88 protein-coding genes, 2 rRNA genes and 2 pseudogenes (2 of these 92 only partly in view) are annotated in these 115,343 nt (G+C 43.7%); 58 read left to right on the plus strand and 34 right to left on the minus strand.

The window, feature by feature from the left end; translation table 11 throughout:
- From ACVFI8_RS13655 to ACVFI8_RS13670, 4 genes are all read left to right on the plus strand, one after another.
- A 23S ribosomal RNA gene (locus tag ACVFI8_RS13655) occupies positions 1–835 on the plus strand; it begins 2,054 nt to the left of the window's first position.
- A gap of 113 nt (positions 836–948) precedes the next feature.
- Positions 949–1,064 (plus strand): 5S ribosomal RNA (gene rrf, locus ACVFI8_RS13660).
- A 450-nt stretch (positions 1,065–1,514) separates the two neighbouring features.
- Positions 1,515–2,483 (plus strand): PIN domain-containing protein, encoded by a 969-nt coding sequence (locus ACVFI8_RS13665; RefSeq protein ID WP_457871628.1) that lies wholly within the window; start codon positions 1,515–1,517, stop codon positions 2,481–2,483.
- Positions 2,480–3,880, plus strand: a complete 1,401-nt coding sequence (locus ACVFI8_RS13670; protein WP_457871629.1) for a PhoH family protein — start codon at positions 2,480–2,482, stop codon at positions 3,878–3,880. Before ACVFI8_RS13665 ends, ACVFI8_RS13670 begins: the two co-directional genes overlap by 4 nt.
- Positions 3,881–4,802: 922 nt before the next feature.
- Here the strand turns inward: ACVFI8_RS13670 and dmeF are convergent.
- The 8 genes from dmeF to ACVFI8_RS13710 all read right to left on the minus strand — a co-directional run bounded on the left by dmeF (position 4,803) and on the right by ACVFI8_RS13710 (position 16,157).
- Positions 4,803–5,720 (minus strand): CDF family Co(II)/Ni(II) efflux transporter DmeF, encoded by a 918-nt coding sequence (gene dmeF / locus ACVFI8_RS13675; protein ID WP_329774976.1) that lies wholly within the window; start codon positions 5,718–5,720, stop codon positions 4,803–4,805.
- Positions 5,721–5,882: 162 nt separating this feature from the next.
- Positions 5,883–6,527, minus strand: coding sequence for a cytochrome b/b6 domain-containing protein (locus ACVFI8_RS13680; RefSeq protein WP_329774975.1), 645 nt, complete (start codon positions 6,525–6,527; stop codon positions 5,883–5,885).
- 73 nt (positions 6,528–6,600) lie between these two features.
- Complete coding sequence (locus tag ACVFI8_RS13685) at positions 6,601–7,140, minus strand: copper resistance protein CopA (RefSeq protein ID WP_329774974.1); 540 nt, start codon at positions 7,138–7,140, stop codon at positions 6,601–6,603.
- Positions 7,141–7,159: 19 nt separating this feature from the next.
- On the minus strand, positions 7,160–10,282 hold the full coding sequence (locus ACVFI8_RS13690; RefSeq protein ID WP_329774973.1) for an efflux RND transporter permease subunit: 3,123 nt from the start codon (positions 10,280–10,282) through the stop codon (positions 7,160–7,162).
- Complete coding sequence (locus tag ACVFI8_RS13695; protein ID WP_457871630.1) at positions 10,282–12,075, minus strand: efflux RND transporter periplasmic adaptor subunit; 1,794 nt, start codon at positions 12,073–12,075, stop codon at positions 10,282–10,284. The genes ACVFI8_RS13690 and ACVFI8_RS13695 overlap by 1 nt, the downstream gene beginning before the upstream one ends.
- 12 nt (positions 12,076–12,087) lie before the next feature.
- Positions 12,088–13,353: a TolC family protein gene (locus ACVFI8_RS13700; protein WP_457871631.1), complete on the minus strand. Its 1,266-nt coding sequence runs from the start codon at positions 13,351–13,353 to the stop codon at positions 12,088–12,090.
- 814 nt (positions 13,354–14,167) lie between these two features.
- On the minus strand, positions 14,168–15,211 hold the full coding sequence (locus tag ACVFI8_RS13705) for an AraC family transcriptional regulator ligand-binding domain-containing protein (RefSeq protein ID WP_457871632.1): 1,044 nt from the start codon (positions 15,209–15,211) through the stop codon (positions 14,168–14,170).
- Positions 15,204–16,157 carry a diguanylate cyclase domain-containing protein gene (locus tag ACVFI8_RS13710; protein ID WP_457871633.1) on the minus strand — a complete coding sequence of 318 codons (954 nt, stop codon included), beginning with the start codon at positions 16,155–16,157 and terminating at the stop codon, positions 15,204–15,206. The genes ACVFI8_RS13705 and ACVFI8_RS13710 overlap by 8 nt, the downstream gene beginning before the upstream one ends.
- Positions 16,158–16,501: 344 nt before the next feature.
- Here ACVFI8_RS13710 and ACVFI8_RS13715 point away from each other — a divergent pair, with 344 nt between their 5' ends.
- Complete coding sequence (locus tag ACVFI8_RS13715) at positions 16,502–18,574, plus strand: phytase (protein ID WP_457871634.1); 2,073 nt, start codon at positions 16,502–16,504, stop codon at positions 18,572–18,574.
- A gap of 95 nt (positions 18,575–18,669) precedes the next feature.
- Here the strand turns inward: ACVFI8_RS13715 and ACVFI8_RS13720 are convergent, their stop codons facing one another.
- On the minus strand, positions 18,670–18,957 hold the full coding sequence (locus ACVFI8_RS13720; protein WP_457871635.1) for a hypothetical protein: 288 nt from the start codon (positions 18,955–18,957) through the stop codon (positions 18,670–18,672).
- Positions 18,958–19,086: 129 nt separating this feature from the next.
- On the opposite strand from ACVFI8_RS13720, the gene ACVFI8_RS13725 reads away from it, so the two are divergent.
- The gene (locus tag ACVFI8_RS13725) at positions 19,087–19,311 is read left to right on the plus strand and encodes a hypothetical protein (protein WP_457871636.1); all 225 of its coding nucleotides are present in this window, start codon (positions 19,087–19,089) and stop codon (positions 19,309–19,311) included.
- A gap of 23 nt (positions 19,312–19,334) precedes the next feature.
- Here the strand turns inward: ACVFI8_RS13725 and ACVFI8_RS13730 are convergent, their stop codons facing one another.
- Positions 19,335–19,961, minus strand: coding sequence for a LysE/ArgO family amino acid transporter (locus tag ACVFI8_RS13730; RefSeq protein ID WP_457871637.1), 627 nt, complete (start codon positions 19,959–19,961; stop codon positions 19,335–19,337).
- Position 19,962: 1 nt separating this feature from the next.
- Positions 19,963–20,667 (minus strand): B3/B4 domain-containing protein, encoded by a 705-nt coding sequence (locus tag ACVFI8_RS13735; RefSeq protein WP_457871638.1) that lies wholly within the window; start codon positions 20,665–20,667, stop codon positions 19,963–19,965.
- Positions 20,668–20,712: 45 nt separating this feature from the next.
- Here ACVFI8_RS13735 and ACVFI8_RS13740 point away from each other — a divergent pair, with 45 nt between their 5' ends.
- On the plus strand, positions 20,713–21,315 hold the full coding sequence (locus ACVFI8_RS13740) for an XRE family transcriptional regulator (protein WP_457871639.1): 603 nt from the start codon (positions 20,713–20,715) through the stop codon (positions 21,313–21,315).
- Between the two features lie 667 nt (positions 21,316–21,982).
- Here ACVFI8_RS13740 and tkt read toward each other — a convergent pair.
- The 5 genes from tkt to chvE all read right to left on the minus strand — a co-directional run bounded on the left by tkt (position 21,983) and on the right by chvE (position 29,061).
- Entirely contained in the window at positions 21,983–23,977 is a 1,995-nt protein-coding gene (gene tkt / locus ACVFI8_RS13745) for a transketolase (protein ID WP_457873827.1), read from the minus strand.
- A gap of 96 nt (positions 23,978–24,073) precedes the next feature.
- A complete protein-coding gene (gene tal, locus ACVFI8_RS13750; protein WP_457871640.1) occupies positions 24,074–25,024 on the minus strand; it encodes a transaldolase in 951 nt (316 codons plus the stop codon).
- Positions 25,025–25,227: 203 nt separating this feature from the next.
- Complete coding sequence (mmsB, locus tag ACVFI8_RS13755) at positions 25,228–26,433, minus strand: multiple monosaccharide ABC transporter permease (RefSeq protein WP_457871641.1); 1,206 nt, start codon at positions 26,431–26,433, stop codon at positions 25,228–25,230.
- 1 nt (position 26,434) lies between these two features.
- The gene (gene mmsA / locus ACVFI8_RS13760; protein WP_457871642.1) at positions 26,435–27,967 is read right to left on the minus strand and encodes a multiple monosaccharide ABC transporter ATP-binding protein; all 1,533 of its coding nucleotides are present in this window, start codon (positions 27,965–27,967) and stop codon (positions 26,435–26,437) included.
- 59 nt (positions 27,968–28,026) lie between these two features.
- Positions 28,027–29,061 (minus strand): multiple monosaccharide ABC transporter substrate-binding protein, encoded by a 1,035-nt coding sequence (gene chvE / locus ACVFI8_RS13765; RefSeq protein ID WP_457871643.1) that lies wholly within the window; start codon positions 29,059–29,061, stop codon positions 28,027–28,029.
- 560 nt (positions 29,062–29,621) lie between these two features.
- Between chvE and ACVFI8_RS13770 the strand changes: the two genes are divergently transcribed.
- From ACVFI8_RS13770 to araC, 4 genes are all read left to right on the plus strand, one after another.
- Positions 29,622–31,280, plus strand: coding sequence for a ribulokinase (locus ACVFI8_RS13770; RefSeq protein WP_457871644.1), 1,659 nt, complete (start codon positions 29,622–29,624; stop codon positions 31,278–31,280).
- Positions 31,281–31,292: 12 nt separating this feature from the next.
- A complete protein-coding gene (locus ACVFI8_RS13775; RefSeq protein WP_457871645.1) occupies positions 31,293–32,009 on the plus strand; it encodes an L-ribulose-5-phosphate 4-epimerase in 717 nt (238 codons plus the stop codon).
- Positions 32,010–32,019: 10 nt separating this feature from the next.
- Positions 32,020–33,516, plus strand: a complete 1,497-nt coding sequence (gene araA / locus ACVFI8_RS13780; protein ID WP_457871646.1) for an L-arabinose isomerase — start codon at positions 32,020–32,022, stop codon at positions 33,514–33,516.
- Between the two features lie 64 nt (positions 33,517–33,580).
- Complete coding sequence (gene araC, locus ACVFI8_RS13785; RefSeq protein WP_457871647.1) at positions 33,581–34,459, plus strand: arabinose operon transcriptional regulator AraC; 879 nt, start codon at positions 33,581–33,583, stop codon at positions 34,457–34,459.
- Between the two features lie 479 nt (positions 34,460–34,938).
- Here araC and ACVFI8_RS13790 read toward each other — a convergent pair whose 3' ends face one another.
- Positions 34,939–35,274 (minus strand): helix-turn-helix domain-containing protein, encoded by a 336-nt coding sequence (locus tag ACVFI8_RS13790; RefSeq protein WP_457873828.1) that lies wholly within the window; start codon positions 35,272–35,274, stop codon positions 34,939–34,941.
- Positions 35,275–35,488: 214 nt separating this feature from the next.
- Between ACVFI8_RS13790 and ACVFI8_RS13795 the strand changes: the two genes are divergently transcribed.
- Both ACVFI8_RS13795 and ACVFI8_RS13800 read left to right on the plus strand, forming a co-directional pair.
- Positions 35,489–36,025, plus strand: coding sequence for a hypothetical protein (locus tag ACVFI8_RS13795; protein WP_457871648.1), 537 nt, complete (start codon positions 35,489–35,491; stop codon positions 36,023–36,025).
- Complete coding sequence (locus ACVFI8_RS13800) at positions 36,025–37,410, plus strand: DEAD/DEAH box helicase (RefSeq protein WP_457873829.1); 1,386 nt, start codon at positions 36,025–36,027, stop codon at positions 37,408–37,410. The genes ACVFI8_RS13795 and ACVFI8_RS13800 overlap by 1 nt, the downstream gene beginning before the upstream one ends.
- Before the next feature lie 431 nt (positions 37,411–37,841).
- On the opposite strand, the gene ACVFI8_RS13805 is transcribed toward ACVFI8_RS13800, so the two are convergent.
- The 7 genes and pseudogenes from ACVFI8_RS13805 to ACVFI8_RS13835 all read right to left on the minus strand — a co-directional run bounded on the left by ACVFI8_RS13805 (position 37,842) and on the right by ACVFI8_RS13835 (position 47,214).
- Positions 37,842–38,627, minus strand: coding sequence for a substrate-binding periplasmic protein (locus ACVFI8_RS13805; protein ID WP_457871649.1), 786 nt, complete (start codon positions 38,625–38,627; stop codon positions 37,842–37,844).
- A gap of 14 nt (positions 38,628–38,641) precedes the next feature.
- On the minus strand, positions 38,642–40,273 hold the full coding sequence (locus ACVFI8_RS13810) for a methyl-accepting chemotaxis protein (protein ID WP_457871650.1): 1,632 nt from the start codon (positions 40,271–40,273) through the stop codon (positions 38,642–38,644).
- Positions 40,274–40,715: 442 nt separating this feature from the next.
- On the minus strand, positions 40,716–41,435 hold the full coding sequence (locus tag ACVFI8_RS13815) for a polysaccharide deacetylase family protein (protein ID WP_457871651.1): 720 nt from the start codon (positions 41,433–41,435) through the stop codon (positions 40,716–40,718).
- Between the two features lie 1,362 nt (positions 41,436–42,797).
- Positions 42,798–43,796, minus strand: a complete 999-nt coding sequence (locus ACVFI8_RS13820; protein WP_457871652.1) for a glycoside hydrolase family 53 protein — start codon at positions 43,794–43,796, stop codon at positions 42,798–42,800.
- 234 nt (positions 43,797–44,030) lie between these two features.
- A pseudogene (locus ACVFI8_RS13825) lies at positions 44,031–44,311 on the minus strand (transposase); the annotation flags it as partial.
- 717 nt (positions 44,312–45,028) lie between these two features.
- Entirely contained in the window at positions 45,029–46,036 is a 1,008-nt protein-coding gene (locus ACVFI8_RS13830; protein ID WP_457871653.1) for a LacI family DNA-binding transcriptional regulator, read from the minus strand.
- A gap of 74 nt (positions 46,037–46,110) precedes the next feature.
- Positions 46,111–47,214 carry an ABC transporter ATP-binding protein gene (locus ACVFI8_RS13835; protein WP_457871654.1) on the minus strand — a complete coding sequence of 368 codons (1,104 nt, stop codon included), beginning with the start codon at positions 47,212–47,214 and terminating at the stop codon, positions 46,111–46,113.
- A gap of 221 nt (positions 47,215–47,435) precedes the next feature.
- Here ACVFI8_RS13835 and ACVFI8_RS13840 point away from each other — a divergent pair, with 221 nt between their 5' ends.
- From ACVFI8_RS13840 to galK, 10 genes are all read left to right on the plus strand, one after another.
- Positions 47,436–48,671, plus strand: coding sequence for an extracellular solute-binding protein (locus tag ACVFI8_RS13840; protein ID WP_457871655.1), 1,236 nt, complete (start codon positions 47,436–47,438; stop codon positions 48,669–48,671).
- Positions 48,672–48,776: 105 nt separating this feature from the next.
- Positions 48,777–50,081, plus strand: a complete 1,305-nt coding sequence (locus tag ACVFI8_RS13845) for a carbohydrate ABC transporter permease (protein ID WP_457871656.1) — start codon at positions 48,777–48,779, stop codon at positions 50,079–50,081.
- Positions 50,081–50,923: a sugar ABC transporter permease gene (locus tag ACVFI8_RS13850; RefSeq protein WP_457871657.1), complete on the plus strand. Its 843-nt coding sequence runs from the start codon at positions 50,081–50,083 to the stop codon at positions 50,921–50,923. Before ACVFI8_RS13845 ends, ACVFI8_RS13850 begins: the two co-directional genes overlap by 1 nt.
- 15 nt (positions 50,924–50,938) lie before the next feature.
- Positions 50,939–52,153 (plus strand): glycoside hydrolase family 53 protein, encoded by a 1,215-nt coding sequence (locus tag ACVFI8_RS13855; RefSeq protein ID WP_457871658.1) that lies wholly within the window; start codon positions 50,939–50,941, stop codon positions 52,151–52,153.
- Positions 52,150–54,216 (plus strand): beta-galactosidase, encoded by a 2,067-nt coding sequence (locus ACVFI8_RS13860; protein ID WP_457871659.1) that lies wholly within the window; start codon positions 52,150–52,152, stop codon positions 54,214–54,216. Before ACVFI8_RS13855 ends, ACVFI8_RS13860 begins: the two co-directional genes overlap by 4 nt.
- Positions 54,217–54,373: 157 nt before the next feature.
- Complete coding sequence (gene lamB / locus ACVFI8_RS13865; protein ID WP_457871660.1) at positions 54,374–55,624, plus strand: maltoporin LamB; 1,251 nt, start codon at positions 54,374–54,376, stop codon at positions 55,622–55,624.
- A gap of 101 nt (positions 55,625–55,725) precedes the next feature.
- Positions 55,726–57,459: a methyl-accepting chemotaxis protein gene (locus ACVFI8_RS13870; protein ID WP_457871661.1), complete on the plus strand. Its 1,734-nt coding sequence runs from the start codon at positions 55,726–55,728 to the stop codon at positions 57,457–57,459.
- A 182-nt stretch (positions 57,460–57,641) separates the two neighbouring features.
- Positions 57,642–58,661 (plus strand): UDP-glucose 4-epimerase GalE, encoded by a 1,020-nt coding sequence (gene galE / locus ACVFI8_RS13875; protein WP_457871662.1) that lies wholly within the window; start codon positions 57,642–57,644, stop codon positions 58,659–58,661.
- Positions 58,662–58,713: 52 nt separating this feature from the next.
- Positions 58,714–59,769 carry a UDP-glucose--hexose-1-phosphate uridylyltransferase gene (locus ACVFI8_RS13880; protein WP_457871663.1) on the plus strand — a complete coding sequence of 352 codons (1,056 nt, stop codon included), beginning with the start codon at positions 58,714–58,716 and terminating at the stop codon, positions 59,767–59,769.
- A 16-nt stretch (positions 59,770–59,785) separates the two neighbouring features.
- Positions 59,786–60,949, plus strand: coding sequence for a galactokinase (galK, locus tag ACVFI8_RS13885; protein WP_457871664.1), 1,164 nt, complete (start codon positions 59,786–59,788; stop codon positions 60,947–60,949).
- Positions 60,950–61,333: 384 nt separating this feature from the next.
- Here galK and ACVFI8_RS13890 read toward each other — a convergent pair whose 3' ends face one another.
- The 6 genes from ACVFI8_RS13890 to ACVFI8_RS13915 all read right to left on the minus strand — a co-directional run bounded on the left by ACVFI8_RS13890 (position 61,334) and on the right by ACVFI8_RS13915 (position 73,062).
- Positions 61,334–62,665 carry a hypothetical protein gene (locus ACVFI8_RS13890; RefSeq protein ID WP_457871665.1) on the minus strand — a complete coding sequence of 444 codons (1,332 nt, stop codon included), beginning with the start codon at positions 62,663–62,665 and terminating at the stop codon, positions 61,334–61,336.
- Positions 62,665–64,836 carry an AAA family ATPase gene (locus ACVFI8_RS13895; protein WP_457871666.1) on the minus strand — a complete coding sequence of 724 codons (2,172 nt, stop codon included), beginning with the start codon at positions 64,834–64,836 and terminating at the stop codon, positions 62,665–62,667. The genes ACVFI8_RS13890 and ACVFI8_RS13895 overlap by 1 nt, the downstream gene beginning before the upstream one ends.
- Before the next feature lie 71 nt (positions 64,837–64,907).
- Entirely contained in the window at positions 64,908–65,351 is a 444-nt protein-coding gene (locus ACVFI8_RS13900; RefSeq protein ID WP_457871667.1) for a hypothetical protein, read from the minus strand.
- On the minus strand, positions 65,348–66,055 hold the full coding sequence (locus tag ACVFI8_RS13905) for a hypothetical protein (RefSeq protein ID WP_457871668.1): 708 nt from the start codon (positions 66,053–66,055) through the stop codon (positions 65,348–65,350). Before ACVFI8_RS13905 ends, ACVFI8_RS13900 begins: the two co-directional genes overlap by 4 nt.
- On the minus strand, positions 66,056–68,377 hold the full coding sequence (locus tag ACVFI8_RS13910; protein ID WP_457871669.1) for a hypothetical protein: 2,322 nt from the start codon (positions 68,375–68,377) through the stop codon (positions 66,056–66,058).
- Positions 68,374–73,062 (minus strand): hypothetical protein, encoded by a 4,689-nt coding sequence (locus ACVFI8_RS13915; protein WP_457871670.1) that lies wholly within the window; start codon positions 73,060–73,062, stop codon positions 68,374–68,376. Before ACVFI8_RS13915 ends, ACVFI8_RS13910 begins: the two co-directional genes overlap by 4 nt.
- 123 nt (positions 73,063–73,185) lie before the next feature.
- On the opposite strand from ACVFI8_RS13915, the pseudogene ACVFI8_RS13920 reads away from it, so the two are divergent.
- Positions 73,186–73,725, plus strand: a pseudogene (locus ACVFI8_RS13920) (PhoH family protein); the annotation flags it as partial.
- Between the two features lie 10 nt (positions 73,726–73,735).
- Positions 73,736–74,014, plus strand: a complete 279-nt coding sequence (locus ACVFI8_RS13925; RefSeq protein WP_457871671.1) for a PilZ domain-containing protein — start codon at positions 73,736–73,738, stop codon at positions 74,012–74,014.
- On the opposite strand, the gene ACVFI8_RS13930 is transcribed toward ACVFI8_RS13925, so the two are convergent.
- Both ACVFI8_RS13930 and leuA read right to left on the minus strand, forming a co-directional pair.
- On the minus strand, positions 73,998–74,963 hold the full coding sequence (locus ACVFI8_RS13930) for a hypothetical protein (protein WP_457871672.1): 966 nt from the start codon (positions 74,961–74,963) through the stop codon (positions 73,998–74,000). The two genes, ACVFI8_RS13925 and ACVFI8_RS13930, sit on opposite strands and share 17 nt — an antisense overlap.
- A gap of 24 nt (positions 74,964–74,987) precedes the next feature.
- Positions 74,988–76,562 (minus strand): 2-isopropylmalate synthase, encoded by a 1,575-nt coding sequence (leuA, locus tag ACVFI8_RS13935; protein ID WP_248712964.1) that lies wholly within the window; start codon positions 76,560–76,562, stop codon positions 74,988–74,990.
- A gap of 183 nt (positions 76,563–76,745) precedes the next feature.
- Between leuA and ACVFI8_RS13940 the strand changes: the two genes are divergently transcribed.
- From ACVFI8_RS13940 to tldD, 32 genes are all read left to right on the plus strand, one after another.
- A complete protein-coding gene (locus ACVFI8_RS13940) occupies positions 76,746–77,396 on the plus strand; it encodes an NAD(P)H-binding protein (RefSeq protein ID WP_457871673.1) in 651 nt (216 codons plus the stop codon).
- A 142-nt stretch (positions 77,397–77,538) separates the two neighbouring features.
- A complete protein-coding gene (locus ACVFI8_RS13945) occupies positions 77,539–78,027 on the plus strand; it encodes a phosphatase PAP2 family protein (RefSeq protein ID WP_248712962.1) in 489 nt (162 codons plus the stop codon).
- Positions 78,028–78,039: 12 nt separating this feature from the next.
- Positions 78,040–79,146, plus strand: a complete 1,107-nt coding sequence (locus ACVFI8_RS13950; RefSeq protein WP_457871674.1) for an MJ1255/VC2487 family glycosyltransferase — start codon at positions 78,040–78,042, stop codon at positions 79,144–79,146.
- A gap of 20 nt (positions 79,147–79,166) precedes the next feature.
- Positions 79,167–79,322: a hypothetical protein gene (locus tag ACVFI8_RS13955; protein ID WP_457871675.1), complete on the plus strand. Its 156-nt coding sequence runs from the start codon at positions 79,167–79,169 to the stop codon at positions 79,320–79,322.
- A 281-nt stretch (positions 79,323–79,603) separates the two neighbouring features.
- Complete coding sequence (locus tag ACVFI8_RS13960) at positions 79,604–81,322, plus strand: acetolactate synthase 3 large subunit (protein WP_248712959.1); 1,719 nt, start codon at positions 79,604–79,606, stop codon at positions 81,320–81,322.
- Positions 81,322–81,816, plus strand: coding sequence for an acetolactate synthase small subunit (ilvN, locus tag ACVFI8_RS13965; RefSeq protein WP_248712958.1), 495 nt, complete (start codon positions 81,322–81,324; stop codon positions 81,814–81,816). The genes ACVFI8_RS13960 and ilvN overlap by 1 nt, the downstream gene beginning before the upstream one ends.
- 146 nt (positions 81,817–81,962) lie before the next feature.
- Positions 81,963–83,855: an EAL domain-containing protein gene (locus ACVFI8_RS13970; RefSeq protein ID WP_248712957.1), complete on the plus strand. Its 1,893-nt coding sequence runs from the start codon at positions 81,963–81,965 to the stop codon at positions 83,853–83,855.
- A gap of 168 nt (positions 83,856–84,023) precedes the next feature.
- Positions 84,024–84,905 carry a hypothetical protein gene (locus ACVFI8_RS13975; protein ID WP_457871676.1) on the plus strand — a complete coding sequence of 294 codons (882 nt, stop codon included), beginning with the start codon at positions 84,024–84,026 and terminating at the stop codon, positions 84,903–84,905.
- The gene (locus ACVFI8_RS13980; protein WP_248712955.1) at positions 84,902–85,513 is read left to right on the plus strand and encodes a PilN domain-containing protein; all 612 of its coding nucleotides are present in this window, start codon (positions 84,902–84,904) and stop codon (positions 85,511–85,513) included. The genes ACVFI8_RS13975 and ACVFI8_RS13980 overlap by 4 nt, the downstream gene beginning before the upstream one ends.
- Positions 85,506–86,159: a hypothetical protein gene (locus tag ACVFI8_RS13985; protein WP_457871677.1), complete on the plus strand. Its 654-nt coding sequence runs from the start codon at positions 85,506–85,508 to the stop codon at positions 86,157–86,159. Before ACVFI8_RS13980 ends, ACVFI8_RS13985 begins: the two co-directional genes overlap by 8 nt.
- Complete coding sequence (locus ACVFI8_RS13990; protein WP_457871678.1) at positions 86,152–86,490, plus strand: hypothetical protein; 339 nt, start codon at positions 86,152–86,154, stop codon at positions 86,488–86,490. Before ACVFI8_RS13985 ends, ACVFI8_RS13990 begins: the two co-directional genes overlap by 8 nt.
- A gap of 3 nt (positions 86,491–86,493) precedes the next feature.
- Positions 86,494–88,203 (plus strand): pilus (MSHA type) biogenesis protein MshL, encoded by a 1,710-nt coding sequence (gene mshL, locus ACVFI8_RS13995; RefSeq protein WP_248712952.1) that lies wholly within the window; start codon positions 86,494–86,496, stop codon positions 88,201–88,203.
- Between the two features lie 13 nt (positions 88,204–88,216).
- Entirely contained in the window at positions 88,217–89,122 is a 906-nt protein-coding gene (locus tag ACVFI8_RS14000; protein ID WP_305883138.1) for an ExeA family protein, read from the plus strand.
- Complete coding sequence (locus ACVFI8_RS14005) at positions 89,122–90,366, plus strand: tetratricopeptide repeat protein (RefSeq protein ID WP_248712951.1); 1,245 nt, start codon at positions 89,122–89,124, stop codon at positions 90,364–90,366. Before ACVFI8_RS14000 ends, ACVFI8_RS14005 begins: the two co-directional genes overlap by 1 nt.
- Before the next feature lie 2 nt (positions 90,367–90,368).
- Positions 90,369–92,117 (plus strand): GspE/PulE family protein, encoded by a 1,749-nt coding sequence (locus ACVFI8_RS14010; RefSeq protein WP_457871679.1) that lies wholly within the window; start codon positions 90,369–90,371, stop codon positions 92,115–92,117.
- Positions 92,117–93,346: a type II secretion system F family protein gene (locus ACVFI8_RS14015; protein ID WP_457871680.1), complete on the plus strand. Its 1,230-nt coding sequence runs from the start codon at positions 92,117–92,119 to the stop codon at positions 93,344–93,346. The genes ACVFI8_RS14010 and ACVFI8_RS14015 overlap by 1 nt, the downstream gene beginning before the upstream one ends.
- Positions 93,347–93,835 (plus strand): hypothetical protein, encoded by a 489-nt coding sequence (locus ACVFI8_RS14020; RefSeq protein ID WP_457871681.1) that lies wholly within the window; start codon positions 93,347–93,349, stop codon positions 93,833–93,835.
- Positions 93,836–93,859: 24 nt separating this feature from the next.
- Positions 93,860–94,510, plus strand: coding sequence for a pilus assembly FimT family protein (locus tag ACVFI8_RS14025; protein ID WP_457871682.1), 651 nt, complete (start codon positions 93,860–93,862; stop codon positions 94,508–94,510).
- Between the two features lie 35 nt (positions 94,511–94,545).
- Positions 94,546–95,025, plus strand: coding sequence for a prepilin-type N-terminal cleavage/methylation domain-containing protein (locus ACVFI8_RS14030; protein WP_457871683.1), 480 nt, complete (start codon positions 94,546–94,548; stop codon positions 95,023–95,025).
- 49 nt (positions 95,026–95,074) lie between these two features.
- A complete protein-coding gene (locus ACVFI8_RS14035) occupies positions 95,075–95,548 on the plus strand; it encodes a pilus assembly FimT family protein (protein WP_457871684.1) in 474 nt (157 codons plus the stop codon).
- Positions 95,538–96,068, plus strand: coding sequence for a type IV pilus modification PilV family protein (locus tag ACVFI8_RS14040; RefSeq protein WP_457871685.1), 531 nt, complete (start codon positions 95,538–95,540; stop codon positions 96,066–96,068). The genes ACVFI8_RS14035 and ACVFI8_RS14040 overlap by 11 nt, the downstream gene beginning before the upstream one ends.
- Positions 96,068–96,874: a PilW family protein gene (locus tag ACVFI8_RS14045; protein ID WP_457871686.1), complete on the plus strand. Its 807-nt coding sequence runs from the start codon at positions 96,068–96,070 to the stop codon at positions 96,872–96,874. The genes ACVFI8_RS14040 and ACVFI8_RS14045 overlap by 1 nt, the downstream gene beginning before the upstream one ends.
- A complete protein-coding gene (locus ACVFI8_RS14050; RefSeq protein WP_457871687.1) occupies positions 96,846–97,310 on the plus strand; it encodes an MSHA biogenesis protein MshP in 465 nt (154 codons plus the stop codon). Before ACVFI8_RS14045 ends, ACVFI8_RS14050 begins: the two co-directional genes overlap by 29 nt.
- Positions 97,307–101,191, plus strand: a complete 3,885-nt coding sequence (locus ACVFI8_RS14055; protein ID WP_457871688.1) for a DUF6701 domain-containing protein — start codon at positions 97,307–97,309, stop codon at positions 101,189–101,191. Before ACVFI8_RS14050 ends, ACVFI8_RS14055 begins: the two co-directional genes overlap by 4 nt.
- Before the next feature lie 179 nt (positions 101,192–101,370).
- Complete coding sequence (locus ACVFI8_RS14060; RefSeq protein WP_016400728.1) at positions 101,371–102,414, plus strand: rod shape-determining protein; 1,044 nt, start codon at positions 101,371–101,373, stop codon at positions 102,412–102,414.
- Positions 102,415–102,505: 91 nt separating this feature from the next.
- Positions 102,506–103,321: a rod shape-determining protein MreC gene (mreC, locus tag ACVFI8_RS14065; protein ID WP_248712940.1), complete on the plus strand. Its 816-nt coding sequence runs from the start codon at positions 102,506–102,508 to the stop codon at positions 103,319–103,321.
- Positions 103,322–103,349: 28 nt separating this feature from the next.
- Positions 103,350–103,835: a rod shape-determining protein MreD gene (gene mreD, locus ACVFI8_RS14070; RefSeq protein WP_248712939.1), complete on the plus strand. Its 486-nt coding sequence runs from the start codon at positions 103,350–103,352 to the stop codon at positions 103,833–103,835.
- Positions 103,832–104,407, plus strand: a complete 576-nt coding sequence (locus ACVFI8_RS14075; RefSeq protein WP_248712938.1) for a Maf family protein — start codon at positions 103,832–103,834, stop codon at positions 104,405–104,407. The genes mreD and ACVFI8_RS14075 overlap by 4 nt, the downstream gene beginning before the upstream one ends.
- A 6-nt stretch (positions 104,408–104,413) precedes the next feature.
- Positions 104,414–105,883, plus strand: a complete 1,470-nt coding sequence (rng, locus tag ACVFI8_RS14080; protein ID WP_248712937.1) for a ribonuclease G — start codon at positions 104,414–104,416, stop codon at positions 105,881–105,883.
- Between the two features lie 4 nt (positions 105,884–105,887).
- Positions 105,888–109,748, plus strand: a complete 3,861-nt coding sequence (locus ACVFI8_RS14085) for a YhdP family protein (RefSeq protein ID WP_457871689.1) — start codon at positions 105,888–105,890, stop codon at positions 109,746–109,748.
- Positions 109,748–110,569, plus strand: coding sequence for a carbon-nitrogen hydrolase family protein (locus tag ACVFI8_RS14090; protein ID WP_248712935.1), 822 nt, complete (start codon positions 109,748–109,750; stop codon positions 110,567–110,569). Before ACVFI8_RS14085 ends, ACVFI8_RS14090 begins: the two co-directional genes overlap by 1 nt.
- Before the next feature lie 5 nt (positions 110,570–110,574).
- The gene (tldD, locus tag ACVFI8_RS14095; RefSeq protein ID WP_248712934.1) at positions 110,575–112,020 is read left to right on the plus strand and encodes a metalloprotease TldD; all 1,446 of its coding nucleotides are present in this window, start codon (positions 110,575–110,577) and stop codon (positions 112,018–112,020) included.
- Between the two features lie 26 nt (positions 112,021–112,046).
- On the opposite strand, the gene yjgA is transcribed toward tldD, so the two are convergent.
- Positions 112,047–112,544: a ribosome biogenesis factor YjgA gene (yjgA, locus tag ACVFI8_RS14100; protein ID WP_248712933.1), complete on the minus strand. Its 498-nt coding sequence runs from the start codon at positions 112,542–112,544 to the stop codon at positions 112,047–112,049.
- A gap of 106 nt (positions 112,545–112,650) precedes the next feature.
- On the opposite strand from yjgA, the gene pmbA reads away from it, so the two are divergent.
- Entirely contained in the window at positions 112,651–113,988 is a 1,338-nt protein-coding gene (gene pmbA, locus ACVFI8_RS14105; protein WP_248712932.1) for a metalloprotease PmbA, read from the plus strand.
- Positions 113,989–114,017: 29 nt separating this feature from the next.
- On the opposite strand, the gene mgtE is transcribed toward pmbA, so the two are convergent.
- Positions 114,018–115,343, minus strand: partial view of a magnesium transporter gene (gene mgtE / locus ACVFI8_RS14110; RefSeq protein WP_248712931.1) — the 3' portion only. 36 nt of this gene lie beyond the right edge of the window; only the last 1,326 of its 1,362 coding nucleotides appear in the window; its start codon lies beyond the right edge, outside the window; it ends in the stop codon at positions 114,018–114,020.

The raw sequence follows: 115,343 nt of genomic DNA on the forward strand, positions 1-115,343 counted from the left end.
AACCTTTACTACAGCTTGACACTGAACATTGACCCTACATGTGTAGGATAGGTGGGAGGCTTTGAAGCGTTGTCGCTAGATGATGTGGAGCCGACCTTGAAATACCACCCTTGTAGTGTTGATGTTCTAACGTTGGTCCCTTATCGGGATTGCGGACAGTGTCTGGTGGGTAGTTTGACTGGGGCGGTCTCCTCCCAAAGAGTAACGGAGGAGCACGAAGGTTGGCTAAGTACGGTCGGACATCGTACGGTTAGTGCAATGGCATAAGCCAGCTTAACTGCGAGACAGACACGTCGAGCAGGTACGAAAGTAGGTCATAGTGATCCGGTGGTTCTGTATGGAAGGGCCATCGCTCAACGGATAAAAGGTACTCCGGGGATAACAGGCTGATACCGCCCAAGAGTTCATATCGACGGCGGTGTTTGGCACCTCGATGTCGGCTCATCACATCCTGGGGCTGAAGTCGGTCCCAAGGGTATGGCTGTTCGCCATTTAAAGTGGTACGCGAGCTGGGTTTAGAACGTCGTGAGACAGTTCGGTCCCTATCTGCCGTGGGCGTTTGAGAATTGAAAGGAGCTGCTCCTAGTACGAGAGGACCGGAGTGGACGAACCGCTGGTGTTTGGGTTGTTATGCCAATAGCATTGCCCAGTAGCTACGTTCGGAACTGATAACCGCTGAAAGCATCTAAGCGGGAAGCAGGCCTTGAGATTAATTCTCACTAGGACTTTAAGTCCTCTGAAGGGCCGTTGGAGACTACAACGTTGATAGGCAAGGTGTGTAAGTGCTGTGAGGCATTGAGCTAACTTGTACTAATTACCCGTGAGGCTTAACCATACAACACCCAAGTGGTGTTGCTTATAGATACCTTATTTTTTATGACCAAGAGTACTTGTTATACTCGTGGGATATTGTCAGTTTTTTCGAATGTTAAAGACAACAAGTTTTTGCCTGGTGGCAATAGCGTTGTGGACCCACCTGAACCCATGCCGAACTCAGAAGTGAAACGCAACTGCGCCGATGATAGTGTGGGGTCTCCCCATGTGAAAGTAGGTCACTGCCAGGCGCCTATTTAGAGAAAGCCTATCCTAACGGATAGGCTTTTTTTATGCCTGAGGTTTAGTCACCGGCTTTTAGTCACCGGCTACCACGCTGAGCTGATAGCCATAGATAGCCATGGGTAAGCATGCTTTTTCAGGCTGAAGTGAAAGCCGCTATGCTGCGCACCTATTTAGAGAAAGCCTATCCTAAGGGATAGGCCTTTTTTTATGCCTAAAATAAATCGCTGCTTGTTAATAGGAATTAGGAGCAGGGGGGCTGGCTATTTTTCTCTACATTAAATAACACCAACAAAACATAGCGACTTAACGCATAGCTTCGCTGGATGTTTGCTTAAATATTGCTCATCTAGTTGTGTGCTTGCACTGAAAAGTTTGTAAACATGAACAGGATGTTTTAACTTGAGATTGACGTTTGCACGATTCTTAGATCACCCATGGGCCTATGGAGGGCAAATATGGAAAATGATTCCCTAAGTAAACTGTTCATTCTCGATACCAATGTGCTGCTGCACGAACCCCTCGCAATATACTCTTTTCAAGAACACGATGTAGTCATTCCAATGACGGTACTAGAAGAACTAGACCGGATTAAAGACAGACAAAAAGATGTGAGCCGTGACGCTAGAGTGGCGATACGCTCGCTTGAAGATGTTTTTGCCTCGGCCTCTCCTGAGCAAATTATTAACGGTATTCAGTTACAGAATGAAGCGGATAACCAGGTTAGCGGTAAAGTAGCTATCTTCGCTGATCATACTCTGAAAAAACAGCTACAAACCTTCACCGATGACGAGCCGGATAACCGAATTATTAACGCCGCTTTATACTTGCAGTCTAAATATGCACCACGTGAAGTCATCCTCGTCACTAAAGACATCAATATGCGGCTTAAAGCGAAAGGCGCCGGTTTAGAGCGGGTCGAAGACTATCGAACAGACCAACTAATTGATGATATACGTTTGCTGGCAAAGGGTTTTGTTGAATTCGAAGGCAGCTTTTGGGGCCGGGTTAAAGACTGCGATAGCAGCTCAGAGGGACGTGATACCCATCATGTGGTGGACGCTGAAATAGTTGGGCCTTGTTATGTTAACCAATACATTATCGATGATACAGAAAGCTTCGCTGCCAGAGTCCTGAAAAAAGATGAGCAAAAAGTAGAGTTGCTTGATCTTGGCTATGAACGCTTAATGGCAAAACACGCTTGGGGAGTTCACCCCAAAAATATTTATCAAGGGATGGCCTTTGATGCACTGCTAGACCCGAGTATCGATTTGGTGATACTAACCGGTCCTGCTGGCTGTGGTAAAACGGGTGTCAAGGATGAATTTAGGAATAATAATGTACATACCATTGTCGCAATAACTTCTGTGCAGAAACAAACTGGTGAAGGAGCGTCGTTGGACGTTTTACTAGGAGGTGCAGCATGAGTAGTTTGCAGGAAAGTGATAACAATAAGGTTTATGTACTTGATACAAATGTTCTACTTCATGACCCTTTAGCTGTATACGCATTTGAAGAGCACAGAATAGTTGTTCCAATGACGGTGCTTGAGGAGCTAGACAACATTAAAGATCGAAAAAAAGATGTCTCAAGAGATGCTAGGTTGGCCATCCATGCTCTAGATAAGCTGATAAATGGGGCGTCACCTGAACAAGTGCAAGAAGGAGTTGAAATCGAGCATGAGGGCAGGGGAACAAAAGGAACCCTTTCTATATTTGCAGACTATCAACTACTCAAAGATACAAGTGGGTCTGAGTGGATGCCAATGGATGGGCCAGACAATATCATCATTAACAGTGCATTGTTCCTACAGCATCAGTATACATCTCACGAAGTAGTACTTGTTACAAAAGACATCAATATGCGTCTGAAAGCTAAAGGCGCGGGCTTAAATCATGTTGAAGACTACCGTCGAGACAAAGTTGTCGAAGATATCGCTCTACTCGCAAAAGGGTTCATTGAGTTAGAGGGGAGCTTTTGGGGGCGAGTACAAGATTGCGAAAGTACTACAGAGGGCCGCGATACGATTCACACGATTGATGCCAGTATTTTAGGACAGTCATATATAAACCAGTATGTAATTGATGACACCGAGAGTTTTGCTGGGCGAGTGTTAGCGACGCATGAAGAGTCTACAGATTTGTTGGATATAGGGTTCGAGCGCTTAATGGCAAAGCACGCTTGGGGAGTCCACCCCAAGAATATTTACCAAGGAATGGCTCTAGACTGCTTGCTCGATCCAGATATCGATTTGGTTGTGCTTAGTGGTCCTGCTGGGTCAGGGAAAACATTTCTCGCCCTCGCCGCGGCTTTGGAAATGACTATAGAGAAAGGCTTATTCGGGAAAATAATTGTAACTAGAAGTACACCAGAAATAGCTGAGTCTATAGGTTTCCTTCCAGGAACTGAAGAAGAGAAGATGCTGCCTTGGCTCGGTGCGGTTACGGATACTCTTGAGGTCCTCCATAAAAATGATGTGTCACCACAAAACTCGATGCAATACATAGTTGATAAGGCGAACCTTCAGTTTAAATCGCTAAATTTTATGCGTGGACGATCAATTACTGGGGCGTTTGTACTTGTGGATGAAGCTCAGAACTTAACGGCTTCACAGCTAAAAACTCTTATTACCCGTTGTGGCGAGGGCACTAAGCTTGTGATTTCCGGAAATCTAGCTCAAATAGATAGTAATTATTTATCTCCGGTAACTTCTGGCCTAGCTTACATCATCGAGAGGTTTAAAGAGTTTGATGGTAGTGCCAATGTCTATCTCGATGGGGTTGTTCGTTCGAGGCTTGCTTCATTCGCAGAAAACAACCTTTAAGTGAAACAAGCAAGATGTAAGTACTAAAACTATCAATAGTGAAAGCGACTTTATCTAGGTGGAGAGACGTCGATAACCGATACTATATTCATCGAAGAATGGAGATATCGCTCTTATCGGCCTTAGGGGACAATTACGACTTTCTTTTGGTACGGAGAATTCCAACAGCCTAAGCTCATTATGCTTTTGCCTCACGAAGACTTGTGTTAGCAAAAATGCAGACGCTCGGCTTTTAGCGCGTGAATGGGTTAATGGATTCGATAATCACGTTGCAGACAAAATTTTTGTTAACTCTGGCTATACCTTCCAATTTGCTAGCGAAAGGTGAATCCGCAATGAAGTTATGAAGCCTCATCCGCTAAACGGTGCAATAGCTGAAATGTTCTGTTTGTGGACCTACAGCAGAGGCTAATGGTGATTTTGTTAAACAAGCTTTGGTATTGAACCTAAGAAGTTGTTTGCGCGAGCTATTGAGGCAGTTATCTAACCAGCATTGTGTAACTACTTTGTTCTACTTGGATGATTGGTATAGTAAAGTTTGATAAATCTGATTTGTCTGACACGAGCCAATAAGTCTAGTTACAAGTATGAACTCAATAACACCGTTAAATCATGTTGGCATCATGGTTTCAAAAGGCGTGGTTATGCTGCGTTAATTTTCATTTTCTCGCCCCCCCCCCCGCGAGAAATTGAAATCATTAAAACATATCAGGCTATTAATTTAAGTGTGTAAGTAAAGTGTTTGTGTTGGTATTTAATTGGCGTTTCGCTTTAAATTTGCTATTGCGTATCTATGGTCTATCTCATTCTTGTCGAGAGCGTGCCAGCACGATAACTGCTAGCACGTTTTTAGACAATAACGAGTTAGCACTCGGTTAAAATAAGCGACTCTATGGCTTTTTTTAAAGTAAAACTTTGAGTACTACTTATGAACTTCGATACTTACATGTCTCAGCTTGGGAATATGTTGTAACAGCTGCTTATAGGCTATCAACGAACGAGGTGCTTCGCTACGTATTGAGATTACAGCGCTAAGTGACTTCTCTCCAAGGTGCCAAACATGTAAATCTGTGATTTCTATCTCTTCGTCTTTCAAAGCTTCACGCACACGATTCTCGGTGGTTTGACACTGTTGGTCGAGTAAGTGACTACTTGTTAATGATATTAAGCCCCAAGCCCATTTACTTATAACTAGAGCTCCCACAATACCCATTACTGGGTCTAACCAATTAAGCCCTGCGTATTTGCCAGCGAGTAGCGCGAATATAGCGAGTAATGATGTTAGTGCGTCGGCTAGTACGTGCATATATGCTGCGCGTAGATTGTGATCTTGGTGAGAGTGGCTGTGTTCTTCGTCATGGTGATGATGGTGATCATCTTTGAGAATCCAAGCACTTACTAAGTTAACTAACAAGCCAATAACAGCAACTAAAATCGCTTGATTAAAGGCAATCGCTTGTGGTTCGAAGAAGCGAGTGATCGACTCGATTATCATGAGAAGAGAAACTACAGCTAAAGCAATTGCACTGGCAAAACCTCCAAGCGAGCTGACTTTTCCGGTACCAAAGCTGAACTTGGGGTTGTTTACGTGCTTGCGAGCGTATCGATAAACGAAGATAGTTATCGCGAATGCAGCAACGTGAGTCCCCATGTGCCATCCATCAGCAAGCAAAGCCATGGAGCCAAACCAAGTTCCAGCAACAATCTCAATTACCATGGTAATGGCAGTAAGCGTTAATACAATTAATGTACGCTGTTCACCTTGATTGGTGTGGTGAGAAAAATCGTGTTGGTGAGCTTGGCTGCTAATATCAAAAGCGGCTTGATGTTGGTGATCCATAAACTTATTTACCATCCCTGTAAGTCAGAATTCTAATAAAAAATAGTAACTGTTCTCACTCTTATTCTTGCAAACTCAATTTATCTATATGATAAGTTAGATCAAAAAAGCCGCTGATTTGAGTCACGCTCAAGGCCTTTTCATTCAGTTGTTGTTTACGATTTAGAAAACTAAGGTCAATGCTATCAGCAGACTAGCTGCCAATATCGGCCAAAGCCCAGGCTTGATGTTAGGTTTGCTTGCGATATTTTTATTCTTATAACCACTGAACATAGCACTCAAGTAACCACGCTTCCTTAAGCAAAAGTATCCAATCGCCAGTATGTGAATTGCGATAAGCGCAAATAAGTAATCGACGTTATTTGAATGGAGGGCTTTAAACCATTCGTAGTATTGTTCGTCCACATAGGCATATAAGGGTCCATCAGAGAGAATGTCATCAGAATTAAACAAACCTGATAGAAGTTGTATTAACAGCAATACCCATAAAGCCAGCACCATATAAGAACCAAGGTAAGAGTGCCCTGTATGTATGCTTTCTTTGCCGCCCAATTCTTGTTTGAGTTCATCGAGTGCACCTTTAGGGTGAAGCTGTAGTGACTTAAACAGCGCGGTTTCACTACCAAAGTAACCCCAGATGAATCGAACCAGAAGCAAAGCCAAGAGTGCCAAACCTAGCTGCATGTGCAAATCAACTTCATCGTACTTCATACTTAACCACAAGCCGACTAGCAGAGCTAATTGCAGCCAGTGATAAAAACGAATAAACCTGTCCCACACCAAAACTTTTTGTTTAGCACTCATCATCACCCTCTCACTCTTTGTTTTAGGCGCACTAGGAGTTTAGCGAGGCCGCCAATTTATGACGGCCAATTAATAGCTATTTGTCACAACTCATACGGAATTTCTTATGGCTTCGTTTGCTGTGCTTCTTCACTTCGATTAGGGTGTTTTTGACGAGTTTCTTGTCTTCAACTTGTTGTAGTTGGCCAAATAACACCAACAGTTCATCTATACCTTTCATATAGCTCATATGTGCCATATGGGTATTGTGGTCCATACCTTCCATATCTGGCATGTTACTGTGATCCATACTTGAATGGTTCATATCTGAGTGGTCTACGTTAGCCATCTCTGCCATATGATCATCATGTTCAGCCATGTGATGTTCGCTATCTTGCAATTTCAGAGGGATCAGTTGCTTGGCTTCTTTAGCATTAATAATTAGTTGTGCTGCATGTTGCTGCATAGCTGTTTGATCATCACCTTTGAATGCATCAACGTAGGCTTTAAGTTCAGACTTCATGTCTTTCATCACCGAGCCTAGCTCGGTATCTTTGCAGTGTTCACTGTGAGCATTGGCGGTAACACTCACTAGTGCCAGCGCTGATGCGGCAAGTATTGAAGCTAGTTTTTTCATAATAAATATTCCTTAATTGTTATTCGTTAATTAGTTTGCGCAGAGATACGCGCTTCCATAAGTAATAAACTGAGGGCAGCACTAGCAGGGTTAATACCACCGCTGAGGCCATACCGCCGATCATCGGTGCAGCAATTCTTTGCATAACTTCGGAGCCGGTGCCTTCACCATACATAATCGGAATCAGGCCTATGATCACCGTGGCTACGGTCATCATCACCGGTCGTACGCGCAAACCAGCGCCTTCAACAATGGCTATGCGTAATTGTTGCTTGGTAATAATGCTGTTTTTGGACAAGGCCTCTTCAAGTGATTGATTAAGGTAAATCAGCATGATGACGCCAATTTCTACAGCTACCCCCGCTAGAGCGATGAAACCCACGCCGACGGCGATGGAGAAGTTGTAACCCAATAGGTACATGAGCCAAACGCCGCCAATCATCGCTAAGGGCAAGGTGCCTAGGATTAGTAGCACTTCACCCACTCGCCTAAAGGCCATGTACAACAGCAACATGATGATGGCGAGCGTTGCCGGTACCACCACTTTCAAGGTGGCTTCTGCGCGTTCCATGTATTCATATTGCCCTGACCAACTGACTGAATAACCCGCTGGCAGAATTAGATGCTCTTGCACGTACTGCTTAGCATCTTGTACGTAGCTACCTAAGTCACGGCCTTCAATATCAACGAAGATCCAGCCATTAGGGCGTGCATTTTCGGTCTTAATCATTGGGGGCCCGTCTTCAACGTAAACCGCTGCCACATCACCAAGGGTCAATCGCAGTCCGCTTGGCGTTACCACGGGAAGTAGTTTTAGTTGTTCTACACTGTCGCGGTAACGCTGCGGATAGCGTAAGTTGATCGGGTAGCGCTCTAAGCCTTCCACTGTCTCAGACACATTCATCCCGCCAATTGCTGTAGAAACGACGGCTTGCACATCGGCGATGTTGAGGGCATAGCGAGCAGTTGCGATCCGGTCGATATCTACTTTTACATAGCGTCCACCAGCAACACGCTCAGCGTATGCAGAGGCGGTGCCAGGAACTTGGCCAAGGATTTCCTCGATATCTTTACCAATGGTTTCTATTACACTGAGGTCTTCCCCTGATATTTTGATGCCAATAGGCGTTTTGATCCCAGTCGCAAGCATATCGATACGGGTTTTAATCGGCATTACCCAGGCATTGGTTAATCCAGGGAAGTTCACCAAGTTATCAAGCTCTTGGCGCAGTTTGTCGGTGGACATCCCTTCTCGCCATTGTTCTCGAGGCTTAAGCGTGATGAAGGTTTCGATCATGGTGAGAGGTGCAGGGTCGGTGGCCGTTTCGGCACGACCTACTTTGCCCCATACCCTTTCTACTTCTGGCACTGTCTTGATCAGCTTATTGGTCTGTTGTAAGACTTCTCGCGCCTTGCCAATACTAATCCCAGGATAAGTGGTTGGCATGTACATCAAGTCACCTTCGTCTAATGGCGGGATAAACTCACTACCAATCTTGTTGACCGGGTATAAGCCCACACCGATAAGACCGACAGCGATAAGCAATACCAGTACTGGCGCTTTTAAGCTGAGATTGAGTAATGGCTTATAGCTGGCTATGAGCAGCCTGTTTAATGGGTTCTTATGCTCGGCAATCACTTTGCCACGAATAAAGTACCCCATAAGCACTGGCACTAGCGTGATTGCCAAGCCAGCTGCTGCTGCCATGGCATAAGTCTTGGTGTAGGCCAAGGGCGAGAACATCTTGCCTTCTTGGCCGTGCAAGGCAAAGACTGGTACGAAGCTGAAGGTAATGATCAACAACGAGAAGAACAATGCAGGCCCCACCTCTGAAGCCGCTTTGCCAATCACATCCCACCGGTTAGCATCCGTAAGCTCGGTTTTCTCCATGTGCTTGTGTACGTTTTCAATCATTACGATGGCTCCATCGACCATCGCGCCAATGGCGATGGCGATGCCTCCCAACGACATGATGTTGGCGTTGATGCCCTGCCAACTCATCACGATGAAGGCGATAATGATCCCCACGGGCAAGCTAACCAATACCACCAGTGAGCTACGGATGTGGAACAGGAAGGCCGCACACACTAAAACCACTACAACAAACTCTTCAATCAATTTGTCTTTGAGGTTTTCTACTGCTCGTTCAATCAAGCCAGAGCGGTCATAAGTGGTGACAATTTCTACCCCATCGGGCAGTGACGCGCTCAAACTATCCAGCTTGTCTTTGACTGCGGCGATCACCTGCTGAGCATTTTCCCCGTAGCGCATTACCACTACGCCGCCAACCACTTCGCCCTCGCCATCAAGCTCCGATAGCCCTCGGCGCATTTGTGGCCCGACTTGAATATCGGCAACATCGCCCAGTAGTAAGGGGGTACCTTGTGGGTTGAGCTTTAATGGTAGTTGTTGCAAGTCTTCGACCGAGCTGATGTAACCGCTACTGCGTACCATGTACTCGGCTTCACCCATTTCAATCACGCTGGCCCCGGTCTCTTGATTCCCTTGGGAAATCGCATTCTTTAGCTGCGGCAGGCTCAATTGGTAGGCACGCAAGCGATCGGGATCGATACTTATCTGGTACTGCTTCACCATTCCACCGACCGTTGCTACCTCACTGACACCAGCAACCGTTTGCAGCTCGTATTTTAAGAACCAGTCCTGAATGCTGCGTAACTGACTAAGGTCATGCTGACCGGTACGATCGACCAAGGCATAGCTAAATACCCAGCCAACCCCAGTAGCATCAGGCCCTAGCGCTGGCTTTGCTGCTGTCGGTAAATTAGGTGCGACTTGCGATAAGTACTCCAGTACCCGCGAACGTGCCCAGTAAATATCGGTACCATCTTCAAAAATGATGTAGACATAGGAGTCACCAAAGAAGGAGTAGCCACGCACGGTCTGCGCACCCGGTACTGATAACATGGCGGTGGTCAAGGGATAGGTAACCTGATCTTCAACCACCTGTGGGGCTTGGCCTGGATACGAGGTCTTAATGATAACCTGCACATCTGACAAGTCCGGGATAGCGTCGACGGGCGTATTTTTGATGGCGAAACCACCGTAGACCAAAATAGCGAGCGTCGAGACCAAGACTAAAAAACGATTGTGTATCGACCAACGAATAATACTAGGGATCATTACTGCTCTCCCTCTTCATCATCTAAATCCAGCCAATCCAAATCTTCATCCACTAAGGTGCTTGTATCGATATCCGCATTTTGCTGTGGACGATGCCCCATCTGTGAATGGTCCATGTCGCTGTGATCCATTTGAGAGTGGTCCATCGTGCTGTGTTCCATATTGCCGTGGTCCATTTGAGAGTGGTCCATCGTGCTGTGATCCATAATGCCATGTTCCATTTGAGAGTGGTCCATGGTGCTGTGATCCACACTGCCGTGGTCCATTTGAGAGTGGTCCATGGAGCTGTGATCCATACTGCTGTGGTCATGACCCATCGCTGATTGCTTCAATGCATCAGGATTCAAGTCGCCAGGAACAAGCTTGGATATAGGAAACTGATTGTCTTGCTTGTTAATGGTAAATTTGAGCTCTCTTCCCGGCACGATCTGCTCGGTAATTTCAGTCTGTTTCAATGGAAAGTCCATCACCATACCTGGCCATTCCCATTCGGGTACGGGTTCATGGGCAATAGTTAGGGCGCCGTCTTTTACCGCGATTACCACACCACTTGCCACTACCGACTCGGTATGCCGATCTGGGGGGCCAATGCGACTGAAATCAGCGCTCAAGCTAGATTCAGAATCCAACATAAATTGGGCACTGGTCACGATAGTGTCACCACTCATCAAGCCATCAAGTATTTCCACTTGCCCCTGGCTTTCGCGACCTACTTCAACTCGTACGCTTTGATACTTTCCTGCGCCTCGTTTCATTACTACGCGATCAAAGCGGCCGCCTCTAATCACCGCTTCGCTAGGAATGGTTAATACTTGGCTCGCTTGTGCTGAGGAAACTCTGACTCGAGCATACATATTGGGTTTGAGCCGCTCGTCGTCATTGGCAAACTCCATGCGAACACGCAGGGTGCGAGTAAGCGGATCAAGATTGGGGTAGATGTAGTCAATTTCACCTTGCCAGGTTTGTCCGGGGTAGCTGTCTACACGCATTTCTACTCGGTCCCCCTGCGCCACTAAGCCTGCTTGTGACTCAAATAATTCACCGATCAACCAAATGCTATCCAAGGCTCCAGCATCAACTAGCGTGGTAGCGGGGGTAATATAAGCGCCTTCCCTAACACCAAGCTTGGCGATATATGCTGAGCTTGGTGCATATAGTTCGACTAACTGTTCGCTACGACGTTGCTTAGTCACACGCTTAACTTGCTGATCAGACATACCCAATACATTGAGCCGAGTCTTAGCTGAGTCAATCAAACGCTTATTACCCATGTTCAGGGCATTGAGTAAGTCATCTTGGGCCTTAACCAACTCCGGAGAGTAAATAGACATAAGGTATTGGCCTGCATCAACACGCTCGCCCTCTGCTTTTACCGCCAGCTTTTCAACCCAACCTGCAACCCTGCTATTAAGTTGCCACTGGGTATTCTCGTTCAGGTTTAGTGTGCCCACGGTTTCAATGGCCGTGGCGAAACTGTTCAGCTCAACCTTAGAAATTCTAACACCAAGGTTATTCTCAACACTCGGATCGATGGTGACTAAGCCGGGCTGGCTAGCAGATTGGTTTTCCTCAAAAACGGGAACGAGATCCATCCCCATAGGAGATTTGCCCGGCTTGTCACGGCGATAGTTAGGGTCCATTGGCGCTACCCAGTACAGCGGCTCAGCTTCTCCCGATGCGCTATAACCAGTGTGGCTATCGGCGCTATGCTGTTGCTGCATCAAGTCATTTGCGAAGTAACCTCCACCCAAGCCAAGGGCTAGAAATAGACTGCTTAATACAAATTTATTCATTCGGTTCTACTCCTACAGGGCCTGAAAATAACGAACTTGAGCAAGGGATTGGTATTGCTGGGTTTGCAGCTGTTCAAATTCCAGCTGTAAGGCGGTTTCATCCATGAAAGCCTTGACCACTAGATCAAAGCTCACTGTATTAGATTGATACCCTTGGATAGCGGCTTGGGTATTGGCTTTGGCTTGTGGCAACAAAGTTTGCTGATAGCGAGCTAAGCGCAGGTTAAGATTTTGTACCTGTGCAACCTGACCATTGAGCCTACCATTCATGTTTTTTAGCAGTAGGTCGCGTTCTGCTTGCTTCACACCCTTGCCACGTGTCGCTGAAATGACCGCCTGGTCTTGACGTTTATCGGTAAACAATGGGACGTCCATAGACAAAAAACCAGAAACCAAATCGGGACGAGCACTACCATCCATATCACGACTGTTTCGATGGCCATATCCAACTTCGACTTTAAAGGCGGGCTTGTAGGCCTCATTTGCGATTTCGATTTGTTTTTCAGCCTCGTCAATGGCGGCTTGTTTCACCAACACCAGAGGATGCTGCGAAAGCAGTGTGTAGTGTTCGGTATCGGCTTGCTCTACATAATTAGCGGTGGCATCCCATTGCGGAAGTGCGCTATCAAATGGTTGATAAGCCTGAGCGCCAAGCCACGTTGCTAGCTGTCCTCGATAGGCTTGTTCTTGCTGGGAAAAGGCCGCGATCTGCTCATCAAACTTACTTAGTTGTAGCTCTGCTTGGAACAAGTCTTGGCTTTGCTTGTAGCCCAATTCGAACTGGCCACGCACGTGCTCAACATTGCGAGCGAACAATTGCTTATTTTCGGCTAAAAGATGTTGTGCCGTATTAGCGAAACGCACACTTAACCACATTTGTCGGATTTGCTGGCTAAGTTCCAAGCGACGCTCAGCAGCTTGATAGCCAGTTTGCTGCTCCAATATTTGGTAACGCTGGCCGCTTAGCTCACGGGTATTGCCTCGGCTAAACTCTTGGGCAAGCCCAACACTCAGCTGAGTCATAGGGTCTTGGTCAAATTTGAAGCTATCAGTGGGTAGGTTCGCGAGACCTAACCTGATCATAGGGTCCTTTAGCTGACCACTCTGCACACCCATGGCAGAAATTTGTTGTTGTCGCTGAGCATATAAATTCTCAGAGGGATCGCTACTAAGCGCTAGCTCTACTGCACGTTCAATATTTAAAGGGGCGGCTATCACCGTGGCACTTGTCGATAGCGCAACGACAAGCACAACCTCTTTGCAAGAGGGAATAAACATGTTTCTTCCTTACTGTTGATTTAAAAAATAGTTAACTAAATCAAACAGTAAGAGGGGGTCTGAAGGGTAGTTCCTGTAAAGACGGGTGGAGATTAAAAGTGTAAAAACTGGTCGCAGCACTTTGTGGCTGCGGTATGAAGTGTAGGCTGGAAGATATGAATGCAGGCGTTGCAGCACACAACGACAACTGACAATCTAACTTACATAAGTCATCCAGCTTAGATTTATTCTCATTGTCGGAAATATTGCCATCATTATGGCAATCCATAGTCATGTGCATTATTTCTTGATCGGCACTATGTTTTTGCGCATGCGAAGAATGCTCCGAAGCGCTAGAAACGCCGGATACCATTTGTAAGCAAAACACAAAGATCAAAAACAAAGCTTTCATATCATCGTGATGGTAAGTCAAAGGCGAAGATTACTGCAAGCAATTTTAGCAACAGCGAGAAATTAGTTTAAAAACAACTCTTAATAATCTACTTCGGAGGACATGCGTTCTAACGAGTCAAACTTGATAAGGGCAGCCGGTTTAATTGCTGATGGAGTCTCATACTAAATGCTACTAGAAATAGCCAAAACCCAAATTTCTGGTGAACAACTCTAACTCACTTTGGGGCATAAACGTTTTAGCATGCCTGCCCCGTCTGAACTGAATTTGCAAAAACGATCAATCTTTATTGTATATGACCAGACTTTATTGTGACTGTTCAAACTCTATTGTTTGCCGACATCAATGCTCACGAATTATATCGAATTCAACTAGAACCATCTGGTAAACAGAATAAAGCCGTGAAGGCGGCTAAGAGTACAACTAACAGCGAGTCCAACGGCGCAGCGCTCGACGAAAATTACTCACATCAAAAAAGTTTAATTGTTGCGCTAACTGCTCATCACTGTAGCCATATTCATCACGTAGGTGGAATACCTGCTCTTGCCTCACTTCATCGCAAAGTGTGCGATAACAACTATGATGCTGCTGTAGCTTTCTTTTTAAGGTGGCCTGACTGATCGCCAGCTGCTCAGAGAGTTGCTGTAAGCTTGGAATATCTGGCAACTTCTGGCGCATCAATGCGCGCACTAAACTCAGTAAAGCTTGTTTATTCTGGCCTTGTTTTACTTTGGCTAGGGCCATGCGATAACGGGTATCGGAATGCTCCGGCCATGGTTCATCTACATACTCCAGCTCTATAGTTAAACTATTGTAAGCACGATTAAAGTTTAACTTTTTGCCCAAATATACCTCATACAACTCAGGCCAAGAGGGCATGGCAAAAGCCAAATTAACTTGCCATGGTAAAGGCTTACCCGCACGCCATTGGCAAAATGACACTACCGCCGTAAATAGCGCCTCAATTAACCAAATATGAAGCCTTTGGCCTTCACTGGGAGACTTGTGCGCAGCTAATTCACCAAAGGCATCTTCCACCACTAATTGGCAGTGTTTAGCAGACAAGTGAACACCGAGCTTTAACATAGGAAAATAAACACTGGCATATTCTTCGAGTAATCCCAAAGCACTGCGTAAATTAGGTGCATGGCTCAATAGGTGAGAATAATCTTGAAACATTCCTGGCCACAGTCGCTGACCAAACAAAAAGCTAATATCTCGCTCTTCAGCCAGCTTACTTATGTTTAAACAAAGCTGCGCCAACTGCTTACTACTAATCTGGTAGCCGCCACTCAACACGTCTTCATAAAAAATACTGGTACGGCTGAGTAAATAATTATAATTTAAGCCCCGATCAGCCAGTAAATCTAACAGCAAAGCTAAATGCCCCTCTGCTGGAATAAAGGCTTGATCGCGCTCCCACCAACTCAAAACAGGCTTGTCACAACTCGACTTAAGTTTACTCATTGGCCTGCTTAGTCTCTGCTAAATCATCTAGTGCCTGAGTTAACAAAGTCTGCACCATGCTTGTTGGAGATCCATTAGCACAGCTCATCCCTAAACCAATAGCGACTGAAAGTTGGCAACGCTGCTCCCCATTCGCTAGGGGTAATGAAAAAGCATTTAAGTTTTGTTGTAAAGCTTGCGCCAAATAATCCGCCTGCTGCGCAGAGACATTATTCACAAGCACAGCAAAGCGCGCGCCTGCATAATGACACAGTAAATCGTCAGGGCGCACACTTAATAACAGCAGCTCACTTGCCTTAAGTAAGCAAGCATCAGCTTGCTTAGCTGCATACTGATGAACCCAGTGATTGAACGAAGTGACTTCCACCAACAGCAACGCTGTTTGCTGCCAGCAAGCCACATTAGTACTGCGTTTGGTAAGCGCTTGCTTTAAGTAAGCTAAGTCTGGCAAATGCAAAGACTTATTTAAGCTTACAGGCTGAGCAAAAATATGCTGACGCTTACCCAAATACAAATTGGTGGTTTGCTGCTCACGGCGCCAGCACCAAAATGCTGCTGTAATTAACGCTAAACCAACAGGACTTGCTTCTAATAGGCTATCCCATTGAATCGCCTCGGGGAGTCGAATAAATTCATCAAGAAAGTCCTGTACTAAAGCCAAATCAAGCATGATTAAGCCTGAGGCAAATAAACTCGTCACTCGCCCTTTCATGCGAACCGACAGAATCAACAACAGCCAGCAAAATACCAGCAAGGCACTAAGCCCTTCACCTACTATGTCTACCCAATCCCATTCAGCAAGGGTTTTTAATTCCCCCACGTACAAATTCAGTGCTAACTGTGTGCTTAACAATACCAACAACAAACACAACCACTGCCAATGCCGCTTCAGCGCATTAAAGAATGCACTTATTTGGTAAAAAATTTTAATTAGGGCATCTGCCACATAGGCCTCCTTAACTTGTACACAAAGGTGTAAAACGCCGAAACAATAGCAGCTCAGAAAGGAAGAAATATGAAAATAGTCTGATTAGCTCAGCCATTTTGCATTAATTTGGCAATTTTATTACATAAAAGCGACGTTCCGCCCCACCGCCATCTTGGCGGTTGGCCCAGCGAGAAGGGTCAGTGCCAAGTCCACTCACTAAATTCAGTCACAACAGCTCATAGACATACAAAAAGCTCGGGATAAAGGTGGTTTGGCAAGATCAAGGTCTTGTAGTGTCACAAAAAAGTCACCTAAGTCTTTTAGTTTTTAGCCACTTTTTAAACCCAGAAAGGAAATCTGACATGCGTACTCTTGCTCTTAGCAGCATAATTTTAAGCTTAGGCCTTAGCGGCTGTGGCAGTGACGACTCCACTCAAACCAACACTGATATACTACTGACTAGCGAGTTAACAACCTCCCATAGCTATGAAGATATTGCTGATGCCGCTGTCTGGCAGTCGGCCAGCGATACGACTCAAGATGTGTTATTAGTGAGCTTAGAAGGCGATGGTCTGGCCCTTTTCGATAACCAAGGCCAACAAGTGCTGCACGCAGATCTGGGTGAAGTTACCAGTGTCGATCTACGCTATCAAATTACAGCCGACAACGGTGAGCGCATCGACTTAGTGGCCCTAGCTTTACCCGATGAGCAAAGCGTTGGGTTTTACTCAATCGCACGGCCGCAAGGAGCAGCCCCAGAACTGCTTAGCCTTGGTCAACTTCAGCTCGATTTTGCCGCAGAAGGTATCTGCTTGTATAAAAATACTACCACTAGTGAGTTAAGTATTACTGGTGTATCCGATTTAGGATTTGCCAAGCAATACAAACTTCATTACGACGGCGCGAACATCAACAGCACCATTGTCGATGGTAACGGTCTTGCTCAAGCGGTGCGCGAACTAAATGTAGGTGGTGAGCTCAGCGCTTGTACGGTAGATGATGAAACCGCTAACCTCTACATCGCGGAACAAAATGTGGGCATTTGGGCCTACGGCGCTGATGCCGAAAACGTTAAAGAACGTAAATTGGTCGACAGTGTGGCGCCTCTGGGTCATCTAGAAGAGATCGAAGGCTTAGATTTAGTTTATCAAGAGAATGGTCAGGGCTACTTAGCCGTAGTAGATGAAGGACAAGGTTTACTATTTTATCAACGAGACAAGTTAGGATTTAGCGCCCAAACCGAGGTTAATGGTTTTGACGAAATCAAAGCCTTAGCCGTAGGTCGTGACGGTTTATGGTTGGCTAATAGTGAACTGGAACAGCCTCTTTACGAAAAACTCTCTTATGCCAGCCTCAACTTATTGCCTGAGCTGGCCATCGAAACCAGCATTAGCCATCGAGAACTCAGTAATGGTGACATCAAACTGGTGAAGTCGAATGGCGAAACCGACGCCGTAGATGACGACGGTGATGCCGCCGATGATCCCGCATTCTGGCTCAACCAAGAGGATCCCAGTGCCAGCTTAATTATTGCCACCAATAAACAGGGCGGATTGATGGCCTACAATTTAGACGGAGAGCAATTACAATACTTGCAAGAAGGTGAGCCAAATAACGTCGATTTACGACAAAACATCAGCAACTGGGATGGCTCAAGCTTTAGCCTTGCCGCCGCCTCAAATCGCGAGCTTAATACCATTAGCCTTTATAAAATTCAGGCAGCCAATAATGGTCAAGAGCCCATTGTTAAGCTGCCTGCCCTAGGTGAACAAGTAGAGCAAGCTCAGCTAGTTTCTTCAGTGGATGAAGTGTATGGGTTATGCATGTATTTGGCCGCCGATGATACACCTTATGTGTTTGTAAACGGTAAAGATGGGGTAATAGAGCAATGGCGTCTAAGCCCTAGCGAGCAAGGTATTCATGGGCAAATGGTGAGGCAACTGCAGGTAGAGAGCCAACCCGAAGGCTGTGTGGTTGATGACCTAACCGCCACCTTGTATGTTGGCGAAGAAGATGTGGGTATTTGGACTTTTAGCGCGGATGAAGGCGCCGATACCGAGGCTACGGCTTTCGCCAGTATTGATGGTCAACAATTAGTGGCCGATGTAGAAGGTTTGACTCTGTATAACGACGGCACCAACAAATACCTACTGGCCTCCAGCCAAGGCAACAATAGTTATGTTATCTATGATTTAAATCAGCAAAATCAGGCGATTGGTAGCTTCGCAATTATTGCCGACGATGCTCAAGGCTTTGATGGCGCCAGTGATACCGATGGCATTGCAGCCACCACAGCCTACCTTGGTGAAGGCTACCCAGAAGGGCTATTTATTGCTCAAGATTGGTATAACGTAGACCCAAACTATAGCGTGCAAAATCAAAACTTTAAGTTGGTGAGCTTTCAGCAAATCAAACAGGCTTTGGAGCTACCATAAACACCTAGTTTAAGCCATAAATGCAACAGGGCTTAAGTCCATAAAGCAAACAGGCGGTAAACCTACCGCCTGTTTTATTCGCCTTTAAGATGTCGCTAACTTAGTCTTGCGCTTATTCCAAGAATAATACCCCAAACCGCAATCAATGGTGCCAAAACAAATAAGCAATCCCCACTGAGTTGTGATAGTTGGCAGTTTCTCAGCGTTACTAACACAGCAAAAGTAACTAGCAGTGCGCCAATGAAGAACCAGGCAAATATAGTGCGCTGTTCTAGCTGCAAACTAGAGTTGGCTATTAAACGTTTATAACCCACTTGGCCACTGGTAAAACATAGGTTTGCACCCTGCACGATTAAAAAGCCCGGTAATTGCTGGGGCCACACAGTCCCTTTGTAAAATTAACGAGTACTGACAGTGCTTTTGGAATTTAATGAGTTATTCTTTTTCTCTATCTCAACTAGGTTGGAACACTTTTTCATCAACAACTCAGCTTAAAATCACTTGAAACTGGCTTGGCCATTCGCGTATTTGAGCAACACCATAACCACTATTTACTTGCCACTGAGCAAGGTTGGCAACAGCTGCCAGTGAGCACCGCCAATAATCGTAGGATATTGGTTATGATTGCACGACCGAAAGAAGCCATGGGGCAAAACCTTATTAGTCTATCAACTGGTGTACACCTATGGCCACAGTGTGTCAGTTGTTTTGCTAATGAAATAGAATTGGCTGATTGAAAATACAGTTCTATCGCTACGTTCTATATGTATTGGCTTAACAGAGGTGTTACCAGCTTGAATGCAATACTAAACATGATGCATGAAATCACTGAATCTAACGTTCGCCATGTTCTTGGCTTCCTAAAGAGTGGGATCAACTTATTGGCTAAATACACCAAGCCATAAAACCAGATCCCTGATGCAACCAGCGCCCCTATAACAAACAATAGTTTTTCATCAGGTTCCATTTGGGCAGTCACACCACCAAGGATCACCACCGTATCCAGATAGACATGTGGATTTAAAAAAGTAATAGCCATCGCCATCAATACGACCTTTACCCAACTCTGAGCAATGTCCGAATTTTCCAACTCTAGGTGACTTGAACCTTTCCATGCTGATTTTGCAGATTGACAACCATACCAGAAAAGAAATATAGCGCCGCCAAGAGTCAGAATGTCTTTCCATAACGGTGCTTTATAGAGAAAGGTTCCTATACCCAGTACACCAGTACTGATTAGTAGAATGTCGCCAAGAAAACAAATAGTGGCAACGGACAGTGCGTATTGCTTTTTTAATCCGCACTTTAATAGAAACACATTTTGGCTACCGATTGCGACAATCAAACTTCCTGAAACGACGGCACCCGTTAACAAAGTATTTATCACATCAAACCTCAATCGATTTTGAAGAGAAAACCAGCGATTGTTCTATCACTGAATCAGGCATGATCACTCGCAAGTGTTTAATCATTTCTTGCCCAGCCTCCTGTAGGTACTCTAGTGGTATTTCTGGCAAGCTTTCTAGAATAAACCACATGTTTCGCGTATTAGGCTCGATTCGGGTTCTGATACCCTGTCTCCAATTCCAACGACGACAAGTAACGCCTATATCATCACGCCAAATAACCTCTCCAGCATTAGGATATTCAATTGAAGGCTCTCCATTCTTCATGGTGTCAAAGCATTCAGAGCCATCTGCGATAGTGAGTGTTGGCGTTCCTTGATAACTATCCATATCTTCACCACCAACTGGTATAGCGTATCGAATACTGATGGAATTATAAATATCGATAACAGGGTCAATGCTCTGCATTACGCCATCTTTTAATACTCGTTTTCGAAGTGCTGCAGCAGAGCAAGGAGTTCTATTTGGTTTAGCGCCAAATTGACGAAAAACATCATCCCACGCATTGATGTGAGATTCTGCCCATGAATAGTCATTCTCAATGACGCAACTACAAGCTTCTTGCAGAACTCGTTTTGCGTACTCTTGGTTTTGAACTTCAGTTCCTCTGACTGATATGCTCAATGCTTTGAACTCTGGTGCAATGTAGGAAATTCGAGCATCGATTGACGGCACTATAACAACCATTAGATAATTCCTTCAGTGATTCACTTTTATGCAAGATACATTGCAATGACCAAAAAAGTCAATATATCGACCGGTAGTGGTACTGATGCTGATTTTATCAATCAAGCTGTAGCAGTAAGGATTAAGGAACATAGAAAACGTCTCAAATTGTCACTGGATGCCCTGTCAAAAAGAGCTGGCATCAGTAAAGGCATGTTAGTCGAAGTAGAGAAAGGTGCGGCCAACCCTAGTATTTCGACGTTGTGTAAACTGTCTGCTGCTCTTGGGATCTCGGTTGCCGATATTGTGAATGTCGCGAGTGCTCCATCCATTAACGTCATTGATAAAGAGGCAATTCCAACACTTTGGACTGGCGAACACGGTGGTAGCGCGAAACTTCTGGCAGGAACTAGCGGTCCCGATATGATTGAGTTGTGGCGCTGGCATATGAAACCATCAGAAATATTTGAATCATCAGGTCACTCACAAGGTACTTTTGAACTTTTTCATGTTGAGTCTGGAGTACTCACTTTGAGTATTGATGGGCAAACAATAGAACTACTTAAAGGTCAATCCGCTATAGCTAAAACGGATGTACCTCACAGCTACTCAAACCAAGCTGATTCGGATTTAGTTTTCACGATGAGTGTTGCAGAGTTACATAGATAAGCTCACCAGTTTTGCGGTGATTTTAATAAGATTTATTAAGGCAAAGTAATACTGACAATAATTGAACTAGAACTAGAACTAGAACTAGACCAAAGTAACAATGGTCGGACAAACAGCACCTGTTGCCAAGTGCCGCTCTCCTAAAATCCGTACGTGTAGCTTTCATTGCATACGGCTCAAGCCTCCACTAAGGCGTACTATATTACCCGGTATTCACAGGGGTTACCTTTACAATACTAACTTGAAGCTTTGATACTTTTGGCCAATGACTTTCCAATCTTTGGAGTATTATTGAGCAAAGCAAGGAGAGACCGGCTGAAAGTGGGCTCACTTTCCTGACAGATACAAGTGGTAAGGCTTATAACTTGTAGACAGACTTATAATGGGAAAATATACCCCATTGGCTTTCTATCATCATATTATTGATAGTTGTCATTAAAAAAACAATGGGTATTTCCGTGTTTCATGCTCCGTCGGCAAACAACTGGACAAATGAAATTTGCAAAAATGGGATGCGATATACCTTTCCCAACTCAGACAGCTTAACGGCAACACTCCAAGAGATGCCGTTTCTGAACGTAAGTAAATATAAAGCTTGAGATATAATTGTTGAGTAGCAGATGTAACTACCTTACATGTTTAGAATCATGCCAACACTATTAGATTTCTAGCTCAATAGTTCTTTTGCAATACGAACAACATTTTTCGTTGTAAACCCGAACTTTTTGAACAGCTCTGGTGCTGGTGCTGACTCACCAAATGTGGTCATACCTACAACGCGACCATGTAGGCCAACATATTTGTACCAGTAATCCACAATACTTGCTTCAATAGCGATGCGTGCTGTAACGTATGATGGAAGTACTTCTTCACGATAAGCAGCTTCTTGTTTGTCGAACGAGTCTGTTGATGGCATTGACACAACGCGCACCATCTTACCTTCCTTCGTTAGTTGCGTTGCTGCTTCGACAGCTAGTTGAACCTCTGAGCCTGTTGCGATGAAGATAAGCTCAGGTTTGCTCTTGCAATCTTGCAGGATGTAAGCACCTTTTGTGATGTTAGCAACCTGCTCTGAGTCACGGTCTTGCTGGACAAGGTTTTGGCGAGATAGGATTAGAGACGTTGGCGCGTCTTTACGTTCAATTGCCAGCTTCCATGCTACAGCAGACTCAACTTGGTCGCATGGGCGCCATGTGCTCATATTTGGCGTTAAGCGCAGAGAAGCCATCTGCTCAACCGGTTGGTGAGTTGGACCATCTTCACCCAAACCGATAGAGTCGTGGGTGTAAACTTGGATGTTCTGAACCTTCATCAGAGCCGCCATGCGCATTGCGTTACGTGCGTATTCCATGAACATTAAGAATGTCGCGCCGTAAGCAACAAAACCACTGTGTAGTGCGATACCGTTCATGATGGCCGTCATACCGAACTCACGCACACCGTAATGGATGTAATTACCAGAGAAGTCACTTGCTTCAAGAGACTTAGAGCCCGACCACATGGTTAGGTTTGAAGGAGCAAGGTCAGCAGAGCCGCCCATGAACTCTGGCAGTAATTGACCGAATGCTTCGAGTGCATTTTGCGATGCTTTGCGTGATGCGATGTTTGCGGGGTTAGCTTGTAGACCCTCAATAAATTGAGATGCTTTTTCTTCCCACTGTGCAGGAAGTTCACCGTTGATGCGACGCTTAAGTTCAGAGGCTTCTTTAGGATATGCTGCAGAATAGGCTTCAAATTTTGCGTTCCAAGCCGCTTCTTTCTCAGCACCAGAGGCTTTTGCATCCCACTGCGTGTAGATGTCATCTGGGACTTCAAATGGGCCATGCACCCAACCAAGTGCCGCTTTCGTTGCTATGATTTCGTCTTGGCCTAGTGGTGCGCCATGACAATTGTGTGTTCCCGCTTTGTTTGGCGAACCAAAGCCAATCAAGGTTTTAGTACAGATAAGTGTAGGGCGGTGGTCTATTTTAGCAGCAAGTATAGCCGTGTTAATGGCGTCGCTATCGTGACCGTCGATCGCTGGGATAACGTGCCAGCCGTACGCTTCAAAGCGCTTAGGTGTGTCATCAGAGAACCAACTGTCCACCTCACCGTCGATTGAAATACCGTTGTCATCCCAGAATGCGATAAGCTTACCTAGGCCTAGCGTTCCTGCCAGAGAACATGCCTCGTGCGAGATACCTTCCATTAAACAGCCATCACCCATGAATGCGTAGGTGAAGTGGTCAACGATGTCGTGCCCTTTTTTGTTGAACTGAGCAGCAAGTGCTTTCTCCGCTAACGCCATACCAACAGCATTAGCGATGCCTTGACCTAGAGGCCCCGTTGTTGTTTCAACGCCCGGTGCGTAACCGTATTCCGGGTGCCCAGGAGTCTTAGAGTGAAGCTGACGAAAATTCTTAAGGTCATCAATTGATAACTCGTAGCCGCTTAGATGAAGCAGAGAATATATAAGCATTGAGCCGTGGCCGTTTGAAAGAATAAAGCGGTCACGATTAGCCCATTCTGGGTTTTCAGGATTATGGTTTAGGTGATCTCGCCAAAGTACTTCAGCGATATCAGCCATACCCATAGGAGCACCAGGGTGACCAGAGTTAGCTTGTTGAACAGCATCCATGCTTAGAACTCGGATTGCATTTGCTAGATGTTTACGATCCATGATTTATCTCGTGTAGAAGTTTTAAAACAAATAGAACTTAATTAGCTTGTTCCTAGAAGAGGATATATAGAAACAGGTAATGATTGCCTGAGAGCTCAATTACAGCTTCGATGCAATCATCTCTTCTAGCTTGCCTTGATCGGTTGCGAAGTTGCGAATACCTTCAGCAACTTTCTCTACTGCCATTGGGTCCAGATTGTGTTCCCACAAAAACTCTGCGTGAGTCAGAGGGGCTGGACGCTCTTTATATGCTTCTACAGCTATGAGTTTTTGTACGATGTTACCTTTTAGTTGTTTAAGCTCTTTAAGAAGTGAAGGACTAATAGTTAGTCGATCGCAACCCGCAAGCTCAATGATTTCATTTATGTTACGAAAACTTGCTCCCATTACGACTGTCTCGTAACCATGTTCTTTGTAGTAATTGTAGATATTTGCTACCGAAATTACACCTGGATCTTCGTGTGCTTCAAAATCACGGCCTTCTTTAGCTTTGTACCAATCCATGATACGACCAACAAAGGGTGAAATTAAGAACACGTTCGCTTCAGCACATGCACGCGCTTGAGCAAATGAAAATAGCAGCGTTAAGTTACATTGAATGCCTTCTTTTTCTAGAATTTCAGCTGCACGGATGCCTTCCCATGTGGATGCTAGTTTGATTAAGATGCGCTCATTTGCGATACCCGCTTCGTTATACATCTTCACTAGCTGACGCGCTTTCGCTACGCTACCTTCAGTATCGTAGGAAAGACGAGCATCTACTTCTGTAGAGATACGTCCAGGAATAGACTTTAGAATTTCTTTGCCAATATTTACCGAAAGCATGTCACAAGTATCTGAGACTTGCTGCGCTTTATCATCGCTTTGATATTTTGCGTACTCGATGGCTTGGTCGATTAATGGTGTGTATTCTTCAATTTGAGCTGCCTTTAGAATCAGCGATGGGTTCGTTGTTGCGTCCTGGGGGAGGTACTTTTTAATAGCATCAACGTCACCAGTATCAGCGACTACTGTTGTAAATTTACTTAGTTGTTCTAGTTTACTTGTCATTGTTCATCTATCCAATTTAAATGGAGTACAAGTCGTATGCTTATTTGCTTTCCCCGAACTTAATACCATTAACTCGAAGAGGTATATCCTTATTCGGCAGCCTGTTCTTTTTAACGGAGAATGCATCAGACAATACAACAAATAGGCATAACGTTTTGTTAAAAGGAAGGCCTCCAAAGAGGCCAACGAAGGAATAACACTTCTTATACTGCTTTGTTCTTGTTATATACGTCGAAGATAACAGCACCGAGCAGAACTAATCCTTTAATGACTTGCTGCCAATCAATCCCTACGCCCATGATGGACATACCGTTGTTCATTACGCCCATGATCATTGCGCCAAAAACAGCACCGATAATTTTACCAACGCCCCCCTGCATTGAAGCGCCGCCGATGAATACAGCGGCAATAACGTCTAGCTCAAATGCTAGTCCTGCTTTTGGCGTTGCTGTGTTCAAACGTGCTGCAAAGACTAAACCGGCCAAAGCCGCTAGCATTCCCATGTTAGCGAAGGTTAAGAAGGTAATACGTTTAGTGTTGATTCCAGACATTAATGCGGCTTTCTCATTCCCACCAATGGCGTAAATGCGGCGTCCTGTGGTTGTATTATTCGTGATAAAGGTATAAACCGAAATTAGCAAAGCCATTACTATCACAATATTAGGTAAACCTTTATAGGTTGCTAACAAGTAAACGATGTAAAACAAAGCGATAGAGATAATGACATTGCGCAAGATAAAGAAATTCAACGGCTCTTCTGCAGGCATTAATTGTTGTTGCTTTGCACGGCTTCGAATATTTAAACCCACAAATAGAACAACCATTCCTATACCCAATATTAGCGACAAGACATGGATGGATTCGAAATGTGCAATATCAGGAATGAATCCCGAGCTTAACTTTTGAAAAGCTTTTGGAAAAGGCCCCACAGATTGTCCCGCTAACAATGCAATAGTCAGTCCTTTAAAGACCAGCATCCCTGCAAGAGTTACGATAAATGCAGGGATTCGATGGTAAGCGATCCAATACCCTTGAGCTGCGCCAATCACCCCACCGGCAATGAGGCAGATGATAACCGTTAAAAACCAGTTAAACTCGTAGTTCACCATCAACACCGCTGCTAAGGCCCCTATAAACCCACAAACAGAGCCAACGGATAAATCGATGTGACCGGCGACTATTACCAACAACATACCTAAGGCCATGATAATGATATAGGAGTTTTGCAGGAACAAGTTGGTTAAATTGACGGGTTTTAGAAGTGTTCCATCTGTAATGATCTGAAAAAAGATCATAATTAATATCAATGCCAATAGAATTCCATACTCACGAAGGTTGGTAACAAAAAAACCTACCAAACTTGGAGATTTATTTTCCTCATTCGTTTCAAAAGAGACTTGAGTATTCATATTATTGTCCACCATCTTTAATTATTAGTTCCATTATTCGTTCTTGGGAAGCCTCTTGAGCACTGAGTTCACCAACAATTGCTCCTTCATTCATGACATATATTCTGTCGCACATACCTAATAACTCCGGCATTTCAGATGAAATTAACAGGACGCCTTTCTCTTGCTCGGCAAGTGAGTTGATAAGGTTATAGATTTCAAACTTCGCTCCAACATCAATACCCCGAGTCGGCTCATCTAAAATAAGTACATCAGGTTGCGTAAATAGCCATTTGGCTAATACTACTTTTTGTTGATTGCCTCCCGACAAGTTCCCGGTTTTTTGCTTAAGCGAAGAACATCGAAGTTTCAGCTTGTCTCGAAAGTCTCCAGCGACCATAGCTTCGCGAGCAGCGTTGACGACACCATACTCAGAAATACCAGTGAGGTTTGATAAAGACATATTGTGCTGAATATCATCGATAAGGATTAAACCGCACCCTTTACGGTCTTCAGTTACGTAGGCAAGACCATGTTCAATGGCTTGTTCTACCGTTTTTAGCTCACACTTTTCCCCTTTGAGAAACAGTTCACCTTGAATATTTTGACCATAGGTTTGGCCAAATATGCTACAGGCGAACTCCGTGCGTCCTGCTCCCATTAAACCTGCGACACCAACGACTTCACCCTGTTTAACTTCAAGGCTTATGTTGTTAATCATACGGCGTTCTTTTTGCTGAGGATGAAAGACCGTCCAATCCTTCACTTGCAACACATTTTCACCAATTTGGTGTTGCCGACGCGGAAAACGTTCGGATATTTCTCGGCCAACCATGTCTTGGATAATTTGGTCTTCACTGACACAATTAGTGCGGCAGTCAATCGTACTGACCGAAGCCCCATCACGGAGAACAGTCACTTTGTCAGCGACTTTGGCAATTTCATTAAGTTTATGGGAAATGATAATCGAAGATATCCCTTGCTGTTTAAACTCAAGCAGTAGATCCAACAACGCATCGCTATCATTTTCATTTAAACTGGCTGTTGGCTCATCGAGTATCAATACATCGACGTCTTTTGTCAGGGCTTTTGCTATCTCAACCATCTGTTGCTTGCCCATACCTAGATTGAGAACTTTTGTTTGGGGACTCTCATTACCTAAACCTACTTTTTGGAGCACTTCTTTAGTTCTAATAAAAGTCTCGGGCCAATTGATGACTCCTTGATGTTGTACTTCATTCCCAAGAAATACGTTTTCAGCCACCGATAGGGTGGGTACAAGAGCTAGTTCTTGATGAATAATAATAATTCCTAACTCTTCACTCTCAGCAATGGATCTAAATCTTTGTTGCTTATTTCGAAAGACAATCTCTCCCTCAAAACTATCATGCGAATATACACCGCTTAAGACCTTCATTAAGGTTGATTTTCCAGCCCCATTCTCACCACAAAGGGCATGTATCTCACCTTCCTCTAGACTGATACTCACATCATTTAGAGCTTTAACTCCAGGGAATGACTTCGTGATATTACGCATTTCAAGTATTGTCGACATACAAACCTCAACTACACATTTAATTAATGCGCCCAGCCTATCGAGGCTGGGCCAAATGACTAAAACTGTTTTTTGTTGTAATAACCACTGTCGATTAAAACCTCTTCCCAGTTTGACTTGTCAACTGCAACAGGCTTAAGCAAGAACGAAGGTACAACTTTGAATCCATTGTCGTAGGTCTTAGTGTCGTTAATCTCAGGTTCACTTCCTTTAAGGACCGCGTTTACCATGCCAACGGTCACTTTAGCGAGTTCACGAGTATCCTTGAAAATAGTAGAGCCCTGTTCGCCCGCGATAATCGATTTAATTGACGGTAGTTCCGCATCTTGACCCGATACAAATGGCATGGACATATCATCACTGCCATAACCCACTCCTTTAAGAGAAGAAAGTATGCCTATACTGATTCCATCATAAGGAGAAAGCACTGCGTCAATACGTTCATCGGTATAATATGCACTGAGTAAGTTATCCATACGGGCTTGTGCTGTTGCGCCATCCCAGCGAAGAGTAGATACTTTTTCCATGCCGATTTGGCTACTGCGAACAACCAGTTTACCTGCATCTATATAAGGGGTAAGTACGGACATTGCGCCGTCATAAAAGAAGTACGCATTGTTGTCATCCGGAGAACCACCGAATAGCTCAATATTGAACGGCCCTTTACCGGCTGCGAGGCCAAGTGCTTTTTCAATTGTTTGCGCTTGAAGGACGCCTACTTGGAAATTATCAAAGGTGGCATAATAATCTACGTGTGGTGAGCCTTTTATAAGCCGGTCATAGGCAATCACTGGAATTTCATTTTCAGCGGCTTGTTCTAAAACCTTCGACAGTGTTGTTCCATCAATTGAAGCAATTACAAGTACATCAACTCCACGAACCACCATGTTTTCGATCTGTGCCAGTTGATTTGGAATATCATCTCCTGCGTACTGCAGCAATACCTTATAACCTGCTTGCTCTAGTTGTTCCTTCATATTATTGCCATCTGCAATCCAACGGGCAGATGATTTAGTCGGCATAGCTAAACCGACGATATCTTTGGCAATCGTAAATGCAGAGCCAAAGCACATAGCACCTACCATAGACGCCATTATTAGAGACTTATACAGTTTCATTTTTCACTCCATGTGTTTATTAAATGAATCCAAGCAAATCGAATATGCTACATCTAGTGACTTCTCGCTCGGTGATTTCATCTTAATTCATCCATTATTTTAGGATGATAAAGCTATTGCAAAAATAGAAAGCTAACGATTTAGTCCATTCATTTAGCTTTTCCTTCTATAACAAATTGATAACACTTCCAGAGTTGAATTTAACGTGAGTGTTTTTCAAAGGTTTAGACTGTCCTACATACAACATACTTTTCAAATACTGATAAAAAGAGATATCATTTCAAGTTGTTGTTTTTTCAGGTTTTTTGTTTTTGTTTGATTGTGAGCATGCTAACGAGACCTTTCCTATCCTGAAAAGTCAGTGTTTGAGGTAGGCAGTTTTTCGAACAGATATTTGGGGCGACTACAGCTTATGACTTAGCTCTCAGTCGTCAATTTTTGGCGATGTAGTCCATAAGTTTAGCTTTATCTCCTATAGCGATTATATCCATATGTGTTCAATCTAATACGTATGTTTGCCATCTATAGGTATCGAAATGAAACACAATTATTCAATTGGTCTGGATTTTGGGTCCGACTCAGTACGTGCTTTAGTAGTTAATACAACTAATGGGGCTGAGCTTGGGTTAGGAGTCGCCAATTATCCTCGATGGGAAAAGGGCTTATATAGTAATGCTGCACATTCTCAATTCAGGCATCACCCGCTCGATTATATTGAATCAATGACAGCAGCTATCAAACAAGCGCTTAATAACAGCCCAAGCCACTGCGCCCAGAACATTGTTGGTATAGGCGTCGATTCAACAGGGTCAACGCCTGCTCCAGTTGATGCGAATGGGCAAATCCTAGCTTTAAACTCCAAGCATCAAGACAACCCTAACGCTATGTTTGTATTATGGAAAGATCATACTTCAGTCTCAAAAGCAGAGCGTATTAATGCCCTTGCCCATAGCGGGCAATACCCCGACTACACTCAATTTGTAGGTGGCATTTATTCTTCGGAATGGTTCTGGGCTAAAGCTGCGTGGATTGCCCAACAAGACCCAGAATTAGCAAATGACATCTATTGTTGGGTCGAGCTTGCAGACTGGATCCCAGCACTATTATGCGACACAACTGCTCCTACATTAATTAAACGCGGTGTTTGTGCTGGCGGACACAAAGCTCTTTGGCACGCTAGTTGGGGCGGGCTTCCAGACGAAGGCTTTCTTAATGATCTACACCCTAGCCTTGGTGCGATGCGATCCCGAATGTATCAAGAAGTGTATACCGCAGACCAACCTGCCGGTCATTTGAGCGAGCAATGGTCCGCATTATTGGGTATACCTCCCGGAGTTCCGGTCGCAATCGGTGAGTTCGATTGTCACATGGGTGCTGTTGGTGCAGGTGCTGAAGCCCATGACTTAGTGAAAGTTATGGGCACTTCGACCTGCGATATTTTAATGGTCGAGCCATCAAGTGTTGGTGAAAAAACAATAAACGGGATCTGTGGTCAGGTCCTGGGAAGCGCTGTCCCAGAATTAGTCGCACTTGAGGCCGGACAATCGGCGTTTGGCGATTTATATGCGTGGTACAAAGAGCTCATAATGTGGCCGATTAAAGAAAAAGCTAAAAGCGACGATGCTTACGTAAAAATCATAGCAGAGCTCGAATCAGATCTTATCCCGCTGCTTAGCCAAAGCGCACTCGAGCAAGAAGGTCCAACACCTTTAGCCCTAGATTGGCACAATGGTCGACGTACACCAAACGCTAACCAACGCTTAACAGGAAGTATTTCACAACTCACCTTAGGCGCCAGCGCACCAATTGTATTTAGAAGCCTGGTTGAATCCACTGCTCATGGAGCTAAAGCGATACAAGACTGTTTTACTCAGCAAGGAATCGCCGTGAATCGGATTATTGCTATTGGAGGGATTTCCAAAAAATCATCCTTTGTTATGCAAATCTGCGCTGATGTTCTCGAAAGTGACATTTTGGTCATGGAAAGCGAACAGTGTTGTGCCTTAGGCGCTGCCATTTTTGGTGCTGTTGCTGCGGGGGAATATACAGACACGAAGTCCGCTCAAAAAGCGATGGCAAGTAAAATTTTCTATAACTATAAGCCAAACCCTGAGAACAGCAGTTTTTATCGTAGGCGGCATCAAGAATATCAGTCAATGGGCAGCTTTATTGAATCTCAATCTATCGTTAAGTAGGTTAAAAATATAATGAACATAACCAAAGAATCACAACCAGATTTAAATGCCCTTAGAGTACAGGTCTGCGAAGCAAACCTAGATCTTAAAAGGCATCAGTTAGTCACTTTCACTTGGGGAAATGTGTCTGGAATTGATAGGGAGAGAGGTTTGATTGTTATTAAACCAAGCGGCCTCGCTTATGAAAAACTTCGCCCTGAAAACATGGCTGTGGTTGACCTCGATGGAAACGCGGTGTCTGAAGGTTTGAATCCATCATCGGATACCTTAACTCATGTATTTCTCTACAAAAAGTTTCTCACTTTGGGAGGTATCGTACATACCCACTCTAGTCTGGCCTGCGCATGGGCTCAGGCAGGGAAAAGTATCCCATCGCTGGGGACAACTCATGCTGACTATTTTTATGGTGATATACCCTGCACCCGGAAGCTAAGCTCTGCGGAAATAAACAAAGATTATGAACTAAACACTGGTAAGGTCATCGTTGAAACCTTTTCAAACATTGACCCTAATGCAGTACCCGGAGTAGTAGTGAACGAACATGGGCCGTTCACTTGGGGAAAAGACCCAGATCAAGCCGTGCACAATGCGGTTGTATTAGAAGAAGTAGCAAAGATGACTTTGAATACTTTAAACATCAACCCCGATGTTGCCGGGCTGCAACAAGCTCTTTTAGATAAACACTACAAGCGTAAGCATGGCGCTAACGCCTACTATGGCCAAAAATAGGAACTCACAGATGAATACTAAAAACCTTTGGTTTATTACTGGCTCTCAGTCTCTTTATGGCAAAGAAGTACTTGCTCAAGTCGCATTGAATACAGCCGAGATTGTAGGTGCCCTTAGTGAAGTTGCAATGCCAGTTTGCAAAATAATCGGTGGCCAAGTCGTAAAGTCGTCTCAAGAAATATCCGATACTATAGCCGCTGCGAATAACGACTCAGATTGTATTGGAGTTATTTTGTGGATGCATACTTTCTCGCCGGCAAAAATGTGGATAGATGGTTTCAAACAACTCAATAAACCATTTTTACACCTGCATACACAGTTTAACGCTCAACTTCCTTACTCCCAAATCGATATGAATTTCATGAATACGAATCAAAGTGCTCATGGCTGTCGTGAATTTGGCTTTATCGGAACCCGTATGAACCTTGAGCGTAAGATAGTTGTCGGGCACTGGAGTGAAGAGCGTGTTCAAAATGAAATTGCTCAATGGGCCAGAGCCGCTAAAGGGTTTGACTGTTCTCATCATCTCAAAGTTGCGCGATTTGGCGACAACATGCGCCAAGTGGCGGTAACGGAAGGTAACAAAGTCTCGGCTCAGATTAAATTTGGTTATGAAGTCAATGCTTATGGCCTTGGTGAACTCAGTGACTATGTTAATGCTGTGACCGTCCAAGAAGCTTCTGAGCATGCTCGATCCTATCTCGACAACAATGTCGTCTCCCAAGAACTAAGGGCTAGGCAAGACCTACAAAAGTTACTAATCAAAGAAGCAAAACTCGAACTTGGAACAGAGCGGTTTTTAGTTGACCACGATTGCAACGCTTTTACGAATACCTTCGAAAACTTATCTGGGCTAAGCGGTTTACCTGGCTTAGCCACGCAACAACTCATGGCTAAAGGCTACGGTTACGGTGGAGAAGGCGATTGGAAAACCGCAGCCCTGCTTCATGTCGTTAAACAAATGACGCTCGGTCTGAGTGGTGGTTCCTCATTTATGGAGGACTACACCTACGACCTCAATAATCCAGATCTGGTACTCGGTGCACATATGTTGGAAGTTTGTCCTACTATCTCTAAAGAGAAACCGGAATTATTGATAGAAGAGCATACAATTGGTTGTCGCTGCGATGTGCCACGGCTTAAATTTCAAGCAATGGCTGGACCTGCAATGAATTTGTCACTCGTTGACCTCGGGGACAGATTCCGCCTCATTGCTAATCTAATTGAGAGTATAGACTTACCTAGCCCTATGCCTCATCTACCGGTGGCTCACGCACTTTGGAAGCCTTTACCTGATTTACCCACAGCGGCGGCGGCTTGGATCCACGCCGGTGGTGCACATCATTCGGTTTACACACAAGCATTGTCGATAGATACCATTTATGATTTTGCTCAATTACATGACATTGAACTTGTTATTATTGATAATGAAACTAACATCAGATCATTCACAAATGAGTTAAAACATAATAGTCTGTACTATAAGATGAAGGGTCTTTTTGGTTAATAAGTTCAGTGCAGGGCTTGAGCTCTGCACTTCGCTTGTTTAGTAACTTTAAAGGAAACTTTAAATGCCTAGTCAAAAAAATATTACACAAAGCGACCCTTTAAAGCCTGGCTACAACTTTGATGTGCATCTTGTTTCAGGTGTCACACCTATATACAAAAATGGCGAGTTTGACTTCCCAATCTCCCGTCCCTTTGGCATGAAAGGCTACATCATTAATATCACGCAAAAAGGTCGTGGTCTTATTTTTGATGGTGATCGCAGTTTTGAGGCTAACGAAGGCGACCTCATTTTATTCCCTCCTAAGGTAGAACATCTGTACCGACGTCACCCAGAGAGTAGCCACTGGGTACACGATTGGGTTTATTTTCATCCTAGAGCCTACTGGAAAGACCTATTGAGCTGGGATCAACAACAAGAAGGTGTTTACCTAACTTCCGTAGAATCTAAAGCGGCACGGGATAAAATATTTAAACTTTTCAAAGAAATAGAATCTTTTTCGAAATCAAGTTCAACACTTGATAACGATCTTGCACTAAATCACTTAGAACAGTTACTGCTCCGCTGTAAAAAATATCAGCCCAATCAACAACAAAAACCAATTGATGACCGCATAGAAATCGCAACTCAATTCCTGAGCTTGAATATTGACCGTCAAATAACGCATAAAGAAATCGCTGAGAAAGTATGCCTATCTCCATCACGCCTAGCGCATTTATTTCAGCAAGAGCTTGGAATGACAATCACACAATGGCGCGATGACCAGCGCATATCTTTAGCAAAGCAATTATTGGTAACGACAAACCGGCCTATTAACTCTATTAGTAGAAGTGTGGGCTTTAACGATCCCCTTTATTTCTCCCGTGTATTTAAGAAAGCTGCGACGACTAGCCCGCTGAATTATCGAAGAAAATTCACTTATGTCAACCACGTTAAAGAGTGATTTACCGCCGCCAAAGTGGTTTTTTGAATACTTCGCTCAGTGCAATCATGCAGTTCAAACTCTGCTCAAAAAGTACTTCCATGGAAGTACATTCCATAAATCACTACACTAGAGTTTTCTACAAAGTACATTTGGGTAGTGGTTTGCTTTTACTCGCACTCTTCAATCACTTTCTTAACTAGTAGAGGCCCATAGAATTCATGACTTCCGAGGATCTCTATAGTCGGACATTAAAGTTAGCCGTCCAATCAATGCAATATTTTCAGAATGAAGCACCTTCATACTATCGTAAGCTAAGGTACCGTAGTTTATGCTTGTTAATGACTAACAAAGAAGGGTCTCTTCCTAGTTGTTAGCATGTTCGAGGCTAAAATGAAATCACCTACAGGTGTACAATAGTGAACCTAGAGTAAGATGTTAGTTGCCTTAAGCGTGTCTTGAAACATGCAAGAGGGTCGAGTACCGTGCCATCTTTAGGTTTAATTTTTCTTAGGTTGCTTATCCTTGGGTGAGGCTGGGTCACTTTTCAAGTTTTCAATCAATACGTCTTTTTCTGCATCACTCAGGGCTTCAAGTAAACACACTAACTCAGCGCTTTTCTTTGATTCACAAAAGAAATAAGCCACCGGTACACCTAGCTCATCAGCCATGCGCTTTAAGGTTGTATAATCAGGAGTATGCTTCCCTTTCTCGTAGTGATTCATCCTAGCACTAGCTGTTCCTGGCTCCATACCGAGCTTAATGCCAAGCGCCTTTTGACTGATCCCCATAGCGGTTCTAGCCTGCTTAAGCCTAAGTGGTAGCGGAGTTGTAATTTTATCGGCCAAGGTGGTGTCATTGATGATCCTAAGATAACTAAGATTGTCTTAGTTTTTTAACATAAGGTATACTAAGGAATCCTTAGCTTTTTGCTTCGAATTGTCAAGAGCTAGGAGTTTTTACACAAAGGAACGCTGTAATCCCTGATGTTGGTCTCTGAGCGTTTAGTAAGTCTTTCAAGAAAAGTAATTTGGTTGATGTGAGTTATCCATGGTTCGTATAGATAGTGTGTTGTACAAAACGTTAATAGATGAGAAGTTTCAGCAGTTTACAGTTAGCCAGCTAAAAACGGCCTACCAAGAGGTGTACAAAGAAGAAACGAACAAAAACGCGAGCCAGATGGTGCACCGTACTTTACGCCGTTTGATAGCCAATAAAATGCTGACTAAACAACATGAAAATGGCAAACATGTTTATCTTAAGACCTCAACATTTAGCCCACAACTATTAAGCCCCAGCAAGCCCAATAAAGAGGCTAAATCAGCTGTTCAGCCATTTGTAGAAAGTGGACTCAACCCTAAGATTTCAGCGCAACTTGATGCTTTACAGTCAACCTTGAATCAATATCAAGTCAATTTACTAAGTAGCATTGGTGAGGCTGAGGAGTTTAAGCGTTTGTGTGATTCAATACCGCAAGCTAGAGCAAAGTTATATCCTCGCTATATGACGGCACGCAATCACAGCTCTACGTTGACAGGGAAAATAAAAGCGCTGGAAGCAGGAATAGCAGAGCTGAAATCACTGTGATGCCACTACGCCAATGGCAATCGAAATGCATTGAGCACGCACTAAAGCTCTATCCCCAACAAAATCACTTTATGTGCTTAGCCACACCAGGAGCTGGCAAAACCGTAATGGCAGCAGAGTTAGCACGCCATTTACTAGACGCTGGACAAATCGATTTTGTACTGTGCTTTTCACCATCAACTGAAGTGAACGAAGGCATTAGATCTACTTTTTCAAAACGCTTAAACAAACGATTTGACGGTTTAATAGGTTCGGTAGGCAACGCTTACACCTACCAATCTATGTCTTCGCTTAATAGTGATTTTTGGCAGTTGCTTAACACCCATAAAGTTATGGTGGTGATGGATGAAGTGCATCATTTGAAAGGCCATGAATTTGCAAGTGCAAATGCTTGGGGAGAAGAAGTTTTAGTTAACATTCAAGATAAGGCAGCCTTCACTCTAGCATTATCAGGTACTCCGTGGCGCTCAGACAAAGCGCCCATTGTGTTGTCCCGCTTTACTGAGCCTGATAACACTCTTCACCGTGATTTCACCTATGGCTTGGAGCAAGCTATCGCTGACGGCGTTTGCCGTACGCCAAATATCGCTTTGATCGACAACGACAACATTCACTTTAGCGAAGGCGATGAGCGTAGAGTTTTTCATTCGTTTTCTTCCTTGCTGGCCGATTCTTCATTAAGTTACTCAGCAATACTCCATCACCCGCAGGTGATGCTTTATCTCCTCAAGCTGGGAGTGAGTAAACTCACAGAAATTAGAACGTTTAATCAAAAAGCAGGGGGGCTTATCGTTGCTTCGTCTATTGCTCATGCGAAAAAGCTACTCAGTTATTTAGTTGATGACTTGGCGCAATCTGCATGCCTTGTTACCTCACACATGAAAAACCCTTCGGAAACAATCGAGCAATTCAGGCATAACAACACGCAATGGATTGTCAGTGTAGGGATGATTGCTGAAGGCACCGATATTCCTCGGCTACAAGTATGTTGCCACCTCAGCCGTATAAAAACAGAAATGCACTACCGGCAAGTTCTTGGCCGAATATTGCGTGTTGATGGTTCACCAAAGCAAGCTGCATGGTTATTCACCCTAGCAGAACCAAGCTTGAGCGACTTTGCGCAGCGTATTAACGTAGATTTACCAGATACAACTGTGATATTTGAGCAACAGAATACCGAAACGATTGATGTTTCCTTAACTGCTAACAAGTATCAAATCGAAAGCTCATTCAACGACAATGCTACTAATGCCGTCAGCCTAGAACTTAGCCAATCAAATATGAGAGAACCAGTAACTAAACCGAGAGATATGGAAGAAGAAAACAACTACAACCTAGCTTTACTTGGTGGTTTTAAGGAACGAATAGTACAGCTGTTTGGGTGAGTGTTTGGCTATTTTGACCAAGCGAAGAGTGTCAAGGCTCTGCAGTGCCCCTTGTATATAGAATCGACAGCACAGGAGCTGTCTAGGTTAAATGATAGTATGAACCATCGAAGAAACCAGCCGTGAACGCGCTTAAGCATGATGAACTGAGCCAGTGGAAGACGGATTTAGCTATCATCTACGTTCACTATCCGAAACAGTGATGTACCATTTTAAATAGTCGCTCAGTGATCAATAGAGCTTACGCTAAAGTGGGCGAAATCATAGGAGGGTGAAGGCCTTGAAGAAGGTCTGCGGGCTAGGTATGCCCGCTCGTCAGGTAGATGGGCAATACGCTGCAAGCCTTGAGGCTAAAGCGCTGTCTACACTGAATTGATCAACAACGCCGGAAGGAAGCGCAAATAGCATTTAGACTGTTCTAGGTATCTAGCTTAGTCTAAGGATAATATTTCATTGTTAGCGTGGGCTTCTATATTGTATTGAACCTTCATTCTATCAATCCATTTTTCAGTTGTTTTATGTAGCTCCCCTTCTTCTCGGATTTCTATAAAAGCCTGCTGCCATTGCTCTACGTTAGGTAAGTTTTTAGACATTCCAATATATACGTTTTCCTGTTTTAATCGTTTTAACAATCTAAAGCTAGTTGGGTCGATACCAAGCGCAGTTGATAATAAGTGCAAACTAATTCTGTCATAAGCGATGCTACTTATTCGCTTCCTTAATAATAACTTAATATTTTGTTCATGGCTTACACTTAAGTGTAAGTTGTTTAACCCTTGACTTGCTAACCATTCATGACGAATATCACCATTTACTACACCTATACTTGGATAGTTTTCTAAGCTTTCGTGTTTTTTTTGGGGGGAGGTATTTAAACCATATATCCCCCAAGTTTTTGTTAATACCGGACCTATCCAATTTAGTTTTCTATCGCGTTCGGCATTACGACTAAATGCGAACACAATGACATTGTTGTTGTTGTACGCTGTTTTTAGTGCGCGTGCCTCAGGCATTACTTCGATCTCGCTTTCGATTGCTAGTCTTCTGGCTAGATTTCTAACAATATCGACAACATACCCCTGAACATTTCCATCTTCATCCACGTAGCTAGCAGGCGCCTCATTTACCGCAATGAGTCTTGTAGGTGAGCTTGACACAGCATCTTTCACAAGAATAATGTGGAAGATAATTAGTGCAATTATGAGGTGATACTTCACTGATTAAGTCGCTTTTATATTGACACTTTAAATCGATTAAGCTGTTGGTCTAACTGCTTGGCTTGTTCGATTGCTATTTGTGCTGCAGCCATCGATTCTTGGGCATTATCCAAGTTCATTCGGGTTTTGTCGGCGAGCTCTGTAAGGTTACGGTCAATGTCTTCAGTTACATGACTTTGCTGTTCGGTAGAAGTCGCTGTGGATGCAGAGACCTCACTCACTTTGGAGGTTGATTCTAAGATTTGATTTAGCGCTTCTAAAGTTTGTTCAGCTAAGTCTACTGTACCCTTGGCAACACTAGAGCCCTTGTTTATAGCGTCTACTGCTCTAGTCACACCATTTTGTAAGGCTTCAATCATTTTTTGAATGTCTTCAGTTGATTGCTGGGTTTTGCTTGCTAAGCTTCTCACTTCATCAGCAACTACAGCAAATCCTCGACCTTGCTCGCCTGCACGAGCAGCTTCAATGGCTGCATTCAATGCGAGTAAGTTAGTTTGTTCAGCAATGCCCCTAATCACATCTAATACCGAGGCTATGCGGTCGGAATCTTGTGATAAATTTTCTATAACATTAGTGGCATCTTGTACAGTGTTCGATAGTAGGGTGATGTGCTCTACCGATTCCTTGGTAACGTTTTGTCCTTGCTCGGTTTGGTTGTTGACTGTGTTGATTTCTTCAGCTGTATTATTTGCGTTGTTCGCGACTTCTCTAATAGCTGCGGCCATTTGTGTAACAGCTGTAGCTATCATTTCTACTGATTGGTTTTGCTCTTTGCTTACTTCGGTAGTTTGTTCCGACTTTTGGTTGATATCAGTAATAGAATGGTTAAGCTCCCGAGAAAATTTGTTCACATTGCTGATTAATACTTCTAGTAAGTCAACAAACTGATTAAAACTGGTGGCTAATTCGCCTATTTCGTCATTGCGTCTTATTTCTAATCGTTGAGTTAGATCTCCATCCCCTTGCGAGATATCGTTAATTCGCTCGGTAATGCGGTTAATTGAATCAGTCAAAATTTTGGGACCAAAGTAAGCTAATACGATAGATAACAAAATTGTAACAGAACTAACAAAAACTAACATGCTTAATTGGGTGCTTACCTCTTCAAATGACTGTTGTTTGATACCTTTAGCAAGAATCTCTGCAGCTTCGGTAGCAGCATTATAGACTTGCCTCAAGTTTTCAAAGTCTTGTAAGCTTGGGCCGGAACTCAAGGTAATAGCTTGTTTCTTTTCGCCTTGTTTAAGCAAGGAAAATACTTCGCTGCTGGAACTTTTCCATTGACTAAACTTTTGATTAAAGCTTTCTAAGCCTCTGGTCGACTCTGGGTATTCACTTAATAGCGCTTCAAATTGTTGCATACGCTGTAGGGCTTGTTCTGCATTATCTTGATAGCTTTTCATTAAATTAGTGAGTACTGATAACGGTGCTTCTACTGCGTTTAGTTCTGCTATCCGCGCTTGGTATAGGTCTCGATCGGCCTGAAGAACAGCAGTAAGTGCAGGAAGTATGCTTTCTTCCACTGTTACTAAGTTTTTCTGAGTATTTTGGCTCACATTAAAGCCGATCAATGATACAACAATCAATAATATGGCATTGACAGCAAAAACCACTGAGTATCTAAACCTTAAGCTACTAGTATTCATCTATATTTATCACCAATAAAGTATTAACAATTCCCTTATTTAATAAGGGCGGTCATCGTGTAGTCTTAAAGTATTGTAGGTAGAAGGCTCTGGTATGCGCAAGTTTCGACTTTCTTTACTTATGTGGATGCTGACTGATTGATCTTGCACAGTTGGGCCAAATTTAGTGATGATTTATTTGATGTGAATATAAAGAAAGAGATTAGGTTGCTTTTAAGTTTTTGCCAGTGGTAAATCTAATTCTCTTATTGGTAATTTTGATTCTTTATAAAAGATATAAATTTTTTGGTTTGTCTTTGGGTAGAAATAACCGTTGCCGTGCCTACCGTTTGCTCATAAATGCAACCGGATTGTTGAGGTTTAATAATCCGGTCGCGAAAAAAGGGAGGATATGCTCAATATTATTTAGGCAACAAGGCCATTTTCTATTGGCTTTTAAATTTTAATTAGCTACTGTCCACATTTTTCCATCATGAGCTTGGGGCTCCACTCCTTTGATTTCAAATAGCTCGCTAAGTGTAACAAATTCATACCCTCGACTTTTTAACTCTGGAATAATAATGTCTAAAGCAGCAGGAGTTGGATGAGGGAGAGGCTGATTGTCGTGGAGTAGAATAATAGAGCCGTCTTGGACATTATTTAGAATGTTATCTGCTACTTCTTGTGCTGTTGCCGCGCCCCCTGTCCAGTCATAACCCAGTACACCGCTAGCAAATGGGTAGTCAATTACATCAAACATGGTTTGGCTTGTTGCAAGGTTAGGTGGTCTGAAAAAAGCAGGAGTCATTCCCGTGGCATCTATGATCGCTTGCTGAGTGTCATTAACGGATTTTGTTATTTGATCGCTAGCTTTAGTATCTAGTCCGTCATAACCCCAAGAGTGATTACCAAATTCATAACCGCGAGCTACCATGTCGTTTAATACATTGCTGGTTGCGACATTAATATTTTGACCTATTAGAAAGAAAGTAGCGGTTACATCGTGATCATCTAGTTTCTCAATCACCAATGGTGTCATTGTTGATGACGGGCCATCATCAAAGGTAAGAGCTACGTATTTCGCTTGTGGATCTGGTGTTTCTACGTTGTCTAATATATCGCTTGTACATGCATTTAAACTTGATAAAGTTAACGCCAATATCGCTAAAGTACGTATGTTCATTTTAGTTTCCTTACTTTAATTATTTTTGAGTGAGCAATAAAACGTTAGTTTTCATTTGTTATTATTCAGTCAGACTTTATTGCGTTCCTAAGTTAAATTAAAAAAACATTATCGACCATTATGTAAAATGATATATGCATTTACTTTTTTATTTTCTGTGTGTTGAGTTGTTGTTATCTAATGTCACCTTATTTAAATATGCTATTGTATTATTTAGTTGTCGTTCCAAAAGTATGAAATGTTATATCACGTTTAGAAAATGGAGGTCGTGAGAGAGTAATCGAATAACCCAGAAGCATTTTAATTAAAGAGCATTGCTTAGAGCTGTATATAGTTTTAGTTCTAAGGATTTACTATCAATAGTCTAATTGCGATATTGATCAAATCTATGTATCTGGTATTTTTTATCCACTTTATGGTTTGAACTGTATTGTTGATTAGGTGTTGTTGCTCAAATCAGATTGAACCAAGTTAACTCTGAGTGATCAGGTCAGATAATTTGGTTTATGCACATGGTAAAGCCAAGCAAAAGATCATCAACTGGAAGCAATACAATACGGCACTCAAGTGATGTGGTTCGTTAACGTTTTGGATGGATGAATAAACTATCAACAAAGTGGTACAAAATTACGCTTACTGGACGACGGGACGCAGCCAAACCTAAAGCGACACGCGATAGCGACGGCACTCATGGTTAAAGGGAGGGGGCTAACTACCACTTCGTGGATTGGAAGGGTTTGTTAATTCACAATCCTAGCCCTTCAAGCTTGAATTGAAGTCACCTGACTACAGTTGATTTTAGCAAACGAGCGAGGACCGTTAAATTCGAAAACCAACTACAAAGCTGCACTATTGGTGATTTACGCCACAGGCCTCAAGGGATTCGGAGAAGGTAGTAAACATAGTGCTGAGAAACGTCGTTTTTAGCATAAGTTCACCTAGCGGTAGATGCGAAAACTAACCAAATAGTGGGTGCAGAGGTCATGGACTGGGTATATGACGAGAGGTTTTGCTGGCGCTCTTACTCCTCCTTAGAAGAAAGATAGTCACTGCTAGCGCAAAAGGTGCTTACGATGCGCACCTGAGTTAACAGAAAGTCCGGCACAAGCGGGCTAATACAGTTATCCTTCCTAGGAAAAATGCTGGGTATTGGGAGGATGACCACCAAAGGAAACCCGCTGTGGAAGCGCTCTCTGCAATGAATTGATGAACAAGACCATTATTAAACTACGATTTGGGTCGGGTCTAAACCCTTCGCAATTGAAATTGGCTCTATGAAGAGGATGATTTCTTTTACAAACAGACCTCGTCAGTGAATGAACTTATCTCTAATGAAGTCTGAAGTTGAACCATATAATTACGTTACTCTAAAAATGCATCAAGCACTTCTGTTGGCTGTTTTGTATTTGGATCCCAAGCTCCAAGTGTGTAACCTTGCCAATTGTACGCTTGAGGCTCCCAATAAAAAATACCAGTTCCTTTAGCTTGAGTAACACTACGAACTTTATTAATCATATCTGCTACGATCGTTTTTGCTTCAGGGTCATCCCAAGGAACACCTATTTCACTAATCATCACTTCGGTGCCATACCGATTAACTATATCATTTAGGTTTATTAAACATTGAGCGTTAGCCTGTTGCCAGGTCATGCCTGTTGCATTCTTAGGGTAAGATGAGGCACCCACAACATCCCACCAAGCGTTATTTGATTGTAATCCGTCTAATATCCAGCGAAAGTTATCGTTATCATGGCAGTTAGCAAGATGTACAATAACTTTAGCATCTGGAAATACGTCTTTAACGGCATTACGGCCGCTATTAAACAGCCAAGCATAATTTTTCATATTGCTTGAAGCTAAACCATCATTCCAAAGCATACCGTTGTTCGTCTCATTTCCTACTTGGACCCATTTTGGGGTTATTCCCGCATCTTTAAGCGCAATTAGAGAGTCCCTAGTATGTGACCAAACGGCGTCCATTAACTCTTCAAAGCCCAAGTTTTCCCATGCAGAGGGCTTCCACTGGTTACCAGGGTCGGCCCAAGTGTCACTGTAATGGAAATCTATCATTACATCCATATTTGCAGCTTTGGCCCATTTAGCTTTAATTATTACATCTTCTAGTGAGCTATAATAGCCGTCACTAGGGTTAACCCAAACTCGTAACCGAACAGCATTCATTCCGTGGTCACGTAGGATTGAAAGGACGTCTTGCTTGTAGCCCCAATCATTGAAGAACTCATAACCATTGTCCTCCATTTGGGTAATCCAGCTAATGTCAGCCCCTTTTGTTAATGCATGTGTGTAGGTACAGGTCACCAAAGAACTAATGATAATCATGTTTTTGAATATCTTTTTCATTTTTCACCGTTAACAAATTAATATTTATGTGTCAGAAACATAAAAACTATATCAACAGTTCAAAATCATTAAGTTAGATGTTACGAGGGTGTGCGCATTGTGACTTTTATTTATGCATTTCGTGACGAGTCACGAGTGTGACATAGTAAATTTTAGTGTGACTTGTTAACACAATCTGAAAATATCTACCTTTAAAATACTAAAATAAGCTGAAAATGGTTTAAACCATCGCAATTAGCCCTTTTCTTTGGTGTTCGTGATGTTTAGTGATGGCTTTTCTGGCTTTAGACAATAAGCAATGAGGCTCCTTAATAAGTTCAACATAAAGACATGTAAGCTTCGGTGACGAGAATGCTCAATTTCAGCTATGTTTTAGAGTTGGTCATTAACTGTCTCGATAATGAATTTTTCGATAGCATGGCTCTATCCCACACAGCCAGAACTTTAGCTCTCATTTTCTTGCGGTGAGTTGTTATTAGGGTAATGCCATCCTTTTTTAGATCTGCTGTTAGCGCCGTAATCAATAACCTTGTAATCAAATAGCTTCAGCCGTTTATCCTTGGCTCAGGTTGGACTTCAAATATTCTTCAGAGTCAGATATTACATTAACCCTATTCAATAACTGATGTATCGAAAACATAATTAGCTGTCGATTACTCAGCATTGAGATCTAGCAAATAAAGGGAAAAATATTTTAGCTAGCCCGCCCCATGTGCCCTAACATTGCTCAAAAACGATCAGACTTTATTGGGATCATTCACACTATATTTCCCGCCTACAACCGCTCTCAATCTAGAACTGAGCTTTTTATCTAGACTTTCTCGCTGGCTTAATGGCTGCTTAGGCCAGTCATTATAATTACTAGAGGGCACCTGAAAGATCGGTACAGCAGCCGAGCGGGGTAGTTGTTGCATCTCATTCTTGTAGTATCGGTGAATAATACCTGGAAGGACGTTCTTAAAGTCACGTTGATGTGACATATGGAAAGCAATAACGATGGTTATTATTTCACATTCAAACATTCAAACATTCAAACATTCGAATTTTGCGATTACGTTTGCGTTTTCCTGTTTCAATTTGATGCTTATGCCACTGAAGTAGAAAGCCTTACAAAAGTCGTCGACGTGGAAGAATAGGTTTGAGCGAAGAACCAGCTTTTAGTTCCCGTTTAACCTTATTCCGAGTTTAGGTTAAATACCTTTTATTCTATAGTATATATTTACGATAAAGCATCAAGATCGCCTAAAGCTATCCCGCCAAATAAATTCGTGACCGAAAATCACGGTTTTATTATACTTTCTCCCATTAAACTTTTCTATAAACATATCAATGGCCATCTCTCCCATCTCAAAAGGAAATAAACGCATTGTTGTTAGGCTAGGGTTCATATGGCGAGCGGAAGACACATCATTTGTTCCTATTACTTGTATATCGCTAGGAATTGATAATCCATACTCATAGATACATCGATATACACCAATGGCTACCATGTCGGTTGCAGCATAAACAACATCAGGTTGTGTACCCTGTATTAAAATCTCTTTCATTGCCTGATAGCCAGATTCGATACAATACTCCTTGCTGACTTTGCACAATTCTTCTAGATATAGACCTTTCGATTTTGTCACTTCACGAAAAGTATGAAGCCTAGCTTCATTATTACCAATAAACGCTGGGCGCTTACAACCGCTGGCGATAATTTTTTGAAGCACTTCATTTGCTAATGAAGATCTATCGATTAATACAGCATCAGTCTTCCCAGCTAGTGGACATGAATCAACAAAAATAATATTTTCATTATTTTGATAAAGTGTAGCAATTTGCTTATTAGTGAAATGTCCTAAAGCGATAACTGCAGGTGAATTAGTGATTAATTCTAAATTAGCACTAACTTGATCTAAGTGTAAGGTTCGTAAGTTTATATTTTTTTCTAAACAGCGATTTTGAATGCCAGCTCTAACTGACGTGAAGTAAGGGTCGTTGATCTCTTGAGTAGGCGTAAGAAAATTTACCATGACTAATTCATTAGCGGAGCCTTTGTGGCTAACTTCCACGCTCTCTATGTTTGAAAATTGCTTCTTACTCCGCTTTGGTGACTGATAGCCTAAAACGTCGACAGCCTCGAGTATAGCTTTCTTTTTATTGTCGCTAATAGACAAGGTAGGATCACTATTGAGGAACCGTGATATTGTTGACGTGGATATATCAGCTTTTTTTGCTATATCTTTGAGTGTGGCCACAGAGCACCTTTTTTCTAAACTTAACGGTATTTCAATTTGCCAAAGAGTAAAAGCACTCTTTGGCGACTCATTATTTAATGGATGCTATCAAGCGCCGTAAAGTTGATTACATCACCATTGGATTCAAAAAGATGAAGATTTAAAGGTGAAGCAAATAGTGAAATAGCTTCACCTGGTTGCACCTGTGTGTCGCCGTGATGCAGGTATTTAAAGTCTTCTATACCACCACACTGACCAAAAACATAAGTCATGCCCCCTAATCGCTCAACCACTTGACACTGAAAATTTACTTCAATAAAACTTGATTCAGTTGATAGGTGTTCAGGACGAATACCAATCGTTAATAATTCGCCTTTAGGTATTGTGTTCATTCTAATTGGTAATGTAAGTTGTTGGCCACAATCTAATTTTATGGTTAGAGCATTTTCATTCCACGAATGAACCTCACAAGGCAGAAAGTTCATTTTGGGTGAACCTATAAATCCAGCAACAAACTTATTAACGGGCTTGTGGTATAAATCCATAGGAGAACCAATTTGTTCTACTTTACCGTCTCGCAATACGACGATTTTATCTGCCAGTGTCATTGCTTCAACTTGATCATGAGTCACATAAATCATGGTGGACTTCAATTCTTGGTGTAGCTTTGCAATGTGAAGACGCATATCGACACGTAGTTCTGCATCGAGATTAGAAAGGGGTTCGTCAAAAAGAAAAACTTTGGGATCTCTAACGATTGCTCTACCAATAGCAACGCGTTGGCGCTGACCACCCGATAGTTGTGCTGGCTTTCGATCAAGCAAGTGATCCAGCTGTAGCGCCTTTCCTACTAATTCAATTTTCTTTTGCCTCTCTTCTTTCGGCACTTTGTTTACCTTTAGAGAGTATGCCATGTTCTCTCCCACTGTCATATGTGGGTACAAAGCATAAGATTGAAAAACCATCGCAGCACCGCGCTCCGATGGTGGCGTATCGTTGACCACATTATCCGCGATGGAAATGGTGCCATCACTAATATCCTCCAAGCCGGCGATCATTCTCAGTAAGGTTGACTTACCACACCCTGAAGGACCGACAAACACTACAAACTCCCCCTCTTCAATAGAGAGGTTTACATTGTGGATCGTTTCAGTGCTATCGAAACGTTTAACTACATTACAAAGTTGGATCGAAGACATTTTTTTTCCTCATGTTAAATAAAAAAAATTAGCTAACTAATGTGATTAATTATCTATTTATTTAGTAAATTTTATTTTTAATTGTTATTGCACTCACAAATCATTCCATTATTTGTGACTTTGGTCACATTGGTGCGCTAGTTGTATGAAAAAAGTAACATAGAGGAGCATATTTACACCACAAATTTTATCTTAAACAAAAAACACAAGGCGTGAATTTTATGGATGATAGTAAATTTAGTAAAAAAATTGGTGCGGCTATTGTTGCTGCTTTATTGTGTTCACCGCTAGCGTCAGCTCAGCAATCATTATTGGTCTGGGAAGATATTCAAAAGTCCTTTGGAAATGAAGAAGCGGTTGCGGCATTTGAAAAGGAACACAAGGTAAAAGTTGAAGTACTAGAAATGCCCTATGGAGGACAGGTTGAATCATTACGTATGGACGGTCCCGCTGGCACTGGTCCTGATGTGATCTTAATTCCACATGACCAAATTGGAGGTGCCGTGATTCAAGGTTTGCTTGCGCCAATCAAATCAAAGCAATCTGTGATTGATAGCTTTAGTCAGCCTTCTATCGACGCTTTAACATATAGTGGCGTTCTTTACGGTTTACCTAAATCAGTTGAAACTTTATTTATGGTTTACAACAAAGAACTTATTCCTGAGCTACCCGAGACTCTCGATGAAATTTATGAGTTATCTCTTAAGTTTCGTGAAGAAGATAAGTACGGGTTACTCGCTAAGTGGGATGAGCTTTATTACGCGTATGGCATATTAAATGGCATGGGTGGGGACGTCTTTGCTAAAAATTCAGATGGATCTTATAACCCAAATAAAATCTTATTGAATACTCCTGGTGCAATTAAAGGTGCAGAGTACATCCAAAAATTCTACCAGTCTAAAGTGTTTCCTACAGGAATAATCGGTAACAATGGCCTAAATGCAATTGATTCCTTATTTACCGCCAATAAGGTAGCGATGGTCCAAACAGGTCCATGGGCTTTGCAGCCTTATAAGGAAGCCGGTATTAATTACGGTGTGGCTCCTCTGCCTAAGCTCCCATCAGGTGAACAAATGGGCTCATTTATGGGGGTTAAAAGTTACAGTATTTCCACTTTCTCCAAGAACAAATCACTAGCTCAAGAATTTATTGAGTTTGTTAACAATTATGATAACGCAAAGCAACGTTTTGAGCTGACAGGTGAAGTACCGGCGGTTATTGAACTAATTAACGACCCAGTAATTAAAAATGACCCGGGAGCACGAGCGGTTGCTATGCAGTCGATTCATGCTGTACCGATGCCTTCTATTCCTGAAATGAATGAAGTTTGGACACCTGTAAATAGTGCACTGCAGCTCATCGCGACAGATAAACAAGACGCGACAGGCGCCCTTAATGCAGCTGTAGATAGTATCAACATGCAAATTGAAGCAAACCACGCAATGATGGGCCAGTAATAGAAATCTAGTAGTTCCCGGTTAGTTGTTGATGTGGGTTTTTCTAAACATATTAAATGAGAAATTCACATCAAACCGGATGTTTTCCGATTTGGAGTTTAAATAATGTCTGACATGAGTGAACGCTTCAATAGTGGCATGGGTAATAATAAAACCCATAAATCGTATGCCACCCTATTGGCGCTGATCCCAGGCTTCGGCCAATTTTATAACCGACAGTTCGTAAAAGGCTCAATTTTTTTCGTTCTTCTCATCAGTTTTTACGGAGTGAGTCGTGACTTTGTTGCTCATGGTTTGTGGGGAGTAGTGACTCTAGGAGAGAATCTACCTGAAGATAACTCTGTGTTCCTTTTAGCCGAAGGAATAATCGCTTCTTTAGTCGTTGTGTTTGGCTTGTCGATTTACGCATTAAGCATCAGTGATGCATACAAAAATGGTAAATTGCTTGATGAAGGGCGAGAGCTGAACTCTTTGCGTGTTCAATATCGTAATGTCATCAATTCAGGCTTTCCATATTTGATGATTAGCCCTGGATTCATTTTGTTGGTATTTGTTGTTGTATTTCCCATAATTTTTGGTTTTGCTATTGGGTTTACTAATTACAATCTTTATAACTCACCACCTGCAAAATTGGTTGATTGGGTAGGACTGAAAAACTTTTTTAATATTTTTGAAGTTAATTTGTGGCGAAACACTTTTTTTGATGTGTTGCAGTGGACTGTTGTTTGGACATTACTTGCATCAACGCTTCAATGTTCAGTTGGGGTGATGTTAGCGATTTTAGTTAACCAAAAAGATCTAAAGTTCAAACCGTTAATTCGAACTATTTTCATCTTGCCTTGGGCAGTGCCTGGCTTCGTAACTATTCTGATTTTTACTGGGATGTTCAACGATAGTTTTGGTGTCATCAACAATGTCATTCTAGATTTTTTTGGAATAGAGCCAAAGGCTTGGTTAACGGATCCTTTCTGGACGAAAACAGCATTGATAATGATTCAAACATGGCTTGGATTTCCATTTGTGTTCGCAATGACTACTGGTGTTTTGCAAGCGATACCTGATGACCTTTATGAAGCAGCAACAATGGATGGGTCTAGTAAGTTTCAGCAATTAAGAACTATTACTCTACCTCTCGTATTTTATTCAATTGCACCGATATTGATAACCCAATACACATTCAATTTTAATAACTTCAACATTATCTACTTATTCAATAATGGCGGGCCAGCTGTAATAGGTAGTAATGCGGGTGGTACTGATATTCTTGTGTCATGGATTTACAAATTAACAATGTCTTCCTCACAATATGGTATTGCTTCAGCGATTACCTTATTACTCTCTATATTTGTTGTTGGCATTGCTCTGTGGCAATTTCGCATGACTAATTCATTCAAAGAGGAGACTAGATAATGAGTATTAAACGAAGTAATCGTATTCGACTAACTTTTAGCTACGCTCTGATACTTTTGGTCTCAATAATTATTATTTATCCGCTGGTTTGGACCGTTGGAGCATCTTTTTATCCAGGAAATAGTATCATGGGAGAATCAATCTTCCCTGATAACCCTACTCTAAACCACTACGTAACTTTATTTTCTAACGACAAGGTTGAATACTTAACTTGGTTCTGGAATAGCTTGAAAATTAGTTTTCTTACTATGGTGCTCACTTTAATCAGTGTCTCATGTACTTCATATGCCTTTTCTCGCTTTCGTTTTAAAGGTCGGAAAAATAGTTTGATGCTATTTCTTCTATTACAAATGATTCCACAGTTCTCTGCCTTGATTGCAATATTTGTTCTAGCTCAGATGTTGGGACTAATTAACAGCCATCTAGCTCTAGTACTTGTTTATGTCGGAGGGATGATCCCAATGAATACGTATCTAATGAAGGGGTATTTAGATGCTATCCCTAAAGATTTAGATGAGTCGGCCAAAATGGATGGAGCTAGCAATATACGTATATTCATAGAAATAATATTACCTATTTCTAAGCCTATTATCGCTGTTGTTGCTTTATTTTCATTCACTGGTCCTCTGGGCGATTTTATTCTTGCGACGACTATTTTACGAACACCTGAAAATTATACATTACCAATTGGTTTATATAATTTGGTTGTCGAGAAAATGGGCGCAAGCTACACCACTTACGCAGCTGGTGCTGTGTTAGTTTCAATACCAGTAGCGCTTTTATATTTATCACTTCAAAAATACTTTGTATCTGGCTTAACAGCAGGTAGTACCAAAGGCTAAAAACGAGGAAAATTCATGAATATTAAATTTAAGGTTGCACTAATCAGTGCAGCAGTGGTTCTTGCTGGCTGTCAATCAGCAAATAAGAGTGTGAACAATGATAATGAAACAAATATCACTGCACCTGAGTTAAGGGATGATTTTATTCGGGGCATGGATATTTCAATGTTGCCTGAAATAGAAAAGTTAGGCGGTAAGTATTATCAGAACGGTATAGAACGAGACCTAATTGAGATCCTTAAAGACCATGGCGTAAATTCAGTCCGGGCTAGATTATGGGTAGACCCCTCATCAATTAGTGGAGAGGCTTATGGTGGCGGAAATAACGAGTTAGAGCGGTCGATTGAGCTAGGAAAACGAGCACAAGAAAATGGAATGTCATTCCTTCTAGATCTTCATTACAGCGATTTTTGGGCCGATCCTAAAAAGCAAGATAAGCCAAAAGACTGGGAGAACTTAACTTTTGAAAACCTTACCCAGAAAGTGTACGACTATACCGCAGAAGTTATGAAAGCCCATAAAGCTGCTGGTGTTGTTCCCGATATGGTGCAAGTAGGTAATGAACTTAACGGAGGGATGTTGTGGCCAGATGGCAAAAGTTGGGGGCAAGACGGTAAAGAGTTTGAACGCTTATCACTACTTTTAAAAGCAGGGATCCAAGCTGTTCATGAAAACAATAGCGATAAAGATATTCAAATCATGCTGCACCTAGCGGAAGCCGGGGATAATGGACTGTTTCGTTGGTGGTTTGATGAAATTACAAAGCACGGTGTGGATTATGACGTCATCGGGATGTCTTATTACCCATGGTGGCATGGTCCTATAGCTGATGTTAAAGCCAATATGGAAGATGTTATTGAACGATATAACAAACCAGTTGTACTTGTAGAGACTTCTTTTCCATTCACTGATGAAAATGGTGATTCACTGGGAAATAGCTACTCAGAATCAGGGCCTATTGAAGGTTACAACGTTTCCGTGAGCGGCCAAGCTAAATATCTTTCTGACATGATGACCTTCATCAATGACCTTCCAAATGAAAGTGGCTTAGGTATTTATTATTGGGAGCCTGCTTGGATACCAGTAGACGGAGCTACTTGGGCAACTCAAGCAGGCATGGAATACAGCGATGATATTTGGGATATGGGTAACTCCTGGGAGAATCAAGCGCTGTTTGATTTTGAAGGTAACGTTTTGCCGTCGTTAGAAGTATTTAAAGGTCAAAAATGAGCAATAGAAAACAAATAATGTCAAAGGTAGATGGTTTGCTACATGGTGCAGACTACAACCCCGAACAGTGGCTGGATAGACCCGATATTCTAGCTAAAGACATTGAATTAATGAAACAGACTCGATGCAACGTGATGTCTGTAGGTATATTCAGTTGGTCCGCGCTAGAACCAAGTGAAGGCGAGTTCAATTTCGAATGGCTTGATGCTGTTCTAGATAGACTTGTTGCAAATGATATCTCTGTATTTTTAGCTACGCCAAGCGGTGCCCGACCAGCTTGGTTGTCAGAGAATTACCCTGATGTGTTGCGCGTTAATAGTCAAAGAGTGAAGCAGTTGCATGGCGAGCGCCATAACCATTGTTATAGCTCACCAAACTATCGTGAGAAAGTTAGGTTAATGAATACAAAACTGGCTGAACGCTACAGCTATCACCCAGCAGTAATTGGTTGGCACATTTCCAATGAATATGGCGGCGATTGTCATTGTGATTTTTGCCAAACCGAGTTCAAGTTATGGTTGAAACAAAAGTATAAGACCCTTGATAACCTAAATAAAAGTTGGTGGACAACTTTTTGGAGCCACACCTATAGCAGCTGGGAGCAGATAGAATCACCGTCACCTATCGGTGAAAATTCAGTACACGGGCTTAAACTGGATTGGAAGCGTTTCTCTACAGACCGAGTTGCAAGCTTTTGCCAGCATGAGATACAACCGCTGAAGGCTGTAAATCCAAATTTACCTACAACCGCAAATTTTATGGAGTATTTCTATGATTATAACTATTGGGAATTGGCTAAATCTATAGACGTGGTGTCATGGGATAGCTATCCGTTATGGCATAAAGATCAGGATGAAGTAGCCCTCGCTTGCTATACAGCGATGTACCACGATTTGATGCGTACATTGAAGAACCAACCTTTTTTGTTGATGGAGTCAACGCCAAGTCAAACGAACTGGCAACCTATTACCAAACTAAAAAAGGATGGCGTCCATTTGCTTTCTTCAATACAAGCGATTGCTCATGGCTCTGACTCTGTGCAGTACTTCCAATGGCGTAAAAGTCGGGGATCTGTAGAGAAGTTCCACGGTTCAGTGATAGACCATGTTGGTCATGCAGACACCAGAACAGGCAAGGAGGTTACAGCAGTCGGTGAATACTTACGGAAAATAAATGAAGTAGCCGGAACAGAAACCTCAGCAGAAGTCGCAATTGTTTTTGATTGGGAAAACCGCTGGGCTCTAGATGATGCATCAGGCCCTAGAAATGAAGGAATGCACTACGAACAAACTGTATGTGATCACTATCGAGGCTTTTGGGAACAGGGCGTCAACTGCGATATTATTGAACAGCTCTGTGACTTTAGTCCATACAAAGTTGTTGTAGCCCCGATGTTATACCTCATTAAACCGGGTGTTGCTGAACGTTTAGAGGAGTTTGTAAAACAAGGTGGGACGTTAGTTGTAACTTATTGGACGGGCGTTGTGGATGAAAACGACCTCTGTTTCTTAGGTGGTTTTCCTGGGGGCGAAAGTAGCCCACTGCGTCGAACTTTGGGTATTTGGTCTGAAGAAATTGATTCTTTATACGACTATGAGCAGGTTTCTTTTTCTATGCCTAATGGAAAAATACCTAACATAGGTGGCGATTTTAAAGCCAAACACTTAATGGAGCATATTCATTTAGAAACGGCTGAGGCTCTTGCTTACTTTTCTTCAGACATGTTTATTGGTAAGCCAGCTCTAACCAAAAATATTCATGGGCTAGGTAGTGCTTACTATATTGCAACTCGGACGAATACTGACTTCAATAGTCTGTTTTACAAAGCATTAGTTACAGAGCATAAAGTTAGCAAGACTTTTCCGACTCTGCCTTACGGTATTTCAGTTACTGAACGAGGAGACGGTGAATATAGGTACTTATTCATCATGAACCTTTTAAAGAGTGAAAACAAAATATGTTGCCCTAGTGGAGACTGGGTAAACATGAACACTGGTGTTGAAATTGGTAAAGATATAGCTCTTACAGCCTATCAAGTGGTCGTAATAAAAGGCAAAAAGTGATACCCGCCAGCCTAGACCAATAGGCTGGCGCTTTTCTCAACATATTAACTATTTAGGGCGAATTTCGCCCTACGGGTAAGTGTTGCCTAAAGAAAGTGAAAACAACTATTACCTGACACATGTACGTACTTGTAACCAACAATTATAGGGAAATGGAATGAAAAAATTAACACTGACAACAGCTATTGTAGGAGCTGTGCTTTCCTCTCAAGTCGCAGCTGTAGATTTTTATGGCTACGTTCGGTCTGGGATTGGGGCTAGTGCCGATGGCGGAGGAGTTAAGAGTGGTGACGAATTTAACAAGACAACTTTAGGTCGATTAGGTAATGAGTTTGATACATATTCGGAAATTGGTTTAGGACAGGAGTTATTTAATGCTGATGGCCGCTCTATGTATTTTGACAGTATGTTTGAAATGTCATCGGATGGTAATTTAGAGTCCGAATCTACCTCAACAGGTAGTGCAAACTTTGGCATCAAGCAGTTAAATATTCAAGCTAAGGGCTACATTCCGTCTATACCTGATGCAGTTATATGGGCAGGTAAACGTTTTTATCAGCGTCATGACCTACACATTATCGATACCAAATATTGGAATATTTCAGGCTATGGGGCAGGTTTAGAAAATATCTCTCTTGATCATGGTGCTATTTCAGCAGCGATTATTCGTTCTGATAATGAATTATGGGTTGATGATGTTAGCGCTGGTGATTTGAATACATATTATTTGGATTTGCGTTACGCAGGGTTCAGCCCTTGGGCTGGTTCTTGGACTGAATTTGGTATCGATTATGCGATAGTCAACCCTACTCCAGAACAAGAGGCAGTGGCCACTGATTTCGATAATGGCTTGATGCTAACCGCTGAATTTAGTCAAAGCTTTTCGATAGGCTGGAACAAGTTTGCATTGCAATACATGGATAAAGGTTTAGCTCAGAATGCAATTTCCCAAGGTGGTGGTTGGTACGACATCTGGAGTGGAGATGTAAGTGAAGCTAAGGCTTATCGATTTATAAGTACTGGTGATCTAAATATCGGTGAAAGCGTAATTTTTCATCACGTACTAACTTATGGGTCTGCAAAAGATCATGGTGATTGGCTAGATAACGAAGAGTTATTTTCATTCGTTGCTCGCCCTACTTATAACTGGTCTCCATATAACAAGACCATGATTGAAGTGGGCTACATGAATCAGGAAAAAACCTGGGATTCAGGTTCGATAGAAAAATATAGCGGCACCAAATTCACACTAGCACATGCAATTTCTGCTGGAGAAGGGTTCCTCGACCGCCCTGAAATTCGCTTTTTCGTCAGCTATTTAAAAGATAACGAAAATAGTGACACTTTTAATAATGGTACAAGCAGCGACACTATTAACTACGGCGTACAGATTGAAGCTTGGTGGTAAGTCACTCGAGTAAAGCTTTGGGGCTATAGCCCCAAAGCTTCGCTTAGTTATTAAGTTAGGTCATTACGCGATGTTAGTTGTTTCTCTAATCGGGTTTTAGTATGAAGTATGTATCTTTGAAGAATAAAATAATGATTTTATTCGTGGTTTCATTACTAGTCACCATTATAACCGCTTACCTTAGTGCCAAATATGTTATCGGCGATTACATCAATGTGTCTTACGAAAAACAGATGGTTAAAAATGTCAGTTTCATTAGCAGTGAGATTAAGCAATCAATTGAGCGTGACATATCTGTTATTGAAAGTCTTGACTTTGGTATCGTTGGTATACGTGACACTAAAGAAAAGTTGGGCTACGAACAAGTTGTTAAATTGGTAAATAAAATGGCCCTAAGTGACAAGGGAAGTGTTAGCCCTGATCTATCCCTATACTTTGTCAATTTGGCTAAAAATCATGAAGAAGGGATTAAAGTCACCCAAATCGTTTCTGCTGAAGGATACCCTCAAGTAATCATTTCTAAAAAGAAAAATGGGGTCGTAGACTTTTTTACAAAAGATTTGAGTTTTATGGGAAGCTTAATTGAGCGTTATAGTATTCCAGGGGTCTATTTTGAAGTATACGATAACCAAAAAAATCCTATCTACTCAACTCTCGCTTCTGGCTTGGAGAAGCAGCAAGCTGTTGAAATCAATATTTATAATTCGAGTTGGTTTCTAAAGTCTTACATTGACAAGAGCTATATAGACCAACTCACTAGAGGGATAAACCAAGATATTACAAAGTATCTAGCCATATGTGCGTTAGTTATGTTGATTTTTACCCTGATCTGTTTAAAGACTCAAATTGACCCTTTGATTAAGCTAAAGGATTTGATGGAAAACCTCGCGGGGCATGATGCTGATTTAACTCAAAGAATTGAGTTAAGACGTCGAGACGAAATTGGGCAAATATCTCGCTCGGTAAACAGCTTTATAAACAATCTTCAATCACTATTTAAAGGCATATCTAGTTCCAATTCAGCCCTTAACCAAGCTAGGGATAATCTAGATAATCAGAATGATAGCAATATAACAACCATCGCTAGTTACGGGGAACAAAGCCGAGTTTTAACAGCAGCTATTGAAACGATTAGGGAGTCATCTGTTGAGATTCAACATCGTTCTGAAGAAGCTATGCAGCAAACTAGGCAAGTTATAGGTAATGTTAGCAGTGCCGTAGATAAAGGTCGTAGCGCTGAAAGAAACGTAAATACTTTGGTTGAAAACACCAAGAATATTTCAGTATCTATGGAGGTGATGGACAGTGTTTCGAAAAGCATTAGTAGTATTCTTGATACTATCCAACAAATAGCAGACCAAACTAACTTGTTGGCTCTGAATGCCTCAATAGAAGCAGCCCGAGCCGGTGATGCAGGAAAAGGCTTTGCTGTTGTTGCCGACGAGGTAAGGCTCCTAGCTTCTAAAACTCGTAGTTGTACGTCACAAATCGATCAACTATTAATTCAATTTTCAGACTCATCTAAGCAAATAAAAGATCAGATGAAAGGGGCATTGGAAAGTTGTGATGTAAGTAAGTTTACGACTCTGGATGTAATTAAACAGATTAAGTTAATCCAAGATTCAGCCAAGCAGATCAACGATATTAATGAGTGTATTACGCAAGCTTCTAGCCACCAATGTCTTGTTATGAAAGCGCTTAGTGCTGAAGTAGAGCAAACAAACTCATTAACACAAGATATTACTCATAGTGCAGATGAAATATCTGCAATAAATAGAGAATTTCGGCGGGTATCCGATGAACTAACAAGTAGTGTCGTGCTATTTAAAGTTTGAATATTTATTTTTAGTTAATGTTTACCCGCAAATTTATGCGTAATACATAGCAGTTAGTTTTTTAAATTACTTAATATTTCTAAATCGATAGCTCCACTTTTCTCACTGTTTAGGTAAACGTTTACCTTTAGGTTGGTGTGTTAATGAGTGGAAAGTAACGCTCGGTTATAAAAGGAGAGCAAATGAATAAGATCTTAGTCACTGGTGGTATGGGGTACATTGGCAGCCACACATGTGTGCAAATGATCAACGCCGGTTTAACCCCGATCATTTTAGATAATTTGTGCAATAGCAAGCGGGAGGTGCTGGCGCGCATTGAACGCTTAACTCAACAACAGCCTATTTTCTATCAGGGCGATGTTCGGGATCGTAGTATTTTAGACAAAATATTTAGTGAACACGAGATTGACTCAGTGATTCACTTTGCCGGTCTAAAGGCGGTAGGGGAGTCAGTCCAAAAGCCTTATGAGTATTATGACAACAACGTTAATGGCTCTTTAGTACTCATCGATGTGATGCGCAGTGCTGGTGTAAAGAGCATTGTTTTTAGCTCATCAGCTACTGTATACGGTGAGCCGAGTGAGATTCCGATTAACGAAAATACTCCTACCGGCGAAGTAACCAATCCATACGGGCGCAGCAAATATATGGTGGAAGAGTGCTATCGAGACATTCAATTAGCCTCACCAGATTTAAGCGTAACTTTGCTGCGTTACTTCAATCCTGTGGGTGCTCATCCTAGCGGCACAATGGGTGAAGACCCTCAAGGGATCCCCAACAACCTAATGCCTTTCATTGCTCAGGTAGCAGTAGGGCGACGCGAAAGCTTATCTGTATACGGTGATGATTACCCAACGCTAGATGGCACTGGAGTGCGAGATTATATTCATGTAATGGATTTGGCCGATGGTCACCTCGCTGCATTAAGTAAAGTTGGCGAAAAAGCGGGCTTGCATGTCTTTAACTTAGGCACGGGTAAAGGCTGCTCGGTGCTGGAAATGTTGAAAGCCTTTGGTGAAGCCTGTGGCAAAGATATCGCTTATAAAATTTGCCCGCGTCGCAGTGGTGATATAGCTGAAAGTTGGGCTTCGACTGATAAAGCGGAGCAACAGCTTGATTGGAAAGCGATGCGCAGTGTTGCTGATATGACTACAGATACTTGGCATTGGCAATCTAAGAACCCTAAGGGTTATGACAACTAAAATCAATATAAATCAGCGCCTTATAATGGGCGCTTTGAATGGAGTTATCCCTATGTTAGACACAAACTTTGACCCCACCGAGCATCCGCATCGCCGTTATAACCCCTTAACCGGACAGTGGACATTGGTGTCGCCTCATCGCGCCAAGCGCCCTTGGAGTGGCCAAGATGAAGCGCCGTCAACCGCCACCCTGCCCAGCTATGATAAAGACTGCTTTTTGTGTGCCGGCAACACTCGCATATCGGGTGATAAAAACCCTGATTACACCGGTACCTATGTGTTTGGTAATGACTTTGCCGCACTGATGACGGATTCCCCCAATGTACCTGAATCTAGCGAACCTTTATTCACCAGCATGGAAGCACGGGGTTTAAGCCGCGTGATTTGTTTCTCGCCAGACCACAGCAAAACCTTGCCAGAATTATCACTAAAGGCGATTCGTAGCGTTATAGATACCTGGAATGAACAAATTGAAGAACTAGGGAAAGACTACCTATGGGTACAGGCATTTGAGAACAAGGGTGAAACCATGGGGTGTTCGCAGCCTCACCCTCACGGTCAGATCTGGGCCAATAGTTTCTTGCCTAATGAGATAGAGCGCAAAGACAAACACCTGCGTGACTATTTTCAACAATACGGCTCTAACTTACTGATGGATTACACTGCCAAAGAACAAACCGACGGCAGTCGCACCGTAGTGGAAACCGAACATTGGTTAGCAGTTGTACCGTATTGGGCGGCTTGGCCCTTTGAAACCATGTTACTGCCGAAAATCCACATTCGTCGTATGAGCGAGCTAAGTGATGAACTGCGTGACGACTTATCGCTAGCTATTAAAAAACTCACTAGCCGTTACGACAACCTGTTTAAGTGCTCATTTCCCTACTCTATGGGTTGGCACTATGCGCCGTTTTTCAAAGAGGGCGATACCTCAACCGAACACTGGCAACTGCATGCCTTGTTCTACCCACCGCTATTACGCTCAGCTAATGTGCGTAAATTCATGGTGGGCTACGAGATGTTAGCTGAAAGCCAGCGTGATTTAACAGCTGAACAAGCCGCAGAAAAACTGCGCGCCTTAAGCGACGTGCATTACAAAGAACAATAGAATTAAGGAGCTACGAATGACCCAGCGTCAACAACACCTCATCGATACGGTCAGCAATGCCTTTGTCAATATGACTGGCTCGGCCCCAGCAAAGCTAATTCAAGCCCCTGGGCGAGTGAACTTGATTGGTGAACATACCGATTACAATGACGGTTTTGTGCTGCCGTGCGCCATTGATTATCAAGCGGTAGTGGCAGCATCTCGAAGAAAAGACAGTATCGTTCGAGTCATGTCGGTGGATTACGATAATCAAGTGAATCAGTTTGATATCAGTCAGCCACTGCAGTTTGATGAAACCTGCATGTGGGTGAACTACATTCGCGGAGTGATTGATTGCTTACTAAAAAAGGGTATTTCTTTGGGGGGAGTGGATATTGTCGTGAGCGGTAATGTGCCACAAGGCGCAGGCTTAAGCTCATCAGCGGCCCTTGAGGTGGTGATAGGTCAAACCTTTAAAACTCTGTTTTATTTGGATATCAGTCAACAATTTCTTGCTTTAGTTGGCCAAGCAGCAGAGAACAACTTTGTGGGTTGTAACTGCGGCATAATGGACCAACTTATCTCCGCGGAAGGCAAAGCTAATCACGCATTACTGATTGATTGTCGCTCGCTAGCAACCCAAGCAGTAGCCATGCCAGAAGATATGGCGGTGGTAATTATTAACTCCAACAAAAAACGCGGCTTGGTGGATAGTGAATACAATATCCGTCGTGAGCAATGTGAGGCCGCCGCTAAAGGTTTAGGCGTGAGCTCATTGCGTGATGTGAGTGAAGCCATGTTCGCGGAAAAGCAACACACACTCGACCCGCTGGTCGCCAAGCGTGCTCGCCACGTTATTACTGAAAATACGCGCACTTTAGCCGCCGCAGAAGCACTAAAAGCCAACGATATGGCCAGCCTCAGTGTATTGATGGAACAGTCTCACGCTTCGATGCGCGATGATTTTGAAATCACCGTACCGGAAGTTAATAGCATTGTAGACATTGTAAAACAAGTGCTTGGCAACCAAGGTGGCGTCCGCATGACGGGGGGTGGCTTTGGTGGCTGCATTGTGGCATTGATGCCGCCACAATTGGTTGACAAGGTGTGCCAGGCTGTGGAACAACAATACCAAACAATGACTGGCCTAAAAGAGAGTATTTATGTGTGTAAAGCAATGCCTGGTGCAGGAAAGCTTTAAGTGATGAAGAGCTAGCAATATAGGGCGACCTATAGGTCGTTCTATATTAAATGACTAAACTGCTCGCTATGACCTTTAGTTACCATGAGGGGGGATAGGGAAGGCATCCTACACAAGTAAATAAACTTGGAAAGGCATAAAGGAGTAGGAGCCAGACCCTTTCCCTATAGAAACCATGTTTATATTTGCCATAAACTTATAATTTAGGGTCTATTGCTCCAGAAAAAGCGCCCCTAAGCCCGTTCGAATTCTAAGTGGGCAGGTAGTGGCAGTGCAATAGAGTCATCAGCATAAGTAAGGTTCTCCATATTCCATAGCTTATAATCCCTTGGTAATCATACTAGTACAAGTTAGTGCACATAATGTTGGGACATGTTTGTAGTATTATTTACTATTTGAATCTCGCCTTTGATTTTTCTGGCTTTGCAACTGAAGCGAGGCTTTTTGCTCTTCCTCCAGCCGCTCTAACAAGAGGTGTTTTTCCAGTTCTAATCGCTCCACGATTGACTCAAGTTCTTCTATTCTGTCATTTTGACGACTAAGGTGAGTTTTGTGACTTTCTCTGGTTCTGTTTCTAACGTAACTTTTAAGAGAGGCTTTGTTTCTGTGTGTCATGTCCAATGACACCTGAAGGGCTACTGCGTTTTCTTCCTGGGAAAATCCTAGCTCTCTGTTTATATCTGTTTGCAGCGCTACTCGTTTATTGGCGTAACGGTGGCGCAGCCCATAAATACTTCTTCCCTTTGGCCAGCCGAGTTTATTTGTCACAGAGCTAAAGGTTTTAGTAATTTGTTCGGGGCTTAGTGGTCGGCCATTCTTCGGGTTTAAGAACAAGTGCCCTTTAGGGTTTGAAATTCCAGTTTGTTCCACAAAAGGTGATAGTTCATAACTAATGAATGCGGCTATGTTCATTGCGAGTGTTTGCGGGAATTTGAGAGGCATAGAATTATCTCCCTTCTGCCTTAAGGGAGTAACATCTAGGTGGGTCGAATCTGTATCGTATAGCTCTTTGGTTAAGATCTTATAAGTAAATTGGCCTTGAACTAATCCACTTAACATGATTGGTCTGGCGCCGCTGCCATCAACAATCCGAGTCATCAAAAGAAGGCTTGCCCGTTCATATCCCGTGTAATTGTTACGAATGAAATCTAGTAGCTGCTCTAGTTCGTCGTCAGTGATGGCCCGATCGATATTGTTGTTATTGGGGGGACTGACATAGAGCATGGGGTATAGCTGTTTTTGATTAGGTGCTTCCTTTTTAGATATTGCTTCATTTCTTTTTGGGAGTGCTGAGGTAATTTGGTATTCTGCGTTATCGTGTAAAGAGATACCGAGTAAATTGGGTTGAAGTCCTTTGAGCTGCGCCCAAAGGTAAAACTCGTAAATAGGACACAAATAGTCGTGATTTATATTGTTTTTGGTTACGCTCTCGAATCCTCTCCATCTTGGGTTGGATTTAGATTTTATCAATTGCCAGTCGCGATATACGAGCAGCCCCCTGTCCGTCATTTCATGCCATTTTCTCCCTTCGCTAACAAGGTGCTCAAAAAGGCTACGCATAGCTTGGCGGTAGGTGGAAACTGTACTCTGGGATTTTTCGTTGTTGATTAGTTCATTGATAAAATCAGTCGGCGGCCATAGAACCTGCCCATCTTTGCTTTGGAACAAGTAGTAAGTTTTGCTTGATATCTGTATAGAGGTTTCAAGTACTTCCATTACTCATAGCCCTTCGTTCCAAAGGGCACACCATTGAAGCGTCCAACGTCACCAAAGCCTCTCTCGACAATCTCTGAAAGATCAGTTTTATGCCCTACTAGCACTAGGTGCTGGTCGGTCAAAGTTGATAGTGTATACAGAGCCCGTTTAGACAAAAGGTTCCTGCTATTTAGGATGATAATGAGATTATTGTATTTTGAGGTTTGAGCAAGTCTAGGACTCAGGCTATAAGCAAGCCTCAAGTAAAGGCATTCTTCTTTAGTCAGTTTCTTTGTTACGCTTTTCTCAAACTTTACCTCCAAACTTCCTAAATGCTTCTGACTATTGACGTCACTACAGTACTCTTGGGCGATAACGCCCCTTGTTGCAAATGTTATCCCCAACCGAGAGTTGGTTTGGGTAAATACTACTGGGTCACCAACCAAGAGTGAATGCTCTTGTATTCGTGAACATTTCAGGCGCTTCTTATTCGAAATAACACCCTGTATTTCTCGGTTAATTCTATCCTGAGCGCTTTTTGATTCCACTATAATGGTGGCACTTTCCCCCTTGCGATAGAATTCATACCAGGCTGAGAGCGCGGATTGCTCACTCTGCTCCGAGAGGGCCATAGGCTCTATTGAAATGAGGCTAACGGGGGAAATAGGTTCTGATTGATACTTTTTCACAAGACTACTCAATGCTGCCTGAGCATTTGGTTGTAAGAGAGCATCACTAAATAATGAAAGGGGTGTTGGTCGACGGGACCCCAGCTTGAAAGGCTTATTGCCATGGTTGTTACAATATAATTGATGAAAAATCAGCCCCGGACCAGGTGGAGGCAGTTTTCTTGAATCTCCCAAAAAGCACAGCTTTACATTCTCTGGGAGTTCTTTTTGTAGTCGAAATAACATCCAAATATCCAGTATTGAAGCATCGTCAATTAGTAGAACCGTTTGCTCTTGCTTTTTGTCGTTGTAGGGTAGGAAAGAGGAGGTCCTTTTATTCTTTGGGCTACAGTGTTCACCTAGGATACCTAGGCTGTTTTTGTTTCCTTCTAATGGAGTTAACAAAAGCGCTCTGAATCCTTGAGCTGTTAGCTGATGCGCAATGGCTCTTAATATGGTCGTCTTTCCACTTTTTGAGGGGCCGTCGATAACCGGTAGTTCTGACTCAATCGAATACTTAATTGCTTGCCTTTGTCCTGCTGTTAGTGTGATTCTCTCTAGTGATTCAAATGAACTTAATAAATTTTCGTCGAATTTAATTGTTATCTCGGCTTTGCTCGTGGCTTGTTGCATTAACTTAGAGGATAAGCTCGTCTCAATCGCATTTAGCCCTTTGGATTGTATAAAGCCCGAATAGCTAGAAATCTCCAAAGATAGGTTGGATTCATCCTCTAGCGCGCTAAGGGTATCAGCATTGATTCCTATTTTTCTAAGGCCTTTCTCGACATAAGCCATGGGCAGAGCTGTGTGACCTGAATGCTCATAAGTCATATGAAGAATGTACTCTATTGCTGAGCATACCCTGCGGTTATCACTTTGCCCTATTGAGTAAGCTTTGCGAATCAGTTCGTCTAACTGTTTCCATTGCTCTGTAGCTGGCTCTGATGTATGTATAAAACAAAGAAGCCAATATGGATTCTTCTCTAAGTGTTCAATTACTCGGTTACCCCAGAAGGTGGTTAGGCAAGTTGCTGAAACAGCTGTAAGTTGTTTTTTTATTAAGTATGCCCGCAGCTCTTCTTCTCGCAGCAGTTTATTCCACCCTATTAATAGTGACTTTGCCAAAGAGATCGGCATTGCCAGCCCTGCTTTATTGCTGAGGTCGATGTGATTGGAGGAACCTAATGCTTCTACGAGAGAGTTAGAAAAGTATGTATTTAGCTTTTCCCCCCAAAAACTGTCCAACCCGGCAAAATAGGGACTATGAGTGATGTGTTCGCAAACCATATTTTGAGTTGCTTCTGATGCTACGGGCAAGCGTCGTACTTCGTTAGCAACAAACTGTATGCCGTGTTCTGGATGTTCTTCAAAATAACCATCAACTCGCCAGATGTCGTAGAGGCTAGGTTGTGCATTGCGAGTTTCACTAGGGAATTGGACTCTATGTTTTTCAGTACCCACTTTCAACCTAACGATAAGGTAGTCTGAATGGCTTCCAGCAGGAGGAAGCTCAAGAATTGCCATCACAATTCCTGTAAGCCTAGAAGTTATGCCGCTACTCTTAAGAACTCTTAGACTCATCGCTGCTTTGGCTCTCACTCATCTGAATAGTTTGGAGGAAGACGAGGGATGTAGCGTCCGGTAAGCGTCAACCATTCAAGGGCAGCTGCATCTTGTTCCAGCATCTCTAGCTTAGCCTTGGTTAGCAAAAGCTCTTGTTTGACCTGCTGGTTTTCCACAATCAACTCCTGCATTTGTTGTCGATCTTTCTCTTTGCTTGAGCGTTCTGCACAATGATCAGCTGGGGCGGACTCTTTACTGAATGATTTTTTTATTTCACTCCAGATTATCTGGAGCTCAGGGTTAGAGCTCCATGTAGAACGGGTTATGCCTAGCTGTCTCCCTATGGCTGTTTGGTTTGGCTGACCTTGGTAAGTAGGAATCATAGGGTTACTCGCTAACCATTGTCTCAGCTCTCGGACCTTTTGTTTCCCAGTGTCTTTTGAGCTTGTTCTCTTCAAACGTTTTTGTCTTTTCATTGGTTTCCGCCTGTGAAATCAATTATGTTACTTTTCAGTTGCTCTAGCTCAATGCTGATGCCTTCCCTCTCACACAAGTCTAATAAAGTTTGCCTTAACTGATTGTTAGTCGACTCTAGGGCAAGTAGCTTCGCTTGATAGTTAAGTGCGACCGTGTTTCTCCACTCTATTTCAACAGCGTGCTGGTTCTTTAAGCCTTTAATTGTTAACCCAAATGTTCGACAGCGCTCTATGAGCTGCTGGTTCTCGAGCCTGATAGAGACGAGTTCATGCGCAATGGCTTTATGATTGTTCTTTGCTTGGTTTAACGCATGCTTTAAATTAGTAAGCTCAGTAGATTTTCTATTCTGGGTCTGAAGCAGAGCTTTGTTCTTTATTCGTTCAAAAATGCTTTCTAGTGTGCGATTACCCTCGATACGCTCGCGAAGATATGATGGGGATGCCTTGTAAGTTTCTGTACTAGTGATTTTTTGTGGAATTCCAAATTTTTCTACCACTTCGGAACTATTTTTGTGGCCATTCCACCTTCTTAGCGCTGATACGCTTTTGGGGTAATACTCAAGCTTAAATTCCCCTATGGTATTTGATTCGATACGCAGTCCGTCACGCGTCCGTAAATAGGGAATTTCAGTGTTAACCCATGTCTCGAGTATTTTAAGTTTTTGCTCTACTCTCTCGATGCCTTCTCTTCTCTGTTTATCCATTTATGTATTTTCCTTCAGGTCATCGAAAAGTTGCGCGTTTCTTTTCATTGTTCTTTCATGTTGACTTATAACTCTCGCTAAACTGGTTGCTGATTCTTCTGCTCGAACTCGCTCCAAGAGACCGAACTCTTTAGTGTTTTTTGCCATATCTCGAAGTTCATTCAGGTCATTTTGCATTATATCTAGGTGTACTCTCTTCACTTGTTGGTAAGGGCACCCTTTACATACTTGGGGCTCACAAGGTAGTCGGTGAGCTTTTGGTAGTGTTGGATCTCGATGGCAGTTACTCGTGGTTTTGGGGTTATGACGATGCCCTCGCGCACTAAGAATATTTGCCATGATTTCGCTTTGTTGTTTTTTAGAGAGGTTAAAAAAGCTATCTCCATAGGTATTTTCACTTGACTTTCTTAGCTTCACACTTTTAGATAGAACTTTGTAAACGCGCTTTAAATAGGCTGGATACCTGCCTGCCATAGAGCTAGAGCCCAACATTAGACTTAAAATATCTTCAGCTGTTTTTTCTGAGCCTACCTCTCTAATGGTGTCTTCTAACGACTTGTTCTCTTCGCTAAGAACCTTTATTGATTCCACTTTATCGCTGTTAACTCTCTTGAGCTTATGATGGAGTTGCTCATGCTGCTCCCGTGCTGCTGGATCTGTTACGTACACCTCTGTGACGGTTGGATCGACGTGACCCAATTGATGACATAAGGCCAAGAGCTCGGCATTTTCGTATTGATAGTGGTAGATCACAGCATAAATACGCCTGAATATATGGCTTCCTTTCGCGTGAGTGGCCTCAGAACCCAGAGAAAAGGCTAAAAACTGGTCGCCTGTAATCCGACTAACTTTTCCTTTCGCATATTCATACTTGTATGCGTTTATGTTGAAGTTATTATCTAGTGAGAAGCGAGGCACGTGGAATAGTCCGGGATGTTCTTTGGTATCCCAAGCGTTCTTGAGTTTGAACAATACTTTTAAAGCTTCAGTACTTCCATTATTGAGAGTATACCAGTAGCGGCTCGCGTGTTTTTCGTTATAAAAACACGCCTGATACCAATTGTTATCCTCGTCTACGCAGCGAAAGTGCTCCTCTTTTGCTATGCCTATATCCGGATCTTGAATCTCTGACTTTCTGCGAGCATTGTATGTCTGAAGCATGATGTAGCAGGCTGTCATTAAAGCTGTGACGCACTCAACGACAGTCCATTTATCATTGCTCTTTTTTCCTCGAAGGTTAACATTGGTGCGAGATATATTAATGCCTAATAGCTGCTCTAATTCTTTTAACTCTTTGGACGATTTTAAGACTGAATTAAAGCGATTACTTTGAATCGTCGATCTATGTAGGTTTATGTCAACAGCAGCTCGCAGCGCTACTACTACCTCTATAATTAAAGGAGCCGCTTCGTATAACCATAAGTGTGCATTGCCAAGAATCTTAGTGATGTGTCTTACATGAAGGTTAGAAGTCCTACCCGGAGCTTTCCCTAGTTTACGTGATAGTTGATAGGGGCCTTTGAAGGGATAGAACGTCAACTTGTTTTTATCGTTGAGTGATGCCAGCTCGTTCCACTCACAGAAGAGTGTATTTAGAGATTTAGAGGATGGTTGCGCTGGAATGTCTTTGCCACTTTCGGCAAAGCGTTGTGTTACAGCCCCTCCCTTTTTCTTTAGTAAATAGGCCACCTGAGTATAAAACGCTTTTGGTACTACACCTTGCAAACTTGTAGTGCCTATTTGTTTTGATATCAAACTGGTGTTTAGAGACGCTCCATCATAGGTGATCCCCTCAAGCCGTAGCTTACTGTGCCTTATTGACATTAAATACGCTTCAAGCCTTTCAGGCAAAGAAAGCATGCTGGGTATTCCGCCTTTCTTTAGCGAGTGGCACAATTTCGCCACATCCTTCTCAGATACACTCTCGAGCGAATAATGGTCATTCAATAATGCCCATTCAATAAATCGAAGACTATTCTTGAACGTGCTTGCTACTGTCCTTGTGAATGATGGTGTTTGTTTGGCACGTTGTGCGAATGAGTCGACCTTACTTATTATTGTTTGAGCGTAATGCGGGTAAAGCAGTAGGGGAACCGGATGAGTAAAATCTCCCGTGCCAGGAAGCCAATAAGTGGATAAGTCTATCTGAAAATTATCGCGGTTAGGGGCGTTTTCCAGAGCGTTACTGATGATTAGTTGAGTCCCAACGATTTCTAGCTTTTCATCATGTACGTACAATTGACTTGCTGAGTCCTGAATACGGTCTGATTGAGCATCGGCAAAATCGCGAATTCCCGCAGAGGTCAAGTATGCTTGATTCATAGCAGCCCCTCTGATTCTGAGTGTAGTGCCTGTTCGGCTTCAAAATAAAGCTCCGGTGCTGACGCCTTCACATAGCTTAACAATCCAAATACGAATCTCATTTCTGGGGCGATGTATTCTTCGAAATAATCTTTGGTGTACCGAGCAATTAGAGTATCTCCCCTTTCCACATACCACCGCTGTTTTCTAAGTGTATTTGCTAACTCTTTTGGACCAATAAATACTTTGTTATGAGGGCATCCATTACCGGTGTGGCACCTTCTTCCACTGCATAGCTTCTGAGCAGCGCTCGCTTTATCAACAGAAGACCAAATATCGTTACAGCTGGAACCATCAGGTAGCAAAAACCATTGTGGAGTAGGCTCTTTAGAGTCAGGTTCTGAAAACAAAAGAACGTCAATGTTCACCTCGCGTAGGCCATAAGGAACTAGGGAAGCTTCACCTGCGAACCTAAACTGTACTGACGCTTCAAGGCGACGCTGAAATTCGGCATTGTTAGCATCAAAGAATGCTCTTGCTAGTGGGTGATCGGCATACCCTGCTGTGGTAAGCAACTGAGAGTGATTTCGCTCTTCTTGGCTCTTTCTGATATCTCCATCTATACCTAACCGGAGTTTGATCATGTGCTTTGATAGCTGTTCAATTGTAAATTGAGGTAAGTGGTGCTTTTTGATGAAGTCTTTGCGATCTCTTTGGGAAAGAAACGTCAGACCTTTTGAAAAAGGGGTTTCCCAAATGCACTCAGTGGTAAACCCTAGCTTGTTCATATTGCTTGTATGGTGAATTAGCAACTCAATAACTTGTCGGACCTCATGGTCGATTACAGTGACTTCAACAGGTTTTGTACTTTTCCCAACTTTACTTTTGTAACCTTGGATGAAGAAACTAGCCGACGGAAGTGACTTCGGAAGATCTTCAACTTGTAATGTTGCTATAGCATCTTTGTTCCATGATGTATGAATACTTATGCGCAAGAAGCAGCAAAGCAAAACTTGCCTTGGCAGTATGAATGGACTCCATAGAAACGAAGACATCCCAGAGCCAGTAGCACCAAACCAGTGTTTAAATTCTTCAGGAATGAGTTGCGACTTCCCCGCACAATAAACATGTTGTTTAGAAGGAGTTAACACTCTTAATTGTAAATAAGCCGCAAGTAACTGGTCTGAGCCATACGTATTGATTAACGTTTTCATTTCGTTTGTACAGGAGCGGCTATCTGTGGCCCTCTCTTTAACTGTGTTCCAAAGGGACGTTGATATGCTGTAACGAAAGCGTTCCGTTCCTTCAATTTGTTCAACAAATGGTTCAAAACAGCTAACAAGCTCTTGATAAAGCCCTATCTCTAGCTCGCAAGCTCTACATATGGCATCGGTCGGTGCTTGATAGTATTCATTCAGTTTTTCTTTTAGTTGTGAAACCGTGGCATGCTTAGTGATGATAGGGTGTGGTATAGGAGAGCCGTCGGAGTCAATGGGCTCGATAAGCTCACTGTAGGCTCGTTCTTGTCGAACAGAGAAGCGCGTTCGGAATCTGCATTCGCTAATTTTAATGCCAGTTGAAATCTGTCCGCCAAAGTCACTTAGGAACCGGCGAATTAGCTCACTTGTTTTACCTTTATAGTTACTTTGTTGGTCGTCAATGATGTCTTCCATTCTTTTGAGCCCCAGAACAACCTGCCTAATTGTCAGTTCTGATGAAGGGCTATTAAACAGAGTTATTAATGGCAAGTTTCTTTGACCTTTATCCATATTGACGACTTTTGAGAAGACGCAACCGACAATTCGATTGATAGATGCCACGAAATAGCTTATTTCGGAGCTAAAGAATGGAGCAATTTCTGACGAATTTGCTGCTTTGGTAATAGATGTCATTAGCAGCCCATGGGAGCTCAGGTAGCCACTTAATGAGGTGATGCTTCTTTCTATAGTACTTTGTCTTAATCTGCCATTAATTTTTGTCTTTACTTGAAAGGTAACTATTACTTTAGAGTGTAATTTTGAAAGTGCGAAACGACTTTGAAATCCTGAATCAGATAACAGCCTCCCGTCTGAAGTACGCTCATCGTTTATAGTAAGTAGCTTCCAAAGAGTATTGAAGTGTTTCTCGTGATCAAGGCTACTATTTAACTCGAGTATATTCTCGATTGTTCTTAAGCAAAGCAGGAGCTTATTTCTTGGACAAGTGGTCAGCGATTCTCCTAAAAAAGACATCATGCCTATTGTGGGAGCTTCGTTTAGGTTAATAACTATGTGTTCAATCGTTGTTAGCAATATTTGAAGCTCTGATATTTCAAAAGGTTCACTTCGAGATCTACGGCTGGCAGTTTTTAGTGCTTCCGTGAGTACGCCTCCTTCTCGGAATAAAGGAGGGCATAAGTATGTATTTACCTCTAAATATGGTTGGGAGTTATCTGAATTTTGATAGAACAATGGTATAGGCTTTGGGCATATTGTATTTCCTTCTCCATCAAAGCGAGTTCTAAAACCCGAAACTTTTAGTAGTTTTGAAGTAAACTGTGTTCCGCCCCAATTTCCCAAGAATCCTCTAAATTGCATACTAGGCAGATTAGGCTTTATTGGACCTTTTTCCTCTAGCAAAGACTCTAGCTCAATGAACCCGTGAAGCACGCTATTAGCAGTAAGCGCAGATACGGATGAATTGAGTAAGTGCTTTAATGAGCTAGCTTTGTTTTTAGATATATATTCGAGGGTATTCTTAATTCCTATAGCCTCGGAATACTGTATCCGGGTTGATTCTGATGATTTTAGGCAATGGTATAGCAGGCTATTACGAAGCATTAAACCAGGTAGATGAAACCCATCAAATACAACGAGTTGTCCGCCTCTTTTTTTAATTTTGACTTTTTGAAATGTAATTAATTCTGAGGGAGGGCAACTCTTACCCGAAACTTTTTTCATTGTTTGGGCGGTTGATATATTAGTGAAGCAATTCGGTTTTACATCGTCAGCAATGACATCAATATATCGATTTATAAAAATCTGCAGCGAATTGCTCAGTACGTGGCCGGAAGGTATTCCTATCATCGCATATTCTATTTCGCGATATGCGAGATATAGTTGATTGAAATGTAGTTTCGATGGTCGCGTGGAGAGCGCTTTGTACACATTAGGAATATCCTCCTGTAGCAATAAATGTCTTAGAGCTTTGCTTATGGAGACTCTAATTTGGTAGCTATCTTTAGCTTTGCTTCCAGAAGCGAGTACATCCCAGTTGGAGCGAATAAAACAGAGATTAAGAATTCCCCCTGAGCGATTAAGTTGGCTCAACTCTTCATTCTCTGGGTGTACTATAGGGATGGCCTTTTCCCGGTGATTTTCATTTGGGTAAGACGTGGCTCTAGCCAAGGATTCTCTATCATTGAGTCTTTTATTTCTAATTGTGTTTTCATAGACTCGTTGAATCTGTTTACCTGACTCTGAGTATTTTACAAGTACCCTGAAAAAGGCCGAACGCATTTTTTTATTCCCAGCGAGAGTATCAACAGCATACTCAACGCTAGTGTTGATCACTTGTTCATCATCTTTTTCTTTCGCTCCGAATATGTAAGCGCAGTTGGATGCGGCTTTACCCGTAGAGTTCAGTTTGTTTACAGCTTTACGGAATAAGTTGAAGCGCCCATAGGTTATAGGGCGCTTCATTGAACTCTTGGATAAGTTTGCGACAGTTTCTGATAGGCGAGAGTTAGCGCTAGAATGGTTATCAATATACATACAGCGTGACTTCTTCTGAGAAAACGCCACCAGCACACTCTCAACACTGGTTATACCGTTATTTTCCGTTTCATTAGCAACATGCTTTGAGAATCGGCTGATAAATTCATGCTCGTTAACCGTAAACCCATTACTAATCGCCCCTCCAATGGACAGAAGGCTTCTAAATACACGACTTTTTTGTTGAGGACATTTTGAATTAGAGTTCTTAAGAATATCTTCCATTTCCTTTAGACCACTTCTTAACACTATTGGCGAAATAGAGCTCGGTTCAGTTGTTAGTAGCTTTCTAAGACTCTCTAGTTTCTTAGTTCTGGCGATAGTTTCTAATGTTGATTTCCAGGACAAGACATCATAGTCGGGTTGTGTTTGTTTTTGAGCCTTATTTAAACTCTCATCTAGTAGCCCTCCTTCAAGCATTAACTGCGAGTAGCGATCTGGGTCGAAAACAACATACGCTTTTCTATAATTGCTGCCTTTCACCCTTACAGCTCTTATATTTTGCGCTGAGTTGGCTACATAAGATGTGCTTTTTTCACTATGAGGCCACATAGAGGTATATCCGCATATCCCTATGGGGGTTCCCTCAGACATTCTAAACTCAGTTTCAGCTGCAAATGTGCGGAATGCAGAACTAGCTTCACGCCATTTCTTAATAGGCGAAGACGCTAGTAAGTATTCCAATTCTCTGTAAGCAAGAATTACTGTTTGAACAGATACTTGTTTCTGTGGTTTTAATAGCAACCTTTTTAGCTTTAGGTTTCTGAGATTTTCATAAATCGTATTAAGCGCTTTGTTTAAGCTGAATGCCGAGGAGGTTTTGAGCTTTTTTTGTTCTAGTGTCAGGAGCAAAGAGGCTAGTAAGCTATCGCTGGCATAGCTTATTTTTGTAAGCTCTTCTTCGCTAGCTACTATTTGGTATAGATTATCGTCACTTTTTTTGCAGCTGAACATAAGGGGTGCCTTGTGTATGCCTTGTTTATGCCTTGAGTGCATAGATTTTTTATATTATAGATTGAATATCCAACAAGTTATGAATTGTCGGTCAGTCTTGCTAATATAAATATGGCACACCCTAAGAGCTTGTTAGCAATGGCTGCCGCACTAGAAATGGTCGTGGAGAAAGGCATTTACGACAAAATTATTGTCACTAGAAACACCCCCGAAATAGCAGAATCAATTGGTTTTTTACCCGGTACCGAAGAAGAAAAGATGGCCCCTTGGTTAGCGGCTATTACCGATACGCTAGAAGTGTTGCATAAACATGATGAGTCAATGTCAGGCTCAATGAACTACATAATGGAAAAAGCCAATATTCAGTTTAAATCGGTCAATTTCATGCGTGGGCGGAGTATTCAGAATGCGTTTGTGTTTTTAGATGAGTGTCAAAATTTGACGGCTTCTCAGCTTAAAACCATTATTACTCGCTGCGGAGAAGGAACCAAATTGGTATGCTGTGGCAACTTAGCGCAAATTGACAGTAACTATTTGTCGGCGGTTACGTCTGGTTTAACCTATATTGTTGAGCGGTTTAAAGATTTTGATGGCAGTGCAAATGTTTACTTAAATGGTGTGGTTAGGAGCCGTTTAGCCTCATTTGCAGAAGAGAAACTATAGAAGGTAAAAGATGATTGGAGACGCAAACAAACGTGCATTTCACCGTATGTTGATTGATGCTGAACTACGGATTTGGGTTGGTCAGCAAAGCTATTCCGGTGTATGTAAAGACTTAAGTGCTACCGGTATGGGGATTAGCCTAAAAGGGGTGCAACTAGCTTTAGGTGATGAGGTCGAAGTCGCGCTTAGTGGCGAAGGTGTCGCTCCCTTTAGCGCTAAAGGAAAAGTCGTTCGCTGTAACGGTGATGTGAATGTCGACTGTGCGATTGAGTTTACTTCTCTGTCTTAAATTCCGGTGCTGTCCAGTTCATTCGTTGGTAGGTGTAAAAGCCTGCGCGAATGTACTGGGCACTGGTTTTAGCTACCTCTCCTAACTTATATAAGGCTGGTCCGGTTGGTTCAGCTAATACGTATTTTCTTCCGTTTATCTCTACGGTTTCATCATCTGCTCGCGGCGCAACGGATATCGCCAATAAGGCATGATTGGGCACATAAATAATGACCACATCTAAACGTGGGAACACGGTCTTTAAAGCGCTAGCGATTAAAGTCGTTTTGCTGTCACAGTCGCCTAGGTTGTTCCTAATGACCTGAATGGGTGTAAGGTAGCCAGCCCCGCGTAAGTTATCTCTCGATCGCAAGGGGTTATAGGGAATCGACTGAACAAAACCCAGTAAATAGTTGGTAACTTCTCGAGTATCTGACTGTTTATCACCTAATGCATGTAAACTATTACTCAACCAACTAAACAGGTATTGCGCGCTTTCATGGGCAAACCGATTGTGGTCGGGCATGATTCCTACTTGGCCATCAGCCGTCTTTTTTTCTACAAAGTACTGTTGTGTTAAATAGTCTTGATAATGTTGGTTTATTTCTTCATTTAGGCTGGCTGCTAGTTGCTTAAGTAGGGCTTGGTCATTACCTTTTAATTGATAATTGAGCTGACCATTGTCGCTACTAAAGTTAACTTGGGCGCGTTTAGGATCAATATTATTTACACTCGCTTTTAGCTGAGCTAATACGTATTGCTGTGCGTGTTTGGGTCGATATTGGATAAACTTGGTGAGTTTGTGAGGATAGTTGAGTAGCTCAAATTGAAGTTGCTGTTGCTGGTGTTGTTGGTCATTCCAAAGGTAGGCGTAGTGCCCTGCGTTACGTTCAAAGCGGAGTTGTTCAGCTTGGCTAAACCCAGAGAATAAGCCGGAGAAAATGACTAACAAGCTTAAGCGTATCATCATTTACCTCCGGTCTTTTATTGGCAATTAGCTAAGTTTTGATTGCTTTTGTTTAGCGATCTGCTCGGCGCGATGGATATGATTTAACACATGAACGAAGGCCTTGGCGGACGCTTCAACAATGTCGGTGGCTAGACCCATACCGTGATATTTACGCCCTTGGTAGTTAGCAACAATGTCTGCTTTACCTAAAGCGTCTTTAATATCTGATTTTTGCGCGGCGCTGGTCCCACCGCCAGCGGCTTCAATGGTGTAATCATCAATCTTGATATCATAGCCCGTTATTTTTCTTAAACAGCGATAAGCCGCATCAATAGGGCCGTTACCGGTGGAGGCTTCAAGAATAGTCTCCTCTCCAGCAATGAGTTTAACTGTAGCAGTAGAGACCACATCCGAGCCACTTTGGGCACTTAAATACTCCAAACGGTAATGCTCTGATTCATCTTGTAGATTGTTGAAAAATACCAATGCTTCTAAGTCATAATCAAATACTTGGCCTTTACGGTCTGCCAACTCTAAGAAGCTATCGTATAGTTCATTTAAGTCGTAATCATTTTCGCTGTAACCTAATTCAGCCATGCGATGTTTAATCACATGGCGGCCCGAACGTGAGGTAAGGTTTAAGCTGTTTTTATTTAAACCTATGCTTTCTGGTGTCATGATTTCATAGGTGTTTTCGTTTTTCAGCATGCCATCTTGGTGAATACCAGAGGAATGAGAAAACGCGTTGCTGCCAACAATGGCTTTGTTCGCCTGCACAGGCATATTGCATAGGTGGCTAACTAATTGGCTAGCACGGTAAATCTCTTGTGATTTAATATTGGTGGTTAAGCCGCCTAGTTGATCTTTTCGTGTGTTGATGATCATCGCCACTTCTTCCAGTGAACAATTACCCGCGCGTTCTCCAATACCGTTTAAGGTACATTCAATTTGCCGCGCGCCTTGCTGTACCGCTGCGATAGAGTTGGCCACCGACAAGCCCAAATCATCATGGCAGTGCACTGAGATAATGGCTTGGTCAATGTTGGGTACGCGGTTGAATAGTTGAGTAATGATGCCACCAAACTCGCTAGGTACCGTGTAGCCCACGGTATCGGGAATATTAACGGTAGTTGCCCCTGCTTTGATAGCGGCTTCAACCATGCGGCATAGGTTATCAATAGGAGTACGGCCTGCATCCTCACAAGAAAATTCGACATCGTTAGTGTAGTTACGGGCATGTTTTACCGCTTTTACCGCCATATCTAATACGTCGTCAAAACTACGTTTAAGTTTGCTTTCTACATGCACAGTAGAGGTGGATATAAAGGTGTGAATACGGAAGGCTTCAGCGACTTTTAGTGCTTCGGCTGCCACATCAATGTCTTTAGGCAGGGCGCGAGATAGTGCACATACCGTTGAGTTTTTGATTTCCCGAGCAATGGTTTGCACCGAATCAAAATCGCCGGGCGAAGAGATAGGAAAGCCAACTTCCATAATGTCTACACCTAAACGTTCCAGGGCAAAGGCTATTTGCAGCTTTTCTTTCACGGTTAAACTGGCTGCTAGTGCTTGTTCGCCATCACGTAAGGTTGTATCAAAAATTTTGACTAGATCAGACATTAATTAATCCTTGTCTATTGTTATCTGTGTTTGCCTAACAGCATGCGTAGTCGATTAGGTTTATGATTAGTACGACATATTTAAAGTGCACACGTTTGTGGCTATTTTAGCAAGCTCACATCTTACTGGTTAAGCGTAAATTGAGCTAGCCACTTACGCGATAAATTAATAGGAGTGTTAGGCGTGAAGAAAACAGCAATAGTACTGGGTGCTACAGGCCTAGTTGGACGCGAGTTGGTGCGACAGTTACTTGATGATACTCGTTGGGGAAAGGTAGTGGTGGTTGCCCGCCGTGGCCTAGATATAAAAGCTGAAGCGCTGGAAGAACATTTGGTAGATTTTGACCACATTGAAGATTGGCAGTATCTGCTACAAGGTCATAGTTTGTTTATCTGTTTAGGTACAACCCTCAAACAAGCAGGCAGCAAACAAGTGATGCGGCAAATTGACTTGGATCTGCCTATACAGTTAGCCACAATCGCCAAGCAACATCAGGTGCAAGACTGTTTAGTTATCTCGTCACTAATGGCTAATGCAAATTCTTTTGCTTATTACCTACGCTTGAAAGGTGAGCTTGAGCAACAACTCGCGAGTTTACAATTCGAGCGCTTAATGATTTTTCGCCCCGGCCCTCTGCTGGGAGAGCGTTCAAGCCCGCGGTTTTCTGAGCAGGTGGTAGCAGCCATGCAGCCCTTATTTGGTTTTACTTATTCACCACTGAAGGCTTGGAGAGGTATTCGGGCAGAAGATCTTGCGCAATTAATGATAAGCAAAGCCAATAGTTCCACGGTTGAACGGCAGCAGGTTTTTGAAAAGGAGACGCTATTTAGTTAAGTCTAAGGGGCCGCGTATCTATCGGTTTATCTCAAACTGGTCGCAAGCTAAGCCTTCTGTGTCATCGTTTTGTCAATTTTCTTTCATTTCCCGGTAAAGCAACTTATCCAATCTTAGCGAAGGCACTGAGAAGGAGAGTTGTATGTTACAGCGACTAAACCGGTGGGATTACGCCATATCAGCCACATGTTTGGGGCATCGTTTCAATCGACAGATTGCGAGTATGGCTAAGGTAGTTTCTCATTCAGGAGATGGTTATTACTATGCACTTTTGGGCGGGGCGATTGCTTTTAGCCCTTTTGCCGCCCCTTTTTTAAGCCTAGCGCTACCTGCTTTTGCTTTAGAGTTACTGGCTTATTTATTGCTAAAGCAAATTTTTCGCCGTGACCGCCCGCAATCACTTCCGGTATTTATTTGTCCCTCAGATCGTTTCAGTTTTCCCTCTGGACACAGTGCTGGGGCTTTTGTTATGGCTGCGTGCGTAGCTGAGGTGTTCCCTTCTTGGGCTATGTTGGCCTTTTGCTGGGCTGGCTTAATTGCGTTCTCTAGGGTGTTGTTGGGAGTGCATTTTGTCAGCGACGTCATTGCTGGGGCGTGTCTAGGTCTAGTCATTGTTTATAGTTTAATTTAGGAAGTGACGATAATGCGGATTCTTTATGGTGTTCAAGGGACGGGTAATGGCCATATTACTCGGGCACGTTTGCTTTGTTCTGCATTGAAAAAGCAGGGAATTGAGGTCGACGTATTAATGTCGGGCCGAGTGGGAAAGCAACCAGAGGTGGCTGAGTTTGGTGAATATCAACGTGTAAAGGGGATTAGTTTTTATCACCGCCACGGCAAAGTAGATAAGTGGGCGACCTTTCGGCATTTGGCGCTGGTTCGTTTTGCTCATGACGTAACCAGCTTGGACCTCTCCCAATATGACTTGCTGATTAATGACTTTGAGCCAGTGAGTGCATGGGCTGCAAAATTGCAGGGGCTACCCAGTCTCTCTATTTCGCACCAAGCGGCATTTTTGCATGACATACCCACCAAAGAAATGGGCGTTTGGAGCAAACTGTTAGTGCGTTATTTTTCACCTTGTAAACATAATCTGGGCGTACATTGGTGTGATTTTCAACAAGCAATTATCCCGCCATTGGTTGAGCGCTTAGAAAACATCAGCAATAACGGCAGTATCTTAGTGTATTTACCCTTTGAGACCTTGGAGCAAGTATTACCGCTATTACGTCGATTTACCGGTTATCAGTTTGTCTGCTTTCATCCTGCTATCACTCAGCCAAGTCAGGATCAAAACGTTCAATTGCGGCCGATTGATAGAAAAAGCTTTTTAAGCGCGCTAAGTCAATGTGCGGGGGTGTTCTGTAATGCCGGGTTTGAGCTACCGTCGGAAGCTATGGCTGCCGGCAAAAAAGTACTGGTGAAACCCTTACTCGGTCAATTTGAACAAGTGACCAATGCCTATACTTTACACAGCCTTGGCTTGGCGCAGGTGGCGGAAAGCCTAGAGCCCTATTTATTAGATTCGTGGTTACAGCTAGAGCAGAGTGAAGCGGTTAAATACCCTGATGTTGCCGCTGAACTGGCCTTGTGCATTCAATCTGGTGAATGGCAAGATTTGTTAGTGATGGCCAAGGCAATGTGGCAACAAGTGAGTTACCCCGCAGCAAGCCAATTATTAATGGCAAATATAGACGCTGATAAATCAACAAGCAGGAATTCATGGACTAGAATTAAAGTGTCTGGCTAGCCTATTAGGGAGGAGGAGACATGCGATTTACAAATGAAGATGGGGAAGTGATGGAGCTTGCGAACAATGTCACCCTGCAGGAACTGTACGATATGGGGGTAAGCATTTCGGTAAGTGAAGATTCAGACCCAGATCAGCAAATTTGGTTGACCGAAGAACATGACGCCATAAAGTAACTTTTTGAACGAAATACAAGTAAGAGCCAGTGGGTTACTTTGTAACTATCTGGCTCTTTGTTTGATTGTCGACTTATTGTTCTTAATTTCGCCGGCTTTTGTGTGACTTGTTTATATGATTTGCTGCTAAAAAGCTTAGAAAGGCGCGACAAAAGCATAGACGCTGGGGGGCAAGAAACGTTAAAGTGCTAATCTTGGAAGACAGGATTTTTTAGTCCCATTTCCCGCAACACAATGAATTTTCCCCACAATTAAAATAAATAAAGCCTGGAGGCTTGAACATGGAGAAGTTATCCGGCGCCGAAATGGTCGTCCGCTGTTTGCAAGATCAGGGTATTAAACACATATTTGGTTACCCTGGCGGCTCAGTATTAGATGTTTATGATGCGCTATTTGATAGTAGTGATATTGAGCATGTTTTGGTTAGGCACGAGCAGGCAGCTGTGCATATGGCCGACGGTTATGCACGCGCAACTGGTGAAGTAGGTACGGTATTGGTGACCTCTGGTCCCGGTGCAACAAATACGATTACTGGCATTGCTACAGCCTACATGGATTCTGTGCCTTTGGTGATATTGTCTGGTCAAGTACCAACTAGCCTAATTGGTCAAGATGCCTTCCAAGAAACAGACATGATTGGCGTTTCACGTCCAGTGGTTAAACATAGCTTCTTAGTTAAGAAAGCTGAAGATATCCCTGCTGCTATCAAAAAAGCCTATTACATCGCGGCCACTGGGCGACCAGGTCCGGTGGTGATTGATTTACCCAAAGATGTTCAAAACCCCTTATTAAAATTTCCTTATGAATACCCTAAATCCGTTAGCATGCGATCTTACAATCCTACGTTAACGGGTCACAAAGGACAGATTAAAAAAGCCGTTAAAGCTTTAGCTGAAGCCGAAAGGCCTGTTCTCTATGTCGGCGGTGGTGCCATTATGGCCGAAGCCGGTGAACAAATTAGTCAGCTGGTCGACTTATTCAATATGCCTGTTACCTCAACCTTAATGGGTTTAGGTGCATTTTCCTCAACCGATCCGCGGTTTGTGGGTATGTTAGGAATGCACGGTACCTATGAAGCAAACATGTCGATGCACAATGCCGATGTGATTTTTGCTGTTGGTGCGCGCTTTGATGATCGTGTGACTAACAACGTGGCCAAGTTCTGCCCGAACGCGACCATTCTGCATATTGATATTGACCCAACGTCTATCTCAAAAACGGTTCGTGCTGATATTCCCATTGTTGGATCCGTAGATGCTGTGATTGACCAAATGCTTGAGTGTATCGAAGAAACCGGTGCAAAAAATGATGCCGATAGCTTGAAAGATTGGTGGGCACAAGTTGACCAATGGCGCAGCCGTAAGTGTTTAAACTATGCCAAAAGTGACACGGTTATTAAGCCTCAGCAAGTGATTGAGTCGATGTATCGCGTGACTAAGGGCGATGCTTATGTCACCTCGGATGTGGGGCAGCATCAAATGTTTGCCGCCTTATATTATCCTTTTGACAAGCCGCGTCGTTGGATCAACTCTGGTGGTTTAGGCACAATGGGCTTTGGTTTTCCTGCTGCCATGGGGGTTAAGTTTGCATTTCCTGATGCAACCGTAGCGTGTGTGACCGGCGATGGTTCTATTCAGATGAATATTCAAGAGCTATCTACTTGTTTGCAATATAACGTACCAGTGGTGATTGTATCGCTAAACAACCGTTCATTAGGGATGGTTAAGCAGTGGCAAAAAATGTTCTACGATGGGCGTCAATCTCATTCTTATATGGATTCGGTTCCAGACTTCGTTAAATTAGCGGAAGCCTACGGCCACGTTGGGATGCAGGTTAATCATCCTGATGAGTTAGATGCGGCGATGGAAAAAGCTTTCTCGATGAAAGACCGAGTGGTGTTCATGGACATCATGGTTGACCCAGAAGAGCACGTTTATCCGATGCAAATTAAAACCGAAGCGATGAAAGATATGTGGCTAAGTAAAACGGAGAGAACTTAATGCGCCGAATTATTTCAGTTTTATTAGAAAATGAAGCCGGCGCGCTATCTCGTGTGACGGGCTTGTTCTCTCAGCGTGGTTTCAACATCGATTCTTTAACGGTTTCGACCACTGAAGATCCCACCTTATCACGTATGAGTATTTGTACTTTTGGTGACGAAAACACCATTGAACAAATTACCAAGCAATTAAATAAGCTGGTTGATGTACTTAAGGTTTCCGAGCTAACCGAAGCAGAGCACGTTGAACGCGAAATTATGCTGGTTAAAGTACGCGCGGCTGGCGGTGTTCGTGAAGAAGTCATGCGAACTTGTGACATTTTCCGTGGTCAAATCGTCGATGTTACCCCTAGCATGTATATAATGCAGCTGAGCGGTGATAGCGCTAAGTTGGATGCTTGTGTGAAAACTCTCGCTCAGTCTACTGAGATTTTGGAAGTGGTAAGAAGTGGCGTATGTGGCATGAGCCGCGGTGAGCGTATGCTTCGCCCTTAAACTTTCTTATCGTGAGTTAAAGACCAGCCTAGGCTGGTCTTTTTTGTTTTACAGCCAAGCTTATTGGGATTAACTGATATACTCAAACCTAGGTCGAGCTACAGGATGATAAGCCGACAGAGTTTGAACGGTGAGGAACACCACGCATGAAGTTTTCGAATAGAATTATTATTTTCACCATCAGCTGTGTTGTAGGTGCAGTGTTACTGGTGCTTCTGGGTGGTGCCTTAACCTTTAGGCAGTTAGCCTTCAATCAACAACAACACCAGTTACGTTCAGTGGTTGATGTTATTGATGGCCAATTGAGTGTGCAGCCAGACACCCCTGAGTTTGCCCAGTGGTTACCTAATTGGTTGCGGGCGCATAATATTCAAGTGTTAGAAGTTTCAAACCGAGGAGGGGTTTTATACACTTTTCGTGAGCTTAATTACAGCGGTGGAACAAATAGTCTAGTGGCTTATCGTTACCCACTGAAAGCCCATGCCGATTTTACCATTCAGATTTGGGTTGAACGTCCTTTTAAGCAGCTTAGCTACGAGCCAGAAGCCATGTTAGGCATTGTGGGCGGATTGCTGATAGTGGCATTCGGCTTGATAGCCGTTTTTCGCTGGCTAAAGAGCAGTATGTATGGTGCAGAATTACTGCAATCAAGAGGTAATCAAGTGTTAGCTGGACGGCTGCGAGATGTTAAAGACGGCCACCCCAAAGAATGGCCAAATGCAGCGAGCAAGGCCATCTGCCAGTTAATCAATGAGCTTATCGAAGCACGCCAAGAGCGTAGTCGATTTGATTGTATTATTCGCAATAATGCCTTTGTAGATGAACTCACGCAGCTCTCTAATCGGACCCATTTTTATAACCAGTTGGAAGCCGAAATTGGTGATGCAGATGCGCATACTGGCGCGGTAATGTTGATTTATTTGCGCGGTATGGATGATGTGAATTATCAATATGCGCGTAATGAAGGTGACACCATATTGCAGCAATGTGCGCAAACCTTAAAGCAATATACTCAGCGAAATATTGACGTGAATTTGGCGCGTTACAGTGGCGATGCCTTTGCTTTGTTAATGCCCTTATCTACTTTGAATGAAGCTGAAGAGGCTGCTGCAGGTATTTTAAAACAGCTAGAGCGCATCTCTTTGCCTGAGGTGGCTGATGCAGATGACTTCTTCTATATCGGTATTGCAGGTTATGAGTATGGCGATAATGCACAATTAGTGATCGAGCAAGCTGAAGATGCACTACGAGTGGCGCAAATGCAGCGGCACAATGGTTGGTTTTTAGTGGCCAGAGATCTGAGTTCTTCACAAACCGGCAAGGGGTCGGTGCGCTGGCGAACATTATTGCAGCATGTCATAAGCAATGACGGTATTCATTACTATCAGCAATCAGTGTATGACGAACATGGCGGGGTTTGTTATAACGAACTGCTGGCGCGGATTACCGACTACCAAGGGGAGGTTATCAACGCAGGGGTATTTTTACCGTGGGCCGAGAAAAGCGGTTTGCAGGTGGCCTTTGATCAGCACGGATTAAACTTTGCCATGAAATATGCCAAGTATTCGCGAACCCCTATCAGTATTAATTTGAATATCGCCACCGTGATCAAGCAGTCAGTTATGCGCGAGCTATTGCAATGGGTGTTTTCTACGCCCTATAAAGAATGCCAAAAACTGATATTAGAGTTTCCCGAAACTCAGCTCTCCAAATTAAATGATACCGAGTTATTGCGTTTAAAGGCGCTCAATAAAAAAGGCATCAAGATCGCCGTTGAGCGCGCAGGTCAACACGTAGTTAGCACTCAATACATCAGTGAACTAACACTTGAATATGTAAAATTGCATGCTAGTTTGGTCAGAGATATTCAAGTTCGCCAAGTTAATCAGCTGGCGGTAAGCTCGTTGATTGCCAGTTGTGCAGACCGGGTACAAGTGATTGCTGTTGGTGTAGAACGCAACGAAGAGTGGCGAGTATTACAACGATTGGGGGTTCACTGTGGTCAAGGTTTTTGGTTTAGTAAGCCAGAGCCGATCTAGTCTGTTGCTGATGTTTTATTTGCGTTTGATTCATTAATCGTCAGAAATCTAAATTATGTCCTCAGATAGTGGAGAAAAGGCACATATTTGTTGGCTAAGTCTTTCAAAAATAACAGAAGCGTTTACACTAAAAACTATTAAATACATGGATGCATTAAAGGACCGTAGATGGGATTGGCTTTTTGGCGGAATAAAACAGCAAAAATTCGCTGCTGTGCCTACTTGCGATCTGATCTTGTGGTTCTTGCTAATCAGCATCAGCAACTCTTCGAAGCGCCGGTCAGTTCGATTGAGCAATGGCCTGAAGCTTTTGCAACACTTTGCAAAGAGGCCCAAATCAACGGTTCTCATCAAGTTGTCTTTGTATTAGGCAGTCAATATTTTCAGCAGTTTCAAGTCGAAAAACCTAACGTTTCAGAAGAAGAATTAGCCGGAGCCGTACCTTGGACCATTAAGGATATGGTAGCAGAGCCGGTGTTAGATTTGGTGGTTGATTATTACCAAGCGCCCGTAGCGCCAATGGCAACTGAAAAGCTAAATGTGGTCAGTGTTAAAAGATCAATTGTCCAACAGGTGGTTGAAATCGCCACTCGTCAGGATATTACGGTTGAAGGCATTACTATTGAGAGCCTTGCTGCTGTTAATCTATTAGAGGTCAATGATCGTTGTCAGTTGCTATTGTGGCAGCCTAAAGGTGGCGATTTGGAGTTGACCGTGGTCCGGCAAGGGCAAGTTTGTTTTAGCCGTCAATTACGCGCCTTTTCCAGTTTAGGTAAGATGCAAGAAATAGAGTTTACCCAAACATTCTTCGACAGTTTGAGCCTAGAGCTGCAACGCTCCATCGACTATATTAGTGCCACCCTAAAATTGCCTGAAGTGAATGTGATCAAGCTAGCCATTCCTAGTCGATTTTGTGACGAAATAGCGAAACAATTGCAACAAAATCTCGGCCCTAAAGTGTCTCTATTGGAGCTATCAGCGATAGATGATAGTCAGTTCTTCTACCAAATGCCGGCCATTGGCGGCCTTCAGGAAGGGGGATTATCGTGAAAACGAGAATTAACCTTTATACCGAGGAGTTTCGCCCCAAACCAGAGCTGGTATCCTTACGTCAGGTTATGTTGTCTTGGGTACTGATCGCCGTGGTAGCGCTTGTTTGGGGGATCTGGCAGCAGAATCAAAGTGATAGCGCGGTATTCAAAGCGTCACAGCAACGCAAGTTGGTTAAACAACAAGAAGCGGAACTGGCTAAGCTTAAAACTGCCATTGAGCAACGAGCCGTTGATGTAAATTTACAGCGTGAACTTGATGTATTACAACAAGAAGTGAAACTTAAGCGACTGTTAAATCAGCGTTTACAGGGGCAGAATTATGCTAATCAAGGTTTTTCATCTTCTTTAACCGCTTTAGCCTCGATCCCAAACGAGCAAATTTGGTTAACCGAAATACAGATACAGCGTGGCAAAATGGCCTTGACGGGTCAATCTAGTCGAAGTGATGCAGTGCCAAAATGGTTGAAGCAGTTTCAAGCTTATCCAGAGTTATCCAATCAGCAATTCGCCGGTTTAAAAATCTATCGCGATGAGCAGCAGCAGCTTAACTTTAGCTTAAGTGGGTCTCATTCTGCTGATGTTGTCTTAGGAGGTCTGGATGACTGAGCAATGGTCCCATTGGCAAGCGCGTTTTGCAGCCTTAAGCTTACGTGAACGAATACTCATTTTATGTGTGGGCTTAGTGGTTGTCGGGTTTCCTGCTTACTATCTATGGTTAGAACCCGCGCTAATTAAGCAAGATAAAGCTGAAAAAGAATTTGTGCAGCTATCTAAAGCGTTAGACGATAATCAGCAGTTAATTGCCTTTAGTAAGAATAAACTGCGTGAGGATCCCAATACTGAGATCAACGTCGAACTAAAACATTGGCAATCACAGCTCAGCCAAATAGACAGCAAGCTTGAGTTGCAACAAGCTGGTTTAATTCCGGTTGAGCAAATGGCCGAAGTGCTCGAAAAGTTGTTACAAAAAAATGAAGGCTTAAGCCTAGTGGCACTAGACTCGATTGCCCCGCAAGCGGTGTTATCAAGTAGCGAGACGTCTAGTGATAGCCTTAATTTTTATCGCCATGGTATTCGCTTACAGTTAAGTGGTAGCTATTTCCCTTTGGTTAAATACTTAGAAATTCTAGAGGCTTTGCCACAGCGTTTTTTGTGGCAGCTCATTGACTATAAAGTGGATCAGTACCCTAAGGCAGATATCATCATCAATATTTATACTTTAAGCACCAATAAGGATTTCATTAGTGGTTAAGTATTCATTGCTTGCAATATGGTTAGCCTTACCTGCGCTTATGACAGTGCAGGCTGAAACCTTAAGTGACCCTACTGCGCCGCCGCGCAACCAAACTCAGTCGAAGGCTAAAAGTAAAACTTACTTACCTAGCTTGCAGGCCATTATAGTTGGTGGCGAGCAACCGGGGGCGATACTTAATCAACGCTTTATTAGTCTTAAAGATCACATCTCTGGCTACAGCCTGAGCGAAGTTCATCAAGACTACGTAGTCTTAGTTAAACAAAACCAACAATATCGAATTCAATTGGACAAGGTGTCGGTAAAACGCATCACTGTGCAGGGGCAGTAATACATGTATATTAAACGGATATTTTTAGGCATTAGCATTGTGTTATTGAGTGCCTGTCAAACCACTAAGCGCCCAGACCCTGTTGACGCAAAACAAGCCTTAAATGAAGCACAGCAGCAAACGGTAGCGCCTATAGCTGCACCTGACTTACCCGAAGAAGTGCAGGCAGAACTGATGCCAGAGCTAGCGCTGCAACAAAATGATTTGTTACAGGTAGAGCATCGTTTTGACGTAAACGCGCGTAACGTAGACGCCTTGGCTTTTTTCCCTGCATTGATTAAAGGCTCGCCATTGAGTGTGGCTATGCACCCAGGGGTTGAGGGGAAAATCACCCTCAAGCTTAAAGAAGTGACCTTAAAAGAAGCCGTTGATGTGGTGGCTGATATGTATGGCTATGACATTAAGCGCCAAGGTAAGGTATTGCATGTCTATCCGGCTGGTATGCGGATTGAAACCATCCCGCTGAATTACTTGATGCTTGAACGTTATGGATATACGCGAACGCGGATTAATTCAGGTGGCATTACCGACAGCGATGACAATAATTCGAATAACAGTTCTTCGAATAACTCGTCCAATAATAATTCATCGAATAATTCGTCGAATAACTCTAACAACAATAACAGTACCGGCTCTAATCGAAATAGCAGCTTTAATGGTACTAAAATTGAATCAGCAACAGAAACTCGCCTTTGGTACGAGTTAGAAGAAAGCCTGCGTGGAATGATTGGTATTAATATGCGTCGTGATCGCGGCAATGACACCTCTTACGCCAATGATGGGCGAATGGTAGTGGTGAGCCCACAAGCCGGTTTAGTCACGGTTAGAGCATTTCCAGACGAAATTCGCACCATTAAAACCTTTTTGAGTAAATCTGAGAAAAACTTACAACGGCAAGTGATTCTTGAAGCCAAGATCATTGAAGTCACCTTAAGTGATGGCTACCAACAAGGCATTGATTGGACCAACGCGGGTGATGTATTTGGTTCGACGGAAGTATTATTTAATAGCGTATCTCAAATCCCCGGTGATGCTATTAGCAGTATTCTTGGCGGGGGCGGGGCGTTAACCGTCACCGATGGTAACTTCCAAGCGGTAGTCAAACTATTACAAACCCAGGGTGATGTAAACGTCCTATCTAGCCCGCGAATTACCGCTTCAAATAACCAAAAAGCAGTGATTAAAGTTGGTACTGATGAATACTTTGTAACGGATGTGTCTAATACCACTATCAGTGGTACCAGTACGGTGTCTAATCCCAGTGTTGAATTAACCCCGTTCTTCTCTGGTGTTGCCCTAGATGTGACCCCACAAATTGATGATAACGGTCAAGTTTTACTGCATGTTCACCCCTCTGTGACCGATGTAAAAGAGCAGCGCAAGGTGATTAGTTTTGGTAGCGAAAGTGACAGCTTAGATTTACCGCTGGCGCAAAGTGATATTCGTGAAACAGACACGGTGATTAAGGCGCAATCAGGTGACGTTGTGGTGATTGGTGGCTTAATGAGCTCGAAGCAAGAAGAAATAGTCTCTCAAGTCCCTTTTCTTGGCGCGATACCTGGCTTAGGTGAACTGTTTACTAACCGCGCGGTATCTACCTCTAAAACAGAGTTAGTGATTTTGATTCAGCCAACGGTGGTGCAGCAAGACACCTGGAAGAATGAGCTGAAGAAGTCGCAAGAACTGCTTAATGCTTGGTACCCTGAAGATTAGTAGGCGAATGTAAGTGGCAGTATATTTAGAGTATTTTGGACTTTCTCAGGCCCCATTTGGTTTAACACCAAATACTAGCTTGTATCAAGCATTGCAACCGCATGATGAAGCAATTCAAGTGCTGCAAACAGCCTTACAATCAGGTGAAGGCTTCATTAAAGTGAGCGGTGAAGTGGGTACTGGTAAAACCTTATTATGCCGTAAACTGCTCAATGATAAATCTGAGCAATATCAGTTTGCTTATTTACCCAACCCTAACTTATCGGCCGAGCAAATACACCAAGCCTTAGCGGCCGAGTTAGGCTTGCAGCTTGATGCGTCAATGTCACCGCATAAGGTATTAGAACAAATTCATCATCAGCTGATCCATTTTGCCGGTTTAGAGCGACCGGTAGTGCTATTGATTGATGAGGCGCAGGCCTTAAGTGATGAAGCCTTAGAGGTTATTCGCTTGTTGGGTAACTTAGAAACGGAACAACGTAAGTTGTTGCATGTTGTTTTGTTTGGCCAACCAGAATTGGACCAGCGATTAGCCACTACCCAACTTCGTCAATTACGCCAGCGAATTACTTTCTCTTATCGCTTACGCGCGTTAAGAAATGATGAAATAAGCAGCTATATTCAGCACCGGTTACATCTAAGTGGCTATCGCGGAGGGCCGCTATTTACCTCGCGCTCGCTAAAAATGCTTACTCGCGCTAGTCGAGGCATTCCAAGGCTGATCAACATATTGGCTCACAAAGTATTGATGCTTTGTTACGGAAAGGGCGCCCAGCAAGTGAATGTGGCTATGGTAAAACAAGCGGTGCAAGATACTGAAGATGCTGTGTTATCGCACTACTATCGTAATCTTGTCATTGTGGCTGTCAGCATAATTAGCCTTGGACTTATCGCCGCTATTTGGTTGGGGACGCAATAATGAGCGTTATTAACCAGATGTTGAAGGATCTTGATAAGCGACAGCAAACTAATGCGCAAAATATGTCGCCGCTGGTGGAAGAGTCTGGGCGCAGTGTTCGCGCCTATGTGTTGATGGCTATCGCTTTGTTAGCACTGCTGATTTCAGCATGGTTGGCGCTGCGTTATTTTCAAAATTTAGATGATGTGAGTGATGTACAAGTGCTTAGCGAAGCGCCTGTCAGGTCCTCGGAACAGGGGCCTAATCTATCCGAGCAATTACAGGCAGTGGCTGTTGCCATCGATGTTGATTTAGCCGAAACCGATACTAGCCTTTCTGATGTAGCGCCGCAAAAAGCGGCATCTAGCGCAAGCACAATGCCAGAAATAGAAACAGAAACAGAAGCTGTGGTTGTTCAGTCTAAAGCGCCTGAGCAGTCAACCGCGGGTAAACAAGTTAGCCTTGATACTAGTAGCACAGCTAAAGCCCTTGAGCCAAGGCCAAGCAGCCAAGCATCAGCCAAACCTGCTATCGAGCCGCCTCCCATAAAGCCTAGCGCTGTGGTAGCTGCTCAAACACTCCCAGACGAGCCTAAACCTGTAGTTGAAGAGCCTGTTGTTGAGGAGAGTAAGCAACAGTCAAGTACTGTGGATACTAGCGTCAGTTTAGAAATTAAACCCTTGAAACTTAGCCGTGAGCAACAGGTTGCGCTATACACCAAGCGTGGTTTTCAGGCTTTAGACCGACATTCACCCACCGATGCCAGAGCTGAATTCTCCAAGGCCTTGCAGCTGGATCACTATGCCCATGAAGTACGTGAACAACTGGCAGCTTTGCAATTTGGTCGAGGTGACGTAAGTGCCGCGGTAAATTTGTTAGAAGAAGGGGTTCAGCTTAACCGGTCTCGTGGCTCATTCCGCTTAATGCTCGCTCGCATTTTTGTACAACAAGACAACTTACCGCAGGCGGTCTTCTATTTAGAAAGTGCCCAACCTGATGTTGCTGGCAATATCGACTATTACGCTATGTTAGCTGGTTTAGCTCAACGTTTAGACAAACAAGAATTGGCTTTAAGCGCTTATCAAACCTTAGTTAAGCATGAGCCATCAAGGGCTCGCTGGTGGTTAGGGTATGCCATTGCAAACGATAAGTTAACCCAGTACCAAGAGGCCTTAGCAGCCTATCGACAAGCTGAAGTGTTAGGGCAGCTGTCTAGTCATTCTCGCGACTTTGTCGCAGCGCGTATCCGACAGTTGGAGCAATAAATATGGCGCAACCAAAATTAAGAATGCGTTTGGGTGACTTGTTAGTTAGCGAACAAGTGATCAGTGAAGCTGAGCTAATGAGTGCCTTAGCCCAACAAAAACAAACTGGGCGCAAGCTCGGCGCAACACTGATTGAACTCGGGGTGATTGCCGAGGTTCAATTACTGGAGTTTCTGGCCCGTCAGTTGGGTATTCCCTTTGTCGACCTTGGGCAAATCGCGGTCGACGCCAATGCCGTGGTGATGCTTGGCGAAGTTCATGCGCGACGTTTACGGGCTTTGGTTATCCATAAAGACGGTGATGTACTAACGGTTGCGATTTCAGACCCCGCTGACTTATCAGCCATTGATGCATTGGCCGGCTTATTAGCACCCAACCAGCTTAAATATGTGGTAGCTAGAGAGTCTCAGGTGGTTGACGCCTTTGATCGTTTTTACCGCCGCACGCGTGAGATCGAAGGCTTTGCTCAAGAATTAAAAGAAGAATATGCCAGTGCTGATGAATTCGATATTGGCTTGGCCACCGCTGATGCACAAAGTAATGAAACCACCGTTGTAAAACTGCTGCAATCGCTGTTTGAAGATGCGGTACAAGTGGGCGCCTCTGATATTCATATCGAGCCAGACGATAAGGTACTGCGTATTCGTCAACGAGTTGATGGAGTATTACAAGAAAGTGTACTCAATGAAGTGCAGATTGCGTCGGCGATGGTATTGCGCTTAAAACTGATGTCTGGCTTAGACATTTCAGAAAAGCGCTTACCACAAGACGGCCGGTTTAATATCAAAGTACGTGGTCACTCTATTGATGTTCGATTATCAACCATGCCGATTCAGGCCGGTGAGTCGGTCGTCATGCGTTTGCTTGATCAATCTGCCGGTATTTTGTCTTTAGAGCAAACCGGTATGCCAAAAGACATCATGGAGCGGTTTCGCCGTCAGTTGCATCGCCCCCATGGCATGATCGTCGTGACTGGCCCAACCGGTAGTGGTAAAACCACCACCTTGTATGGCTCTTTGAGTGAGTTAAACCAACCCGAATCGAAGATCATTACGGTTGAAGACCCGGTAGAATACCGGTTGCCGCGGATCAACCAGGTGCAAGTCAATACCAAAATTGGCTTAGACTTTTCTAATATCTTACGTACCACCTTACGCCAAGATCCCGATATCTTGTTAGTGGGCGAAATGCGAGACCAAGAAACCGTAGAGATTGGCCTTAGGGGCGCGCTTACTGGTCACTTGGTGCTCACTACCTTACATACCAACGACGCGATCACTAGTGCTTTAAGGCTCATAGACATGGGGGCGGCAGGCTATTTGGTCGCCAGCTCCTTGCGGGCCATTATTGCTCAGCGATTAGTGCGCCGCTTATGTGAAAACTGTAAACAGCTGCACACTCCCAGTAGTGAGGAGAAGGTATGGTTAGAGCATTTGAGCCAAGATGATTTAAGTCAGCAATCTTTCTATAAAGGGCCGGGTTGTCAAAGCTGTAATTACACCGGTTACAAAGGGCGGATCGGGGTATTTGAAATGCTCGAATTAAACGAAGCGATGATGGAGTGCTTGCGCCGTGACGATCCGGATGAGTTTTCCAAGGTGGCCAAAGCCTCTGCCCATTATCGCCCCTTATCTATGGCTGCCTTAGATTACGCCAAGCAAGGTATTACCTCGGTAGAGGAGGTATTGCGCTTAGTGGAAGAAGTTGATATTTACAGCAGTGTGGTATCTAACGCGGAAGAATCTGAATAATGGCGATGTTTCGCTATCAAGTTCGTGATAGCACCGGCCGACTGATCAATGGAGACATTGAGGCCGCTAATCAGAATGCTGCGGCAGAAAGCTTAATTCGCCGAGGCTTAACGCCAATTAAAATTGCCGAGGGTAAAGCGCGCGGCGAGGGTTTAGGCTCACTAGATGTGAGTAGCTTATGGGAAAGGCGAATTCAGCTTGATGAGCTGGTGGTTTTTACACGGCAAATGTACTCGCTCACCAAGGCGGGTATTCCAATTATGCGGGCCATTAACGGCTTGGCTGAAACCGCCCATAGTAAATTGCTAAGGCGCTCGTTGGCCGGCGTGTCTGATGCGCTAAGTAGTGGCCGTACCCTATCAACCGCGATGGCAGAATACCCTAAAGTGTTCTCTCAGCTGTTTGTGAGTATTGTTCACGTGGGCGAAAATACCGGCCAATTAGAGCAAGCCTTTTTGCAGCTGTCGCAATATCTCGAATTAGAAATGGATACCCGCAAGCGGATTAAAACGGCGATGCGTTATCCCACCTTTGTGATCTTAGCGATTGTGATTGCCATGGTGATCCTCAATATTTTTGTTATCCCTCAGTTTGCCGAAATTTTCGGTCGCTTTAATGTCGAGTTGCCCTTGGCGACGCGAATATTGATTGGCACCTCCAACTTTTTTGTTAACTTTTGGCCGTTATTGCTGATTGGCGTTATTGGCTCGGTATTTTTGGTTCGCTGGTATGTGGCTACACCGAAAGGACGAATGCTGTGGGACAAAACGCGTTTACGTTTACCGGTAGTAGGGTCGGTGATCGAACGTTCTTTGTTGGCGCGTTTTTCGCGTAGTTTTGCCATGATGCTGTCGGCCGGCGTGCCGCTTAACCAAGCGCTTTCGTTGGTGGCTGGCGCAGTAGACAATGCCTTTATGGCGCAACGAATAGTAGAAATGCGCCATGGTATTGAGCGTGGCGAAAGCCTATTACGCAATGCCATATCCAGTGAATTGTTCACACCATTAGTATTACAGATGATTTCTGTGGGCGAAGAAACCGGACAAGTGGACGAATTATTGACCGAGGCCGCAGAATTTTATGAGCGTGAAGTAGATTATGATTTAAAGAGCCTCACCGCGCGCATTGAACCACTATTAATTAGTGTGGTCGCAATTATGGTGCTGGTATTAGCACTAGGAATATTTACACCTATGTGGGATATGATGCGAGCGGTTCGGGGGGGCTAAATGAACCAGCAGCTAGTGGACAGTAACCGCGCTAAATTTAGCGGCTTGGTGACATTCTGCATCGTTTTATTAGTTGTATTGTTGCTTTTTGTTAGCCTTATCAGGACAATGGATCAGGCTGAGCAACAAATTATAGATGAATACTCTCAAACTTGGGGCAAGCAGTTGGCTCAAGTACATGGTTTATGGCTGGCCCGATTTAGACCTCGCCATTTAACGGTAAATTTGTATCAGCGTGATGCCAACTCCACTGAGAATATCGCGCTAGCACCGTTTACTTTAGCCATGAGCAAGGCAGGTTGGCCGCAAGTTGCCACTACTCAGCAGTGTTTGGCTTTATGGCACAAACTGATGGGTATGCCCTTCAAATTTGAAGGTAAGAACAGCTACGCTGACTATAAACAGGCTAAGTGCTTTTATACCGTAGAGCAGTTGGCAGTATTCATATATGACCCTGAATATGGGTCTATCACCAAAGAATGGCTGTAGAGCTAATAAAGGGGTATTCAGCAAGTGACTAGTTATTCTACAAAGGTTCAGCATGGTTCAAAGCAGGCGGGTTTCTCGCTGATTGAACTGGTTATTGTGATCGTTATTTTAGGTATTTTGGCTGCGACCGCACTGCCGCGTTTCTTAGATGTGACCGACGAGGCTAAAGTGGCCAGTTTAGAAGGTGTTGCGGGTGGCTTCGCCACCGGCGTATCGTTAGCGAGAGCGCAATGGGAGGCCGAAGGTCGGCCCAGTGAAAATGGCAAAAATGCGGTGCTTTACGATACTCAAAAAGTCTATTTAACCACCCCTAGCAGTGCCCAAGTGAGCAATGGCAGTGTGGCCCCCGGTTACCCGATGACCAGTGATGATGAAGACGTGGATCCAGGCTCGCTGTCGGGCGACAAATGTTTAAAAGTGTGGGACGCAATATTGCAGAATCCTGCTCGCGCCACCGCTAACTTTGGTGACGTGGCCAGCGAAGGCGATTATTACAAATACTACACCACAGTGACGGGTTCAGCGGAAGCGAGCCGTTGTATTTTTTACCAAGTTAACTCCTTGGCAAAAAATAGCGGCGGTAGCTATGATGACCCTGGCAGTGATGAAGCAAGCTATAACAATTTTACTTACCAACCCGCAGCCGGGCGGGTATTTACCAATATTTCTAACTAACTATCTTAAATCAATAATTTTCTAAGGAAATAGAAATGAAAACAACTAAACAGCAAGGTTTTACGCTTATTGAATTGGTGATTGTGATCATCATCTTAGGTATTTTGGCGGTGACAGCAGCACCTAAGTTTTTGAACTTGAGCAGTGATGCTCGCGCGTCAACAATGAAGGGCTTGGAAGCTGCGATAAAAGGCGGAGCAAACTTAGTTTATAGTAAAGCGGCAATTGCTGGAGAAGAAGCTAATGGTGATGCAGATGCAGCGCTGACTGATCCAGCTGTTGATGTACGTTACGGCTATCCTGATAGCACCGCGTTTGCTGATGCTCAAATTCTTTTATGGCTAGACGTTGCGCTAGTTGATTGGGACATCGATGGTTCTGATGCCCGTGACGGCGACGTTACGTTTGTACCAGCTGGTTTTACTCCAGCCGCTGATACTTGTGAAGTGATTTATACTCCGGCTGTAAATGCAGGTGATAGCCCGGTAGTTCAAACTAATACTGACGGTTGTTAATTTTTAAAGGCTAGCTTCGGCTAGCCTTTATTCTCAAACTTAATCACTCTTGGCATTACCTCGAAGTCCTCACCCCCGACACTCTGGCTTCACCTTAGTTGAGCTAGTGATTACGCTTATCTTAATTGGCATCTTAGCCATAACGGTTGTTCCTAAGTTCTTTCGCAGTGGTTTTGCTGAACTCACCTTACGTGAGCAGTTGTTAAGCCGTTTGCATTTGGTGCAAACCCAAGCGATGAACCACTACCAAGATTGCTTTTTTCTGCAAATCGACAGCAATTATTACTTCTCAGGTGAGCTGGCCCCTTCTGGCAGTTGTATTAGCTCGATCAGTGAGCTAGAAGACGTCTCCTTTTCTGATGAACTACAAGTGAGCCAAGGCGTGATCAAGTTTGATGGTTTAGGCCGCGTCAGGCTGGCTGATTCTAGTTTGTGTAGCCAATTTCCTTGTCAAATTAATGTGCAGGGCGATGCGCTAGAGCGCATCATTATTGAAAGTGAGGGCTATATTCATGCGCCCTAATCAGCCACTACCACTACGCGCGGGCTTTACCTTGATAGAGCTGATTATTGGCATTGTAGTGCTGGCGATAGGTTTAGTGGTGATTACCTCATTTTTAGCACCGCAAGCGGTACGCAGCATCGACCCAATTTATCAGGTGCGCTCAGCAGAGCTGGGCTCAAGCTTAATGAACGAAATCCTTACCAAGTCATTTGATGAAAACTCTGACCATACCGGCGGTGGCCTTTGGCGCTGTGGAGAGAGCGGTCAAGCTGGTTGCACGGCGGCCAGTGACTACGGGCCAGAGGGTGAAGCCCGTGACCAGTACAACGATGTTGATGATTACCATACCGGTGGTGCTTTTATCGCTATCGACGATAGCTTAGCCAGCGGTTTAGCCGATATTTACCGCAACTTTAGCTATCAAGTGAGCGTAGATAGTTCAGAGCACGGCGCTAGCGCTGCTAAACGCATCGACCTAGTAATCAAAGCCCCCAACGGGGAAGGCTATGCCTTTAGTGCTTATCGGTGGAATTACTAATGGCAAAGTCGCAAGGTTTTACCCTCATCGAACTGGTCATTACTATGGTGTTGTTGGCCATTTTAGCCATCGCCACCAGTGATTTTATTCGCAGTGGAGCGCTGATCTATCGGCAAAGCGCCGATCGCCAAGTACTGGTGAGTGAAGCGCGTTTTGCCATTCAGCGCTTAAGCCGAGAGCTGCACAATAGCTTGCCAAATAGCGCCCGCTTAGATGCCAACAGCGCAGGCGACCCTTGCTTAAGTTTTGTGCCAACCGTGGCTAGCAATACCTATATTAATGTGCCGCTGATACCCAATGCTGCTGCCTCAGCCAGTATGGTCACCGCGCCCAATCAGCCAACGATTTCAGCTCAAGGCTCCCATTGGTTGAGTGTTTATGTGCTCGGCAGTGATGAAGTACTCAACAGCGATGGGCGTTTACAGGATGCTTTTTGCACTTCCTCCCGCGGTAAAGCCTTATGCATAAATAGCATTAGCAATGATGCCAGTTCCGGGCTTAGCACCGTAAATTTTGCGGGCCCTATCGAGTTTATTAGTGATTCACCCGCGCAGCGGGCTTACATTATTACTGAGCCCGTTCGCTATTGTGTAGAGGGGGCTAAGCTGGTGCGTTACCAGCCAGCGGATGCTGATGACGGTATAATGATGGCAAGCAAACTTGAGCCTAATAGTGCTACTCAACCTTTTCAGGTGGTACAGCCTAGCCTTACTCGCAATGGCTTGGTCAATTTACGTTTACGGTTTGTCGAAAAAGATGAATTTGTGGAATTTAATCATGACATCGTTATTCTCAACCAACCCTAGGCGGGGGCCGCTTAAGCCAAGCTTTGCTAAGCAGCGGGGCAGCGCCTTGGTGATCGCGATTTTTGTGATAGTGGTGATGGCATTAATTAGCGCAGGCCTCACCGTAATGTTTCAAGATACTTCGCGTAATGCTGCTTGGGATGTACTGGGCAGCCGCGCCAACTTAGCCGCCAACTCAGGTTTAGAGCAAGCCTTATCAGAGCTGTTTCCATTAAATGCTGCCGCCGATGCAAAAGGCCTGTGCAGCAATGTGTCGGGGGCGTCGACTCTTAACGGTGATGGTTTTGCTAACTGCAGAGTGAGCGTGACGTGTAATAGTAACGACATTAGTCAATTAGACGCGCGTTTTTTTGAATTAGAAGCCACGGGGTCCTGCGGTTCAGGTGAGGTAATAGTGCAGCGAATTCAACGTGTGCAAGCTCGGAGCGCCTTATGAGCATCACTTTTAGGCTCCTGTTAACGTTACTGGGCTGGCTAGTGTTTAGTGCTAGCCATGCAGATTGGAGCGATAGCTTTGTAGAAGGAGTTAATTCTTATACCAGTGATGGAGAGATCGAGTTTGTTTGGAGTGCCAAATTGTATGGCGCACCCAACAATAGAAGGTTGCCGGCCAACGTAGTGACTGACCCATCAAGTAATGCTTGTGTGAAAAGCAATGGCCAATCAGGAGAGTGTCGCGAAAAAGGAACAAGTGACCCCTTAGCGCTTAAACCTGATGGGATCCCGTTATTTTCGGAGTGCCGGTCTACCAGTAACGATAATATCTCTCCTGAATGGAGTGATAGTATTGAGTTATCTGAAGGTGAGTACGGTGATATTTACATCGATGTTCGCGACAGTTTTAAGTTTGTTGACGATGGCGGCGTATATAAGATAAAAAATTTGACGGTTAATAACGGTACTGTCGAATTTGCAGCTGGCCAATATTGGGTTGAGAGCCTTACCTTAAATTATGGTATTAACGTTATTTTGCCTTCTTCTGGCTCAGTGGTGTTTTTTATCGAATCGGATTATCGCCACAATGGCGATAATGTTGGTGATGTGAGTAAGCCTGAAAGCCTGATTTTCTATTCTTATGGCAACTTTGTGCAAAATGGTGGCTCTACACTAAATGCCTTTGTTTTTAGTGAGCAGTCGGCCTCATTAGATGGCAGTGCGACTCTAAATGGCGCAATTACCGGGGATGATGTCTTACTTAATGGCTCAAGTGAAGTATCGTTTCAAGACCGAGCCAGCTTGATTGATGTGACGCCAAACTGTGAGTCGGCCAATACGCCGCTCTCTTTACAGTTTGGCACTGCCGGAGCGGGGCAAAATGGTGGCTCGGTGACCTTTGACCAAGCTTACCAAGACAAACCCTTAGTATTTTTAATGGCACCGATAGAAGCTGCAGACCCAAATGATGATGGGCCAGTGGCTGCCATTCTCACCAGTGTTAATCAAGATGCAGGCAGTGGCTTGTGGACCGGTTTTACTTGGGCAAGGCAAGAGCCTCCTTACAACAGTACAGCTTCCAAAAATATACAAGCGCTTGACTGGGTAGCTGTCAATGAAGGAGAGCATGTCTTAGAAGATGGTACTGAGCTTAGAGCGGGTACCATTAGTACAAATACAGCGTTTCCTTTTCCGGATAGAGATTACGTGAACGTCGATATGCCCAGTAACCTCTCAGTAGTACTGCACCAAAAGCAATCGCGCAATAACAACTGCTGGTTAACCTCCAACTCTGAATATAACAATAATGGTATCCGCCTAGCTATTGATAGCAGTGAGGTTTATCAGATTTGGTATTTTGCTCGTTATTGTGAGTCGCAAAACACTTCAATTTTTTACACCGACTTGCAAGAGGAAACTGTTGCTTACCTTGCCACAGAGCCAACGGTTGGGGCTATCACGGTAAACGGTGAAACCATCAATTATCAATTTGGCAATTCACTCACTCATGGCAGCGGTGGCAGCACGCTCACTCCGGCAGCCACTTGTAATTACACAACTGCTTACCAAAACAACCTATTTGCTACCCCCCCTATTTTGGTGGCCAGTAAGAATGAACGGCGTGGTAATAATGGCGGCTGGTTACGGCGCTGCCAGCATAATGCGGCTAATTTTTCGATGATAACCGAAGAAGATCAGTATAGAGATAATGAACGAAACCATTTAGCTGAAAGTTTTAGTTATATGGCATTTAGTTCTTCACAAACCGTACTCAACCCAGGCTTGAATATTCTTGCTAATGACCTTGGTTTAACGTGCGATATCCATCAATTTACTATTCAAGCCACCTTAGATGGCCAAATTGACCAAACCTTCCAAGGTACAGTGAGTATTACTAGTAGCAATAATGCGGGTAGCTGGTCAAATATTAATGGCCAAGGCAGCTTGGTGCTTGGTACTAACCCTAGCCAAGCCAGTTATACTTTTGCCACCGCTGATGCAGGAGAAGTGACCTTAGGTTTGCTCAATCCATTAGAGGGCGAAATCACGGTTACCGTTAATGACGGTGCCATAGAGGCAACTAAGCAAGTTACTTTTAATACCTATGGTTTACGCGGTGTATTAAGCGGTGCATGGGGGGAAAATCCACATAAAGCCAATACCAATTTTAACCTAGAATTGACCGCTGTAGGTAAAGATCCTGATGGTGGTGCGGGCTGCTCGTTGATTGCCAATTACCAAGGCACCAAAGACATAAGTTTTTGGACCAGCTATAACCAACCTTCTACGGGCTTTAGCCAACTCGCGGTAAGGGATCAAGTGAGCAATAGCTTTGTTGATGTTGCCACTAATGAGGCCTCAAGAACGGTGGTAAAAACCATCTTTAGCGGTGGTAGTGCAAGCGCTGTTGTGAAATACCCCGATGTAGGCAAGTTGGCGATTAACTTTTGGGACGAAGTTGGTACCGTTGTTGATGATAATACTCAAGACTTACAGGGCAGTGTCAGCGCTGAGCTTATACCTGATAGGTTTGTCTGGCAGTCTATCAGTAACGAAGACGGTGAGTTAAACCCAGAAAGCGATAACCATGATAGTCAGTTTGCAAAGTCGGGCTTGCCATTCTCATCTTGGTTGGTAGCCTTAATCGCCGATTGTACCCCCTCCTCTGCAACCAGCAGCGAATGTAATGCGCGAAACTTTGTTGCTGATACCACTAAGTTACAAATAAGCGCCGAACTGGCTAGCCCAGTAAATGGCGAAATGGGTGAATTTATAGCTGGGGTATTCAACAGTGATTTGAACCAAGCTGATGGCGCCATTCCGATTAAAGATAATATCTGGAAAGAAGTGGGCAGTATCAGATTGCTTGGCCACGTTAGTGAGTATTTGGATTACGACTTAAATCCGCTTAGCTCTATCTACAATGTTGCTGAGGCATCGAGTGAGGTAGGGATGTTTTATCCCCATCATTTTGAGTTAAGTCAAGCCAGTATTGTGGCTGCATGTATCGCTGGAGATTTCAGCTATATAGGCCAACAAGCGCAGCAATTAACTTGGCAGCTCCAGGCAGAAAACGCCTTTGACGATATTACGGTTAATTATTCTGACGGAATATACCCGGTGGTGGCTGTTGCCGATAATGCTGATGATTGGCGCTTTGTGAGTAGTTCGGTTATTGAAGATTTTGATGATGGCTTTACTGCTGAAAGTACCACCGAAACTTGGCAAGATGGCATTTTCTGGCAGCAAGACTTGCTATCTGGTTTGGCTAAAACCGTCCAAACCCAGTCTCCAGTTATTGATGGTGCGGTGGGTTTATATTTTAACCACTTTGATTCCGGTATCAGTTCAGACCCTAACCGAGGTGGTTTTGTCTGCGGTGAGGATAGCGATAGCGGCTTTTATTGTGAATTAGGTATCGCACCGAAATGGCTACACGGGCGTATAACACCGCAAAATAGTTTTGGCTCCGAGTTACAGCCCATCGCGGTAACCAGTGAACTGCAGTATTTTGATGCTGGTCGCTATGTACGAAATACTGATGATACCTGTAGTGATTTAACGCTTGCTACTTTAGATTTCACTCCCAAGCGTAATGCGACTACTGCGGAGGTGGGCAATGGTAGCTCTACGGTTGCTCTTCGTAACCCAGGTATCGCTAATCAAGGCCTTATTTGGGTTGATTTTTCTGCTCCTGGAGATAGCAATGTAGGCCAAGTAGATTATTGGTTTAATCTTGAATCTGAACTGAATTGGCTGCGTGATGATTGGAACGGCAATGGCAGTTTTGACAGTGCAGACGACCAAGCGGGCGCGGGTGAAGTGACCTTTGGAGTGTTTCGCCAAAGTGACCGAGTCATTTATCGCAGAATGGTATATTAAGTGAACGTTGTTTGAAAAACGTCCAATAGGGCTCGAAGATTATGTGAGTTGTAGTTGATAGGCTTCACTATCCTGCTTATCACGCTAGAGTATGCTTGCTCATCGGGGCTGGCATTGGTAAAGTGAGCCAAGTTTTAAATCGCGTATAATCGATACTATCTCTCAGGATTTACCCAGCTATGTTTAAAAAGCTTCGAGGCTTGTTTTCTAACGATTTGTCAATTGACTTAGGAACAGCGAATACACTTATTTATGTTAAAGATCAGGGGATCGTGCTTAACGAACCTTCAGTAGTTGCGATTCGTCAAGAGCGTGCTGGCAGCCCGAAAAGTGTAGCGGCCGTTGGCCATGCCGCCAAGCAAATGCTGGGTCGAACTCCGGGTAATATTTTAGCTATTCGCCCGATGAAAGACGGTGTGATTGCAGACTTTTATGTGACTGAGAAGATGTTACAGCACTTCATTAAGCAAGTGCACGACAATAACTTTTTGCGCCCAAGTCCACGCGTTTTAGTATGTGTGCCTTGTGGTTCAACTCAAGTTGAACGTCGAGCGATTCGTGAATCAGCCATGGGAGCGGGTGCCCGTGAAGTGTATCTGATTGATGAACCCATGGCGGCAGCAATTGGCGCTGGTTTACCTGTATCTGAAGCAACCGGTTCTATGGTGGTCGATATTGGTGGTGGTACTACTGAAGTGGCTATCATCTCACTAAATGGCGTGGTGTATTCTTCATCAGTGCGTATTGGTGGTGATAAGTTTGACGACGCTATTATCAACTACGTGCGCCGTAACTATGGCAGCCTGATTGGTGAAGCAACCGCTGAACGTATTAAACATGTGATTGGTTCTGCTTATCCTGGAGACGAAGTGCGTGAGATTGAAGTACGCGGTCGCAACCTTGCTGAAGGTGTGCCAAGAAGCTTCACCTTGAATAGCAACGAAATCTTAGAAGCCTTGCAAGAGCCGCTTTCAGGTATTGTTAGTGCAGTGATGGTGGCTTTAGAGCAAAGCCCTCCAGAGCTTGCATCGGATATTTCTGAGCGTGGTATGGTACTTACCGGTGGTGGGGCTTTAGTGCGTGATTTAGATCGTTTATTGATGGAAGAAACGGGGATACCGGTAGTGGTTGCCGATGATCCTCTTACCTGTGTGGCCAGAGGTGGCGGTAAAGCGATTGAAATGATCGACATGCATGGCGGCGACTTATTCCACTACGAATAAGCAAGGCCACGTGGTGAGTGCCTATGCGTACTCACCACTTAGATTTATCTCGTTTCCACACTACTTAGACAACTAAATCAGGTTATGTCCGATGAAACCCATCTTCGGCCCAGGTCCATCTTTAGAGCTTCGCCTCCTTCTGGCGATCGTGTTGTCACTCTCCCTCATTTTTGTTGATAGTAAAGTCTCTGCCTTTAAACAATGGCGAGTATATTTGCATTCCGCGGTAAGCCCCTTGCAATACATTGCTAATATGCCGGGGCAATTAATGGATTCGATGTCCAATCAAGTGGTGACTCGTCAACAATTAAAGCGAGAAAACAGCGCGTTAAAAGAGCAGTTATTGTTAAACCGAGCAGACCAACTATTAATGGAAAGCTTGGCCAAGGAAAATACCCGATTGCGCGCCTTGTTGAGTTCGCCAATACGTAACGACAGTCGCAAGCTGGTGGCTGAAATTATGGCGGTGGATTCTGACCCTTTTTCTCATCAAGTTGTGCTGGATAAAGGCAAGCTTGATGGTGTATTTGAAGGTCAACCAGTGATCAATGATGTTGGGGTTGTGGGGCAGGTACTGCACGTGGGTACCACCACTAGCCGCGTATTGTTAATTACCGACTCTAGTCATGGTATACCGGTAAGAGTGGCGCGTAATGATATTAGAGCGGTAGCCACAGGTACCGGGGATTTAAGGCGCTTGCAGTTACCGCATATTCCTAGAAGTACCGATATCGGTGAAGGCGATGTCTTAGTCACATCTGGCTTAGGCGGAATGTTTCCTGAAGGCTATCCGGTGGCGGTGATTAATCGTTTTGATTATCAAGAAGGCAAGCCCTATGCGGATGTATTTGCAACTCCAGTGGTAGAGTTAGACCGTTTACGCTATTTGTTGTTGATTTGGCCATGAGCTTAACGACCCCCATGAAGGCAGTAAGATGATAGAAAAAATTAATGGCCGAGGGGCGATTATTGGTAGCCTGTTTTTAGCCTTAATACTGGCAATTATTCCCTTGCCCCTAGAGGCCGATTCATTTCGTCCTGATTGGGTTCTATTGTGTCTATTTTATTGGGCGATTGCTCTGCCTCACCGCAGTAATGTAGGCATGGCATTTTGTGCCGGTTTTATTTTAGATGTGCTATTAGGCTCAACACTAGGGATCCGCGCCTTGTCTATGTCGATAGTGGTGTACTTAGCGGCGTCTAATTTTACCCGTTTGCGAAACTTCTCGGTATGGCAACAAGCCTTGGTGGTTGGCATATTGGTTACGCTGGCCAAATTAGTGATATTTTGGGCTGAATACGTAGTGCAAGACGTACAGTTACCCGTGGGTTATTTCTATTCGGTGATTACTTCAGCTATCGCTTGGCCTTGGATATTTCTACTCCTACGTAAGTTACGCCGACAGTGGAAGATGTCGTGAGGCAAAGCCATCGCTTAGTATTAGCCTCAGCCTCACCCAGAAGGCAAGAATTATTAACTCAGTTAGGTTGGGAGTTTTCAGTCGCGGCGGCCGATATTGATGAAACACCACAAACCGGTGAGCCGGCTCAGCACTTGGTGTGTCGCTTGGCTGAACAAAAAGCCTACGCTGTGTATCAGCAGCAAAAAGAAAAATCAGCGGTATTGGGCTCTGATACCATCGTGGTATGCCAAGGAAAAATCTTAGGCAAGCCGGTGGATCAGTTAGATAGTTTGAAAATGCTAAGCTTACTGAGTAGTAAACAGCATCAAGTGATGACGGCTATTTGTCTATATGTTGATGGTAAAGCCGATACCCAATTAATTACTACCGAGGTATTTTTTCGTCAGCTATCAGAAAGTGAAATGCGTGATTATTGGTTAAGCCAAGAGCCAATTGATAAAGCCGGAAGCTATGCGATTCAAGGGATTGGTGGTAAGTTTGTAGAAAGAATTGAAGGTAGTTACAGCTCAGTGGTTGGGCTTCCGCTGGTCGAGACCGACCGTTTACTTAATTGTTATTTAACTCGCTAGGTTATTATGTCAGCAGAATTATTGATTAACGTTACTCCTACTGAAACTCGTGTTGCGTTAGTTGATAGTGGGATTTTGCAGGAAACTCACGTAGAACGAGATGCTCGGCGAGGAATTGTCGGCAATATGTACAAGGGCCGGGTAAGCCGTGTATTACCGGGGATGCAAGCCGCTTTTGTTGATATAGGCTTAGAAAAGGCCGCTTTTCTGCATGCCTCTGACATTGTCCCTCATACCGAATGCGTAGATGTTACTGAACAAGAACATTTTCAGGCTGGCAATATCGCAGAGTTAGTGCGCCAAGGTCAGGACATCATGGTGCAAGTGGTAAAAGACCCACTTGGTACCAAAGGAGCCCGTTTAACTACCGACATTACCTTACCTTCACGTTATTTGGTATTTATGCCTGGCAGCAGTCATGTGGGGGTTTCTCAGCGCATTGAAAGCGAGGAGGAGCGGGAACGTTTGAAGGATATTTGTGCCGGTTATGTTGATGAGCTGGGCGGCTTTATTATTCGTACAGCGGCTGAAGGTGTCGGCGCCGATGAGCTAGAGCAAGATGCAGCCTTTTTGAAACGTGTATGGCGCAAAGTGTTACAGCGCAAAGAAAGCTCAGCCAGTAAAAGTAAGCTATATGCTGAACTGAATTTAGCATTACGTATTATTCGTGATTTTGTGGGGACTCATCTGGACAGAATCCGTGTTGATTCGCGCGAAACTTATGAGCAGCTGATTTCTTTTAGCGCTGAGTTTGTTCCAGAGTTTACCGAGATATTAGAGTACTACGCCGGTGACCGACCTATATTTGATTTGTTTGATGTTGAAAACGAAATTCAGCGGGCGCTAAAACGTCGCGTCGATTTAAAGTCAGGCGGTTATTTGATCATCGATCAAACCGAGGCTATGACCACTATCGACATTAATACCGGTGCGTTTGTCGGCCACCGTAATCTAGAAGAAACTATTTTTAATACTAATATTGAAGCGACTCAGTCGATCGCTCGACAATTACGGCTGCGTAATCTAGGGGGGATTGTCATTATCGATTTTATCGACATGATCGATGCCGAACACCAACGACGAGTGCTACACAGTCTTGAGTTGGCGCTAGCCAAAGATCGCGCTAAAACCAATATTAGTGGCTTCTCGCAATTAGGTTTAGTGGAGATGACCCGTAAACGCACCCGAGAAAGCATTGAGCATATTTTGTGTGGTGAGTGTCCAACTTGCCGCGGCCGAGGCACTGTAAAAACCGTCGAAACCGTCTGTTATGAAGCCTTACGGGAAATTATTCGAGTCAATAGAGCCTACGATGCCGATAACTTTATTGTTTACGCCTCAACCAAAGTTGCCGAGATGCTGATGGGGGATGAGTCACATAGCTTAGCTGAATTAGAGGTGTTTATTGGCAAGCAAGTCAAAGTTCAAACTGAACCTATGTACAGTCAAGAACAGTTTGACGTGGTATTGATGTAGGGTTATGGCCAATCCTTTTACTCGTGGGGTTCGCAAATGCTGGCATGGCTTTGCGTTATTATTAGTGATTATTGCCGTGTGCTTAAGTATAGCACGCGGCATTTTAGCATTTGCTAGCCATTATAAAGATGATATCGCCACTTGGTTAGTCAATGATACAAATGCCACACTAAGTATCGGTAAACTGAACGCGCGAATACACAATTTTCGACCGATGTTGGTATTTGAAGACAGTAAAATAGCCATCGGCGAACAGAAAGACCTTCAATTTAGCGTTGACGCCTTAATGTTCGAGATCGATCTTTGGCAGTCTGTTGAGCAATCGCAAGTCGTGTTTAAGGATCTTGTTTTAGACGGTGTCCATTTCAAGCTAGCGATAGACCCTCATAAAACCAGCGCGAAGCGCTCAAGCCCACAAAACTATCAAGTGTTCGCTGATCTATTTTTAAGCCAGTTAGCGAGGTTTAGTGTAACTAACAGCTTAATTGAAATTAATTTTCCTGAGTATGACCTTAACTTAGACATTGCCAGTTTAGACTGGGTGAATAATGGCAATTTGCATCAAGGCGATGGCGAAATATTAATTGGACAGGATCTACAAAACGGTCAGGTTAAATTTCGTGTTGACCTTTTGGGTGATACTAACAACTTAGAGGGCTTAACCGGTAAGTTTTACGCTAAAGCCCAGCATTTAAATATGAAAGCCATGCAGCGCGCTTTTGGACGCTCTGCTGAACAATTCAATAGCGATCTCAATTTGTCTTTGTGGGCAGACTTTGGTGCAAAACGGCAACAGCGATGGCTGATGCAGTGGCAGCCGAGCGTTGTTAATTGGGGAGCGAAGCAAAATCAGCTAGTGATCAACAGTGGGCTAACTCAAGGCTTAAAAGTCGAAGATAAGTGGCGGGTTGATAAACTTCCTTGGGATATGGCTCTCAATGATACTGCGGATGCAGACTTTTCCTTACAAGGCCTCATAACTAAAGAGCAGCAAAGCTGGCAGTTGGCCGAGTTAGATTTGGCGGCTTGGTCTTCACTTTTAGCGTTAATAGACAATCAAGAAAGCAATATTGCTTGGCATAATCTGATTACCGCCGGACAGCTTAAACATCTAGATCTTGATTACTTCCATCAGTCCAAGGACTTACGTTACACCGCTTCGCTGGAGGATGTAGCAAGTCTCGGACAATCTTTTATTCCCAGCCTTGAGTACATCGATATCGAGATTGCTGGCGATAAGAGTGGTGCCGCTTTGCAACTCAATCAACAAGGTAAGTTTGGTCTAGCCGCACAGTTTGATGAAATCTTGGATATTGAGTTATTTGATTCTGAGATTACGCTTAGCTTTGCAGCCCCCGGCTTGAGTATAAAAAGCCAATATACCCACTTAATAACCCCTGAATTAGACTTTGCAGGCCAGTGGTCACTCGTGTGGCCTGAGCAAGGGGCATGGCCAGTATTAAGCCTGATGGCAAATGCGGAAATTAAAGATGCAGGCAAAGCGTATTACTATTATCCAAAGGTGATGCCGGAGGGGGTGTTTGATTACCTGAAGGGCGCTTTATTGGCCGGCATTGCTGAGCAGAGCCAAGTGCTGTGGTACGGTCAATTGAATCATTATCCCTACCAACAACACAATGGTATTTTTCAAGCTTTTGTACCTTTAAATAATGCCCGCTTTAAATTTGATCCCGGCTGGCCAAGCTTAAATGAGCTGCAGTTAGACCTGTTATTTCAAAATGATGGTTTGTTTATGGAAAGCCAACGCGCTCGGCTTGGTGAGGTTCCTGCACAACGGATAACGGCTAGTATTCCGAAGTTTTATAGTGGTTCTGAGTTATATATTACCGGTAATGTGGCGGGCTCGGCAGAAGCTGTCAGCGAGTACTTGTTGCAGTCCCCTATAACCGCGCTTAGCGATAGCTTAGCTCAGCTACCTTTAAGCAGCGGTGATGTTTCGGGGGAGGTTTACTTGAACATCCCTTTGCACGCAGGCACTACAGTTGAGGTGAATGGCCACGTAGATTTTCAAGATAACAACTTGGGTATCATTCCTACTGGCATGAATTTAACCCAGCTTAATGGCCGCTTGTACTTCCAGAATGAACAGCTGCGTACGAATAATTTAAACGCGATGTGGCGAGGCTTGCCCCTTAAGGTAAAATTTACCACTCAGGCTGACGCTGAAAATTACCTGCTTGATTTTGATCTAGCGGGACGGTGGCCAATGACCACTGCGGAACGATCCTTTGGGATTCCTCTAAATGAATACAGCTCTGGCAAACTTGACTGGCAAGGTGATCTACTCATTTCGTTAAAGCCCGAAGGTGCCTTTGATTATAGCGGTGATTTTCGATCTGAATTATTGGGGCTTGCGCTGAAATTTCCTGAGCCCTTAGATAAACTCAGTGAACAGAGTTGGCCGACCGCATTAAGTCTCAGCGGTAATCAGGATGGCGGTGATTATCTTTTAGAGGCGAATCAGCTCATTTCCGCGCAAGCAAAAATCAGTTTTGAAGAACAGCAGGCAAGGCTTAAACATGCCTTACTTAATCTTGGGCCAAGCAATAATTTATTGTGGCAAGGAGAGGGGCTTGCCATGTCCTTCGATTTTCCAGAATTAGAGTTAGAACCCTGGATGAAATGGGCCAAACAACAAATCAAGTACAGCCCTAAGAAACCGGAAACTGATTATACCAATGTTAGTTTAGTCATCCCTGAGTTAATGTTTGTGCGTGGAGCGGTGCAACAGGCAAAATTTATGGGTCAACCTTTAGACAATTTTGATGTGGCTTATTTACCACGCAGTAAGACTCAAGTGCAAATTGAATCGGATCAGTTACTGGCTAGCGTTTCGGCGCCTGAACAGCCCACAGTCGAACAACCGGTTAAAATTATTATAGAAAAAGCCCAGCTGGATGAGATTGAGTTTAGCTTATTTGAAGAGCAAACCGATCAAGTTATTGTTCAGCTTGAGCAGCAAGAGCAGTTAGATTCGTTACTAAAAGTGTTGCCGCCTTTATCTTTGGCCTGTAACGATTGTCAGCTAGGGGATTACCGCATCGGTAATATGAAACTTGATTTACCGATTGAAGATCAAACCATGGACAATGGTCGACTATGGGTAGATTGGGGGCATAGCTCGTTAACGGCTGCGTTGTTTTGGAAACAAGCCGATGGTCATGATATGGCTGGTTTAGCTGGGTCTTTTAGCAGCAACAGTTTAGAAAAAGTAATTGAAGATATGGGGCATGACAGTCCCTTAAAAGGAACCGCTGGCCGCTTTACCTTTGACGTCAGTTGGCAAGATGCCTTATATCGTCCAGAGATGGCCTCTTTAGATGGCAGCATTAAGGTTAAAACGGATAAAGGGGTAGTGACAGAAATGAGTGATAAAGGCACCCGTTTATTGACCTTGGCTAGCCTCGATACGATCCGTCGCCGTTTAACCTTAGACTTTAGTGATGTATTTGAGAAGGGGCTACACTTTGACTCTGTTGAGGCAAGCATAGCCTTTGATAAGGGGTTAGCCAATAATCAGGATTTCTACCTTGATGGTGTCGCGGGCTCGATGCGCGGTAAAGGAGAAGTGGATTTTAGAGATGGCCAAATTGATTATTTGGTAAGCTATTCACCTAAAGTGACCTCTAGTTTGCCTGTATTGGCGGCTTTTTTAGTGACACCTGCCACTGGTGTGGCTGTGCTCGCCTTATCTAAATTGCTCGAGCCCGTTGTTGAAGTAGTTACACAAATTGATTTTGCGCTTAAGGGGAATATTGGCGAGCCACAACTTATCGAACTTGAACGGGTTAAGAAAGAAATAAAAGTACCGGATGAATTTCGTACCAGAGAAGGGTCAAAATAGTGAATTTAATCGCCTTGCAAATGAATTCTGGTAGTGTGATTGAAGACAATTTACGCCAAGCCGACACTTTACTGGCTCTCGCTAAGCCCCAGCCAGGAGATATCGTCTTATTGCCCGAGAACTTTTCAATTTATGCCGGTGATGGCGCTTACCTTCGTGTCGCGGAAACTTTAGGTGATGGGCCTATTCAACAGTGGTTAGCCACTCAAGCAAAACGTTGGCAGGTTTATTTGATCGCTGGCAGTGTACCTATTCAAGGGCCAGACGCAGTGCGCTGCTATACGTGTTCTTTAGCTTTTTCACCTAATGGGCGGTTAATTCAACATTACAATAAATTGCATTTGTTTGATGTAGATGTGAATGACAATGTTGGTGCCTATCGGGAATCTGACAGTTTTATCGCTGGCGAGCAACTCGCGTGGTTTGATATCGGTAATATTCGGGTAGGCATGGCGATATGTTTTGATTTACGTTTTCCTTACTTATTTCAGCTGCTGCGCCAACAGGGCTGTGATATTGTATTATTACCCGCAGCATTTACAGCACTCACAGGGGAAGCGCATTGGCAACCTCTGTTACAGGCTAGAGCCATCGAAAATCAGCTTTACCTCGTCGCCGCAAATCAAGCTGGAACGCATTATAAGCAACGCCAAACTTGGGGACACTCAATGATTGTTGACCCTTGGGGGCGTTGTTTGGATGTTCAAGAAAACGGAATTGCCGCATCTAAAGCAGAATTTAATCTGCAGATGCTTAAGCAAGTGAGGGACCGCATGCCGGTGCCCATGCATGGACAATTACATTTAGGGTGGAGAGAATAATTACTATGTCGTTTGAAAAAGTCAGTCAGTCCTTGCTAATGCCAAGTGGTATTGGCGAGCAAGAGTTAAGCTTGGCGCTGGCTGAAGTCGCAAAACATCAGATAGATTATGCGGATCTCTATTTTCAGCATAGTAGACATGAATCCTGGGTGTTGGAAGATGGCATCGTTAAAGAAGGTAGCTTTAACATTGAGCAAGGTGTTGGCGTAAGAGCCATTTTAGGGGAGCAAACTGGTTTTGCTTATTCTGATGTAATAAACACCCATGCTTTAATGCAAACTTGTCAGGCCGCTCGGGGAATTAGTCCGGTGCAGGCAAAATCGTCACTAGCCCCTTTTAAGCAAGTCAGCGCCGAACAATTTTATCAGGCTGACAACCCATTGCTTAGTTTATCTAATCAGCAAAAAATTGCCTTACTTGAGCGTGCTGATAAATACGCTCGTAGTTTAGATAGTGCGGTCACTCAAGTGATAGTAAGCCTAAGTGGTGTTTATGAAGAGGTACTGGTTGCGGCCACTGATGGTACCTTAGCTGCAGATATTAGACCGTTGATTCGTTTTAATTGTAGTGTGCTGGTTGAGCGTAACCAACGGCGTGAACGCGGTTCAGCTGGTGGTGGTGGGCGTTGTAACTACAGTTATTTTTTAGAAGAACTTAACGGCAAAGAAAGAGCCATGACCTTTGTTGATGAGGCGGTACGTCAAGCCTTAGTCAACTTGGAGGCGGTAGACGCTCCTGCAGGTTTAATGCCGGTAGTTCTTGGTGCTGGCTGGCCGGGTGTATTGTTACATGAAGCGGTAGGTCATGGACTTGAGGGTGACTTTAACCGTAAAGGTTCTTCGGCATTTTCGGGGTGTATTGGCCAACAAGTGGCGTCTGAGCTATGTACTATTGTAGATGATGGCACTATAGGTAATAGACGCGGCTCTGTGAGTATTGATGACGAAGGCACTCCCGGGCAATACAATGTATTGATCGAAAAAGGCATCCTTAAAGGGTACATGCAAGATAAGCATAATGCTCAGTTGATGAATACCCGCTCTACCGGTAATGGTCGGCGCGAGTCATATGCTCACCTGCCGCTTCCTAGAATGACTAATACCTACATGTTGGCGGGTAAAAGCGAGCCTGAAGAGTTAATTGCTTCGGTTAAAAAGGGTATTTATGCCCCTAATTTTGGTGGGGGACAGGTCGACATCACTTCAGGCAAGTTTGTGTTCTCTGCCTCTGAAGCCTATTTAATTGAAGACGGTAAACTAAGCACCCCGATTAAGGGCGCCACATTGATTGGTAGTGGCCCAGAAGCGATGCAGCAGATATCTATGGTGGGTAATGATTTAGCCTTAGATAAAGGTGTTGGCGTCTGTGGTAAAGAAGGACAAAGCGTACCCGTTGGGGTGGGGCAGCCTAGCCTTAAGCTTGACCAGCTTACCGTAGGTGGAACCGCCTAATAGAAAAAAGGGCCTAGGCCCTTTTTTTAACTGTGTTGCTTGAGATATTTAATGATTTCTTGATGCGCTTTACCGGGCTCAAGTTCTTTTTTTGCTTGGCGTACTAGTTGACGGAGCTTTTGGCGTTCAAGATTTGGCGAGCGCTCAACTAAGTCGTTGATCGCTTCATCTCCCTCTTTAATCAATCGCTCACATTGTTTCTCTAACGCCAATTGGGCTTGAGCATGGTAAATGTGCTTGTTATGGATCTTATCCAAGCCATCATTTATCTGTTCCATGTTCTCAGTACGCAATACTTTACCAATGTAATTCATATGGCGGCGTGAGGCTTCCCGTTTGTCTTTTAAACGCTTAGCTAAGGCTATCGCTTCTCTAAGTGTTGGGCTCATGCTTATGCTGTCAAGTTGAGGGTTGGTTAAACCAACCAATTCCACACCTAGTTTTTTGAGCTTATCGGCTTCACGTTTGATCTCGGACTTACTAATCCAATCATCTTCATCTTCATGCGGTGGGTTATTTTTCATTTTTCTGTTCTCGTAGCACTTTTTTTGCGTATCTTACCAGTTCTTGCTTATGGTCGCTCTATGAGTTTTGTTATGCTAGGGCTAATCAAGGAAATGAAGAATCAAAATGAGCCCAGAAAAACAAGTTAGCCAAGAATTGAGCCAATTAAAACAGGCTGTTGAGTTTGCTATAGACCAAGCTAAACAACTTGGAGCCGATGAATCTGAAGTTTCGATTTCTAAACAAACCGGTATTTGTGTAGCTACGCGTGACCAACAAGTCGAAACCTTGGAATTTAATCACGATGGTGCATTAGGTATTGCGGTGTATTCGGCTAATTGTAAAGGCAGTGCTTCCACCTCTGACTTGAGTCCAGACGCGATCAAAAATGCGGTTAAAGCGGCTTATGATATCTCGCGTTATACGTCAGCGGATAAAGCTGCTGGCATAGCCGATAAGCAATTGCTGGCTAAAGATATCCCTGATTTATCCTTGTTCCACCCTCATCCTTTAGAGCCCGATCGTTTTATTGAGATTGCTAACCGCTGTGAAGAGCTCGCCTTGCGCAACCCGCAAATTAAATCCAGTGATGGTGCCAATATCAATAGTCACTATGGCGTAAAAGTCTACGGTAACAGCCATGGCTTTGTCGAAGGCTACCCAACCAGCCGCCATAGCCTAAGCTGTATGCTCATTGCCGGCGATAAAGACATGCAACGTGATTATGCCTACAGCGTGGCGCGTGATTTTGCTGATCTCGATAGTGTCGAACAAATCGCCGCTAAAGCGACTGAAAAAACCTTGGCGCGCTTAGGTAGCAGGAAGATTTCAACCTGTGAGGTGCCGGTGGTGTTTGACCAAGATGTCGCAGCGGGTTTGTTTGGTCATTTGGTAGGGGCAATTAGTGGCGGAAACCTCTATCGTCGTTCCTCGTTTTTATTAGATAGCTTGGGCAAAAAACTATTCCCAGATTGGTTGTCAATTTATGAAGACCCATTTATCAAAAAAGGGCTGTCTAGTACGCCTTTTGATAGTGAAGGTGTGGCACCTTCGGCGAAGCATATCATTGCTGATGGCGCCTTAGAGACCTATTTATTAACCAGCTACTCTGCGCGTAAATTGGGCATGCAAAGTACCGGTCATGCGGGCGGTATTCATAATTGGTTAGTAAAAAACAGCGGCGTGAGTCGTGCTGAGTTATTAAAAGAAATGGGAACCGGCTTATTAGTCACAGAGCTGATGGGCCAGGGGGTTAATACCGTGACCGGCGATTACTCGCGAGGCGCTGCTGGATTTTGGGTAGAGAATGGTGAAATTGCTTTTCCGGTACAAGAAATAACCGTGGCCAGCACCCTACCTGAGATGTTTGCCAATATTGTCGCCATTGCTGACGACTTTGATAAAGAGAGTACTATTCAGACTGGCTCAGTATTAATTTCTGCTATGAAAATAGCGGGTAGTTAAGTGTATAGCTTAAGGCTAGGGGAGTTCTCCTAGCCTAATACCAGTGTAGCCATACCTAAAAATGAAAATAAACCCACTACGTCAGTAATCGTAGTGAGAGCCATACCGCCGGCTAGAGCCGGATCTATGTTAAATTTTTTCATCAATAAGGGAATCGTTACTCCAGCTAAACCCGCTAGCGACATGTTGATAAACATCGCGCCGGCAATAATCACTCCTAAGGTCCAATCGCCCTTCCATAGGGTAACCACTACCGATATAACCAGCGCCCAAATCATGCCGTTTAGCATGCCAATCGCGGCTTCTTTACCAATCAGCCAACGCGAGTTTCCCTCGCCAATATGTCCGACGGCTAGCCCTCTGATGACCAGGGCGAGGGTTTGATTACCGGCGATCCCTCCCATACTGGGTACAATGGTCATCAAAATAGCTAAGGTGGCTAATTGTTCGAGGGTGGATTCGAACATATTACTGATTGATGCGGCGACTAAAGCGGCGCATAAATTAACGGCAAGCCAAACGGTACGTCGCTGAGTACTTTTTATCACTGGGGCAAAAGTATCTTCATCATCATCCATACCTGCCATGCTCATCATGGTGCGCTCGGTATTTTCACGAATAATATCAACCACATCATCAATAGTTATTCGACCCAGTAGTTGCCCTTTTTCATCAACTACCGGGGCTGAAATCCAGTCATGGCGTTCAAATAAAACGGCGACATCTGACTCATCCATTGCCACTGGGATAGTTTCGGCATTACTGTCCATCACTTCGCGAACACTGACATTTGGATTTACCGTCAGTAGAGTAGAAAGGGGAATATCACCTAGCAGTAAATCGTGTTCGTTTACCACATATAAGGTATCAGTGGTTTCTGGTAGTTCGCCACGCAATCGTAAATAGCGTAGTACCACGTCAATACTGACATCAGCCCTTAGGGTGATGGTGTCGGTATTCATAATGCTCCCCGCGGTATCCTCGGGGTAGGCGAGTGCTGCTTCTACACGGTGCCTATCTTGGCCATCCATCTGTTGCAGTACTTCTTGATAAACACTATCTGGAAGGCTTCTTAAGACATAAGCAATGTCATCTGTATCCATTCCTTCAGCGGCGGCGGCGAGGGTTTCTGGAGCCATTAGCTGAAGCACCCCCTCCATCACCTCTTCGTTTAGCTCTTCGAGGATATCGCCGTGTTGCTCAGGGTCGGTGAGTTGCCATAGTACTTTACGTCCTGCGGGTGGGCTGGACTCGAGTAATAAAGCCACATCACATGGGGGCATTTGATGAAGTGTGCGCCTAACGTGCACAAACATACCGCTATCTAGAGCCTGGTTTAGCTCCTGTAATCGTTT

This window comes from Agarivorans sp. MS3-6, from assembly GCF_054112545.1.

Excerpts from the sequence above, each read along its gene's own strand:
- ACVFI8_RS13680 (WP_329774975.1), bottom strand. The coding sequence starts at position 6,527 with ATGATGAGTGCTAAACAAAAAGTTTTGGTGTGGGACAGGTTTATTCGT.
- araA (WP_457871646.1), top strand. The coding sequence starts at position 32,020 with ATGAATACTAAAAACCTTTGGTTTATTACTGGCTCTCAGTCTCTTTAT.
- ACVFI8_RS14085 (WP_457871689.1), top strand. The coding sequence starts at position 105,888 with ATGGCCAATCCTTTTACTCGTGGGGTTCGCAAATGCTGGCATGGCTTT.
- ACVFI8_RS13915 (WP_457871670.1), bottom strand. The coding sequence starts at position 73,062 with ATGTTCAGCTGCAAAAAAAGTGACGATAATCTATACCAAATAGTAGCT.
- mreD (WP_248712939.1), top strand. The coding sequence starts at position 103,350 with ATGATAGAAAAAATTAATGGCCGAGGGGCGATTATTGGTAGCCTGTTT.
- ACVFI8_RS13905 (WP_457871668.1), bottom strand. The coding sequence starts at position 66,055 with ATGGATAAACAGAGAAGAGAAGGCATCGAGAGAGTAGAGCAAAAACTT.
- ACVFI8_RS13715 (WP_457871634.1), top strand. The coding sequence starts at position 16,502 with ATGCGTACTCTTGCTCTTAGCAGCATAATTTTAAGCTTAGGCCTTAGC.
- ACVFI8_RS14020 (WP_457871681.1), top strand. The coding sequence starts at position 93,347 with ATGAACCAGCAGCTAGTGGACAGTAACCGCGCTAAATTTAGCGGCTTG.
- dmeF (WP_329774976.1), bottom strand. The coding sequence starts at position 5,720 with ATGGATCACCAACATCAAGCCGCTTTTGATATTAGCAGCCAAGCTCAC.
- ACVFI8_RS14050 (WP_457871687.1), top strand. The coding sequence starts at position 96,846 with ATGACATCGTTATTCTCAACCAACCCTAGGCGGGGGCCGCTTAAGCCA.
- galE (WP_457871662.1), top strand. The coding sequence starts at position 57,642 with ATGAATAAGATCTTAGTCACTGGTGGTATGGGGTACATTGGCAGCCAC.
- ACVFI8_RS13770 (WP_457871644.1), top strand. The coding sequence starts at position 29,622 with ATGAAACACAATTATTCAATTGGTCTGGATTTTGGGTCCGACTCAGTA.
- ilvN (WP_248712958.1), top strand. The coding sequence starts at position 81,322 with ATGCGCCGAATTATTTCAGTTTTATTAGAAAATGAAGCCGGCGCGCTA.
- ACVFI8_RS14055 (WP_457871688.1), top strand. The coding sequence starts at position 97,307 with ATGAGCATCACTTTTAGGCTCCTGTTAACGTTACTGGGCTGGCTAGTG.
- ACVFI8_RS14040 (WP_457871685.1), top strand. The coding sequence starts at position 95,538 with ATGCGCCCTAATCAGCCACTACCACTACGCGCGGGCTTTACCTTGATA.
- ACVFI8_RS13950 (WP_457871674.1), top strand. The coding sequence starts at position 78,040 with ATGCGGATTCTTTATGGTGTTCAAGGGACGGGTAATGGCCATATTACT.
- ACVFI8_RS13705 (WP_457871632.1), bottom strand. The coding sequence starts at position 15,211 with ATGAGTAAACTTAAGTCGAGTTGTGACAAGCCTGTTTTGAGTTGGTGG.
- pmbA (WP_248712932.1), top strand. The coding sequence starts at position 112,651 with ATGAGCCCAGAAAAACAAGTTAGCCAAGAATTGAGCCAATTAAAACAG.
- ACVFI8_RS14010 (WP_457871679.1), top strand. The coding sequence starts at position 90,369 with ATGGCGCAACCAAAATTAAGAATGCGTTTGGGTGACTTGTTAGTTAGC.
- ACVFI8_RS13700 (WP_457871631.1), bottom strand. The coding sequence starts at position 13,353 with ATGTTTATTCCCTCTTGCAAAGAGGTTGTGCTTGTCGTTGCGCTATCG.
- mmsB (WP_457871641.1), bottom strand. The coding sequence starts at position 26,433 with ATGAATACTCAAGTCTCTTTTGAAACGAATGAGGAAAATAAATCTCCA.
- ACVFI8_RS14015 (WP_457871680.1), top strand. The coding sequence starts at position 92,117 with ATGGCGATGTTTCGCTATCAAGTTCGTGATAGCACCGGCCGACTGATC.
- ACVFI8_RS13960 (WP_248712959.1), top strand. The coding sequence starts at position 79,604 with ATGGAGAAGTTATCCGGCGCCGAAATGGTCGTCCGCTGTTTGCAAGAT.
- chvE (WP_457871643.1), bottom strand. The coding sequence starts at position 29,061 with ATGGCGTCTATGGTAGGTGCTATGTGCTTTGGCTCTGCATTTACGATT.
- mreC (WP_248712940.1), top strand. The coding sequence starts at position 102,506 with ATGAAACCCATCTTCGGCCCAGGTCCATCTTTAGAGCTTCGCCTCCTT.
- lamB (WP_457871660.1), top strand. The coding sequence starts at position 54,374 with ATGAAAAAATTAACACTGACAACAGCTATTGTAGGAGCTGTGCTTTCC.
- ACVFI8_RS13735 (WP_457871638.1), bottom strand. The coding sequence starts at position 20,667 with ATGGTTGTTATAGTGCCGTCAATCGATGCTCGAATTTCCTACATTGCA.
- ACVFI8_RS13795 (WP_457871648.1), top strand. The coding sequence starts at position 35,489 with ATGGTTCGTATAGATAGTGTGTTGTACAAAACGTTAATAGATGAGAAG.
- ACVFI8_RS13835 (WP_457871654.1), bottom strand. The coding sequence starts at position 47,214 with ATGTCTTCGATCCAACTTTGTAATGTAGTTAAACGTTTCGATAGCACT.
- ACVFI8_RS13695 (WP_457871630.1), bottom strand. The coding sequence starts at position 12,075 with ATGAATAAATTTGTATTAAGCAGTCTATTTCTAGCCCTTGGCTTGGGT.
- ACVFI8_RS14005 (WP_248712951.1), top strand. The coding sequence starts at position 89,122 with ATGAGCGTTATTAACCAGATGTTGAAGGATCTTGATAAGCGACAGCAA.
- leuA (WP_248712964.1), bottom strand. The coding sequence starts at position 76,562 with ATGTCTGATCTAGTCAAAATTTTTGATACAACCTTACGTGATGGCGAA.
- yjgA (WP_248712933.1), bottom strand. The coding sequence starts at position 112,544 with ATGAAAAATAACCCACCGCATGAAGATGAAGATGATTGGATTAGTAAG.
- ACVFI8_RS13925 (WP_457871671.1), top strand. The coding sequence starts at position 73,736 with ATGATTGGAGACGCAAACAAACGTGCATTTCACCGTATGTTGATTGAT.
- ACVFI8_RS13840 (WP_457871655.1), top strand. The coding sequence starts at position 47,436 with ATGGATGATAGTAAATTTAGTAAAAAAATTGGTGCGGCTATTGTTGCT.
- tal (WP_457871640.1), bottom strand. The coding sequence starts at position 25,024 with ATGACAAGTAAACTAGAACAACTAAGTAAATTTACAACAGTAGTCGCT.
- ACVFI8_RS13895 (WP_457871666.1), bottom strand. The coding sequence starts at position 64,836 with ATGGCAATTCTTGAGCTTCCTCCTGCTGGAAGCCATTCAGACTACCTT.
- ACVFI8_RS13820 (WP_457871652.1), bottom strand. The coding sequence starts at position 43,796 with ATGAAAAAGATATTCAAAAACATGATTATCATTAGTTCTTTGGTGACC.
- ACVFI8_RS14045 (WP_457871686.1), top strand. The coding sequence starts at position 96,068 with ATGGCAAAGTCGCAAGGTTTTACCCTCATCGAACTGGTCATTACTATG.
- rng (WP_248712937.1), top strand. The coding sequence starts at position 104,414 with ATGTCAGCAGAATTATTGATTAACGTTACTCCTACTGAAACTCGTGTT.
- galK (WP_457871664.1), top strand. The coding sequence starts at position 59,786 with ATGACCCAGCGTCAACAACACCTCATCGATACGGTCAGCAATGCCTTT.
- tldD (WP_248712934.1), top strand. The coding sequence starts at position 110,575 with ATGTCGTTTGAAAAAGTCAGTCAGTCCTTGCTAATGCCAAGTGGTATT.
- ACVFI8_RS13910 (WP_457871669.1), bottom strand. The coding sequence starts at position 68,377 with ATGAATCAAGCATACTTGACCTCTGCGGGAATTCGCGATTTTGCCGAT.
- ACVFI8_RS14060 (WP_016400728.1), top strand. The coding sequence starts at position 101,371 with ATGTTTAAAAAGCTTCGAGGCTTGTTTTCTAACGATTTGTCAATTGAC.
- ACVFI8_RS13670 (WP_457871629.1), top strand. The coding sequence starts at position 2,480 with ATGAGTAGTTTGCAGGAAAGTGATAACAATAAGGTTTATGTACTTGAT.
- ACVFI8_RS13850 (WP_457871657.1), top strand. The coding sequence starts at position 50,081 with ATGAGTATTAAACGAAGTAATCGTATTCGACTAACTTTTAGCTACGCT.
- ACVFI8_RS13685 (WP_329774974.1), bottom strand. The coding sequence starts at position 7,140 with ATGAAAAAACTAGCTTCAATACTTGCCGCATCAGCGCTGGCACTAGTG.
- ACVFI8_RS13985 (WP_457871677.1), top strand. The coding sequence starts at position 85,506 with ATGACTGAGCAATGGTCCCATTGGCAAGCGCGTTTTGCAGCCTTAAGC.
- ACVFI8_RS13975 (WP_457871676.1), top strand. The coding sequence starts at position 84,024 with ATGGGATTGGCTTTTTGGCGGAATAAAACAGCAAAAATTCGCTGCTGT.
- ACVFI8_RS13970 (WP_248712957.1), top strand. The coding sequence starts at position 81,963 with ATGAAGTTTTCGAATAGAATTATTATTTTCACCATCAGCTGTGTTGTA.
- araC (WP_457871647.1), top strand. The coding sequence starts at position 33,581 with ATGCCTAGTCAAAAAAATATTACACAAAGCGACCCTTTAAAGCCTGGC.
- ACVFI8_RS13845 (WP_457871656.1), top strand. The coding sequence starts at position 48,777 with ATGTCTGACATGAGTGAACGCTTCAATAGTGGCATGGGTAATAATAAA.
- ACVFI8_RS13815 (WP_457871651.1), bottom strand. The coding sequence starts at position 41,435 with ATGAACATACGTACTTTAGCGATATTGGCGTTAACTTTATCAAGTTTA.
- ACVFI8_RS13900 (WP_457871667.1), bottom strand. The coding sequence starts at position 65,351 with ATGAAAAGACAAAAACGTTTGAAGAGAACAAGCTCAAAAGACACTGGG.
- ACVFI8_RS13800 (WP_457873829.1), top strand. The coding sequence starts at position 36,025 with ATGCCACTACGCCAATGGCAATCGAAATGCATTGAGCACGCACTAAAG.
- ACVFI8_RS13945 (WP_248712962.1), top strand. The coding sequence starts at position 77,539 with ATGTTACAGCGACTAAACCGGTGGGATTACGCCATATCAGCCACATGT.
- ACVFI8_RS13860 (WP_457871659.1), top strand. The coding sequence starts at position 52,150 with ATGAGCAATAGAAAACAAATAATGTCAAAGGTAGATGGTTTGCTACAT.
- ACVFI8_RS13740 (WP_457871639.1), top strand. The coding sequence starts at position 20,713 with ATGACCAAAAAAGTCAATATATCGACCGGTAGTGGTACTGATGCTGAT.
- ACVFI8_RS13890 (WP_457871665.1), bottom strand. The coding sequence starts at position 62,665 with ATGGAAGTACTTGAAACCTCTATACAGATATCAAGCAAAACTTACTAC.
- ACVFI8_RS13665 (WP_457871628.1), top strand. The coding sequence starts at position 1,515 with ATGGAAAATGATTCCCTAAGTAAACTGTTCATTCTCGATACCAATGTG.
- ACVFI8_RS13775 (WP_457871645.1), top strand. The coding sequence starts at position 31,293 with ATGAACATAACCAAAGAATCACAACCAGATTTAAATGCCCTTAGAGTA.
- ACVFI8_RS13930 (WP_457871672.1), bottom strand. The coding sequence starts at position 74,963 with ATGATGATACGCTTAAGCTTGTTAGTCATTTTCTCCGGCTTATTCTCT.
- ACVFI8_RS13870 (WP_457871661.1), top strand. The coding sequence starts at position 55,726 with ATGAAGTATGTATCTTTGAAGAATAAAATAATGATTTTATTCGTGGTT.
- mshL (WP_248712952.1), top strand. The coding sequence starts at position 86,494 with ATGTATATTAAACGGATATTTTTAGGCATTAGCATTGTGTTATTGAGT.
- ACVFI8_RS13955 (WP_457871675.1), top strand. The coding sequence starts at position 79,167 with ATGCGATTTACAAATGAAGATGGGGAAGTGATGGAGCTTGCGAACAAT.
- ACVFI8_RS13810 (WP_457871650.1), bottom strand. The coding sequence starts at position 40,273 with ATGAATACTAGTAGCTTAAGGTTTAGATACTCAGTGGTTTTTGCTGTC.
- ACVFI8_RS13855 (WP_457871658.1), top strand. The coding sequence starts at position 50,939 with ATGAATATTAAATTTAAGGTTGCACTAATCAGTGCAGCAGTGGTTCTT.
- ACVFI8_RS13880 (WP_457871663.1), top strand. The coding sequence starts at position 58,714 with ATGTTAGACACAAACTTTGACCCCACCGAGCATCCGCATCGCCGTTAT.
- mmsA (WP_457871642.1), bottom strand. The coding sequence starts at position 27,967 with ATGTCGACAATACTTGAAATGCGTAATATCACGAAGTCATTCCCTGGA.
- ACVFI8_RS14030 (WP_457871683.1), top strand. The coding sequence starts at position 94,546 with ATGAAAACAACTAAACAGCAAGGTTTTACGCTTATTGAATTGGTGATT.
- ACVFI8_RS13690 (WP_329774973.1), bottom strand. The coding sequence starts at position 10,282 with ATGATCCCTAGTATTATTCGTTGGTCGATACACAATCGTTTTTTAGTC.